We start from the raw sequence: 113,136 nt of genomic DNA on the forward strand, positions 1-113,136 counted from the left end.
GATACTAATACCGTACGCATCTTCTTCTTTTTCATAGATTGTAATCAGCTTATCTTTCTTTTGATTTCGATTAAAAGAAGAAACTTCGGAGAAAGGCACCAGCTTTTCTTTTATGCCAAAGCTTCCTGTCGGTAATTCATAAGGAGACCCTATATAGTGATGTACAGTCATATTCGCCACTTCTCTTTCTCTTTGCTTATGTAAAATACTATTATTCTATCACTCTTATTAAGATTACGTACAAATATAAGGAAAATATGTATAATAAAACCAGGAGGTGACAACATGAAAAAACTACTGCCTTTTCTATTTTTAACCGCTCTTTATTTGTATGACTCTTTGTACAATCATACTGCTTTTTTACATAAACCGGTTATTTCTGCGTTTTTATATGTAGCTGCTATTTTAATTTGTGCGCTACTGCTTGTAAATGTAAAAAAAGATCGAGCTGTTTAAGCAAGGAGATTACTATGAGCTATAAAATTGTATTTTTTGACGTGGACGGAACTCTTACTCATCACGAAAACGGGACTATTTCCACCAAAACTCGAGAAATTGTAAAAAGTTTAAAGCACAAAGGATTAAAAATCGTAGCCGCTACCGGAAGGTCTTTATCCCTGTGTGAAGAAGTTAAAGAATTAGGTATAGATACGCTTATTACCGCAAACGGATCGTTTACTGTACATAATGAAGAAGTCATTCATAAGCTGTCTATGGACAAGCACGTCGCGCGCGAAGTATTTGAATACGCAGCCTCGCAAAATCACGGTCTTTCATTTTACACAAAAGAGCTCAGCATGAACGGAATTAAAGATGATAATATTTTAAAAGCACTGAAGGAAACATTATCGCTCAGTGATTATCCTCAAATTAATGAGCGTATTTATGACGAAGATATTTATTTAATGTGTTTGTATGCCGATGACAAAACCGCCGAGCAGTATACGCAGCAATTTCCTCATTTACTATTTAAAAGATGGCATCCTTTTATCGTAAGTGTTCTTCAAGAAGAAATTACAAAATCGGTAGCTATCCTGAAGGTCTTAGACTATTTTAACATCCATCAATCTGAGGCTATCGCATTCGGAGACGGAGAAAATGACATCGATATGATCGAGTTAGCCGGTCTCGGAATTGCGATGGGCAACGGATCTGATAAGTTAAAAAGCGCCGCTGATTTTGTCACGAAGAAATCGGGTGAAGACGGGATTGAGTTTGCCCTTAAAAAATTTAAAGTCCTATAGAAAAGTCACGCTTAGATAACTTATCTAAGCGTGCTTTTTCCTTTCCATAAATGTTTCAGGATTTAGCTCTTCCGATTGAATGACAATGACCGCCATACCGGTTTCACTTCCCGATGTATGCCATTCTCCTTTTTCCCACAGTGCTGCTTCTCCACGCCTAATGGGTATTCGTTTTTGATCCTCTCCTGTTACCCACCCTTCACCTTCAACTACGATAAATAGCTGAGATATAGGCGCTTCGTGATATCCTACTGTTCCTTCTCCTTCTATATACATATAACCGATCGTAGCTGCTTCCTTTGTTCTGACCATTTTTACGTAAGTGGCTAAATGCGACTGATATTTTTCTGCTTTTTTCCATGTTCTTTAGTAAATTTATAGGTTTTCAATGTGCATGACCTCTTTATTCATTACGTTTTCTTATTTCTTTTTGTTGCGTTTAAGATACTCAGGGGGAGAAACAGATTCAACAAGTAAAGCACCGTCTAGCTGGTCACGCGGTACAAATAAAGTTGGCATGGTACCACCTTCTAAAAAGATCGTTTTAGTGAATATCCACTTGTTTACTGAGGATTTTTCAAGCTGTGAAAAATCTGTAAATAAAGCTGGTGACTGAACTTGATGCATATAGTCTTCTAGACTTTTTTTAGGCGGCTTCTCTATTTTATATGGCTGTCCCGTGTCCGTATGTATTTCACCTTCATACATAAATAACCCTAAGTAATAAGACTGTTTTTTTATTTCATTAGAAACAATTGCTCCTAATGGTTCAAATCCTGTAAACGTTTTGTATTGTTTAAAAATATGAAGGTTATGTGCCCAAATAATTATTTTCTGGTCAGGGTACAGCTCCTGGCAAACCCACTCTAGATTTTCCTTCATTCGTTTTTCTCTTCCTTTTCTATATGTTCGGTAGCTGTTATGAAAATGGTTTATAAAATACAAGCGATTTTGCAGGCAGCGAAGGATTATTTTAAACTGACGTACAAGCTCTTGATTTTCAAGATCAAAAATGTATTCTTTATGTATAGCTTCTAAGTCTGCTATCACTGCACTTGCTTTTTCTTTAAACGTTGCAAACTCACGTAGCATTTCTGCTGGGACTTTTTTTCTTCTGGCTTTATATTGCCCTAGTTGGTAGTACCATTTATACGCGCCTGCTTCAATGTATTCTATCTTTTCTATCACGTCTTCAGACACTACGGAACTCAGCTGCTGAACAAATTTTACGAAAAGTTCAGGATTCGAAGAAGGATTACTATCTATTCCTATTAAACTTAAATCTGATTTTTTCATTAGCTGAAACAAAGACAGATTTTCTTTTGTTGCCCATAAAGAATAAATCGCGTTTTTTAAAAAGTCTTCATCTGTAAACTCTTTCTTTAACTCATTAGCGCTGTAGCATTCGGCTAAGCCGCTTTCAAATGCCAGTACGGTAAAATTCATTTCTTTATGTAGAAATTCTATTATTTTTGACTTCATCATATTATGTTCTCTTATGTTATGACCGTTTTCCCCTAACCACACAATTCTCTTATCTTTTACTATATGACGGAGAAATTCAAACTCTTCAGGCATACATTTAGCTGGTTCTCTTAACTGGATTGAGTTTTTAGATAGCCATTCTATAGAGTTTGAATACTTCTCTTTTCTTCTAAAAAAAATTCCCATACCCTATTCCCCCTTTGCTACATTACCTATTACTTCCATCTTACTAAAATACAGCTAACACTTCACTATTTATGTACAGCAACTAATCATTAGCAAAAAGACCTTATCTATCTATAAGGTCCTAGCTTTCTCCAAACGTTCTTTGACTATTTTTTTAAACGCATGAGGATCATCTACCCGAATGGCGACCTGCTGGTATTTCTTTTTGATTCCCATAAAAAGCGTTGCTTCAGTTGGAGACTTTAGTATTAGTAAAAGATCAGGATGAACAGTTTCAAAATCGCGGGCGATAAATTCAATCGTGGTGTTAGGTACTTTTTGCTTGAGAACGTGAGCGTCTTCTACTATCTCAGCAATGTCTCTAAATGGTATCTCCACACGCTTCGCTAAACCAAATGAAATGTATAGACGATCATCATCGACTCGTAAAGGGTTAAGCCTTAATGCTTGAATATCTCCTATGAAGAAAATAATGCTATAAATATTAAGGATCAGTAAAACGACTGAAAGAATGATAGAGGTATTGTGCAGCAGCCAGTGAAGACCTAATGTTTCAATGATAATCGCATGAATAATCATAATTTGAAACGTAATAAAACTAGAGCGTTTATACAGAGTAAACGTATTCCCTTCAGTACTCGGCTGCTTCTTCCACGTTCCAAACGCATAGTAAAACATCAGCATTTCTGAACAAAGGATGTGTATAAAAGTTTGTTTGGGGAACTTTTCGTTTACAGCCCGCGAAAAAGAAAATAAAAGCGGTAAAGAGCTTGATCTGATCCTTCTTAAAATAGGCGGTACGTTTTTAACTAGCATAAATAGCAGTGAAAGTTCAAATAAAATGAGTACTCCTTCTATTCCAACACCGAGCCACATAACCGACTGAAAAGAAGCCAAGTATTCGCTTGGAATGATAAAACGCGCAGCCACAAGGCCTGTAGCCATTAATACAATAAAGTACTTTAGACTGAACTTACGTTGCCAAGCTAGAAATAAGAGCGGAGCTACAAGGCTTAAATCTAAAATAGAACCTACTACCACTCCGTTGAAATCACCAGGCAACGACTGAAGTCCAAAAGAAGAATGATATAACACATAATTCGAGCTTATCACTAATAGCAACAAGAAAAGAGCAACAAAAGAAACTGTTTTTCTATGAAGAACCAAACAACCCACCTCACTTTTAGTTGGTGAAACACAAAAATTCCTGTTACTTCCATTTTACCAATGGAGTTGATTTAAGTCACTTTATAACATGACTTTGTGTTATAAAATCCATTTAAAGATATCCACTCTTCTATAGTGATTCTTATATACAAATAATTTACAATGTAAAAAGAGTTTGACATTTTTGGAACTGATGATACAATGATAATGTAAAACACTTTTTACATTTTCAACAAGGAGGAGTAAGAATGGATTGGGTTAAAATTGTGTATTCATTCATCCTGTTAGTTTGCGGAATTTTAATTTTTGTTTCATCATCTTCGCGAAAAGGTGATGAAAGGAAGAAGTTTATCAGCACGAAGGCTCAATCATACGCATTTGTGGTAGTTATAGGTATGCTGATTTTAGAGGTTATAGAGTCCATTTATCGGACTTTTCAAGGGAAAAGTTCTTATGATGGCATTGGCATTTCGCCGCTAATATTTCTGACGATGATTTCAGTTATATATTTAATAACGTTTCTCATGTACAGAAAAAAATACGGTGATTAAATGAACGATCACAAGTAAGAAATAAAGAAATTGAGCTCATATTTTCTGGTGAAACGATAAATATAACCTCACTTTATAATTAGCTTTTAATACAGCCTCTAGATGACATCCGACAGTAAATGAGCTTGTTATAAGTGCTTTTAAAAGTAATAACTAGACCTCCTACTGAGGTTTTTTTTATGGACTCTTAAAATAAAACATCTCCGGTAGCTAAAATCAGGAGATGATATTATAAACGGTTAGTTCATTAGCGTTTTCTTACTCTCTATTCTGTTTCTCAAGTAATTCAATCACTCGATCATTTTGTTTAACAATCGTTCTTAGCTTTGCTTCTAATGAACACAAAGTGATAAAAGCGGCTATAAATCCTATAACACCATAAAACATAACGGCTTCTCCCCTTTTTTAAAACACTCAACCATATACGCCTTACATCTCAAAAAAGCTATGTCTTTCCACTTTACAAACCCTAAGCGAAAACGTTTGATACCATTCTGTTTTCCCTTTGTGCTGTGCTGCGCGGTGGGCTGAGTTTTCTTTCCACATTTTGATTGATTCTAAAGAATCCCAGTACGAAATGGTAATGCCTAAATCTTTGTCCCTGGCACTTTCTATGCCTAAAAAGCCTTTTTGATTAGATGCAAGCTCTACCATTTTGTCTGCCATGATTCCATAACCCTTCTCACCTTCCGTTCTTTCAGAAGCAAAAATAACGGCGTAATAAGGCGGTTCTGGGGTTTTAGCAATTCCAGACATATTGATTTCCTCCTTTAGACGTCATATTAATAGTAAAAAAGTATAAGTGCATAATTAATTTTTCTATTACCTTTGTCTTCTTTTAGCACTATTTTTATAAATTCCATTATAATACTTTTTTTAGTTTGCCTATACAAAATGTAACATTTAATAGCATGTAAAGATAAATATTCCATTTGTATGATATAGTCTTTATATGTAAAAACAAATAGAAATGGAGTTTCAACATGAGGAACATAAGCAAGATAACAACTGGGACCATTACGATAGCTTTGGCGCTTGGATTAATAGGGTGCAGTCACACAAGTTCAAATAATGAGAGCATAGATGGAAGCGAGGCAAAAAAAGAGCTGGCCATAGAGCTGAAATTCCTGCAAAACGAGTGTGAACGCTTAATCAATAAAGACGGAAAGATAGAAGATAAAACGTTTCAAAGCTATAAAAACGATTTTAACCTGCTGTCTGCGTCTATCAATAGTACGTTAAAAGTAGAAACACAAAATGATAGTGAGCTAAAAAAAAGCATAGCGCAATTAAAAAGAGATGTAGATGCATTAACAAAAAAAGAATATGTAAAATCCTATAAAAGATTTAATTCAAGCAAGACTATCTATGAAGTTACGCTCATGAACAATGTTCATGACGTTATAGATGCAACAAAAATTTCAGAAAAAAGCAATAACGTGTCAGATTCATTTGATGATAAACACTTCCATTCTTCTGAAGCACAAATAAAAAAAGATATGGGGCCTGCGATTGATCATATTAACACCCTATCTAAATATAAAATAGAACTCATGCAAGATGAAATCCAAAAACATCGCGATAGTTTCACCAAGCTGCAGCTCGAACAATTAAAAAAAGCCACTCATAATTTTGATTTGTCTTTAGACAACCAAATTAAATCTATTCAATCTTATAAACCTATAGGTGAAGATTATAGTGTAAGTAGAGAATTCAGCTATAAGGCATCTGAAAAGTATACCAATGCCTGTGTGTACATTACCGACTTTGAATCTAATTTAGGAATCGCCAAGGCCGGTGATTTTTAAAAAAGCTCTCTAAAAGTACTTTTAGAGAGCTTTTTTTCTGTATTCATTACAAGCTCAAGTTTTTACTCCTTACGTTTTGCACATATTCGCTTTTTCTAAGTCAAGCGAAGCATCACATATAACCTGGGGATATCGGTGTTATTTTTCATAAAAAATAACCAAAATAAGGATTTTAAAAGAGCTTTATAGCTCATTTATCGCGTAAAGAAACCTTATTATTTGATACATCAACTAATAAAGAGTAAAGTTTTTCTATAATAAAGGTGAAAAGCGAAAGGATGAGTAAGATGTTTAAAGATGGTTATGTAAAAGTGAATGATGTAAACCTTCATTACGTAACAAAAGGTGAAGGCGAGCTTATGCTGTTTTTACACGGCTTCCCTTACTTTTGGTATACGTGGCACCATCAGTTAGAAGAGTTTTCGAAAGATTACCGCGTGGTAGCTGTAGATATGCGAGGCTATAACTTATCAGATAAGCCAGAAGAAATTTCTTCTTACAGCATGCCCCTTTTAATGGAAGATGTAAAACAGTTAATTGAAGCGTTTGGTGAAAAAGAATGTGTGTTAGTGGCACACGATTGGGGCGGCGCTGTTGCATGGGCATTTGCTTATACATATCCGCAGTATGTTAAAAAATTAGTCATGTTTGATGCACCGCACCCTTATACCTTTATAAGAGAGCTTGCTGAAAATCCTGCTCAACGAGAAGCAAGCAGCTATATGAGCTTTTTCCAACAGCCAAATTCTCAAGATGAGCTACTCGCAAATAATAGTGAAAAGCTAAGAAATATGCTGACGGAGCCTGGCATCAAAAAAGGCTATTTAACTAAAGAAGAAGCAGCGAAATACGTAGAGGCGTGGAACCAGCCGAATGCAATGAAATCCATGCTTAACTACTACCGTGCGTCTTCTCTTTATCCATTTGAAGAACGCGTTCATAAACCTGTAGCACTGCCGCATAAAGTATTTCAGTCTCCCACTTTAATACTATGGGGAAATGCGGACGAAGCGTTTGAAAACAGTAATTTAGACGGCATCGAAGAATACGTTCCAAACGTAACGATTCATCGCTTAGACGGTGTAGGACATGCGCCTCAGCATGAGCAGCCCCAAAAGGTAAATAAATTTATGAGAGACTTCTTAAGCAAATAAACTAGAAAAAAACTGCAAGGTACGGTATACAGCCGCTTTGCAGTCTTTTTTATAAATGATAAAAGCTATTCAGATCTATTTTTTACATTATTGGATTATTTTTCAACGTTTTAACAGATGCATACCGGGTATGAATTTTACTGTACAGATGCAGTCCCCCCAAAGGAACATGTATATTTCTTTCTTACTTACCCTTTTTGGAACTCTCTTTTTTGAGGGTTCTTTTTTTACGCGTTTACTTCTTTCCCATTGGAAGAACAATCTTAAACAGTGCTCCTCCCGTCTCCTTATTATCGGCCGTGATGCTTCCTCCGTGATTTTTCACAATGGAATGAGCAATATAAAGACCTAGCCCTAAGTTTCCGTAGCCGCTTGCTCTTGACGCATCTTCTCTGTAAAACTTTTTAAACAGCTGATCTCTGTTCGATAACGTAAACCCAGGACCCGTATCATGTATTTCAAAGATTACTTCGCTGTGATGAACGACGGTATGCCAAGCTATCTCCCCTCGTTCAGGCGTGTAGCGAATACAGTTTGTGATGATATTATCTAATACTTGAGAAATGCGCTGAGGATCTCCGTAAAATTGATTGGATGCATCTTCTATACTAATTGAAGATACAAATGCAATCTCTTTTTTTTGACACAAAAGCTGAAACTCGTCCGCTTTCTCATGAACAAATGTATAGATATCAATAGGTTCCCGTTTTACAGTAAAGCCCGGATTTTCTATGACAGATACTTCTTGCAGCTGATTTAATAGTTGAATCGAACGCTGTGTATTTGTGTAAATCGTATGTAAGTATCGATTAAGCCTCTCGGGGTCCTTTTTGCTTCCTTCTACTAAAATTTCGGTGTGACCGTGAATAATCGTAAGAGGCGTTCGTAAATCATGCGCAATCGCAGCCGTCATATCTTTGCGGTCTTCTTCTAGCTGCCACTGTTTAGCTAGCGATTGCTTTAATTCTTTTCGCATTTCTTCAAAGGCATGCAGCAGCTGACTTAATTCTTTTGCGTCTTGAGTGACGGACAGCGAAAAATCTAAATTATTATGCTGAATATTTTTGGCTGCGGTCATCAGCTCATTAAAAGGCCGTTCAATTTTTTTGCTAAATCGTCTTCCAAACAAATAAGCAAAAAAGTAAAAGTAAAGAAACGGACTGGCTAGCGATAAAAACGTTACAAGCGCAACAATCCATTTAATATTTGGATTAGCCGAAGTCACATTTAATTGATATCTTAGAGCAATCGCCCCGTTTACTTCGTCTTTTGAATCCAAAAGCGGATAGACTTTTATAATATATTTACCTGAATGGATATTTGTATTGACCTGAGAATAAAGATCCCGTTTATTTTTTATGTATGAAGTGGACATGGACCCATACACGATTTGTCCTTCTTTATTTATAATTTGATAATCCATTCCTTCTAGCGGAATAACCGATTCTACTTGATTTTTAGCACTTTTAGAAAGAAGCGCATCTTCCTTTCCGTTCACAAACTGGATAATTTTCGGTATTTTCTTTTCATAATAATTCGCCGGATTCAATGCTCCGGGCATAAAAAACCAGTTCACTAAGATGACAATTCCCCACGTTAAAAGCGTCGCAAGCAGGCTATACAGCAAAATTAAATGAAAAGATAAAACAAACTGCGCTTTTAACGTCGCCCGGTTCATCCATTTTTTTATTTTACCCATTTGTAGCCAATTCCCCAAACCGTTGAAATGTAAGGCGTTTCGTCATACTTTAATAGTTTTGCTCTAATTTTTTTCACGTGTTCTGTAATAGTAGATGAATCTCCTTCCGCGTCGTAGCCCCAAACTTTTTCATACAGCTGCTCACGTGTAAAAACCTGACCTGGATGAAGAGCGAGGAAATGAATAATCTCAAATTCTCTTGAAGTAAACGGAATCACTTCATTGTTATGTAAAATTTGATAGCCATTTAAATCAATCGTTAACTCTCCAACATGAAGCCTGTTATAGGAGTTACTGTTAATTCTTTGCTCTCGGCGCAGATGGGCGTAAATTCGAGCTTTTAGTTCCTTCATGCTAAAAGGTTTAACTAAGTAATCATCTCCACCGACCAATAGTCCTTTTACTCTGTCCTGCTCGGTTTGCTTGGCGCTTAAAAAGATAATAGGACATGATATGCTTTTTCGAATCAGTTCACAAAGTGCAAAGCCATCCATGCCTGGCATCATCACATCCAGCACAATTAAATCTGGATTTATTTTTAACTTTTTTAACGCTTCCTGTCCTTCGTAAGCGAACATCACCTCATATCCTTCATCTTGCAGCGCATCTTTCATAAATGAAATAATGTCTTTTTCGTCGTCCACTAGTAAAATTGTTTGGTTCATCTCCAGTTCACCCTACCCATTCTTTCTTTTTCCATACGAATAGGTTTATTATAAGGCTAATGATTAAAATTGGAAATAATAGGTTCACTAAAAATTCAGAGCTTGAGCTGCTTAATTCATGAAAAACAGAATCGGTTACGGAGAAAAAGAAGCTTAGTTTATCTGAAACATACACACTTCCAATTAAAGCACCAATAGTTGCGACGTAAGATAAAATGGAATTAGGCATAAGAACACTCAGGATACTCCCGATACTAATAACCGCTATAAAGATGCAAAAACAAATGCCGTAAAATTTCAGCGAATATAGGAACGCCCCTAAAGTCCCGAGCGTATGTCCGCCTAAAAATGTTGTTTCGTTTACGTGAGGCATAGCTAGCTTCCCAACACACGTGCCCACTCCCCAAGTAATACAAAGAATAAGAAAAACTAACAAACATTGAACGGCCCATTTTACAAAAAACAGCTTTACACGATGATGCGGTCGAATCAATACCATGCGCAAAGCTCCGGACGTGTACTCGCTGTTAAAGCTATCTGCCACAAACATAGGAATGACAATAAACGTAATAACAAACGACAGTTCTCGAAGAAACAAAGGCGCGGAATTTAAAGAATCAATTTTCACGTCATGGTCTGCATCAAAAAACGAAGTGCCTCCCATTCGAAATAAAAAGAACCAAATAAAAGCAAGTAACCCTGCGTACACGGCTAATACAGCCGCCGTTTTCTTTCGTTTAAACGTTCGCTCTAATTCACTGATAAAAAGTCCTGTCATCATGTCTTCTCTCCTTTTATAAAAATGATTCTTTTTTTCGAATCGCTGCATATGTTAAACCGCTAAAAAACAGAACATAAAAACCTAACACGCCGAAATTCCAGCCTACAAACTGCGGTTTTTCTGCCATCATGACTGTGATCCCCTGCCATTGAATCATCGGTACGGAAGTAAAAAATAGCTGTCCAAAAAGCTCTTCACTCATCCACTGCTTAAATCCCGTTAATAAAGTCGGATATGAAAACGAGATTAGTATAAAAGCCACGCCGATTCCAACAGCCGTAGTGGTCGTTTTGCTGATAACAGAGATAAAAAACAGCACACAGCATATCGCAATCGTCGTTAAGTAGGCATATCCATAAAATGAAAGATTATATACTAGCGCTTCTTTTATGTTAAAAGCATGACTGTGATAAAACACAAAGTAGCTTTGCGGCTGTTCAAACATCAGAAAGCCTATCACATAGCTCATACAAAAATACGTAATAAAAAACAGTGCATTAAACAGCAGAAGCACTATGGCTTTTGCGATGATGATTTCTTTAAACGAATATGATCGTATCATAACCATTCGAAGCTGTCCTGACCGGTACTCGCCGGTAACAACGAGCGTAATAAAAACTAAGAACATGGCATTAAAAACGGTAAATAACATTTCAGCTAAGCTCAGTACAGGAAAGTTTCCCGCAAACGTATACTGTGGTAAATCGACTGTGAGTGCTCCGTTTTCTTTTTGGAGATAGGATGAAGCAGCTAACAGTACTACCGGCACTAATAGAAAGGTCTGCCACGCCACTTTTCGTTTCCAAAGTCTTTCCCACTCCGCTACTAAGAGCTCCTTCATTGCGACACCAGCTCTACAAACGCATCTTCAAGATTTTTACCAGATGCTAACTGGTCTAAAGCGCCGTCCCATATTAACTCTCCTTCTCTCATCACCATAATTTGATCACATACTCGCTGTAATTCATCCAGCAAATGACTAGAAATCAGAATCGTTTTGTTATAGTCGCGTTTTAAGGTAAAAAGCAGCTCGCGCAGTTCACGTACGCCCATTGGATCTAAGCCGTTGGCTGGCTCATCTAGTATCAACAAATCCGGGTCACCTAAGAGAGCTTGGGCAATTCCGAGCCTTTGCTTCATCCCAAGAGAATACGTTCGAACTTTATCATTTTCTCTGCCGGTTAATCCCACAATATCAAGCACTTCTTTCACTCTTTGCTGCCTTTCTTGTTTTGTCGAAAACGAATGCAGGCGAGCTAAGTTTGCCAGGTTTTCTTTCCCCGTCATATAAGAAAAAAAGATGGGCGACTCCACAATTGCACCAACGTTTTGCAGCGCTTCTTTTCTTTGTGAAACAATATGTTTATTATTAATAAAAACTTCTCCTCCAGTTGGTTTAATCAACCCCGTCAATAAACGAATTAACGTCGTTTTACCAGCTCCGTTTGGCCCTAGCAGTCCACATATTTCCCCTTCGTTAATTTGAAACGATACTTCTTTTACTAAGTGGCGACGCCTTACTCTTTTCGAAACGCTCTTTACCTCTAAAATAATATTTTTCATATTAAATCCCCCCTACACGTAGTATAGGAGGGATTTATAAAGAATTTATAAAGTTTATAAAAATTATTGTACAGGCTTTTTAGCTACGATATAGGTTACAAGCGCGAATAAAAGCAAAAATACAGATAAAAACAAATAGCCAGCGCCTTCAAAGCCTCTTACCTCTACATAGCCAATATAAAAAAGAACAGCGGCAGCAATAACGGTTAGCATTGAAGGAATCATTCTAATGACCTTGTTCCACTTCATCTTTCTGAACAGCCAGGTTATAAGGAGTAAAAGCACACCTGGCAGCAGTGCAATAAGTAAAGGACCGCCTATCATCATAATCGATCAACCTTTCAAAATATCTGTTATTGAGGAACATATATAGAAAAATTTTTAAGTGCTGTGTTTAATTTAGTTTCTTATTGCCTTTTCCATAAATCACAACTGTGTACGAATCACCTTTCACTTTATTTTTCATTTCTTTTGTTTCAAGAAATTCATCGATAATCCCTTTAAGTTCATCGGCAAATTTCTTATTATCTTCAGAAACGCTTAATGAAGTGTAGATAAATACTTGTGGTGCGGGATGAACAGAATAGCCTACCATCTTTACATGATATTTCTCTTTTCCTAGTAAGTCTTCACCCACATCCGTAACAATAGTTCCCCATCGATTGTCTTGGTCACGTTTCTTAAGGTTTATTTTCTTTATTTTTATGGAAGCATTCTCTGCTTTATTTTCAGCCAGAACAGCCTGAATGAGGGCTTTTATTTCTTCTACTCTCTTTTCTGTATTAGGAATTTCCAGCTCTACTCTTGTCGGAGAATTATAACTAACGTTAGCTATTAAAAAGTCATAATGATGCTTCTCTAATTCTGTAGAAATATCAGTTTGAATCTTTTCAATTTTTTTCTCTTGTGCATTCGGTTCCGTATAGACATACGGCTCCATTCTTTCAATTTTAAACGTATAGGCATCATAATTCCTTTTGGATAAGATTTCAGTTGCAATCTCGGTAATATCTCCTCGTACCTTATTAAAATACTTCTCTGATCCTTCTACTGATACAACTAATTCTTTTTTTCCTCCATAATAGGTCTGCCCCACGCTAGCCGTTTTATATCCCTCTTTTTCAAGCTCTTGATACAATACATCGGATACAGGCTTTTGCTTAAAAAGCTGTCCTACATAAGGGATTTTAGCAGCCACTTGGGCCATTGCTGGAGAAACAAATGCTGAACTAATGAACGCACCGCTCAAAATAAAAAGGGCAATACCACAATATACAATATTTCTTAAAAAGCGATTTTGTTTGATAGAAAATAGATTACTTTTAGACTTTACGAGTTGTGAAGATTCTAATTGATTTATTGTTTCTAAAAGCCTTTGTTTATGCTTTTGCTTTCTTTTTGGTTCCCAAATCAACTCCCCATTTAATTTTTCTAGTGAATTGTCATCTATATAAGAATTAAACGGTTTCTTCATATACATATCCATCCTTTACTAACTGCTTTCTTAAAGCAGGAATTGCCCTGAACTGCGCTGATTTTACTTTGCTTTCAGACCAGCCTAAAATAGTAGCTGTATCTTTAACGGAAAAACCTTGAACTTTGCGCAGTAAAATAACTTTACGATGTGAATCTTTGAGCTTTCCTAACGCTTGATACAGTTCTAGAGAAGTTTCTCTAAGCTCAATCATTTCTTGGGGTAAACGAGCATGATCCTTTTTCGAAAGAAGAAAGTCTTTTAAAAGACTAGTAGGCTTTTGTTTTCGAAAATAATCAATCGTTACATTATGGGCAATACAAAATAACCACGTCTTTTCACTAGCGTTTTGCTGAAATAAATCATAGGAAAGATAGGCTTTTACAAATGTTTCATGGGTCAAATCTTCAGCTTGCTGATAATCTTTTACGAGCATCAAAATAAATTTTAATAAAGCGTCACTATGCTCATCATACCAACGCTCAATCTCTTCTTTTTTCGTATTCTCCAATGTCCTGACCATCCTTTTAACTAGTATTCGTTACTTAGACGTAATTTTTATAAAAAAGTTGTGGTTTTTATTTACAAAAATAAAAAAAGCTCTCCTAATTAAGAAAGCTTTTACTATCACAATCTATGAAATTTTTAATTAACCAAAGGCTTACGGCTCAGAAATCCCATTTGCAATTGCTAATAAAAAAATCAAACCAGAAAGCAACACAAAAAAGATGCTGTTTGCGATAATGCTAAACCACACAACGCTGGGCTTTTTTGTTCGAACTCCTAAAATTAATGCCACAATAAAGCCAATATCTATCGCAAAAAACAGCCACAGCAGAATGGTCAAATCACCGGTTTCACTTGGGAAAATTGAATTTTGGGGAAGCAGCCGATTTGCAAAAAATACAACAAACGCAACTGCTATTAAAATAACTGTCAGTAAAATCGGCTTACTTTCTTTTGACATACTCATTTCAAATACCTCCTAACTAAAGAAAATAATACCATATATTATTGAATTGAAAAATACAAATTCTATGGTCCCAACATCAAAGAACATAGATTTTTATTAACGGGTCCTTTTCTGAGGTGCAAAATTTAATTTCATAATGCATTTTTAGCGTGAAGTCACACATGAATTCACGTTTTTTATTTGCTTGTATTACTTCTATATTTGCTATTCCCCCTCAAATTCAAGCAGGAATTCGCATAAAACTTCTCCACTATGGAAATAATTATTCGAATTTGAGTGAATTAGTTAGTGAGTTTTAAAGATATTATTTATTTTAAGTAGGGTCTGATATCTTTCGTTGTTGATTCACTTTATTAAACTGTTAAGAAGTTTTGTTGAAAAAGTTGTAAATGTAACCTTCTAAAGTAAGAGCATTTCTTTGTAATGAGAAATGCTTTTTATTTTGTTTAAAATTAAAAGGATATTTTAATAACAACAATAATATAATAAAAAACAATAACATTTTATTGTAAAACAATAAATCATATGTTAAATTCGTATTATTATTAAATAAGTGAGGTGTTTTTTATGAATGTTAAACGAGGCTCTACCACTTTCTTAAAGGTAATCATTTTTCTGATTGGAATTGCAGTGCTTGCCGCATGTATATTTTTGTTGCCTGAAGCAGCCAGAAGAGATGCTATAGAGCGTCCTGGTGATTATTCGTTATATCCACTGTTGGTATGTACATATGGAATATGTATTACATTTTCTTTGGCGTGTTATCAAGCTTTTAAACTTTTAACCTATATCGAGAAGAATAACGCTTTCTCTGAGTTATCTCTTCAATCTTTGAAGGTAATAAAAAAATGCACTTTTACTGTCATTTTGTTTATTTTGTTAGCAATAGTTTATTTAAGGGCGCATGCTCAATTCACAGGTGATGATGCAGCAGGTCCAATATCTCTAGGTCTAATGGGCATCTTGGCAACAAGTATCATCGCAGCCATTGTAGACGTGTTTCAAAAACCTATAAAGAATGTCATGGATTTACAGACAAAAAACAATTAATATTTTGAAATATAGAAGAGGTGTTTTTATGAAGATAGCAACCACATTATTTTTGAAGATAGCAGTTATTCTCATTGGAATTCTAGTTCTCACTTTGTGCATATTTCTAGTTCCTGAACTGGCAGATGCGGTAGCGGAGTTCTTAGGTATTCATTCCATAAAATATATCATTTTCATTCTTTTATATGGAGGAACATTACCTTTTTACTTCGCCCTTTATCAAGCTGTTAAACTGTTGAGTTATATTGATAAGAACATTGCTTTCTCCGAATTGTCTGTTCGAATTTTAATGAGCATCAAATACTGCGCCATTTCTATCTGTAGTTTGCATGTCTTAGGGTTGCCCGTCTATTATCTCGTGGCAGATAAAGACGATGCCCCAGGTCTCATTTTTGTTGGAATGGTCATTCCTTTTGCTTCGTTGGTTATCGCAGTTTTTGCTGCTGTTCTCCAAAGACTTTTGCAAGAAGCGATTAACATAAAATCAGAAAATGATTTAACGGTCTGAGGTGGAAGATATGGCAATTATTATTAATATTGATGTGATGTTAGCAAAACGAAAAATGAGCGTAACGGAGCTTTCAGAGAGGGTTGGAATTACTATGGCGAATCTTTCCATCCTGAAAAATGGGAAAGCAAAAGCGGTTCGTTTTTCAACATTAGAAGCAATATGTAAGACTTTGGATTGTCAGCCAGGCGATATTTTAGAGTACAAAAGAGACGAAGACAATTCATAATAAAAGACAACAAATTCCTTCAACCATGAGGATTAGGTATTGAAATTAAAATGAAGGGTCAGCTTAATTGCTGTCCCTTCTCTGCTTTTATTGATCTATTCAATCAGAGAACTCGATTGAGAATTATACTAATATTGGTAACAAAAAGTGTGATGTGATTTGCAATATTTACACCTCAAAAGAGAACACGTTATATTTTTCTACGTCCTCTTTATTATTCATTTAGTACATACTCTAAAATGTCACCCGGTTGACAATCTTAGGCATAGCTCATTGCAAATATTTTTCTGCTAAAGAAGGGCTTAAGTAGCGAGCCATACCGGTTTTCATTTTACGAAACCCTGCTTTTTTATAAAACTCTTCATTACCCGCTGTGGAAACAAGATGAACGCAGGAAATATCATTAAGCTGAGCCAGCAGGTTTTCTACAATTTGCTGGCCAATTCCTTTGTACTGATAGTGCTCATCAACCACAACATCATAAATCGCAGCATTAAATACACCGTCTGAAAGAGCTCTGCCAAACCCTGCTATGTTATCTTCATCGTAAGCAATCGCTACTGCATTGCTTGATTGAAATACTTTTTTGATCTTTTCTTCATCATGGTTCTTCCACCCTACGGAGTGATAAATTTCTTTCATTCTCGTCCACTCAACATTTTCTATAGAATTTGAAAAGGAAACCTTCATAGAATCTACTCCTTTTATTTTTATATAAGCTATTTCGATCTTTGAAAATAAAATCCCTTGGTGCATGAGCCATTCGTTTATTATTCCGATAGTTATGATTGTCCAGGGCATAAAAACCATATATTTAATAATATGGTAAAATTACTTATATGAAATCGTTTAAGGAGTCTATATATGAAACTGGATTCGAAAAGAAGAAACGTTCAATGGAAATATAGAGAAAAAATAAACGTAAAAAAGCGGAAAGACAACATTCTGCCGAAGCCTTATTTGTTTTTGCCTTCTTTATACTGCTTGGTTTTCTAGTCTTCCAAAACTATATAGACTGGTAAAGAAAACTAAAAAAGGTTCAAATCATATATGATTTGAACCTAGGAATTATCACTGTATCAATGAGCCGAAGCCCTCACGTTCGGCTTATTATAAGTCGCTAATCTTTGAAGCAGCTCTTCACTTACATCATTTAAACCTGTCAGCTTCACTTCAGCAGATGTTTGTTCTTTTAACTTCAGTACAATTTTATCAATGGCCGCTACGGCTGAGTCATCCCAAATATGTGCTTCTGAAAAATCAATCAGAATTTGTTCTTGTTTTTCTGTAAACGAAAATGAGTTAACAAAGTCTTCTACAGAGGCAAAGAACAGCTGACCTTTTACCTTGTAGACCGTTTGGTGTTCTGACTCTTTTGCTGACACGTCTAGCTTGGAAATTTTCCCTGCAAAGAAAACTGCGCTTAAAATAACCCCGGCAATAACTCCTTTTGATAAATCGTGGGTTGCTACAACCGTAATCACGGTAACAAGCATCACGACGGTATCGGTTAACGGAACTTTCGTTAGCGTTCGAAGTGAAGACCAGTCGAATGTTCCGATCGATACCATAATCATAACGCCTGCTAGTGCAGCCATTGGAATTTTGACAACCCAGTCGCCGAGCACCAAGATGAGAAACATTAGAAATAGACCTGCTACAAACGTTGATAAACGACCGCGTCCGCCTGATTTTACATTAATAACGGTTTGACCAATCATCGCACAGCCGGCCATGCCGCCAAAGAAACCAACGACGATATTAGCAATCCCTTGCCCTCTGCTTTCTTGGTTCTTGTTACTCGACGTATCTGTCATATCGTCCACAATCGATGCCGTTAGCAGCGATTCCGTTAATCCGACAATGGACAGCCCTAGCGCTGTTGGAAAGATAATGGACAGTGTTTCCATATTCCAAGGAACGTTAGGAATAGAAAAGATCGGCAGTGACTTTGTAATCTCCCCCAAGTCTCCTACTGTACGCAAATTGAATCCTCCTAAAATAGCTGCAATTGTCATAACGACAATGGCTACTAATGGAGAAGGCACTGCTTTTGTAAAGCGCGGTAACACGTAAATAATGACAAGAGTTAACGCAACAAACACATACGTCATTGCTGAAATTCCTACGAAGTGCGGAACTTGTGCCATAAAAATTAGAATAGCTAATGCGTTCACAAACCCAACCATCACGGAGCGAGGAATAAATTTCATAAAGCGAGCAATTTTAAAAATGCCAAACAGGAGTTGAATCACACCCGTCAAAATAGTCGTTGCCCATAAATACTCCATTCCATGTTCTTTTACTAGTGTCACCATCAGCAGGGCCATCGCACCGGTAGCTGCTGAAATCATGGCAGGACGCCCTCCTACAAAGGCCATTACAACGGCGATACAAAAAGATGCGTGTAAGCCCACCATCGGATCTACCCCGGCAATAATAGAAAAAGCAATGGCTTCAGGAATAAGCGCAAGCGCTACGACAATACCTGAAAGGACATCTCCTTTCACGTTGCCAAACCACTCCGTTTTTAATTTATTGAACATGATAACAAAAAACACCTTTCTCTCTATAGTCATAAGCGTCTACTGTACGCTTGTCTAGATTTTGAATAATAAAAGTAGTAAAATAGAAAATGAATAGAACCTAAATGGTACGTTTATGGTACTTTTAATATATAAAAAACGAGTGAAAACAGGCAAGCATGTCCCATCTTCCTCAAGTATTATATTTACGTACATGAAACGCTTTTATTAAAACGATGAAGTCAGCTCCTTTATTTTTTCCTCATTTAATCCAAACGCTTTTTTCACTTTATTCTCCAAGTCCTGTGTGACTCTTCTCTTCTCAACTTCCACTAACGCAATGAGTGAAAAGCTACAGTTTACCATTTTAGCAAAATTCCGCTGATTTAAATTGTAGCTTTTTCGAATTAGCTTAAGGGTCTCTTTATCCATATTACACCTCGCTTTTCTTTTATAAGTGGCTTCCAACTCTCATAGAAGCCGAGACGCTGTTAACAACTAAAACTCTAGCAGACCTAAAACAAAATGTCTATCTTTTTTTGTCCCAAAAACGATCTTTTTTGGAACTGCACTTCTTTCTATACTGAAAAGAAATGTTATGGGTGGAGGGAATTTGGTACAATAGGTAAATATAAATAAACAATCCGTGCAGGAGATGGTGTAGTGATTATTGGTTATACCCGTCCATATAGCGAAGATGAAAATGTGGACAAACAGTTACAGGCATTGCAGCCTTTTAATTGCGATAAAATTTATCAAGAAAAAACAAACTCCATAAAGAAAAGAGTAGAATTTGATGAGATGGTAGCCTCGCTTCAGCCGGGCGATACAGTCGTTGTGTATAAATTTTACTGCATTGCAGACTCTACTCGGCACCTCATTGAATTAATTGAGTATCTTTTTGACAATGGCGTTCACTTTGTATCCATTTTGGATGACGTTGATACGTCCACGTCACAAGGAAAAACCTTTTTCAGTACTATTAAACGTATTGGAGAATTTCAGCATGACGTCATCAGCGAGCGCACAAAAGCCGGTCTTCAAGAAGCAAAATCAAAAGGAAAAAGCGGCGGCCGACCAAAAAAGCCTGATTATAACGTCCACCGAGCGCTTGACATGTACTGGAGTAAAAACTATACGATTGCTCAAATAACGGAAGCTACAGGTATAAGCAAGACGACTTTATACCGTTACTTAGATAACTGAAGCAGTAAAAACACATGCAAAAAAGACGGCCTTTTATTCGGTAAAAGGCCGTCTTTTTTAGAGTTTTAGTATCCATTTTATTAATTCCTACTAATTACATAATAGCTTTCACCAACATGTTTACATCGTATGTTTTACTCCTTTTTTAACAAGTACCCAGTTAGCTGGATAGCTCGTACAAAAGCCAATGATCATGGCAATTTGCATCATAAACCAAAAGACCGCGCTGTCTGGTTTAGGTGCCTGTGCAAAAAAGACATAATGTGATAAAGCCATCCAGCCAAACATGCCGATTTCAAACGCAATAAGCGACCATGTATCGGCTTTTACCGCATTTTTCAACTCATCTTTTGAGCTATTATCTTTCATACTCATACCGTAGTATTGAAAAGCAATTCCGGCTATATAAGCGAGAATAAATTCCACTACGTAATCCGCAAAAAGTACGCTTCCAGCAATCGTCCACCCTGTTAAAAATACAATCGGTGCACCAATTAAATCTCCAATCGAGCACCCGCTGCTGCAGTGGGTCGTAGATACAAAAACACTTTGCCAAAAAGGCTTTTTACTATGGTGGTGCTCATGATGACCTTCATGGTTATCATGCATATGCTCAGAGGAATGATGAGCATGAGCGTGTTTTTTTCGATCTTTACGTCCTAATTTCAAGTAAAACCATATCCCGGCGACAGGAAAATATAGTCCCGTAATAGGCCACACAATATTCATCACAAACATCATCTGCGGATGCTTGATCACGTCGATTGTAATAACTAAAAATTGAATAAGTCCGATTGCAATAGCTATGTAAGAAAGTATTTCTAGCCAGCTCATGTGCTACACTCCTTTAGGGTTTATGTATCAACCACATACCCTCTACCCCTATATTTAAACATGGAAGATTACCTGCTCATTTTTATTATGTTTACTAAACTAAACGATAGTCTAATGTAATAGAGAGAAGAAAAAATAAGGAGGAATTTTACAATGTCTAACGAAAATTATCAAACCGTTATTCAAACGCTGCATGACTGTATGAGTGCCTGCAACCACTGTTTTGATGCTTGTCTAAAAGAAGAAAATGTGGGTATGATGGTGGACTGTATCCGTTTTGACCGAGAATGTGCAGATATTTGTGGATATTTGGAACAAGCTCTAGAAAGAAGAACTCCTTTCGTTGCTGAACTGGCTGGAGTTTGCGCAGAAATTTGCGAAAAATGCGGAAATGAGTGTAAGAAACACGATCATGATCACTGTCAAAAATGTGCGGAAGCCTGCTTGAAATGCGCGGATGAATGTAGAAAATTAGCTGCATAATCTTAGGAACACAAAAAAATTTAGAACCCTTGAAGCGCATTTCAGGCATTAAGGGTTCTTTTTAGTGATATGGGAAGAGAAGATCTATAGACTCTCTAAAAAATGGGTAAACTTTTTAAGACTTTGCGAGCGCTGCTTCCCTTTCTTTACTACAAAATCAATATAAACGTCTTCTGAAAGCTCTTGGCATTCACTGTTTTTTATATCACCACGAGAATTTACTACGCTAGCGGGGACTACACTCATGCCTAGTCCATCACGGACGCCTTGTAAAATAGCTTCTAATGAATCAAATTCCATAATGTTGGCTTTCTGTATATGATGTTTCTTTGAAAACTCTAATAGTCTGTTTCTATAGATGCAGTTTCCATCACTATTGATGAGTAGCGTTGGTTGGTCTTTTCCTTCTCTAGCTTCATATCGAGGTGAGATAAGCACCATTTTTTCTGCATAGTGATAAACTGTTTCAAACTGAGCCTCATTATAGGTACCGCTAAGAAAAAGTCCGTCAATTTCCCCGTACGAAAGCATTTCTTGTAAGACTTGTTTTCTATCTGTTTTTATTTTAACTTCAATACCTTGGTGTTCTTTCAGAAAAGATGAAAATAAAGAAGGAACTTTAGTAGCAGAGACGGTCTGCGAGGCGCCAATGGTCAAGGATCTTTTAAACTTGTTAGGGTTAACTTCTGCTTTAGCTTCTTCCATTAAACGTAAAATACGCTGGGCGTATTTAAACAAAGCTTCCCCTTCATTTGTTAACGTGACTCCTCGATTCGTGCGTATCAATAATTTGGTGTCTAATTCTTCCTCTAGATTTTTAATCCGCTGGCTGATATGCGGCTGCACATATCCTAATATCTCCGCAGCTTTTGATAGTGACTTTGCTTCTGCCACACATTTGAACATTCGTAAGTCTTGGCTTTCCAATTTTAATTCCTCCGCTGATATCATTTTAAATGATACCTCTCTTAGTATTACCTATTATATCCTTTTTTCCACCGAAGATATAATAAAAGATGTTAAGAGAAAGGAAGGTTTATAGAAATGATCGATTTTAAAAATAAAGTATTTATTATTACGGGCGGCGGCACTGGTATAGGCAAAGCAACGGCTTTAAAGTTAGCTGACATGGGCGCGAAACTTGTGATAAACTACAGCCGTTCAGAAACAGAAGCGAAAAAAGTTGTGGAGGAGATTATAGAAAAAGGAAGCATGGCTTTTGCTTTTAAAGCGAGTGTAGCCAACGAGCACGAAGTGAATGAAATGATTCATCAAACCATTGCACAATTTGGACGATTAGATGGTTTAGTGAATAACGCTAGTATTACAGCTCAAATCCCGATGAATGACTTAGAGTCTGCAACGGATGACGTATGGGACTCTTTATATGATATAAACGTAAAAGGCATGTTTCACTGTGTAAAAGCAGCCGTTCCACATATGAAAAAGCAAAAGTCAGGGGCGATTGTTAATGTAGGAAGCGTTGCGGGTACAACTGGAATCGGCTCCTCTATTCCCTATGCAGCAACAAAAGCAGCAATTCATACGATGACTAAGTCGTTAGCCATTGCCTTAGCACCACATATTCGAGTAAACTGCATCTCTCCTGGTGCAGTCAACACAAGATGGTGGGCTGACAACGAAGATAAAATGTATCAGCTTGCAGGAAATCTACCTCTTCAGCGTATTTCTTCTCCTGAAGATATCGCGGATGCTATTCTGTTTCAGTTAAAGCAAGAGTCTGTGACGGGCCAAGTATTTACGATTGATAACGGGCAAACTCTTTAAGCATACGTGAATATTCATAAAAAAGAACCTCACTACTAGCAAGCAATAGTAGTGGGGTTCTAACAAGGCTACTGATTCAACCTCTATTTCCCCAGTGAAAATCCTTCAAACAGCCGGCCCCCATGTGGTTCTAACACTTTATCCACCAGTTGAATTACTTTATCTTTATTTCCTGTTTTATAAAAGGTATCAAATGCCTCTACAAACTCTTTGCTAAAGCGTTCATTATAGTCATTCAAAGACCGGACAATCCATTTAGAATCCCCGATCCAATGACCGTTTGTTCTTAAAACAAATTCGTGCATTATGTAAGCGAGCGTGTTAGCAATAAAAAGTGATTCACCTGTATTTGAAGAACCAATTAAATCATCTAAGGCATCACTTATAAAATATCTTTTTAATCTAATCGTCTCTTCCGGCCACTTTTCCGGGCCTTTTTCTAGTAATTGCGCAGCTTCTTTTTTTATAGCCTGCATCACTCCTTTATCCTCTAAAATAATTCCCTCGGAAATCATTCTTGGGAGTGAGGGTCTAGCCCTCTTACAGTCGCTTTTAAAAAAGGATTGGTATGAAGTCAGATTATGAGCAAAAACTTCAATTGCCCATCCAAATTCAATGAGGGACTCTCTAAAAGAAGAAGTAAAATTATCATCAAAAATAACAAGATCAAGGTCTGACGTGTGCGTAGCTTCCCCTCTCACCACGCTCCCGGCGAGTAATGCACCTTGACAGTTAGGGTAATGTTTAAGAATGAATTGTGTAGCTGCTTGCAGCGGTTCTAACCTTTTTAGCTCTTTCATCGTATTCCTCCAGAAAACAATATATATGGTTTTTCTGGTTAGAACGTGGAAATTCCTTTAAATTAAAAGCTAAGCGTTTGTTTTAATGCCTCAATAGAAGTTCGAACCCCTGCTTCAACTGACATTGTTAAATCTTCCATTTCTAAAGAAACTTCTTCATCATAGCCCATCATCTTAACAACAGAGAAAAACTCTTTCCACCACTGTAAATCTTGACCACAGCCTACGGCCACGTAATTCCAGGATCTATTTGCTACATCCGTCACTTCTTTTGTTTCCATTACTCCGTTCACTCCTGATAGATGTCTCTCAAGGCGCACGTCTTTTGCATGAACATGATGAATAGCTGCTCCTAATTCTCTAGCTGACAAAATAGGATCCGCTCCCATCCAAATTAAGTGGCTTGGATCTAAATTTAACCCTACGATAGGTCCTACAGCATTACGAAGTTTAAATAACGTTTCAGGGTTATAGACTAGTTGAGAGCTGAAGTTTTCAAGAGCGATTTTTTCGATACCGCAGGCTTCAGCCTTCTTAACGAGCTCTTTCCAATAGGGGATGGCTACTTCATTCCATTGATAATCTAAAATCTCTTTTAACACTGGTGGCCAACTTACTGTATACGTAATCCAGTTTGGAATCTTGTCTTCAGGACTTCCGGCGGGTAATCCGCTCATCATGATCACTTTCTTTACACCTAATAATTTTGCCAGTTCAAACGTTTTATCCGTTACTTCCCGATGTTCTCTTCCCAGTTCACCTGGATCTAAAGGATTTCCAGAACAGTTTAACGCACAAAGTTTGATGTTACGCTTTTCTAATGCATGTAAAAATTCACCTCTTTTATCATTACTTTCTACTAATTCATCTAGTCTCAAATGAGGTGCTGGCGACCAACCCCCTGTGGTCATTTCAATCGTATCAATCCCCATCTCTTTTATTACATCTAACATTTCTTCAAAAGGCAAATGTCCTAAACTGTCTGTTACATAAGATAATTTCATTGTCTTCTCCTCCTAAAATACCGTCTGCAGCTTTTAATCTCAACAAGCTAAAAACACTGATTGTAAACGCTTTTATTTAATTTTAATAAAGTATAGCTGTTATTATATAATCTTGGATCTTAATCGTCTTTGTTTTAAAAAGACTGCTTTTTATCTTTTGAGGACATGTTTGAATCCTCATTAATTTTATTTCATAAAAATAACTCTCCTCTGCTCGGGACACATGTAAGCAAAGAAGAGTTGACTAATCTTTATATGCAGTTGTTTTTAATTTTGTATATAGAGAACGAAAACGTCCTGGTGAGCTGCGCATCGAAGCAGTAAAAACACGTGTAAAGTAGTGAACGTCGGGAAACCCTGTTTCTTGAGCAATATCTCTAATCGACAAATCAGTTGTTTTGAGCAGTATCGCAGCTCTTTGAATTCTTTCATTTTGTACATATTCCGAGTAGCTGACACCTAATTCAGTTTTAAAGAGACGAGACAGATGACGGCTAGATAGATGTAAATGAGTCGCTGTATCCGTAAGTTTAATAGAATTGGCTAGATTATCTTTAATGTATAATTTTGCAAGATTAAGGGTTAAAGAAGATGTCTTTTGAACAGCTTTCTGATGATAATTTAAAGGCAAAACAAACGTATTTATGAGCGAAAGAATAAGAGAATGAGCTAAATTTGTCAGTATTTCTTCAAAAAAAGCATCTTCACTTTTTGTTGCATGGTTCAAAAGAGACTTCCAAATGAACGGAGCAGTTCCATCTTCTTTTACATCTGCTACTACTTCAGAACATCGTTTAGCTTCTTCTATTAGCGTGATCCACTTTTCAGTTGATTCTGATTCAACCAGTTCAAAGCCTACATACAAAAGAAAAAGACCCGTATCGCTTTTTATGTGGTGTAATACCCCGGGCCTTGAAAGGAATATTGTATTTTCTTTTACCGGATAGGGACGCCCGTCGTCTATGTAAGTTCCTTGTCCTTCAAGCACGTAACACACCTCAAAGAAAGAATGTTTGTGAGGGACATTATCATAGTGCTTAGGCATAACTCCCCAATAATGAACATGAAAAGACATTTCGTTTCCTTGTGTACGATGGACACGTTCATTTAAAGAAATTTTCCCCGCGATAAGATTAGCTGTCACATTCTCCACCTCCTTCTTATCTGAAGGAACCTATAATTTATAAGAAATTTCAGAATTTAAATCCCATTAAAATATGATCATGATTGATGACGATGACCAGCCGTTTTATGTCTGACAGCTTAACTAGTTATCGGAGAAGGTTTTATTTCTTTAATTGTTTTTACGATAAACACAGGGACGGGCAGAAGGCTGAGTTTTCCTAATGAAGTAATGATGCGAATGCACTTCATTTCACCTTCCACATCAATTTCATCTCCGATATTCCAGCATTCCATTGATTTTTGACTAAGAACAGGAAGAATTTTCAGCGCATCGCCATCAAAGGAGATGTTATCTTTCACCTCTAAAAAAGAAAGGCGATCCATTCTTTTATAGTGATGCTTTGGATATGTTCTTTTTTTGAATACTGTTCCCTTAATCCTCACTAAAGTCACCTTCTCTTTTTTATCAGAGTATTCCTTCCGCTTTGCTGTAAACAAGAGAAGGCAAGGGCGATGCTCTCTCTTGTTTACTTCTCAGCAAAAAACATCATAGCATGTAAACAGCACTAGTTAATTTTCTTAGCGGAGCCTTCAAGCTGGATAAAATTTTTCACTGTAGATTTACTTCCGCAAGACTCGCGTACGATTAGTTCATCTTTTAATACAAACTTTTTTTGTTCTAACGCTTTTCCGCTCATTAATCCAAGCAGTAATTCCATCGCTTTTTTTCCAATTTCATATTTAGGCTGCTCAATTGTTGTAATATGAGGTTCAATGATATCCGACATTTTCGAGTTATCAAACCCTACTACAGCTATATCTTCAGGCACTTTTAACCCGCTGTCTTTTGCGGCTTTTATCGCTCCGATCGCCATTTCATCGTTAAAAACAAATACGGAAGTTGGTCGTTGCTCTAACGATAATAGCCTGATCATTTGATGATAACCGGACTCTAAGCTAAAATCTCCTTCTTGAATAAACGCGGAATCCACGGATAAATCGTGGCTAATCATCGCTTGGCGGTATCCTTTTAATCGATCACGGCTTAAGATAACATTCATAGGACCAGTGATATGCGCAATTTTGGTATGCCCAAGGCTTATTAAATGCTCCGTTATTTTTCGCGCCCCGCTAATATTATCAATAGATACGGTAGAAATATCTAAGCCATCAATGTACTCACACGCAAGAACCGTAGGGAACTGTCTGGAGACCTGTTCAATTCTGTCTTTATCCATGCGGGCTGTTAGAAGGATCATGCCGTCCGCTTGCTTTTGGAATAATAAATCAACAAACTCTCCTTCTCGCTCAATGTCATTTTCTGTATCTCCTAAAATTACTCGGTAACCGCTGTTAATCGCCGTATGCTGAATTCCTTTAAGAACTTCAGAAAAAAACGGATGGGTAATATCAGGAACAACTACTAAAATGGTTTTTGTTTCTTTTTTTCTAAACTGTCTTGCGATGATATGAGGCTGATAATTTAATTCTTCAATGGCTTTTAAAACTTTTTCCTGCGTTTCTTTGCTTACTAGGTGGGGCTGACTAAGAACTCGCGAGACAGTAGCTGGAGCTACATTAGCTAGTTTGGCCACATCACTCATTTTAACTGACATACGTTCACTCACCTTTATCTGTAGTAATTAACATTTTATAATAAAAAGTTCTATCCGTTTTGCATCTATCTTTATTATACATTACTAGCATAATAAAGCCTCTCTTTATCATCATGATGGAGTCCGAACAGAACAATTAAGACTATTTTAAACTAGCTATGCCCACAAGTTCTGATCTTCTTTCAAGCATAAACCATGAAAAGTGATGCAAAACATATCTTGTTATGCTTCGCATCACTTCAGTCAATCACGTTAAATGTTTAGGCCTTCTTTAATATTTAATCCTTCTCTAATTGACTTTAACGTTACTTCGTTTGACCATTCCGGTCGGTCAGGGTAAGCAAATACAGAGTTTGTTACGATGCCGTCAAATTTAATTTCTCTTAATTTGCGATACAGTGCGTCAAAATCAATTTCTCCTTCACCAGGATTTAAATGCTGGTGAATCGTTACCTTTGCATCAGGTGGATTTACAATATAGCGCAGTCCAAACGCTGCTTTATGGTTAAGAGTATCGGCAATCAGAACGTGTGCAAGCAAATCACCTGCTTCATCAATATGCTTTGCTACATCGCCAATGCCATCGTCATAAAAGAAAGCATGAGGGACAGAATAAACTAATTTAATCCAGTCTTTATCTAGCGCACGAATCATTGCAATAGCTTCTGTGTTTAACTCAATAAAATCATTTGGATGCGATTGAAGGTTAAGCTTAATTCCTTCTCTTTCAAAAATCGGCATCAGCTCTTCCATTGATTTAACAAAAGCTGCTTCGCTTTCAACAGGCCGGCTCTTGTCACCGCTGAATTCACTGTTCATTAAATCTACTTCCAGCTCAGAAGTAATTTCAATTGTACGCTTCCAGTTCCTTACTGCCGCTTCACGTTCCTGCTCATTTGGTGAAGACCACTGCTGTACCGGAAGCACAGACGAAATCTTTACCCCCGCATCGGCACAGTATCTCTTTAAGTCTTTTATGCACTGTCTATCAACTTTTGGATATTCATAAAACCAAATAAAATCTTTGCGCGGAGATAACTCTACGTATTCATAACCTAATCTTGCCACTGTATCAATCGTATCTTTTAAACTTGTATTGTCACGGTAATGTGACGGATCATATGCTAAACGCAATGTAAGGCTCCCCTTTCTTTTATGCACACCAGACGTGTCCATCCCCTAAGTTTTAATTAAGCTGTTTTGTAAGCAAAACGTTTTTACAATTACAGTTTGCCTGCTGCGGTTAACGTTTTATTGTAGAAATCAGGGCGTTCACCTAACGAAATAGGAACAATGTTTCCTGATTTTTTTGCTTCTAAGCAAGCATCTGAAGTAACGGCCGCAACGTAACCGTCCCAAGCAGTTGGTCCATTTACTTCGCCTTTAAGCGTTGAGTTAATCCAGTCTTGAAGCTCTGTATCATAAGAGTCAATGAATCGATCTTTCCAATCTACTAAAATCTCAGTAGATTTTTTTGCTTCACTGCGCAACACGACGCTTGAAGGCTCAGGTAAATTAGCGATTCCTGTTTCTCCTACTACTTGACACTGAATATCATAGCCGTACTGGCAGTTTACAAAAACCTCAGCATTAATTCGAACGCCTTGCTTTGTTTCAAGCAGCACCATAATTGGATCTTGCAGATTTTCAAGTGCCTTGCTCGTTTTTCGCGGTGCCAAAATTTGAACAGATACATAATCGTCATTTAATAACCAGCGCAAAACGTCAATTTCATGGATGAACGTATCAACAATTGACATATCGCCCGTGTATGTATCAGGTACCGTAGGATTTCTGTGTGCGCAGTGAACCATTAATGCTTCACCAATTTGCCCGCTTTCAATCACTTTCTTTAAAGCGCGATAACCTGTGTCATAGCGGCGCATATAACCAACTTGCACCAACGGCTTGCCGTGTGTAATCTCAGCCTCAACGATTCTTTTGCAGCCTTCTGCCGTTGTAGCAAGCGGCTTTTCGCAAAATACAGGTTTTCCAGCTTGAATCGCTGCCAGCACAAACTCCTCGTGCGTCGGCCCCCAAGAAGTCACAACAACTGCATCTACATCATCTGATTTAATTAACTCATGTCCGTCATCATAAATAACGGCATCCAAGTTTTGATTTTGCACAACAGCTTTTGCTTGTTCTTGATTTACATCCGTAACCGCAACAATTTTGCCGCCTGATAACGTATTTGTAATTCTTCTAATATGATCTTGTCCGATTGCTCCTGTTCCAATAACGCCAATTTTTAACACCATAATCTATGGCCTCCTTTAATATGTGAACTTAAAAAATAGAAATAGATGCTTGCTTCCATACGTTTTATTTTGCTTTAAAAACTTTATATGACGCTTCTTTCTTATCCCATGCCGCTGCAAAAGCAGTAGCGGTTAACCCTAAGGCTGCTGCAAAAAAGAAGCCTGCTTTAAGCCCTATCCAAGAATTTAATATTCCTGCAGCAAAAGGACCTCCGAATATCCCTAACGCATACAGCGCTTGGTAGCCTCCCATCGCCGTAGCTCTCTTTTCTGCAGCTATTCTTTCAATAGACATTCCTAGCATAAGAGGAAACACTAATCCTAATGAAAACCCGTTCACGCTTTGAATGATACAAAGCAAAAGTTTATTTTCCGTCATAGGAATCATACAGGTAAAGAATGCAGCCAGAAAAAAGGCGCCCTTCAAGATGCTCCATTTTCCAAAGCGCCAAACAAATAGCTTTTCCATAATAAGAGGAGCAGCTGCATGAGGGATCATAAAAGAAAAGACAATCAAACTCAGCTCGCTCTCTTTAAATCCTGCGCTTAATGCGTACGCAGGAGTAAAACCAAACATGGTCGTGAAAATAATGCTGTGTGCTAAAATAGACAGCAGCGAAATTTTTAATAGCGACGGCTCTTTTATTACGCTCATTAATTCTTTAAGCTTTATAGGCGATCTCTTTACGTTCTCTTTGGGCTCGTAAATGAAAAGAGAAAGAATAGCGCCTGTTACACTCAAGATTGTTCCTATCCAAAACGGAGCGTGCCATCCCCATTCACTTACAATGTAACCGCTTAAACTCATACCCAAAAGCTGAGCCAAAACCACTATAAACGAAATGATATTCATAGCACGAGTAGTTTTTTCACGTTCAAAGTAGCTTGAATATAAAATCGTAAAGGCAACCCACGTTGCCGCTGCCAATCCAGCTAGACAGCGTGATATAAATACGCCTATTAAGCTATCGGTCAACGAAAATAGCAGGCAGCTTGACATGCTAACTATCATGCCGAAGATAACAAACGGTTTTCTCATTTTCACAAAGTCTGAAAAGATCCCGAGCGGAAGGCGACATAATAGCTGCATGAGTCCATAGCTGCTTAACACTAAACCAATAAAGGCATACTTGCCTCCCAGCCCTTCCATATAAGGAGACAAAATAGGTACGTAAATAAACTGCGAGAACCAAAAGATAAATGAAACGACTGCAAAAAGATACTTATCTTTGACGGTACTTATAGCACTCAACTAATCACTTCCATTTTGTTACTGCGAAAAAGCCGACTTTTATTTTTTTATACGATTGTACTACAGGGTACTAGCAAATGTCGCTAGTATCCCATAGTACGATAAGTAAATTCTTAGTAGCGTGCCGTAACCATTTTCTTTCTTGTATAAAACTCTACGCCGTCCGTACCGTTGGCATGAAGATCGCCGTAGAAAGAGTCTTTCCAGCCTGAGAATGGGAAGAACGCCATAGGTGCCGGCACCCCTACGTTCACTCCTAGCATGCCTGACTCAATATTTTCACGGAATTCACGTACGCTTGCGCCGCTGTCTGTATAGATACAAGCTCCGTTTGCAAATCGAGAATTATTGGCAACGTCAATTGCTTCTTCTAATGTTTTTACACGCACGATAGAAAGCACCGGTGCAAAGATTTCGTCTTGCCAGATTTTCATTTCTTGTGTAACGTTATCAAAAATAGTGGGTCCAACAAAATAGCCGTTCTTTTTTACCGCGTGATCTTCTCGGCCGTCACGAACTAAGCGAGCTCCTTCTTCTACGCCAGATTCAATATAGCTAACCGTACGTTCTTTATGGTTTTCACGAATAACCGGCCCTAAGAAAACATCTTTTTCTAATCCGTTTCCAATGACAATGTTGTTTGACTCTTGAACAAGTCGTGAGATTAATTCATCTGCCACGCCTTCTTGCACCGTCACGACAGATGCTGCCATGCAGCGTTCACCTGCTGAACCGAAAGCAGCTCCAATAATTTGTTTTGTTGCTACGTTTAAGTCCGCATCGTTTAATACGATTGAGTGGTTTTTAGCACCTGCCAATGCTTGAACACGCTTTAAGTTTTCCGTACCTTTTTTATACACATATTCAGCTACTGGCTGTGAACCTACAAACGAAATGGCTTTCACTAATTTATGTTCAAGAAGGCCGTTTACCACATCATGCGCGCCGTTGACAATGTTTAATACGCCTTTTGGCAATCCAGCTTCTTCAAATAATTCTACTAATCTTGCAGCTAAAAGCGGCGTTCGCTCAGACGGCTTTAATACAAACGTATTACCGCAGGCAATTGCCAGAGGGAACATCCAGCAAGGAACCATCATCGGGAAGTTGAACGGCGTAATCCCGCCAATAACACCAATTGGATAGCGATACATGCCAGACTCAATGCCCGTTGCAATATCAGGAAGCTGTTTTCCCATCATTAACGTAGGAGCACCCGCTGCGAATTCTACACATTCAATTCCACGCTGTACTTCTCCGCGCGCTTCATTAAAGCTCTTTCCGTTTTCAAGCGTCACAAGCTTCGCTAATTCGTCCCAGTTATCTACTAATAGCTGCTGATATTTAAATAGAATACGCGCACGTTTTGGCACCGCAGTTTTTGCCCATCCTTTGAAGGCTTCATTCGCAGCTTGTACCGCTTGATCTACATCTGCTTTTGTGGAAAGAGGTACCTCTGCAATGATTTCACCCGTTGCAGGATTATAAACTGGTTCCGTTAGACTTGTAGATGAATCCACCCATTCGCCGCCAATATAGTTTTTTACTGTTTTTACTGTTGTTTGTGTCATGTTCATTCTCCTCTCAATTTTTGATTACGCTTGCTGTAGAACTTCTTCGGCTGTATCCATAAACTGCTTAATTTCTTCTACAGTTGGCATTGCATCTGAAGAACTGTGTTTTGAAATAACGATGGAAGCAGAAGCACCGCCAAATCTCATCGCTTCAGGAATTGTAAACCCTTGCATTAACCCGTAGATAAAAGCAGATGCGTAGGAGTCGCCAGCTCCAAATGTTTTAAGCACTTTTGTTTTAAAGATGCCGCCTCGATGAGACTGGCCGTCTCTTGTATAAGCAATCGAGCCTTCCCCTCCGTGCTTGATGACAACAATCTTAGCGTGATGCGAAAACCATCGTTCAGCTGTAACTTGGTCATTTGATTCTTCATAATTTAAAAGCTTTTCCATCATATCGAATTCTTCTCGCGTACCGATAATCATGTCTGATTTTTCTGCCGCTAAATTATAGTAGACGGCCGTCTCAGCTTCTGATTCCCACGTATACGGACGGTAGTCGACATCAAAGAATACAACTACGCTATGTTTTCTCGCGTATTCAAGAGCAAGAAACACGGCTTCTCTTGAAGGACTTTTAGCAAGAGCTGTTCCAGAGATAAGCAGCGCTTTTGATTGCTTAATATACTCTTCAGAAACTTCTGTTGGATGGAGCTTTAAGTCTGCCACGTTATCACGGTACATCAGGATGCTGCACTCTTCAGGACTTTTAATTTCAGTAAAGGCCAGCCCCGTTACGGCTCCTGTTTGATCAACTACAATGCCTTCCGTGTTAATATTATTTTGATTTAAATATCTGGTGCTGAAGCGGCCCATTTGATCATCTGACACTTTTCCAATAAAGCCTGTCTTCATTCCAAGCCTTGAAAGACCAATAGCAATGTTAGCAGGAGATCCTCCTACGTATTTTGTAAACGTAATCGTTTCTTCCATCGGGCGATTAAATTCATTTGCATTTAAGTCGATGCAAAGCCTTCCTACTGCAAGAAGGTCAAATCGCTTTTGTGAATCAAATGTTAAATAACTCATACTCACGTCGTCTCCTTACTTTAATGCTAATTTTTCTTCCATAATCCATTCATGATCTTTGCTATTATTAAATTTCCATGTTCGAACAGGACCAGCCATGACGTTCAAATAATAAACTTCATAACCTGGAGGCGCAGATACCGGATGATACCCTTTAGGAACTAAGACCGCATCTCCATCTTTAATAACCATTGTTTCATCTAGAGATTGATCGTCCGTATATACTCGTTGAATCGCAAATCCATGTCCTGGGTTGACTTTATGGTAATACGTTTCCTCTAAATACGATTCATGCGGCAAGTTATCTTGATCGTGCTTATGAGGAGGATAGCTTGACCAGTTTCCTTCCGGCGTAAACACTTCCACTACTAGCAGACTATCAGCCGGCTTTTGTTCTGGAAGAATGTTATGGACTTGTCTGGCAATATTTCCTGCTCCGCGATGCTCTACGCCCACATCCTCCGGCGTAATTAAACGAGCAGGGTATGTACCTTTTCCAGGCGCTGCGCACACCGCAATTTCTAAGTCGGTTACAGCTTCTATTTCATAGTGATCATCATTCGATACATATACGGAGTACGGAGGGATTTTTTCAAAGATATTCATTCGCTGTCCGATGTTTTCCCATTTCTCTTCTTTCGTAGAAATGGTAGACTTACCGGTTAAAATCACAATACAAACCTCTTGATTTTCCGTGTTTTTTTTAAGTCTTTGACCTTTTTGTAATGAGTAAACGTCAAAACCAATGTACTCCCATCCTGCAGATTGTGGGGTGATACTTAGTACGTTTCCATCACTGTCAGCTGTTTTTGTCGGTACGATTAAATCAGCCATTCCTTTCCACACCTTTCTATTTCTTGTTTTTTAACGGTTTATGCTAGGGACACTCTTTAATCAATCAAACTGGATATTATAGCTTTTTAAAAGATTAATATTTTCTTGCTTTTTGCAACTGGCTTTCTTTGCCTTCAAACGCCGTTTGAACGTCTGAGCTTTCAGATACGGCTGCTACTCCTACATGCCACCAAGAATCGTAGCCGTCCGTCATTGTTTTTGGAAGAACTTTAATGTCAATCAATGTACTAACACTTTGTTTTTTTGAATCTTCAATGGCATATTCAAGTTCTTCCATCGTATACACTTCGTATGTTTTGGCTCCATATGCAGCTCCGGATTGAGCAAAGTTGATGCGCATAATATCTCCATCAAGCTGCCCCGTCCGCGGGTTACGAACGCGGAATTCTGTGCCGAAGCTTTCAATTCCATTATCCATCTGCAAGTTGTTGATGCAGCCGAAGCCGGAATTATCAAAAAGAACAATATTTATTTTAACTCCTTCTTGAATGCTCGTTACCAGCTCACTATGAAGCATTAAGTAGCTTCCGTCTCCTACCATCGCATACACTTCTTTATCCGGCTCAGCCATCTTAGCGCCCAAAGCAGATGCAATTTCATAGCCCATACATGAATATCCGTATTCAAGGTGATACGTATTACGTTCATTTGAGATCCACATGCGCTGAAGGTCACCCGGGAGGCTTCCCGCTGCACATGTAATAATAGAATCAGGTGCAATTAGTTCATTTACTTTACCCAGCACAGTCGTTTGGACAAGTTCGGTGCTTAGGCTATCTTTATACTCCGACAGGCTTTGATCAAAATGCCCTTTAATTTCTGGAATAAATTCTTCGCCCGTGTATGCAATATTTTTCAGACGATTCAGCTCATGATTCCACTTTGATTTGGCTTCTTCAATTTCAGTTTCATAGCCTGATTTATAGCCTTCTAATGCAGACGAAAGAGCTTCAAGACCCACTTTGGCATCCGCGACAATTTTAGTAGCCTCCAATTTTGATGCGTGAAATTCAGAAATGTTAATGGTTAATACATCCGTCTCAGCGTAAAACAGCTTTGAAGAAGTCGTAAAATCTGTAAAACGTGTACCCACGCCAATAATTAAATCCGCTGATTGCGCTATTTTATTAGCAGCGCTATTCCCCGTTACGCCAACTCCTCCTAGATTTAACGGATGATTGCTTTCAAGACCGCTTTTTCCAGCTTGCGTTTCGCTAAATGGAATATGAAACTTTTCAGCAAATGCAGCAAATGTATCCGCAGCCTCCGAATAACGAACGCCGCCGCCTAAAATAAGAAGAGGCTTTTTCTTTGATTTAATCAGCTTCACTGCATTTCTGATACTTTCTTGCGAAGGCTCGCGGCGTTCAATAAGATGGGTACGCTCACGGAAGAAACTTTCTGGAAAATCCCACGCTTCCCCTTGTACATCCTGCGGCAGCGCGATTGTAACGGCTCCTGTATCTGCCGGATCTGTTAATACACGCATCGCATTGATCATAGCCGACATCAGCTGTTCCGGACGGCTGACTCGATCCCAGTACTTGCTGACGGACCGGAAAGCATCATTTGTAGAAAGAGATAAATCATGCGTTTGTTCAATTTGTTGAAGTACCGGGTCCGGCTGGCGAGTGGCAAACACATCGCTTGGCAAAAGCAGTACCGGAATATTGTTTGCAGTAGCTGTCGCAGCCGATGTAACCATATTCGCTGAGCCTGGACCAACGGAAGAAGAGCAGGCCATGATTTGCTTTCGATGTTTTTGTTTTGCAAAAGCTACTGCAGCATGAGCCATTCCCTGCTCATTTCTGCCTTGATATACTTCAAGGTCGCCTGGGTTTTCCTGCAGCGCTTGCCCGATCCCCACTACATTTCCATGTCCAAAAATGGTGAATACTCCTTTGATAAAACGCTCTTTTTTTCCATCAAACTCTACATATTGCTGATTTAGAAATTTTACTAAAGCTTGACTCGTTGTTAATCTTATCGTTTTCATATACCTTCCTACCTTATCTTCTGAAATTAATCACCATCAGATTGATTTTTCTACCCTTTTTTCACATTTTTAAATGAAATCGATTTCATTTAATGTAATAAATGAGGTTCTATCCTTTTACTTCCTAGCTCTTTCCCATGTTTCAGCTGCTATTTAGCGATGAGACAAATACTTTCAACCCCTGCACTTTTTAACGCTTGAAGATGGAGAAAAGCTCGAAAATTCATCATAAATTCCACTTTCAAATGAAATCGATTTCATTTGGTATTAAAAAAATATTTTTCAAACTCCATCCTTAACTTCCCCATCATTTTTTATGCTTTGTCTTACCTGGAAAACCAATTTTGTCTTACCTGGAAAACCAATCTTGTTATACATGTAGCTTCGTTTGATGAAATCGATTTCATCAAGTTTTAGAAGCGCTTTCTTATCTATGAACCTAGTTTATAATATTCAGTTTACTTTGTAAATACTTTTTTAAAAATTTTGTTAGTTTATCTTTTTATTCACTGTAATCGCTTTCTAAAGAAGCTCAATGTAAAGAAAAAAGAAAAGGCATACTTCTTTAGTATGCCTACGGGCTCTAAGTCTAAGCATATGTATAATCACTCAAAAACACTTATTCTTCCGCAAGGACAAACGTAATCTCATTTTCTTTTGCATAGTGCTGATAGCTGACGTCCACTTTATCTGTAATTAAATAATCCACTTCATGCAACTGACAATACGTAATCATTGCATACTTATCAAATTTTGTATGATCTGCTAATAAAAACACTTTTGTACTTCTTTTTATGACCGTTTCTTTGATTTCACTTTCAACGGGCGATGAATTGGTAACGCCATTTGATATGGAAATACCCGTAGAAGCCATAAATACTTTATCAAAGTTGTAATTCTTTACAGGATTGGCATGGTTAAAGCTTGAAAATGATTGAGTTTCACGCTCAAGATAGCCGCCCGTAGAAATTACTTTTAACGCATCAAAAGGCAAGGCTTTTACTATAACATCTAAACTATTTGTAACAATCGTTATTGATTTGTCTTTTAGAAATTCGATCATTTCTAACGTGGTAGTTCCTGAATCAATAAAGATGACGTCTCCGTCTTCTACATACTGAGCTGCCGTTTTGGCAATTAAACGCTTTTGAAACTGATTTTTTGTTTGTCTTTCATTAAATGATTCAAGCTTCACATGATTAACGGCTACTCCGCCGTATACTTTTTTAATATGCCCTTCATCCACTAACTTTTGAACGTCGCGTCGAATCGTGTTTTTGGAGACTTCAAACACCGAAACCAAATCATCTAATGAGACAGATTCATGTTCAAAAACATACTCTTGGATTTGTTGAATTCGCTTAGTTTTTAACATTTCTACCTCCCCCGGTTACCTTTTTTTTCGCTTTTTTATTACTTACTATTATAACCTCCACAAAAGGCATTTTCTAGAAGAGTAGCTGCTAAAACAAAGAGAGATACATAACTCCATTATTTCCAGCTAAAGATAAACAAGTTAGATACATAAGCTAGTAGGGATCGCTTGTTACACCGCTGTTGATGTCCGTGCAAGGCTTCGCTTTCCGCGGGCGGCCGCTGAGCCTCCTCGTCGCGTACGCTCCTGCGGGGTCTCACCTATTCCGCTTTTCCCGCAGGAGTCTTCGCCTTGCCCTCCAATCATCAGCTAGAAGCAACTCAATCGATTAAAATCCTACCAAAGAAAAAATCCGAACGAGCTGGATTTTCTATCAAGAATCTCCATTCATCGTTCGGATCTTGCTTCAACTGTAATTCGTTTGTCTCAGCCTCTTTTTTATTGAGCTTTATGACTTGTATGGAACTCTCTCATTTTCTCTTTTACAGTCGCCATAACCGCTTCTTTTCCCGGTGTAAGAATGATTCGCGGATCATACACGTCACTGTCGCTTTCCAATGTTTGACGAACAGCGCGCGTCCAGGCCTGAAGGCACTCGGTGTTCACATTGATTTTCGCATGTCCAAGAGCTATTGCTTTTTGAATTTGGTAGTTTGGTATACCAGAACCTCCGTGTAACACCAGCGGTACATCTGTTAAGTCAGCTATTTCTTTCATTTCATCAAAGCCCAGCTGCGGTTCGCCTTGGTACTGTCCGTGAACTGAACCTAAAGCAGCCGCCAAAGCATCGACTCCGGTTTCTTTTACAAGACGCAGACATTCAGCGGGATCAGCGTACACGATGTTGCCAATAAGCCCGTCTTCCATCCCTCCGACTGTTCCAACTTCGGCTTCAACGGAGACATACTGAGCAGCAGCATAGTCTACTACTTGCTTAGTCATGGCAATATTTTCATCAATTGGGTAATGAGAACCGTCAAACATGACCGAGCTAAATCCAGCGTCGATCGCTTTTTTGCATCTTTCTACACTCATACCGTGATCTAAGTGAAGCGCGACAGGAACGGTAATGTTCATTTCGTCTAATAACCCTTCGATCATGCCTACAATGGTTTTAAATCCGCCTAAATAGTCAACAAGCCTGTCTGAAACGGCTGCAATGACAGGCGCTTTTTCCTCTTCGGCAGCTTGTAAAATAGCCTGTGCCCACTGCAGGCTGTTAATATTATACTGACCAACCGCATAGTTTCCTTTTTTAGCGGCATGAAGCATATCTTTCATTGATACTAGTTTTGAAGATACTAACGTCACTGACTGACACTCCTTATCATGAATATGATTTTGTTGTTTGAAAGCTGTAGTATTCCGAGATAGCCTTAACGGTTGTCTCTTTAGCCGTCTTAATTGCTTCTTCCGCGTTTAATTGATAATATTCAGGTCGAAATAGCTCTACAGATACCGCGTCATTATAGCCTTTTTCTTTTAATGTTGAGAAAATAGCATCTAAATCAATCGCTCCTAAACCTGGCCATACTCGGTCTTCATCTGTTAAGAAGCCAATCGGAAAATCTTCCGTGTCATCAATATGAACGATAAATATTTTAGAAATATCCGCTTGTTTTAAGTCTTCCAACTTTGATCCCATCGCATGGAAGTGGAAGCAGTCAAGTACTAATCCTACGTTATCTCGGTTCACAGTTTGCACAATGTCATACGCTTGATCAAATGTATTAACCGTACACTGAGGGTGTCCTACAAACTCAACGGCGATTTTAACTCCGTAAGGTTCAGCCAATTCCGATAATTTATTCAGCACTTGTACGCAGCTATTTTTAATCTCTGCTTTTACGATTTTTTGTTCCGTTACTAAAGGAACAGCTACGATATAGGGAGCACCTATCTTTTGAGCGGTTTCTAGCATACCCTTAAACTCTTCTATCACTTCCTGGTACTCTTTTTCACTGCGGTTATTAAAGAAAACTAAAGCGTTCAGCGCTAGCGGTTTAATATGATTTGTATTAAAAAACTGCGCTAAATCATCCATTGAGTGACTTTCTAAATACTCAGGGAGTTTATCCATCGTGCGAATTTCAATATAGTCATATCCGTACTTGCTGCAATATTCAAGGTCCTTTACAAGATTTGAATTTTCTAATGTTGTGGCTTCGTTAAAACATAGTTTCATAATGATTCTCTCCATTCTTTACTTAAATAATTTTATTGTCATTCATGACGTCAGCGTCTTCATTATCATAGCTGCGGAACCTTTGCTCCAGTTCTTCAAGCGTAAGCCCTTTTGTTTCCGGTAAAAACTTTTTAACAAATAAAATCGCTCCGATTCCGAGTACAACAAAGACAAAAAACGTAGTGGATAAGCCAATGCTGGCCAGTAAAACAGGAAACGTTAACCCTACAAGGAAGTTAATTCCCCACAGACAAAATACGGTAACACCCATCCCTAAGCCTCTTAATCGTAAAGGGAAAATTTCTGAAAGCATTAGCCACGTTACCGGTGATATAGCTCCTTGCTGAAACGCGAGGAACGTAATCGTTAGTGCTAATACGATATATGGAAGTGCCGTGGACCCTTCAAATACAAGAGAAAATATACCAATTAGCAGCAGGGCAGTAGTCGTTCCTACCAACCCCGTTATAAGCATTGGTCTGCGTCCAACTTTACCTAGCAGCCAAATCCCTACAAACGTGGCTAAAACGGAGATGACTCCATTTCCAATATTTCCAATAAGAGCAGCTTCTGTTTGAAAACCTGCGTCTTTTAAAATTTCAGTGCCGTAATACATAATGGAGTTTACGCCGGTAATTTGCTGTACGACAGCAATTCCAATACCAAGGAAAACGACTCTTCGAACCCACGGAGTTGTTAAGTCTTTAAACGTTGCTTTTTCCATTTTTGCTTCTTGTTCGTAAGCGCTCTCAATCTCCTGCAGCTCTGATTTGGCTCTTTTACTTTCCCGTATCTTTTGAAGAACCGTTAGCGCTTCGTTATTTTTCCCTTTTGACACAAGCCAGCGCGGACTTTCTGGTACTCTAAGCATGCCAAAGAATAAAAAGACAGCTGGAATGGCAGCGATTGGCAGCATATATCGCCAAACGTGAGGGTTTTCTCCTAGCATATTTCCGATAATCGCGTTAAACGTAAAGGCAAGAAGTTGACCAGTAACAATCATAAGCTCATTTTGAGTGACCATTTTTCCCCGGCTTTCAGCTGGTGACATTTCAGCTAAATACGTCGGTACGGTAACAGATGCGCCCCCTACCGCAAGTCCTAATAGGAAACGGCAAAGAATCATAACGGCTGCGTTTGGCGAAATTGTACATCCAATGGTGGAAACAAAAAATAAAATGGCAAGATACAGAATCGTTTTACGCCGCCCGTTATAATCTGCTAGCCTGCCGCCTACTACCGCACCAAATGCAGCACCAAATAAAAGCGCGCTCGTTACAAGACCTTGAGTAAAAGAGTTGAGATTCAATTGATCAGATTCAGACATATAAGGCAGTGCCCCGTTAATAACTCCCGTATCATATCCAAAAAGCAGTCCACCAAACGTAGAAACTAAAATGATCGTACGTAAAAATGAATGTTGATTTCCCTGTTTACCCATGCTAATTCCCCCGTCTTATTTTAAGAATGAATAACTAACTTTTCGTTAATGTACTTTCGGGCCATTAAAGCATATTCCAATGGATGTGCAATAGAAGGGTCCTGTTCCGCCTCCACTACAATCCATCCTTTGTAATTGTAATCAACTAACGCTTTATACACGTTTGTAAAATCTACACATCCATCACCAGGAACGGTAAACATACCGGCTAGAAACGACTGCAAAAATGACTTTCCTTCTTTTTTGCACTGCTCCAGCACGTTTTTTCTTGCATCCTTAAAATGAACGTGTTTAATACGATCTATATGTTTATGTAATAGCTCCATATAGTCTCCGTCAGAAACGTAAATATGTCCCGTATCATATAAAAGATGAACATGATTTGCGTCGGTTCCTTCCATTAATCGATCAATTTCAGCTAATGTTTGTACACCTGTCCCCATATGGTGATGATAGACCAGACGTAAACCGTATTCTGCTGCGATTTTTCCCAGCTCATTTAATCCTGCACATAAAGCTCCCCATTCTTGATCACTGAAATAAGGTTTTTCAGCAAAAACATTTCTTTCAACCCCTTGAACACTATAAGTTTGCTCAGATACGACCGCCACATCAGCATGCACTTCCTGCAGATACTGACAATGTTTATGAAATAAATTTGACGTCTCCTCTATCCCATCACGAATGATAAAACTGCTAAACCATTGACCTGCAATTTTTAAATTTCGAAGCTCAAGCTCTTTGTTTAATATGCTTGGTTCAGGAAAAAAACCTCCCACTTCCGTTCCTTGAAAGCCCGCTACGACGATATCGCTTAACAGATGCTGCAATGTGTTTTCTGCACCAATTTCAGGAATATCGTCATTTCTCCAGCCGATTGGAGCAATTCCCCACAGAATATTTTCGTTTCCCATTTTGATTCCTCTTTTCCCCTTATTGTGTAATGCTGCCTCACTAGCAATAGATAGTGATAAAACTTACCAATCCTATAACCTCGCAAATGAAATCGATTTCATTTGTAGATAAAAAAACTCGTTTGTTATGTGTTGGTTAAATATTGGTTAAGTTTGAATTAATATTAATATTAAAAACGCTTTCAGTCAATAATAAAATTTCAGAATTTTTTATACACTGCAATTGCCTAAAAGCTTATGCCTTCTAAAAATGCTAGTTATAAAAGATATCGTATCCACTTATATAACCACATAAAAAAGCTTTATCTACTGTTATTTCAACAATAGATAAAGCTTTTATGAGCAAAGTTATATTTCTTATTTTAATAGTATGATTATTTAGTATGAATTTATGGAATAGATTTATATAAAAATGACCTGCACCTTTTTATAATCAGTTTCCTTTTACTTTTATAATAGCTTCTCCGTAGCTTGTCATTGACGTTTTAAATTCAGTTATGAACTTCTCTATTTTTGAAATAGATTTTTTCATTTCATCGTCCCCTTTGCCTCTTATATAGCTCTATTATCAACAATTGTCTGCTGTTTGACAAAGTCAGTGGAAACGGAAACATTCCGCATGAAAACGTACACATATCTGTTAAAAGAGGCAAATCTTCCTATTTGCTTAGTATTTCATCATTTTTCTTTCTTTTTTAGGGTCTCTTCTTACGTGTTTTGGTCATCTACTAAAAGAATTTATGAGAACTTTCTTTTATAATTGGCTTTACACTTCGTTTATATTCCCTCGTACTAACAGGAGGATCACTATGTCCATTAACATTAGGCTTACCTTTTCTTCCCTTTCCACTTTTTATCCAAATTACCTCTTGCCTTAAAGTTAACTTTAACGTTTAAGCTAGTTTTATAGTTTTTAAAATACAAAAAAGGGGAAATACAATGCTGATTAAAAGAATGACGGTGCAGCTTTCTGGAGGACTTCAAGCTAGACATACAGCTCTATTTGCACGTGAAGCTTGTTCGTTTCAAAGTGACATTTTTATTTCGAAAGATGGAAAATGTGTAAGTGGAAAAAGCATCATGAAGGTCATGGCTTTAGCTGTTAAAAAAGGAGATGAAATAACACTGCTGACAAATGGACTGGATGAACACGCCGCCGCTTGCACTCTTGAAAAATTTCTTTTAACTAAATAGAGATAAAAAGCTGCTACACTATCCCTTACTCTCCTTTTTCATAAAATCATAGAAAGTAAAATTTTTTTCAAAAAAACTCTTGCTTTAAAGTCGACTTTAACGTTTAAGCTAGGGTTGTAGCTTTTAAATACATCAAATGACGAAAGGATTGTGTTTTTACTTATGTGTAATCAACATACAACAACATCACGTGTTCTAAGTGCGCCGCATGCAAAGGCAAAATTCGAGAACACGACAATTGAACGCAGAGAACTGCGAGCAGACGACGTTTTAATTGATATTAAGTTTAGCGGTATCTGTCACTCTGATATTCATAGTGCATTTGATGAATGGGGCGGCGGGATGTTCCCGATGGTTCCTGGTCACGAAATCGCGGGAGTAGTTGAAGCAGTTGGAGAAAACGTAACAAAATACAAGGTTGGCGATCGCGTTGGCGTTGGATGTTTTGTTGACTCTTGCGGAGAGTGCCAGTACTGTGTGAACGGTGACGAGCAATATTGTACAAAAGGCGTTGTTCAAACGTATAATTCGTTGGATTATGACGGAAATCCTACATACGGCGGCTATAGCCAAAAAATCGTCGTAAAAGAAGGATTCGTTGTTCGTATTCCTGATAATTTAAGTATGGATGCAGCAAGTCCGCTTCTATGTGCAGGGATTACAACATTTTCTCCGTTAAAGCACTGGAATGCTGGCCCTGGCAAAAAAGTGGCGATCGTAGGAATGGGCGGCCTTGGACATGTAGCGATTCAATTTGCACATGCAATGGGTGCTGAAGTGACGGTATTGAGCCGTTCTAACAATAAAAAAGAAGAAGCTCTAAGCTTTGGCGCAGACCATTATTTTGCAACAAGTGATGAAGCGACATTTACTGAATTAGCGGGTCGCTTTGACCTTATCTTAAACACGGTATCGGCTAACCTGAACGTGGATCAATATTTATCTTTACTTCGCGTAGATGGAACGCTTGTTAACGTTGGCGCACCGGCTAACCCAGATCAATACAGCGTATTCTCACTTATCATGGGACGTCGCAGCATTGCTGGTTCACTTGTAGGCGGCATTCGTGAAACACAAGAAATGCTTGATTTTGCGGCTGAACACGGAGTTGCTCCTATGATTGAAGTCATCGATGCTAAGCAAGTAGACGAAGCGTACGAGCGCGTTCTTCGCAGCGACGTTCGCTATCGATTTGTTATTGACATTTCTACACTGTAAATTTAGAGAAAAGCGGGCAGCTAATTGGATTAGCTGCCCGCTTTTTATTTCTTTATAAAATAAGAAAAACAACCCGTAAATTAGGCTTTAGATGAAAGCTCTTCCTGATACTTTTGTTCTAATTTATCATAGTAGTCAATTTTTGTTTCCACTTTTCTAAAAGCTGCGTCCAGCTCTCTTTGTTTTTCCATCATTTTTTCTCTATGCTTTTCAAATATCTGCTTGCGCAAACCGATTGTATCATCGCCTTCTTGTGTTAATTCAACAATTTTACGTAATTCTAAAAGGGCGATATCTGTTTTTCGTAAGCAAATAATAAATTCTAGCCACTCGATATCGGACTCGCTAAAAATACGATTTCCGTTCTCATCTCTTTTTATAAAAGGTAAAAGTCCTTGCTGTTCGTAGTATCGAAGCGTATGCGTAGGCAGCCCTACCTTTGCAGCGGCCTCTTTAATATGATATTCCATTCCACTCTACCCTCCATCGCCATTCTTAGTACGGCGTTTGCTTTATGTATCCAAGCTTCCCTTTTCACAGGTGCTTTCAACTTATCTTCTAGGTTTCTACTATACGATATATATAGTAGATTCCGCTATTTTCTTTACGTATGAGGTAACTGTATAAATAGTATTATAAATATTAAAGTAAACGTTAAGGCAACTTATAAAGAGCTGCCGTGAAGTCAGCAGCTCTTTTCATTTTTATATAAACTACGATTAATCTGCGGCCATCACTTTACTTAGTTCATTTAATAAATAATCAAGGGTTTGACTGATTCGAACTGTATTACGACTTGTAAGACCTTCTGTAAGTCCTAACATAACCATGTTCTCTCTTGCTGTTTCGATTTCTGTCATTAAGACTTGCATGACAACTCCTTTATACCACTTCACAGCTCATCACCCCTTTTTACTATACATATATCTCATATGCGGCAATCTTAAACCTATCATACAGGTTTTTGGGGGTGAATAGCGAGTTTTAGACCTTCAACAGTTGTATTTTTTATGAAGTAAATATACTAATATACTTATTGAAATAGAAAATATCACTCCACTCCCTGCTCGAAATTAAGAAAAAGGCCTCCTAAATGGAGGTCTTTTCTTATTTCTTATAAAACAGTCTCATACAAAGCCTTAGCCTCTAAAATATTCTCTATAATACGAACCTTTCTCACACTCTATCTCATAGCGCAGCCTAGTTTGCTTTCTGTAAAGCTCTTCGGACAACTCATTAAATTCACCTTCTGTGATAGATCCATGAATTAAATTGTGGAATAAATTATTAAGATGTTCAGTTAATTCTTGAAGTTTTTTTTCTTTCAATGAACGTCACCCTTTAAAATAATTTTCATCTTCTAAAATTATATCAAATAAAACGTTTTCATACGATATATTTTTTACTGAATTATCGTATTAAAGTGATGAAAGTATTTTTTAACCACCGAAAAAACAGGCAAGGAGCTCAGATAAATCATGAATCACATGATTTCAGCAAAAAATAAGTGGATAAAGACCGCGGACAAAAAGGCAAATGGTATCAACCGTTTTGACAAAAGCATAGGATGAAAAGAAAAATTAAACGAGAAAAGGAGAATGAGTATGCACTATACACCTTATTATCATCAGTGGCAGGCTCCAGTGTATTACGGCTGGCAGCCATATAGTTATTATGTGCCGAATCACTATCACACCAGCGAACAGTTTCAGCAAAGAAATGGTAAATTAAAGGACTACGGACCAAGGCCGTTTGTTATTAACATTAATGAAGCATCAAAGCAAAACAATACGTACCGCACTGCTTTATGGACGGGAACACATTTACAAGTGACGCTAATGAGTCTTAAGCCCGGTGAAGATATCGGCTTAGAAATCCACCCTAACGTTGATCAATTCCTGCGCATTGAACAAGGGCAAGGCGTTGTTCAAATGGGCAAAAGTAAAAACAATCTAACCTTTAAACGAAAAGTCTACGATGATGATGCGATATTTATCCCTGCCGGAACGTGGCATGATCTCACCAATACGGGTACCACTCCGCTAAAGCTTTACTCCATCTACGCTCCGCCAAACCACCCATTTGGTACGGTTCATGTGACAAAAGCAAACGCCCTGGCTGAAGAACATTAAAAATAAGCAGAGCGTTATGCAGGATTGGAACGCTTGTTCAGGATCAATCCTAAGTAAATAGACGGATGTTGACTAAAAAAGCCCGCTGGAAAATCGGTGTATGATCTTTTCTAGCGGGCTTTTTTAAACTTGCTATACATACAGGATTTTATAGCCAAGGAAAGAATTATACAATAAAATAATCTTTTTAAACAGCTTAAACAGCTTAAAATAACTGAAAGGCAAACGAGCGATGAAATCTTTTTATAAAATTCCCAAATCAAACGTAGATCCTTCTCTTAAACTAGCAAGAAAAATTCTATATATATCTGTAGAAGCAGTCATTATGACCATGCTTGTGATTAAATCTTTTACTGTGGCCTACGAAAACGACACAAATTTAATTCTCAGGCAGCTAAATGAACTAAAAGCTTCGATTGGCGGATTTGGCATAAACGAATCGTTATTTTGGTTTATGATAAAATGCAGTATCTGTACCATCGCTACATTTGATATGTGCTTATACTTTCGAAAAAAGCTAAAAAGAAACAAAAGAGCTTTATGATTTATACGCTAAAGCTTTTACATTGGATAGCTGTTAATTTCCGTGCAAGGCTTCGCTTTCCGCGGGCGGTCGATGAGCCTCCTCGTCGCTTGCGCTCCTGCGGGGTCTCACCTGTTCTGCTTTTCCCGCAGGAGTCTTCGCCTTGCCCTCCAATCAACAGCTAGAAGCATTTAAACACATGAAACCTACATTCAGCACACCAATAAAAAACCGAACAAGTTGGATTCACAATCAAGAATCAAACTCGTTCGGATCTTCCTGCACCTAAAATACTTTTGCCTCGGCCTCATTTTTAATAGAAAAATAATAAAAGTAGAGGCATATCACGCCTCTACTTTCTATTTAGAAATCTACATCGATATCTTCTTGAATGGTTCCGGTCACTTTTTCACCTTTAATTAATTGACCTTCTTTAAATGTTTCTTCTCCCTGATTTTTAACGGGTTTCAGCTGCTTATAGGAAGGAGCTGACGCAGAGCCAAGCTCTTTTTTAAGCAAATGAATTTCGCCTAACAGCTCCGTTCTCAATGAATGAACTAACGATTGAAAATCTTCTTCCCGGCCGTCTTTCTGCCCGCTTTGTTCCACAAGCTTCGCTACATAATCCTGAAGTTGATTTGCCTGCGAGGACTCATACTCCTCACGATTTGCAGCAAGACGCGAATTCATTTCTTTTTTTAGTAAGTCAATTTCGCCCAACAGCTCTTTTCGAAGTGAATGAACGAGCGTCTCGACTTCATCTTTTTTGTTCATTTTTTGCAAGTCTTGCTGTATGAGTCTTACTATATAGTCCTGGAGCTCGTTTGCCTGCTGTTTTTCTTTCAGAAATGAAGACACTTTTGACGGAATGTCAGCAGTTTCGATTGTTAAATTTGCATGTTCATCTCTATTACTTACGGTCTTTTCCCTTGCTCCCATCATATCTGCTGATAGATTGCCAGCTGTCAAAAACGCATTTGATAGTAAGTAAAATGGTGCAGCCATTTGGGAGCTTAGCTGACCGTACCAATCATCTAGCGCTTCCTTAAGGCGAGTGTGTTGATGACTCATATATGCTCCCCCTTTTTAAGCATGAACCGCTGCGTTTGTTTCATGTCTGCTTAAAATTTCAAGACCGTATAAGTTTAATTTGCGAGTCTCCGGCAAGAAAAGATGATTTTCTTCTCTGATTTCTTCCCCGTACATGTTATCAATCTGCTCTGCAATAAACTGTTGAAGGATAGGAGCCAGTCCTCCAATATAAATATATTTATAGACTTTATCTTTTGGCGATGGAAATAGATTTTCAACTTTCGTTAATAAAATTTGCGTGTATTCTCTAAGCGAAGCGTGAATAGGCTCCGTGAGATCTACTTTTTTCCCGCTATTGCCGTCTCTTTGCTCCATTTTTGCTTTATGAATATTGGCAATAATAAACTCTTCTAATGAACGAACATCATCAAAATACTCAAGCAGCTTTTCATTTCTTAGCTTTTCAATATGCTTCAAATATGAAATATCCGTAAGACACTTCAATGAGTTTCTGCTTTTAGGAGCTTGAAGTCCTGCAGGAAGCAGCGCCAGGTCAACCGTGCCTCCGCCCAAATCTACAATTAGCGTTTCAAAATGTTTGAATGCATTTGCTTCTTCTCTATCTTGTAATTCAAAATCTTTTTTGATCGCCCAGCGAGCCACTTCACTTTCAATACGGCATTTGCTCGTTTCAATGTTCACAGTGAGCGTTTTTTCTAATCCAGGAGTCAATACCGTAACCGTGTGCTCTCCTTGAAAACGTTCGGCCATCTTCTGCTGCATTTCACTGAATTTATTTGTTTTCTTAAGCAGCCAAATCGGAAGCATAGTCGAGAAATAATTAATCGTCACATGATTATCTTCTTTGTCTTTTCCTTTAAGTATGTTGTAATAAGCAACTGAAGCTAAAAACATCACATAAGGAATATCAGATTCAGTTTTATTATGTAACTTATTAATATGGATATTGCCTAGCACGTGTTTCTCTGCTGCGTCTCCTACTAAATAATACTTTTCTACTCCTTCGATTGTTGTAGAAATCAGTAAATTTTGAAGAAGTAATTCCGGTTCATTTACACTTGAAGGAAAATGACCCTCTGCCTGATCTTTTGTGATTTCTACTACGTTTGTAGGAATTTCATAGTAATAACCATCCACTAGCGTTTGAAAAATTGAGTTACCAAAATCAACGTTTTGACGTTTGATATCCATCCTTGTTTCTCCCCTTTATCTTTTCGTGACAACACTAATAAGTATATATTTTCCTCATTTGTTTGTCTAAGTATTTAAATAATTTATGTTATTCTAAATTGACAATTAATTAATTTTAGACGGCTACTGTAATTGAAAAGCACTTGAAATGCTTCTTTTTACCAGTACCCATTTTTACAAGGAATATAACATGTGACGCTGTGACTTCCTCTTAAATTTTTCGTAATATAAGCCTTTCTTTTATTTTTTAGAGACACGAGAAAACTAAGAGATGGAAACATAATTAAATCAACCCAATCGAAAGACGAACAAATGAGATAAATGAGTTGGACTGCTTTTTACACCGCTGGTCATTTCCGTGCAGGACTTCGCTTTCCGCGGGCGGCCGATGAGCCTCCTCGTCGCTTATGCTCCTGCGGGGTCTCACCTGTTCCGCTTTTCCCGCAGGAGTCTTCGTCTTGCCCTCCAATCACAAGCTAGAAGCAGTTACATACATGAAACCTACGTTCACCATAACAACAAAAAACCCAAATCATCAATTAGATTAACGGTTTGGGTTTAACTTCAACTAACATACTTTGTCTAAGCCTCTTCCTTTTTTTATTCATTGAAAAGGCCATTTGTTTGGTTTTCTTTGCGGATTTTCTGGCAGTTTGCTAAAGCCTATTTCTTCAAGGCCTTTTTCTAACGTCGCTCTTGTTTTGATTGTTCCAAAATCAACGCCTAAATCCACAACGGTTTGCGCGATTTCCGGACGTATTCCGGTAATCATCGTTTTAGTGCCGATAAGCTGTAAGGCTTTTACAATTTGAAAAATATTGTCCGCTACCATCGTATCGACGATAAGAACACCTGAAATATCAAATATTAAATAACTCAGCTGCAGCTGAGCGCTTTTTTCTAAAGCCGTTTCCATAATAAGCTGCGAACGATGCGTATCAATTTGTCCAACGATGGGCATCACAGCAATTCCTTCAGAAAGAGGAACGATGGGAACTGATAATTCTTCTAGCGCTGCATAAGCGCGTTTTATGGTTTCCGTATTATGTTCTTCATAGATTTCAACAAATATATGATTAAGCTCATCAAGCATCGGATCAATTTTCTTACTTACATCAAGCATCGTAATAGGAGCAAACTGCTTCTGCTGCAGTTCTTCTGTAAAAACGCCCCATATCACTGTTCGAAACAGCGCGAGTGATTTTAACGTTTGACTCAAAGAAAGTCCGTTTTCCACAGCCACTTTTCCTATATCTGTACCCCATTGAACGATTTTTTTTAAAACGATCGAGTGCTCTTCGAATAACGACTCGCCTAAATACTCAATGAGTTCCGCTCTCCATTTTAAAACTTCGCTTTCTTCGTGGTAAACCAGCTTCCGCTTATATTCAGAGTCCATCAGATCAGAAAATTGTATCGCTAATTCCTGTTTATTATCGATAATTTTCTTCCCTATATATAACAACTCATCCCTCATTTTTTTCTTTATCTCCTTTAGTTAGCAGAATTAACGATTACATTTTATAACAATAGTTATATCACATACAATATAAAAATATAACCGAAATAAAAAATTGTTAAGCCCTCCCTATTTACTTTTATCCCTACTCTTCTAATCGGTATACCTACCATAAAATGATTGAAATTTCAGCGTTTGGGTAAAAAACTACTATGAATTTATTTCTATACTTATAAGGAGGCTTTTTCCATGAGCAAACATAAAGGAACCGTTAAATCTTTCAACGAATCAAAAGGGTCTGGATTTATCACACCCGAGGACGGATCAAAAGAAGTGTTCGTTCACTCCAATACGATTGACCGTGAGGAATATAAAAACCTGGCAGAAGGACAGAAAGTAGAGTTTGAAATCCAAGAAGGAGCTAAAGGACCCAGCGCTATAAAAGTACACCCTGTTGATTGATAGAGTGACATTTACATACAGGTTATGGGTAGACTGTCGAATCAAATACTTTTCGAACCAAAAAACACCTCTTCGACTTTTGTTCGAAAAAGGTGTTTTTTTATATGATGCAACTAAGTCTACATTCAAAGTTAGTTACTATTAGCTATTAAAAACAGTTCTAAAGTTGTCAGACAAGTATCCAAACATTTCCTCTATGAGTGAATATAATATAGAGTACTGCAAAGAAAGGGTGATTATTATAAAAAAGTATTATTTCAATTACAATGATAAAGATGACAAATATTATGTGGAAAAATCTTATCCTTATAAGAATAAGAAGAAAGCTCACGATAATTTAAAAGAGCAGCAACAAGAAGATGCCTCTGAGGAAGCACGCGGCTGGGCTTATGGGCGTGAAGAAGACAGCTCTGAAGAATCACAAGTTTGGATTTATGGAGGCGATGGAGATTTCTATGAGGAATCACATGATTTGGCTTCTAGATATAAAGAAGATAAAGGCAAAAAAGGAAGCACGCGGGAATCAGCATTTAGAGCGCTCAATTTAACGATGTCTCAAAATGTTCCTGCAAATACGTTTGTAAAAGCAGTTTTCCCAACTGAACAATTTGATTTAGCAAATGAATATAACCCGATTACTTCTACTTTCCGCCCCAAAAAAGATGGCGTATATTCCATCATTGCTACAATTGGATTCTCTCCTAACGACCAGATGCTAGATTATAGAACTCGTATAGAAATACGTGTAAATGGGACAACCGCTATCGCTATCGATAACGATTTCTTTGGCGGGAACACACCGTTTGTTAATGCGGTATCCGTGTCTACTATTTACAATTTAGAAGCTGGAGATCGCGTTGAAGTTTTTGTTCAGAGCAGCATAGCTGGTACAATCGTCACATCCGAAGATGGCTCACATTTTGAAGCAGCGAGATTTCCTTCTCCAACAAATAACTAACACTAGCTTTTAGACAAAAGCATCAATCCCCTCTTTTTAGATCGCTTCATTTTTCTAAAGGAGGGGATTGATATGAACATTAGTGGTCTAAAGGTCCGCAGAAACTTGTTAAGCGTTCGTATGTACATAATTTTTTAGTAGATTTATAGCATTAATCCAGTGTATAAAATCATGTACTTCTATGTAGTCTGCTGCCTCACTCACGCTTGCTTCGCTAACTTTTCCGTTACGCTGCCAAGCTCTTCAACTAACCCGCTTAAAAATTCCGCCGTCTGGTCAATGATCTGCAGCGATTGCAGCTGACGCACGGAAGCAGAAGAAATGTTGCTGCTGCTTGCAGCCGATTGGTTGGCAAAAGCGGTCATATCGCTGACGGCATGGAGCACCTGCGTAGATCCGGCTGCTATTTGCTGTGCGGAAGCAGCCGTTTGCTGAATTTGTTCGTGAACGTACGCAGATGCGTCGGCGATTCCATTAAAAACATTTTCCGCTTCGTTGGCTAGTAAAATACCGTTTTTTACATCGGCTGTTCCTGATTGAATGAAAGCTACGGCTTGAGAAGTTTCTTGCTGAATATGCTGAATGAGCCTTGCTACTTGTTCGGCTGACTGATTGGATTGTTCGGCAAGTTTGCGAACTTCCGATGCTACGACCGCAAACCCTTTCCCATGTTCGCCTGCGCGCGCTGCTTCAATTGCAGCATTTAGCGCCAGTAGATTTGTTTGTGCAGCAATGCCTGAAATCACACTCATAATATCGTTGATTTCCGCAGAACGTTCTTTTAACTGATGAATAACGCTAGCTGCATGCTGAACAGAAGAATCGATTCTATGAATTTGCTGAATTGCTTCTTGAATTTTTTCTTTTCCCTGCACGGCTTCATTTGCTGTTTGATCAGAAGCTTCGCTGACTGCCGCTGAGGCCTCGGCTATTTTGGTTACGCCTTGCGTCATCTCTTTTAGAAACTCGCTGCTTTTTTGAGCCATTATTACCTGCTGGTCCGCTCCTGCCGCTAGCTCTTGCATTGAAGCAGACGTATGATGACTAGCCGTTTGTGATTCTTCTAAATTCCCCTTTAAGTCAGCAACCGTTTGTCTTACCTGCCCATTCGTTTCATGCAGTTTTTTCATCATGTCATAAATGATATGCTTCTTTTGTTCATTTTCCCGCTGAAGCTGTTCTGTGTATGTTTTCTTTGAAGTAATTTGCCAAGCGGTTGCCCCTGATGTAAAAAGCAGATAAGCAGCGTGAAGGCAAAGCATCGAAAAAGAATAAGAAGACGTTCCGAAAATAACCGGCGTAAAAAATGGCACGAAAAATCCAGCTAGATGCTCGATGACAAAAATACCCGTCATTAACAATAGCAGCTTTACATTTTCATAGTAGGAAAGTATAGCTATCACCATAAAAATTGAAAAATGATACTCGACCATCCCTCCTCCGCCTACAACCGTGCTAATACTTGAAAACGTCAGCGTTAGCGTCACAAACGCAGGTACTAGGTCATGTTTTTTAACGTACAGCACAAGCACCACACCAAGAAAAAGAATAGGAAGCATCAAAAAGATCAATGACACTTCGCCTGGCGTTGAATGATGTTCCATGGACATGCCGGACATGCCCATCGGCCAAATACGATGAATGATATGTATGAGCAGAGAAAGTATCACTGCTCCGCTTGATAAAACAACCATTAATTTATGTTTATTCATATTTATCCCTTTCTATATTAGACAATACTTTCTTTATCTATAGAATCGGCTGCAGATTGGTTTTTTTTATAGAAATTCACGTTATTTTTCCCCTGTCGTTTTCCTTCGTACAGCGCTTGATCCGCCTGTTTTAACAGCTCTTGAAACGATTCTCCGTTTTCTGGATAATAAGCGGCTCCAATGGTCGATGTAGCTGCAAAGATGCAGGATTCAATACTCCATTCTTTTTGAAGCTCTCGGTGAATTCGTTCCATAATTTGCTGTATTTCCTCGCGCCTTTCAATCTGCCGAAGCAAGATAACAAATTCATCGCCTCCAAGGCGATATACTTCGTCACATGCGCGAATGCAAGACGTTAAACGATGCGCGTACTGAATTAAAAATGCATCGCCAATATCATGACCAAATTGATCGTTCACTTCTTTAAAATTATCACAGTCTAAAAACAGCAGACCAAACCTTTCTTTTTGCTCGATCGCAGCCTGCACTTGTTTTTGCAGCATCATTCGATTCGGCACCCCCGTCAAACTGTCATGAAATGCCTTAAACTTCAGCTGATTTTCTAGGTTTTTTTGCGCAGTAATATCGGTTTGAATCAGCACGTAGCTTGAGATTCGGTGATGAATATCTGTCAGCGGAACAATGGTCTTATGGCTCCAGACGATGACGCCTTCTTTTGTTATGCTTTTGACTTGCCCTCTCCAAACCTTTCCTTGTCCAATACTTTCAAGAACCCGAAGGTCATAGCTTACATCGAATAACTCATATGATTGTCCAATTAGCTCTTCTTTTTCATAGCCAAATATCGTACAGAACATATCATTAACATACCTAATCGTTCCATATGGATCAAGGATGCTTACGATAGCGGACTCATCAAGGGCATACTTCATGTTTGCTAAATCTTTCACCGTGTTTTCCAACTTTATTTCAGCTGTCTTTTCCTTTGTCACGTCCTGAGCAATCAAGTAAATACCAATCCATTCATTTTCCACTATGATGGGCACGTTTGTAACATATAAATAAATCTTTCCTTTTTCTTTGTGCCACGCTTGGATTTCTTTGCTGTAGCTTTGGTCGTATATGATGTGATGAAAAGGCAAAGCACGGGCATCGATCTTCAATTCTTCTAGAAGCTGCCTATAAGAACTGTTGATGATCTCCTGCGCATCGTAGCCGAACATTTGCTCACAGGCAGGATTTGCTTGAACGATTTTACCGCTTAAATCCATCATACATATGGCGTTTTCATGGTTCATAAAAAGCGACTTATACTGCTCCATGCTTTGGGCTAATTCTTTTTTTAACTTCTGGATATTTTTACTCATCACTAATAGGTGCGTACTATTGTCGGCATCATCAAAAATTGGGGTAAGCGTTGTTTCAAACGCTTCAGCTTCATCTGAGAAGGTATTTATGTCATGGTAGGTAACTGGCTTTTTTGTTTCCATCGCTTTCATATAGTAAGGGTAAAAGGAGCGATACGCCCGCTCAGAGAGTACGCTTTCTAGCCGCATGCCCGCTTCTCCTTGGCACCGTACAAGCTTAGCAGCCGCTTTATTCATTTTTTTATAATAAAGATGTTGGTTCTTTACTTCCGCTAAAAAAACCAGCTCATTCATTTGATCAAAATAAAATTCAAACATATGATCTTTCAACATGGTAGGATGCATCTCCTTCGTTTTTTCACAGATGAACGCCCCCTGTACTTTACACTTCTGTATGAAATATACACTAGATCTTTTCACACACAAACACAACTTTAAATGTACAAACAGTAGTTCTTTTGTATCATTACCTACCCTCCTTCACAAGAAGGGTAAACATGATGAACAAAAATAAAAGAGATTGAGGCATGGCTAAATCCATCCAATCTAAAAACGAACGAATGGAATAAAGCAGCTAGTATAAATCACTTGTTCCAACGCTGTTAATTTTTCTGTGGGCGGCCGAGGAGCCTTGCCCTCCATTCAGCACTTAGAAGTCGCTGCATACATGAAACCTACCTTCATCAAAACAATAAAAAATCCGAACGCGTTTGACTCTTGATAGAGAATCAAACACGTTCGGATCTTCCTTCAACTAAGCTACTGTTGTTCTAGCCTCTTTTTTAAAAATCACTTAATTCCGTAATATTCTTCAAGCGTAATTCCTTTACTCTTAATCGCCTGCGCCACTGGTTTGCCTACATAGCGCAAATGCCACGGCTCATATTTATAGCCGGTTACCGCATCTTTCCCTTTTGGATAACGAATAATAAATCCATATTCTGCTGCGTGGGCATCGAGCCAAGCTGCTTCTTTTGTTCCGCCAAAGCAGTCTTGAGCAGCACATGTGCCGTCTCCTTTTGTTACATCAATTCCAAGACCCGTTTCATGTTCACTCGTGCCTGGCAATGCGCTGTAAGTTGCCGCTTTATCGTAACCGTCTCTTTGAACATACGAGCTAAAAAGCGCGCTTTGCGTTGCATGTGAACGGTAAGCCGATACGCCAAGAAGCGTAACGCCTTGTTTTTTCGCACCCGCAAACAACTGTGCAATAGCAGCGGCTGCTTCACTTCGCATTTTTTTCTTTTCCGTTTGTTCTTTGAATGTAAATGGAATCGTTGTATATACTAAATCTTTCGGAACGTAGTTTTCCGGAAGCTTGTTTTGTTTATTCACAACAACTTGGATGCTTTCAGGGTTCGAGACCACTTTCATGCCAGCTAATGCTCGTACGTATTGACCGCTTACATAGCCAACTTTACCTTGATACGTAATTTTCAGCCAGCCGTTTGCTGCTTTAGCCGTTACGTCTATCTGTGTACCGGCTTTAAGTGTTGCGATGACAGCACCAGAAGTTGAAGCAGTTGTTCGAACATTTAAATTCGCCGTTGCCACATAGACAGAAGCCTCTGGAGCTGGAGCCGGTTCAGAAGAACCCGTTGATTCTTTTACGTACTGCGTGCTCACGTAACCCGTTTTGCCTTGATAGCTTACTTTTAGCCAGCCGTTCGCTGCTTGGGTTGTCGACGTTAGCTGGGTGCCTTGTTTGACCGTTACAACAATCGCGTTGGACGTCGATGGGCCGCTTCGAATATTTAAATTTGCTGTTGTTACATAGGTTTTGGTTGTTGAACTCGCTGATTTTTTAACATACTCACTGCTTACGTAGCCTGTTTTGCCTTGATAGCTTACTTTCAGCCAGCCGCTTGCTGCTTGTCCAACTACCGTTAGCTGGGTGCCTTGTTTGACCGTTGCAATAATCGCGTTTGACGTCGATGGACCGCTTCGAATATTTAAATTCGCCGTTGTTGTATATGTTTCCGACGCTGCGCTTGCGACAGTTGGCTCACCCGTAAAATGTAAAGAATGAAGACCTAGAGTTCCTGCCCCTACAAGTGTAAAAGCAAGACCTGTTACCGCTAATTTTTTGTAAAATTTTTGTTTGTTCACTTCTGTCATTTTTTATACCTCATTTGCAAAATATAATAGAAATATATGCTGCTAGTTTAATAGGTTAAGTGAAAACAGGATCCGATGTTTAAGCTCAACCTTAACTAAACAACATTAAGTAAAATTATTCGACGTCTAGAGGCTTATCATTACTTCGTTCCAGCTAGCACGTACTTTTAGAATACCGGATAATCGTGTCAAAAGTATATCAAAATATTTCAAACTTGTTTCCAAACTGATACATTTTCAACAAAAATAGAATAATAGAGCAGAAACAGCAAAAAAACCCTTACGTTTACTCCCAACTGCTTAGGGTAAAAAACAACTAAAAACAAAGATTGAGATGGTGATAAAATGAACACGGCAACGGATTTTTCCTCAACTGCGTTTCGAGAACCTCACACATTAAAACAGCATATTTTTGATACGCTTCATTTCTACTATCCCGCTTGTATTGACAACAAAAACGGCGGGTATATCCATGAATACTACGACGACGGTACCGTCAACAACACGCATTCAAAGCACTTGGTAAGTACGGCGCGCTTTATTTATATCTTTAGTGTAGGGGCTCTTTTAGACGGACCGGATTGGTGCAAAGAAGCAGCTCAGCACGGCATTCGTTTTCTACAAAACAACCATTATGATAGAGAGCACGGCGGATATTTTTTTGAAATAGCCGATGACGGAGAAGTAAAAGATGATTCTAAACAAGCATATGGCCACGCTTTTGCTCTTTTAGCTTCTTCCGTCGCATATCAAGCCGGCATTTCAGAAGCAAAAGAAACAATTGAAGAGGTATATGACGTGATGGAAAAGTACTTTTGGGAAGACGCGCACGGCTTTTACCGAGACGAATGGGACGCATCGTGGTCGGCTTCTTCTTTATATCGCGGCCAAAATGCAAATATGCATATGTGTGAAGCGATGCTTTCTGCCTTTGAAGCAACCAGAGATAAAAAATACTTAGACCGAGCGTACACGCTTGCAAAAGGCGTTACGCAGCAGCTTGCTGAACGATCCGGCGGCATGGTTTGGGAGCACTATGATACAGACTGGCAGCCGGATTGGGACTACAATAAAAACAATACAAAAGATGAATTTCGTCCGTACGGCTTTATACCAGGACATCAGTTTGAATGGAGCAAGCTGCTTTTATGGCTTGATCGGCACCGTTCGGAAAACTGGATGACAGAACGTGCAAAAGATTTGTTTGATAAGGGCTGGAACCGAGGCTGGGATGCTAAGTACGGAGGTCTTTACTTTGCGCTATCTCCTCAAGAAGAAGTCATTGACCGGGATAAAAACTACTGGGTGATGGCCGAAGCCATTTCTGCGGCTTCACTGCTCGGGGTCAAAACCGGAGACAGCGGATATTGGAAAGCATACGACGCCCTGTTCTACTACTGTCAGAAACACTTTATCGATCACACATATGGAGGCTGGTATCAGCTGTTAAATCAGCAAAACGAACGCTACAGTTCGAAAAAAAGCCCGGCTCCTAAAGCCGATTATCACCCTGTGGCAGCTTGCTATCAAACGCTAATCGCACTGAATTCTCTTTGAGATAATGATCATGAAGAAACCGTTTTCTTCCAAATGCGTTTATTTCTTTTATTTAAGGGAATTTACTTACTAACAATCAATGTTTCTACATTTCAGAAAAAGCTAGACTATATATATGCAAGGAGTGAGGACGATGTATTTTTACGCGTTAGCACAAGGAACAGATTCTGGAGATCCAGTAACACTGCACCATGAGAAGCAATTTTCGAAAAAAGAATTTTTAGAAATGTTTAATGAAGCATTAGATGAGTTGGATACGCATCCATCTCCAAGCGCTGTCGGTGAATACCTTTGCCGTGCGTACGGATTTCAAGAAATTGAAATCGAGACGGGTGTTGTATGCTACTGCGCTCCTTTTAGAAAGCTAGACGACTCAGATATTATAGAAGACCGTACGTACATGGACGCCACGACCGGAACACTAAAATACAACTAATCAAAAAGAAAGGTTGGATGCGTGTGAAGACCGTACAGAACATCTATCGAACGAGTGAAGCTGTACCAGAATCGGGCGCTTACGTTTGTGCAGAAGGTGAAATTAAACTCTTTCAAAAAGATGATCTTTTTACACCTTGCCCGCACACACGTGAATCAACAACGTGGAAGCCTGTAGATGACGCCTTTTCAACCGGAGAATTGGTTCCGCAAACCGGTCGCTATACCGACGAAAACGGCAATCAAGTAAAGCTAAAAGAAAACGATTTATTTCCAAGATGCCTTCGTTCAGGTGAGCCCACGACGTGGAGGCGAGGATAAAAAACAACAAAGAGGCTGGGACAAAAATATTTTAGCCCAAGTGAAAAACGAACCATTAATCAACATGTTTGATGAGTGGTTCGTTTTTTTGTGATGGTGAATATAGTTTGATCTGATTTGTTCCTTCTAGCAGTTGATTGGAGGGCAAGGCGAAGATTCCTGCGGGAAAAGCGGAACAGATGAGACCCCGCAGGAGCGCAAGCGACGAGGAGGCTCAGCGGCCGCCCGCGGAAAGCGAAGCCTTGCACGGAGATCAACTGCGGTGTCATAAGCAGTCCAGCTCATGTATCTCATTTGTTCGTCTTTAAGTTGGATTCATTTAGTTATGTCTCAACCTCTTTTATTAAACCTTATTTAAAAAATGAATTCTTTTTTCTTCCTTTTAACAGATCGCCCGTCCACCCTTTCATTCGTAAATAGAGATAAATGGCCACGGTCGAAAGGACAATTAAAATGAGTGCATAGATATAGCCAAACTTCAAATCAAGCTCCGGCATCCCTTTAAAGTTCATTCCCCAAAGAGCTCCAAAAGCCGTTAAAGGCGTACTGATTGCTGTGAGCAGCGTTAAAGCTTTCATAATCTCATTTCCTCGATGAGTAGACACAACTTCTTCTAATTTAATTAACGCGTCAAATTCTTTTTGATATTGTTCAATCAGCGTTAAGCCAATTTCAATTTTTTTACACATTCGCTGATATTCAATTGTTTGGTTAATTTTTTTATGAAACGCTTCTTCTATTCCCATGGTGACTTCTCGAACAGAACTGATTAAATTTGTCCATATAAGCAGGTCATACCGCGCTTTGTGAATTTCATCTAATACGTCGATGTTATTATTATGGCGCACTTCCCACAGAAGCTCTCTGAAATGACTTTCAAACTGATCAAACCCATTTAAGTGTTTTTTTATAATTTCGCCTAAAAGAATAAAAAAACTTTCCGCCGTGTTAGCAGACTGCTTCATGCGTTCAATCATTCGTTCATGATTGGTGTTCTCTAGGATTTTTAAATCGATTCCTGCCGTTATAATAAACTCCTCGGTAATATAAAAATGAAACGAATCGTAATTTTTTTGATCAAACGACTCCTTATGATAAATCAGTGAACCATAAATGAGCTCACTTTCTCCTATTACATCTACTTGAATATGATTAGAATTTTTCTTTTGAAGCTGCTGACAAAACCATTCATCTCTTGGATACTGATAGTCTTTGATTATATCAGCTATTCCGTCTGCTTCTTCTAAATCAAACTGATACCATTTCCACTGATCGCTCGTCACGGTATTCATACTTTCCCTCTTTCCCCTTTTATTAGAATTTTTCCCTATATACAATCATTTAAAACCTAACATGCAAAATAAACATACATTTCATATCCATCTTTATTAAAAAGGTGCTATAATAAATACGTTGCGCACCTGCGCATGCTTTATCAGTTTGAGAGGAGAATAACAGTGAAGAAAGATATCGCTTTACGTTCTTATCTGCTAGAAAGTGCACCAACTATGACGGAAGAATGGTATGAATCTTTGGACAAAAAATCTTCTGAAGGCGTATATACCTCTAATGACCCTGACGTCATTCAACGCTTAAAAGCGCAAAACTATGAATTTCATTTATATATTAGCAACGTCTTTATAGAAGATGAAAAAAGCTTTTTTGAATCTTTTAACACGTGGCTAAATAAAGTTGCCAAAGACCAACAGCATCTCAGAACCCCCATTCAAAGTATTATTAAAGAATTTATGAACGTCCGCAAACAATACTGTGAGTATATTCGCCGATTTGCAGAACTTCATGATGACATCACTCAGCAGCATATCGATATGTGGAATGAAAAAGTAGTACGGGTATTTGATATTATTATTTTGAAATTCATCACCGAAGCGCAGGAATATGCATCAAACCGCCTCCGCTCTCAGCAGGAAATGATTCATGAATTAAGTTCACCTGTTATTGTGATTAAAAAAGACGTTGCTCTTTTACCGTTAGTCGGCGATATTGATACGGCAAGAGCCAGAATGATCCTAGAAAGCACGTTAAAACAGTGTGCAGAAAAACAAATCGCTCATTTGTATATTGATTTGTCAGGAGTTGTGATGATCGATACAATGGTCGCGCACGAGCTGTTTCAGCTGATAAATGCGCTTGATTTAATCGGCGTTAAATCGATTTTATCGGGCATTCGTCCTGAATTAGCCACTACTGCGATGCAGCTTGGTTTAAATTTTGAGCATATACGAATTAAATCGAACCTTGCTCAGGCATTAGAAGATGATTCAAAAATTGTAATTGCTTCTAGCACTCATTAATATAGGAAAACAAACAAAAAACAGCCCGAGAAGGCTGTTTTTTATTTTCTATGATGAATGTTTTCAGAACCTGATTCATCTTTCGTTTTCGTTTTATTTTTCTCTTCTTTTTGTTCAAGTCTTATGTCTTCCAACGGCATAGGATCGACCGTTTCTTCTTCTTTAAAACGTTCAAACAACGTTTCGTCTTGATCTGTTACACGCTGTTCCGTTTCATCTCTTTTTTTTGGTGTATTTGAAATAGATCTTTTCTGGCGTTCGCCCATCTTTTTCTCCTCCTTTATATAGGTGAAGCAATTATGTGTTCATGAAATCTCCGCCGTTGACATGAAGCGTTTGCCCCGTCATATAAGATGAATCATTTGAAGCTAGCAGCACATAGCAGCCTACGTGCTCCACAGGATGCCCAGGTCTGCCCATCGGCGTATCTGTACCGAATTCTCCTACTTTATCACCTGAGAAAGTAGACGGGATAAGCGGTGTCCAGATCGGGCCCGGCGCTACGGCGTTAACGCGAATGCCATCTTTGACAAGCGCTTGCGCCATACTGCGCGTAAAGCCGTTGATTGCACCTTTTGTCGCCGTATAATCAATCAGCTGAGGATTTCCGCGGTAAGGATTAATTGACGTTGTATTAATAATCGCACTGCCTTTCCCTAAATAATCAAGCGCTTTTTTCGTAAAATAAAAGTATGAATAAAAGTTCGTTTTGAACGTTCGTTCAAGCTGTTCACTCGTAATTTCTTTAATGCTTTCTTTTGGATGCTGCTCTCCTGCATTGTTCACAAGGATATCAAGCTTTCCAAGCTCACTTACTGTTTTTTCTACCGCTTCGTTACAGAATGATTCGTCTCCTACGTCTCCTGCAATCAGCAGGCATCTTACACCTTCTTCTTCAATGCGGGCTTTTGTTTCCTCAGCGTCGCTATGTTCGTTTAAGTAAACGATGGCTACGTCCGCTCCTTCTTTCGCATAAGCAATGGATACAGCTCGTCCAATTCCGCTGTCTCCCCCGGTAACCAGCGCTACTTTTCCTTTTAATTTTCCTGTACCAATGTAATTGTCATCCTCGTAAATAGGGAGAGGATTCATCTCACTTTCGATACCTGGCTGGCGGTCTTGCGTTTGCTCGGGCTGGCCTTGTGTTTGTTGATCTTGTAAATTCATTTTAATCTCCTCCTATTTTTGATGGAACTTTTTAGTATAGTCTAGGTTTAGCCTTCTGTTTTGAAGTTCAAACATCTTTTTTTAAAAATTTATGATGTTTCTATTCTCTTTTACTATCTTAGAAAATTCATAGAAAACAAGTTTAAAGTTGGAAACAAAGGCTACAAAATGAGTAGAAGATGCATTTCAGAAATATCTTTTATCAGGAGGTTTAGTTCGTGTATGAAACACATTCAAGTAGCAGAAAACCAAGAGGAGGCAGTCTGCGTCATCCGTTCTTTTTTAAAGAAAGGATTTACAAGCAAAGATATTTATCTGCTGGCCTATGATAAAGAATGGGCTCAGCATTTAACGGAGGCAACACATACAAAAAAGTACAGAATGGCAGAGCAAGGTATGTTTGAAACGGCGGTAAATAAACTTCTTTCAAGAGAAGATGAGCTTCTTTCAAAGATGGCTTCGCTCGGCTTATCTAACCGCGAGGCAAACCGGTATATAGAAGAGATGAAACAAGGTCATATCGTGGTTATTGGCGCACAGAGTCAATCCATTCCCTACTAAAATAGCGGAAACGTTTTTTATCAGCTTATAAGGGTATTTAGTAAAATAAACCATTTCCATCAAGAAAGGAAGTTATGACAATGTTAAATTATTTAGGTATTCATATAGGCTCTCTTTACTTTCCTACAAGTATTTTGCTTATTACACTTCTTGTATTAGCAGGATTTTTTATTTATTTCTTTTCTAGAAAAAGAAAAAATCGACAGCAGTCACGTGATCATAATGAAAAAGCGTGAAGCCAAGCTCCACGCTTTTTTATTATTTACGGGATTCTTTTTGCAAAGGCGATTTTTCAATGGAACGCGTAAACCGGTAAACATCAAGCTCTTGTCCTACCTCTGAAGGCAAATACCCAAACGTGGTGAAGCTGTCCACTGATTCCGGCTCAAGCGATAGAGACAATAAATTGTTTTGCGGCTGAGATGTTAAAAAGACGTAGCTTCCTTTTGGGAACGTCACCGTTTTTGGCTTGACGATTGTTTGCACGTCTACATTTGGTTTGTTTTCGTAGGCTTCATTTTCAATACGGCTGCTGACCGAATACGCTTCTACTGAAAGAGCCGTTTCTTTCGTTAACTTGAAACCTTTTACTCCTTGTCCCTGCAGTTTTGCTGCTAACTCTTCATGTCCTGGCTTTAAAATGTAAGCAGTCGGACGTTCGCGGACCAGCGTCGGCGTTGCCGCTTTGGCACTATAGTACGTCACAGGAATTTCTTTAACAGACGCGCTTTCCACATCAACCATTTCTAACGTAGAGTTTGGTATTTTTTTATTTTCACTGTTCACAACAATTGGATCACGGTCACTTGCATTTTTTCCTTTTTTGACAAGCGCCGCTTTTTCTTTGGCAATCAGCGCTTTAATTTGTTTAGCATGAGCGGCTGTTTGCGTAATGAGCTTCTCTTGTGTAGCAATTTGGGCACTCACTCGCCGCGGAAAATCTTCTCGGCCAATACCGATTCCTCTGCTTTCGACTAAAAACGAAAATGATGGATACAAGCCTAGTGAGTTTCGGCCGATTCGCGGTTCAACTGACCCTTCTTCTACTTCAAGCTGCCCTTGTTTATTCACTTGAGACGTATAGTATACTTCTCCTGAATATCCTTGCTTTTCAATAGCTGTAAGCGTACTGTTTACAAACAGCTCATCAGATACGTCTCGAATGCGCTGCGGAATATTTAAGTTTCGACCGGACTGCAGTAAAATGTCGTGATACTTCCACACGCCTTCTTTACCGATATTTTTCAATCCGCTGCTGTAAGGCGTATATTCATGAGCATCAATGACGACTTCTGGTGAAAAACGGTTAAATTCAGCTCGTACGCTCTGCACTTCCGGGCTTTCAAGCTTTATGTAGTCGCGGTTTCCATCTAAATTATTTGCTAGCTGCCGCTTGAATGCATAAGATCCGTCTGGATTAATGCGCGGCACAATCACGATGTTCACTTTATTTAGCACATCTTTTCCAAAGTCTTCTGTCAAACGCGTTGCAATGGCGAGTACGGATTCACCGCTTGCCGGTTCATTACCATGAATTTGACTTTGAAGCCAAATCGTTGGCTTTTTGGATGTTTTTCCATCCGCAAACTTCTTTTCCTTTGAAAAATACAGAGCCGGAATGTCTCGCCCTTGCTGTGACTTTCCGATAATCTTAAGCTTTACGTAAGGACTTTTATGAACAAGTTTTTGGACATAGCTCATCATTTCTTCTTGAGTCGTAAATGCGTCTTGTCCTTTCATAAATGCCGGCGTTGCTTCATTCACCTTTGTTTCCGGATAAAGCGCTTTAATTTTTTCCGGCTGGCTATAGTCTTTTCCGTAATAAGGCATCTCAGCTTGTACCGCAAGCGGCGACAGCAATAATCCAATCGACAAAAGAGCCGGCACGGCCGTTCGTTTTACAGTTTTTTTCATTCATTTACTCCTCCTCATCCCCTTGGTTAGACATTTTAAATATTTTAAATATTTAAAATGTTACATAATTAATTATACCGTTTAAGGAAATAACTTCAAGATAAGGGAACTGAACCTTTTTGACTATTTTAATATAGGAGACGAGTGCGGTTTTATAACAAAGAGATTAGGACATAGCAAAACCAACTCAATATGAAGACGACCAATCAAGGTAAATGACCTAAACCGTTTTTCCCGCAGGAGCCTTCCCCTTCAATCAACAGCTAGAAGCAGCTACATACATGAGACCTACGTTCACCATCTTAATAAAAAACACGAACTATTAATCAATTTTCGATAGATAGTTCGTGTTTAAATTCACCTAAAATAATTTTTTCAGTCTCTACTCTATCACAAAGTCCGCTTCTGCTTTTACCACTCCGTTTACAATAACAGAAAGCGTATGCGTACCGCTGTAATGTTTTCTTGTACTTAAATCTTTAAACGCATGCTTTTTTGTGACTGTTAGCGTTTGGCCTGCTTTTGCTTGAACATTTTTCAGCATAAACACTTTTTGAGTGCGGTTTCCTTTTGCTTTTACGTAATGAATTCCGTACTCTATGCGAAGCGGCATGGTTTTTTCCACGGATAGTTCAAATGAAAAGTCAATGCTATCACCGATTGTAATAGTATGCGGCTGTAAGCTAAGCTCTGTGACACTCACTCCTGGGTCATCTCCATAGCCAAAAAGAGACAGAGCTTCAGGGTCTCCTTTTTTCAGCAGTGAACGGCACGCATGTTTAACGATCCAGTCGGTTTTAACGTCTTCACCGTGCCATTTTTTCATCACATCAAGCATCCAGTCTTTTTCTATGTAAGAAATATCATTTAAATGATTGGCTACGCTTTTACGGACATAAAGCGATTCATCTCGTTTTAACTGCTCCAAAATCGGCAGCGTTTGTTTTGGATCTTGCTTTAACGCAGGTACTGATTGACCCCACGGAAGTCTAGGCCGGCTCCCTTCGCTTGCTAATCTGCGAATATGATGGTTTTCATCTCCTGCCCACTCAATCATTTGCTGGAGCATTCGATTTTTATCTTGAATTAAAAATGGACGCACTCCAAATTCTGATGTGGAAAACGGCGTAAAAAACGCAAGTGCTTTTATTGAAGCTTCCCAATCGTTCAATCCGTACAGTTCAACGTAATCTGGAAAAATCGTGCCTTGAAGTCCTCCTACCGTTGGAGCCACTTTATAAAGAATATGAAGCGCTTCTTCATAATCTTCCGGCAGCACTTCATGCATCGAAAGCGTAATTCTTCTCATGCGCTCTTTCAGTCCTAAGTCTTCCCAGTCTTGTTGAAAAACCAGCTCATGAAATGCTTGTTTATCAAATGAACTCATTTCACGTGAAAAATCGTCGCTTAAGTGCGTAATCAGCTCTTCATTAAATACGCTTTTACGTAACTCTTCAGCCATACTTATCCCTCTTTTCCAGGCAGTATTTTATTTTCTTTTGAATAAATCGCCCGCTCGTACATGCCTTTTTTAAAAATTTGCATGAACAGCTGCTTATTTTTAACTTCTTTAAATCCGTACTGACTGTACAAACCGTGAGCATCTTTTGTTGCCAATAAAATTTTTCGTACGTATTGAATGGGCTGATAGCGAATCATTTCTTGTACCAGCGCTTTTCCAAGCCCGTTGCCTCGGGCGTGCGGCAGAATAAACACATCCGCCAAATAAGCAAACGTCGCAAAATCTGAAATAATCCGTCCAAATCCTACTTGTTTATCGCACTCATCATAGACGCCAAAACAAACGGAATGTTCAATAGACGTTTGAACAAGGTGAAGTGGAATTCCTTTTGCCCAGTATGATTCATGATGAAGGTACGAGTAAATGACATCTATATCAAGCTTTTCTTTATTCGTATGTATGGTAAACTGATGATTTTCTTTCATGCTGCATCCTCCTTGCTTCTCTATCATAGCACAAATGTTCGTAACAGAAAAAAGCCTTTTCGGTAAAAGGCTTTTTTGCTTAGTATGATATTTTTTTAGAAACAGAAGCATTTTTTCTATAGCGTCTTGCGACTATGTAAATAAGCGGACTGCCAATAATCGTCGGCAAAAACCAATACGAAAGTGCCGGAAGCTTGTTTAACAGCGGAATACTGTCTCCAACATTCACAAACAGTGCGGTAACAGCTCCGATATAAGACCCCAGCATACCGCGAATATGGTGCTGAAGCCAGCTCTTCCATTTTTGCTTGCGTGCTGCATAGCCGTAAATCGCTAATCCGTATGAAAACACGGCAATATAAAATAAATAAGCAATTTCACTCCATTTCCAAATCGCTAACATGATAGCCGTAGCTGCTAGTGCTGCATAAGAACCGTGATACACTTCTCCCCATTTGGTATGCCGTCCTTTTTTCTTAGCCGCTAGCATGGACACCATTCCTGAAAGCAAACAAATCATTCCGAGTCCAATATGGATACTCAATATAACTTCAAATAAATCCAACGCGCTCTCTCCTTTTACGTATTTCTCTCTTATATCTTCGGCTAGCGTATTTATTTTTTAACAAAATATCCCTATTTCCTTTCCAACTCTTTACTTACAGAATGCATATGCTCCACGTTAAAAAGCGCATACTAGCTGTAGAAAAGGAGGCGGATAGGCAGTGGAAAATGCTCGAATTAGCGGATGGCAGCTGTTTGTGTTAATTACGCTCTTTGAAATTGGCAGCGCCTTTTTAGTCGGCTTAGCGATGGACGCTAAGCAAGATGCTTGGATTGCTATTTTAGTTGGTATGATCAGCAGCTATGCACTTATTTTTATGTATTATCGCTTGCACCGCTATTATCCGCATTTAGCGCTGACGGAGTATATTGAAAAAATTATTGGAAAAGTGCCGGGACGCATACTTGCTTTTCTTTATGTCTTATATTTTGCTAACGGAGCCGCGCGGGTGCTGCGTGATTTCGGAGCAATGCTTCTCACCTTCGTCTATCCTGATACGCCGCTGTTTATAGTAAACGCTTTGCTGATGCTCGGAATTATCTATACGGTTCGTCAAGGAATTGAAGTGATGGCACGTTCAGCAGAACTGCTCTTTATTTTCATCTATGTACTCGCCGTTGGTGGCTTTATTCTTATCTTTGTTTCCGGCCTTATTGATTTTACAAGTCTCCGGCCGATTCTTGAAAAAGGCATCGCTCCGGTGCTGCGCGTTGCGTACAGCCAAACGCTCTATTTTCCTTTTGGTGAAGTGATTGTATTTGCAATGATCTTTCCCTACACAAAAAATGTGAAAAAGACCGCTTTGATTGTCTTCAGCGCCATTACGTTAAACGGTATTAACCTTATGATTACAATGATTGTGAATATAGGTGTGCTGGGCGTTGCCTTAACATCGAGATCTGCTTTTCCGCTTTTAAGCACGGTTCAAAGCATTCAATTCGCAGGTTTTTTAGAACGGCTTGATGTGTTTTTTATGCTGGCTTTAATCACTGGCGGCTTCTTTAAAATCGGTCTGTTTTTCTACGCAACTGTGCTGGGCCTTTCCCACGTGTTTAAGCTTAAAAACCCGTCACCGCTTGTATTTCCAATCGGCTTAGTCGTTTTGTTTTATTCATTGTCTCTTGCTCAAAACTATTTCGAACACGTATATGAAGGGTTAAAAATCATTCCGTTCACTTTACATCTTCCGTTTCAAATTGTCATTCCTGCTCTTTTACTCGTGATCGCATTTTTAAGAAATCGAAAAAAAACACAGTCCGTCACTGTGAAAAATACCGCAGAAAATTCGTAGTATGTCCATTTCTCTATTGGATTTAATCTCCTAAAATTATACAATATAGGTAAGAAGCAAAAAGGAGAACCAATATGATTGGATTAATTCTTTCTATTTTAATATTTAACGTTCTTGCTTTTAAAACAAACAAGCGCTTCACAGCAAATCAAATTGTTCACATTTGGATGTTCACCATTGCTGCTCAGCATATCTTTGACGTCTTCATTAATTTCAAATTTCACGGCTACTGGTATTTTACACAAGAGACAGACTGGCAAGGTATTTTTGCCTATACCGTTCTCATTCCGCCTGTGAACATGCTTTTTCTTACCTACTATCCTTTTTCCGGAAAGCTCACAAAAAAATCCGCCTATATTTTACTTTGGTCGGTTGCTGTTTTACTTTATGAAGTAGTAGCCCTTCTCCCTGCTCCTTGGGGTTATTTTCACTACGGATGGTGGACGTGGTGGTATTCGCTTCTGCTAAATCCGCTGCTGTTTTGGATGGTGGTGCAGTATTACCGGTGGGTGTGTAAGTTGGAGAGCAGTTCTAAACCAATATAAGTAAACAATAAAAAACGATAGCCACAAGGGCTATCGTTTTTTTATTATTGAGACACCATTACTTTTTGGCGAACGTGCTCTAAGTGATCACGAACCGCTTCTGCTGCTTCTTCTGGCTCTCCATTTTTAATCGCTTCAAAAATACGCTCATGGTCGGCATCCGTTTGCTTGCGATTTTCTTTTTGGCTTTTATTTAACGAATAAGCAAGCGCTTTTCGATATAAATGCCCTAAATCTTCTACAGCATGAAGAAGGAATGAATTATGAGCTGCTTTCACGATATCATGGTGAAAACGATAGTCCGCTTCATGTCCAATTTCTTCACTGTTATGAACCGTCTTTTTAAATGCTTCTAACGATTCTTTAATTTCAATCAGTTCTTCATCTGTACGGCGCAGCGCGGCTAAGCTTGCTGCCTGCGACTCGATGATAATACGCATTTCAATTAATTCAAGAACCTGATCTGCTTCAACCATTTCAAACGTCATTGGATCAAGCATGCCCACTAAGTTTACACGCTTTACGTAGCTTCCTCCGCCTTGTCGTGATTCAATTAATCCGCTTGCAGAAAGAACGCTTAGCGCTTCACGAATTGGTGCGCGGCTCACTCCAAACATTTTGGATAACTCATGTTCCGACGGCAAACGAGACTCTGGCGGGAACGTTTTCTCTTTAATCATCTTTTTTAATTGATCAAGCACTTGACTAGATACTTTTTTACGCTCAATAGGTACAAACATACTTCTATTCCTCCTCCAAGTAATTATCTCTCTCTTTTTTTAGTTTTCATCGGACCCAGATTAACTATGTGTATTCCGATTTATGTAAACGCTTCAATCTTTGTATTACAAGTATACATTATTTCAATTCAAATGTGTTGATAAAATTTTACTATTATTGTTATTATACCATGAAAACAAGTTATAAATGAATAACGATTCATGGTTTTTTGACATAATACCACTATCTTACATATAATCCGTATACAATCATAATCGCCGCGTCCGCTAACGCATGACTAATAATTGCCGCTTCGGCACCATATCGCTCCCTTATACACGCCCACATTATACCTGCTAAAAAAACGCCTGCAGCCGAGATCCAATTAAAAGGAAACGCAAAAACGGGCAGAATAATAAACAGGTGATAAAGCGTATAAAAGCTTGATGTAACAATACTTGAAGCAGGTAAGGACAGATGCTTCTTCACTTTATTCTGTATATAGACTCGCCAATACATCTCTTCTAAATAAGGATTAATAAAAATCAAAATGACGGCTAAAATGATTACTTTCCATCCGCTAAATCCCCATATTTGCAAAACCGCTTGCATATCTTCTACATGAAAGATTCTACCAGAAAAAAGCAGACTGCTTCCAATTATCACAGCGGCACATAGAACTCCGCTCAGAGTTCCCACATACAGAGATTTTTTTGTAAGCGCTACCTTAAAGTTAATTTTATTATTCGCATATAAAATCATAAACATCCAGCCGTAAAAGCAAACAAATGTTACCAACACATTTTGGATAAGCCACAAACCGAAAAAAACAAAGATTGTAGGCATGAACAGCAAAAACAAAAATTTTATCATGTTTATGGCGCACCTTCTTTAAGAGCCGCTTTTCTTTTACCTAGTAAACCTTTCGTATTCAAAAGGTTTACTATCTTTTATCTTATAAAAGTCCAGGGTTATTTTCAATTATTTTTTAATTCCTGCTCCAGCTCACGAAGACTTTCCACAAGCTTTTTCTTTTCTTCTTCAAAGTGAGCATCGTCTTTAAAAACTGGAGCTAAAGGCGCTGTCTCTTCATTTTCTCTTAGCCAATCCGGCGTCAATTCCTTGCGAATGACGCGCTTTTTAGTAGCGTAGGAAAGCGACTTTTCAGTCTGCTGACTCGCTAGCGTACGCTGTGACGTTACATAATGCTTATGAAAAAGATGCTGTTTAATATAGGCAAATGCTCGAATGGTATCACCGCTGTATTTAGGCTTGTAGAGATCAAATGCTTCATGGAGCCCAAAGAGCGCCTCTTCTACAGGTATTTCGCTTTTTGCGACTTCATACATATGCTTCAAGTCACTCGCTGAAGGATACACTCCTCGGTTCCTTCTAGCAATAAACGCGGCTTCTAACGTCTGTACATAAGCGTCATGGGCGTCTTCTTCTCTTTTTATTTGATTTGTATTTTCTGCTGTAGTCTCTGTTAATGACGCCGTCACAGTGAGCGAATCCGCTGCTTCAATTTGACTCTCTCCTTCTGTCAAATTGACATCTTCGAGCTCTTCAAATTCATCGCTCGGCATCAGCTCTTCTAGTTTCTTGTACTCAATCCGGTACCAGACCGTGTTGTTAAATTTAGAGCGGTTGTACTTTCCTTTTATAATCAGTCCTTCTTTTTCAAGCTTTGAAATGATGCGTTGAATTGTTGAAAGCGACCAAAACGGAAACTGCTGCAGCCACTGCTGATTGGTGTTGTATACCCACGTATATCCGTCCTGCACGTTTACGCTTTTTTCAAGCCAGTAGTGAAGCTGCTGAAGAAACAGCGCTCCGTTCACTCCTACTTTAACTGCAAGCGCCGGCAGTACGATTAACGGCTGATCTTTTAATAATAATTTACTCATTACGTCATCTCCTTTGTTATGTAAAATAGCTACTATATATATACAAAGAAAACGAAAAAACGGGGATGCCCGTTTTAAAATTATGTTAAAATATAGAAAAATGAGGTGGGCATATGATACGTCAAGGCAGAATTGGCGATGAAGCAGGCATTGCGAATGTACACGTAGAAAGCTGGAAATCAACTTATAAAGGACTTGTTCCGGATTCTTTTTTAGATTCTTTGAGCGCTGAAAAGCGAAAACCTGTTTGGAGAAAGCAGCTGGAGTCAAATTCTATTTTCGTTGCAGAAGAAAACGGTCAAATCGTAGGCTTTGCTTCTTATGGCAAAGAAAGAACGAGCAAGCATCCTTTCTATAAAGGAGAACTGTATGCCATGTATTTACTCGCAGAGCATCAGCGAAAAGGAATAGGAAAAGCGCTTATGCATAAAATAGCGCAAGAGTTGGCAAACCAACATATACATACGATGCTCACATGGGCTTTTGAACAAAACGGCGCCTGTCAGTTTTACGAAGCGCTTGGCGGAAAAAGAATCGATCGTGCTGAGGTTGTTATTGAGGGCAGATCTCTATCTGAAGTGGCTTTTGGGTGGAACACGCTTAAAAATTTGTAAGACAACTCTCTGGACAGATTTTTTTCTTCACGGTAGACTATTTAGTTGGTATAAAAAGAAAGGATGACTTACCGTGACGAATTCTACTTATCGAAACATTATTTTGCTGGTTCTTTGTGTCACAGCGGGTATCGTCGATGTGATTGGCTACTTAAGCCTTGGCCATATCTTTACGGCAAACATGACCGGAAACATCGTGCTGCTTGGATTAGCAATCGGAAACTCGCTTGAAACAACTGTTTTTCATTCCCTCACAGCTTTAGGAGGTTTTATTATAGGAGTTGTAGGCGCTGCAATTTTAGTTGGAAACAAAGAAAAAACGTTTTGGCCTAAAGCCGTAACGATCGCGCTTGGAATAGAAGGATTACTTTTACTTGTTTTTGCACTTTTATCTTCGTTTTCTCCTTCTTTACACGTAACTTACTTATTTATTTTCTTATTAAGCTCAGCGATGGGTCTTCAAACAACGGCGGCTCGAAAGCTTGGCGTAGCCGGCATTTCCACAACTGTATTGACAGGGACGCTTGCTAACTTTTTTGAAGACGTAACGGCACGTTTTCGCAGTTCTCGCTACCGCAAAACGTTTAACACCGATGCTATTCTTCGCGCGCTGTCTCTTGTACTTTACTGCTTTGGCGCTGTTATCGCCGCGCTTGCAGAGCCTGCTTATAAATTTGAAATTATTTGGCTGCCCATTGTGATTTTGTTAGCCATTATCATTTTTGTCAGCACGAAGTTTCGTTCTGATTCAGAAAAAAAATAATAAAAAAAGCTGGGATAAAAGTATTTTAGTCAAAGGAAAATCCGAACGAGTTTGATTCTTGATTGAGAATCAAATTTGTTCGGATTTTCCTTAGTATAGTGAACGTTCATATATGTAGCAGCTTCTAGCTGTTGATTGGAGGGCAAGACGAATACTCCCGCGGAAAGCGAAGTCTTGCACGGAAATCAACAGCGCTGTAACAAGCGAACACAATAGATCATCTATCCAATTTGTTCGCCTTGAGATTATATTGATTTAGTTATGTCTCAACCTTTTTCATTTTCCAGCTAGTGCCGCTAAAACGCCAAAAATGATTGCTGCTACAGGCCCTACAATGAATAGTCCAATTAAAATCGATCGTATGGCTTCCCATAATGACCGCAAAGGACTTTGCTTAGACTCTGCTTTTTCCACTCTTTCCTCTAGGTGTTCGACTCTTTGCTGAAGCTTCGCTAATTCCTGCGCAACATCTATTTGTTCGCTCATCGCTCAAGCTCCTTTTTACTCTACATTACCATATACTTCCTTACTAAAACTACTATTTATTTGTGATTACTTCAATGCCGATTTCGCGGTAAGCATTTAACACGGTTTCGTTCACATGTTCTTCTGTAATGAGCCAATCTAGTGAGTTTGCTGAACTGAACGTGTACGTTGACGATGTATTGAGTTTTTTAGCTGTTACAATAGCTGCTACTTCACTCGCACTTTTAATCATTTGGCTTTTAATGTGCATTTCTTCAAGCAAAGGAATGCTCATGCCGATTTTAGGATCGATTGCGTATACGCCTAAAAAACAGAGATCCGCTCGAATTTGTTTAAGCGTATCAACCACGCTTTGTCCTACCGTGACCATCGATTCTTTTCGAAACGTTCCTCCAAGAGAAACAACTTCTACAAAGTCATGTTCCGCTAGTGCGATGGTAATTAACGGACTGTTTGTAATAACCGTAACGTTTAAATTCTTTGGAAAAGCTTTGACGAGCTGAATATTTGTTGTACTTCCGTCCATCAAGAGCACCTGCCCGTCTTTAATTAACGGAAGCGCCGCTACGGCAAGTGAATGCTTAACATCCATCAATTCACGTTTTCGCTCTTTGTAATCAACCGCAGACGTGGAACGCGGAAGCGCTCCTCCGTGTACGCGCTGCAGCAGACCAAGCGCGTCCATTTCCCGCAGATCTCTGCGGATTGTATCTTCTGAAACATTCAGCGTTTGGCTAAGCGTCGTAGCCACAATTCGCCCTTCTTTTTCAAGCAAATTCATAATTTGTTTGCGTCTTTCTTGTTTTAACATTACTTGTTCACCTGTTTTCTTTCTGCTTTTTACTTTATTATACTTGTTTCTTTTGTAAAAACAATGTAAAAACGCTTGATTATCAGTGTTTTTTCGTTTATTGTAGGATAAACAAGATAAAACACGCAAAAACAAGTAATAATAGTCAAAGGGAGAGATCGTTTATGAAGATGGTTTTTACAGATTTAGATGGAACTCTTTTAAATAGCAGCAGTGAAATTAGCACAATTAATGCAGAAGCAATTAAAAAAGCGCAAAAACAAGGAGTTGAAGTCGTGGTTGCTACGGGGCGCGCTTATTTCGATGTGCAGGAAATTTTAAAAAAAGCTGAGCTTTCAAACCTTTGGGTGATTGCCGCAAACGGAGCGACTATTCATGACCCGAACGGACAGCTCAGACATTCTGTTCCGATTGATGCACATCACGTCAAAGAAGCGCTTCAGTGGCTGGATGCAAACGAATTTTACTATGAAGTGTTTGCTGAACATGCGATTTATACGCCAAACTCAGGCCGTGAGCTGCTGGCTATTGAAATTGACCGAGTCAAAAGCGCCAATAAAAATGTGGATGAAGAAAGACTTCATCACGCAGCGGCTAAGCAGTACAGCCAAACGGGATTTGCCTTTGTTGCATCTTATGAAGATATTTTAAATACAAACGCTGAGCTTTATAACGTACTAGCTTTTTCATTTGATGATGAAAAACGACAAAAAGGCTGGGATCACTTTAGCAAACAGCACGACATGACGCTTGTCTCTTCGGCTGATCATAACTTCGAACTTGAACACAAAGACGCATCAAAAGGAAACGCATTAACATACGTTGTAAAAGAGCTCGGCGGCTCTCTTCATGATACCATTGCTATTGGAGACAGCTTTAACGACGTATCCATGCTGCAAACGGCTGGAAAAGGAATTGCTATGGCAAATGCGCACGCAGAAATTAAGGCACTCGCTGATGACGTCACATTAACGAACGATGAAAACGGAGTAGCTTCCGTTATTGAAAAAGTGTTAGAAGCACAGCTGGAAGCACATTAAAGAAAACGCTTGGCATTTGCCAAGCGTTTTTAAATGGTCATGCGGTAAATACCAACAAACCAGCTAAGCAGCGCAACTAGAAACAGCAGCCATGCGCTGGTTTTTTTTCTTTTTTGCCACTCAATTGCTCCTAAAACTAGCATGGTAAACCCGAGCAGTATATTTAAAAACGAAAGGAACTGGTAGCTGCGAGTGAGCATAATATAAAGAGCCAGTCCAACAGTAATAATTGAAAAAATAAGCTGTAATGCTTTTAACAAAAAATCTCTCCTTACTTGTAATTCACGTCTTCATTCACACACGTCACTAAAGGCTTTTTTTCAAGACCTAAAAGCAGGTTCTGTACGGCCAAATCTGCCATGCGATTGCGCGTTTCGTACGTAGCACTTCCAATATGCGGTGTCACTAGCACATTTGAAAGCTGCAGCAGCTTATGATCTGCCGGAAGCGGCTCTGGGTCTGTTACGTCGAGTGCGGCATACGCAATTTCTTCATTTTTCAGCGCTTCGTACAATGCTTCCGTATCCACTAACCCTCCGCGCGCTGCGTTCACAAAATACGCGCTGTTTTTCATGGCTTTAAATTCAGCTTCTCCGAACATGCCTTTGCTTTCATTTGAAAGCGGCACTAAGCATACGATACAGTCAGCTGTGTGAAGAAGTTCTTCAAATGAAAGGTATACGGCATCAAGCTCTTTTTCTGCTTCATGCTTGCGGCTTCGGTTGTGATAAACGATGTTCATTCCCGATGCCTTTGCTCGTCTGGCAACGGCGTTTCCAATATCGCCCATTCCAACAATACCAAGCGTTTTTCCAAATAAATCGACGCCAAATACCGTTTCCCAGTTTCCTTGTTTTACTTTTTCATAGCCTTCATGAATGCGGCGAGCTGCCGACAGCAAGAGACCAAACGTTAAGTCAGCCGTTGCTTCTACTAGCACGCCTGGCGTATTGCTAAACGGCACCCCTTTTTTGGTGCATGCTTCGACATCTACACTGTCATACCCGACGCCCGATTGAGAAATAACGCCCAGATTCGGCGCTGCTTCTAGCAGCTCTTCGTCCACTGTAATGTGGCCGATATTAAAAAAGCCGTCGGCGTCACGAAGCCAGTCGCGCAGCGTTTCTTGTGGAATCTTTCCTTCTCCTTCCCACATTTGAATATCGCAGTGCTCCGCTAGCTTCTCATAAGCGTTTGGCCACGTTTTTCCAGACATAACAACTTTGTATTTCCCCATGTGTATCTCTCCTTTTCATTATTCACTCATATGTATGAATAGTAACTAGCTATCCTATCATAAGCCTACTATAAAGATGAAACTTTTTCCATTCAGTAATCGTATTTATAGTAAGGGGGAATACGAATGTTTGAAGATGAAATGATATTTGAAGATGATCCGTCCGGAGATGACATTGTTTTTGAAGGTGATGTGCCCGATGACGTAAGCGGAGGCGCTTTTTTTCCAGATGACGCGTTATTTAACGGAATGCCTACGTTTGTGATGCTATTTTTTGTTATTGTTATTGGTCTTTTTTTATTTTCTATTTTTAAAGGGATCGGCACATGGAGTAAAAATGAGCAGTCTCCCCGCCTTTCCGTAAAAGCAAAAATTACGAGCAAACGTACAAACGTTCATCGCCATGGGGGTCACGCTCACGAACATCATCACTCTCACACGTCTACAACTTACTACGTAACCTTTCAGTTTGAAAGCACCGACCGCTCTGAATTTACTGTTTCAGGCCGCGAATACGGCATGCTTGCAGAAGGCGATGAAGGAATGCTGACGTTTCAAGGGACTCGTTTTTTGGATTTTCAAAGACATCCAAGTGAAGAACATACAGATGCTTAGCTTATGACCTCTTGCTTTTAGAGGTCTTTTTTACTGGAATGAGGCATTTATACAGCAAACGACCTATTTGTGCCCTTTTTACACTGTAGAAGAACGTTAATCCGTATAAAAACATACCGTGTAACACATTCATTTAAGCAGGCAGGTGATTTTATGTATTCTCCTTATTCAGGCAGCGGCATCTACTACGGACATTACGGAGAAGCCCCTCATTCGCACCCCATTCAAACAATACTGACCCAATACTGGCACGAAACCCACTATCCAGGTCCACACAAAAAATATGTACACGTGTATTATCTTAACCCGGCTTCTCTTCATTATTATCCAACCTACTGAACTATTTTTTGTAAAAAATTGGTGATTTATAAACTTTTTTATTGTAAAATTAATCCATATATTTATTTATTGGAAAGGAGGTTAAAAACAGTGCGTAATTCTACAGCAAAAAATAGTGTGATTGTCACCACTTTGCTTTCCGCCCTATTTTTCTGCTTCATTTTGGTTCTTGGTTCGCTTTCTCCTCTAGCAGATTCAGGTCCCAATGTTAATACGTTCGGCTCAACTGGGCTGTGGTTATCTCTTGGCATGGTTCTATTTTTATACCTATTGCCTTTAGCTTTTTATATGTTGGGAATGCATTTCTTAAAATTTGTGATGGCCGCTTTTTGCAGCATTGGCCTTTTAATCGCTGCTAGTACTCTATTACTGATGCCGGCTCTATTTTTATTCGGATTAGAAGATTTCTCAGGAAGCTTATCTTCAATTATAGGAATAATGATTTCTTGTTTAGGCTTGCTGATTACGAATATTGTGTGGTTTGTTGCTGCGTTTAAAAGACCGTCAGCCACCTTGCAGGAAAGCGTTTAATATGGTGAAGAGGTTGAGGCATCTAAGTCTATTTTGCCTAAAGACGAACAAATTGGAGAGATGAGCTGAACTGCTTGTTACACCGCTGTTGATTTCCGTGCAAGACTCCGCTTTCCGCGGGCGGCCGGTGAGCCTCCTTGTAGCTTCCGCTCCTGCGGGGTCTCACCTGTTCCGCTTTCCCCGCAGGAGTCTTCGTCTTGCCCTCCAATCATCAGCTAGAAGCAGCTATATACATAAAACCTTCCAATAAAAAATTCCAACGAGTTGGATTCTCCACCAAGAATCTCAATTCATCGTTCTAATCTTGCTTCAACTAACATACTTTTGTCGCAACTGTCGCAACCTCTTTTTATAGCTCGGTAGGCAAGTAGTGCAAATACATATCTAAACAGTCTTCGTACTGAGACAACACGTCCATCGTTTTTTTATGAGGTTTTGCATAAATAACTGAATAGTCCACTTCCCCCCCGTGCAGAATTCGCGGGAAAAGCCACTTTTTCTTTTTTTAGCGAAAAGTCCGCCTGCACTCCTTCTTTATTTCCTCTCGCATCTAATCGAATCCATCTATCTTCACTTTTAATGTAAACTGCATTTAAGGCATGAATACAGTAGCCTGTGTCTATCGTATCTCCAAGGATTAATCTTTGATAACAAAAGCCTGTCGGAATTCCTTCTGCACGCAGCAAAGCAGCTAATAGATTACACTTGCTGTAACAAATTCCTTCCTTTTCTTTTAAAGCCTCTGAAGCGGTTTTCGTGATGATTCTGCTTTGAATATCCCAGGAATGAGATACTTCATCTCTCACAAACTCATATGCTTTTTTTATGTACGCTAGGGAAGAATGAGGCAAGCCGCTTTTGAGTTCACGTACCTTTTGTTGAATCAAAGGATGTGTAAAGTTCACTTCTGGAAGTTCTTGCGTATAGTCTTCTTTTTCCAACGATTCACAAATTAATTTCATTTATTTTTTTCCTCCTCTTATATTCACCATGTGTTTTTTATACATAATATTGAATTTTATTACATATTTTTATATAATGAAAGACCACTTAAACGGAAAACGATAGTAGATACAAGATTGAAAGAGGTTTTGTTTTTGGTGACGTTATTTTTAACAAATGTGCTGCTAGGCCTTTCAATTGCCCTTCCCGTTGGCACGGTGACGATTGAAATGACAAAACAAGGTTTAAAAAACGGTTTTCTGCACGGTTGGGTTGTTGGACTCGGGGGCATGACGGTTGATTTATTACTAATTGTGCTTCTTTACTCTGGACTGGCTTCTGTTTTATCGGCTCCTTTTATACAGCTTGTCATGTGGCTCATAGGAGCGCTTTTTTTACTTTATATTGGCTATGACAGCATTAGACATGCCGACCATGATATAACGGCTCCTGGAGAACACGTAAAAAAGTCGTTTGCCTCTTCTTATGTGAACGGGATCTTTGTTGCGATTTCTCCTAGCAATCTCATTTTTTGGCTCAGCGTGTTTGGAACGGTGCTGACCAATTCGCTTCAATCCTCTCATTCTTTTCATTTCCTGCTAATTGCCGCCGGAATATTAACAGGGATTTTAATTCATGACCTAGGCTTAATGACAATTGTCTCCGGAACTAGAAAAGTGCTGAATCAGCTTTATATTAAATGGATTTCTATTGCCGCAGGATGTATCTTAATTGGTTTTTCATGCTATTTCCTCTACCGATTTATTGAGAATCTGCGCATGTATTTTTAATGTTTCTACATATTTTATGACGTGCTATATCCCCTCTTTATCTAGTATAGAGAGGGGATTTTTATCATCTATCAGGGACTATCAGACAAAAAGTTCACAATTTCGTCACATTTCTGTTGATTTTTTTCTCTTTTTATACGAAAATATAAAAAAGGGAGGAAATATCATGAAAATCAAAAAAGCACTTCGCATTTTTATTGGAGCAAACGTTCTTGTATTATTAACATTTGGCCTTCTTCCAGCATTATTAGTTAACCCTGATATTGACCTAATCCAATCATTTATTAATTATATAGGCAAGGATTAATTCCGCTTTAAATAGTCATAATTTTCAATCTATTATTTCCATAAAAAAGACAGCACAGGCTGTCTTTTTTAGTAGGCTTGAGAAAACTTATTTCACTTTTATTTAGTTGAAAACAGCTTTTTAACATCTACTTTTTGATCTTTAACAATCGTATATGCCGCCTGTTTTTTATCTTCAAAGTTAAATGCTTTTATGTAGTCATTATCGTAAATCGTTAATCCGTACGCATCTTTTCCATTTTCGACGATTTTCACCCAGTAAGCCTGGTCAAATTTTGGGTCGAGCTCCTTGCTTTTTTTTACTTCTACTTTTGCCAAGGAATGTACGATTTTCTTTATGTCTTTTTTATCATCTACTACACGTTTTCCTTCGTCCGTATCTATTTCAATACGCGTAACGTTTGCTTCATCTACTTTTATGACGTCTTTTAACTGATAGGCTTTCCCGGTATATGTAAAATAAAAGACGACGATAAATAAAAGTGCAGCTATAATAATCGTTCTCTTTTTCAAAAGGAACCTCCTTTTCTACATCACGCCGCATTCACGTGATACACCTTTTTATTCCTCCTGTTCCGCAGCCTTTTAGTACAATACTGCTTCCTACAAGTAAACTATAGATTAATCCTGGAACAGGAAGTATTAACGTTACCATCAACAGTACCATGCCCGTACTTGTAAGAGCTACTCCTGCAGCTCGATTTTTCATTCATCTCACCACCGTTGCTCTGTAAATCTCTTTTTTATAAAGTGATAGAAGTAATATTGATCTACTGTTTACTCATGTGCTTTTAGCTTATAGTACAGAAATGTTAAAACTTCTACTAGTAAGATCGCTCATGATTTATGAAATAAAAACAGCTCATCTACTGTTGCTCCCAGCTCCTCAGCCAGCTGAAAAGCAAGGGTCAAGCTTGGATCATACTTATTGTTTTCAATTGCATTAATCGTTTGTCTCGATACGCCGCATACTTTTGCCAGTTCGTCCTGAGACATTCGCTTGCTTTTACGCAGTTCTTTAATTCGATTTTCCACCATTCATCACTCATCTCTAAAATGTAAAAAACTTTTTACATCCATATCTTATATTATCTTCCTTGTTACTGTCAAATATGTTTGACAAATTAATGTCTCTTACCTACCTAAAAAAGAGATTGAGATATAACAAAATTAATTCAATCTAAAGACGAGCAAATGGGATAAATGATTGAGGGTGAATCCCGCTGTTGCTTTCCGTGCAAGGCTTCGCTTTCCGCGGGCGGCCGCTTTTCCCGCAGGAGTCTTCGCCTTGCCCTCCAATCAACCGCTAGAAGCAACGAAATAGATTAAACACATGTTCACCCTCACAATAAAAAAAGCTGTATTTATTCATGTAAATACCACTTTTACTTTTACATATTTAAAATAACTACACAGAAATTAATATAAAAAAGCACAACCTCCTTAAAAGAAGCTTGTGCTTTTCTATTTCATTGTCTCTTTGTTAAAGCTCCTTGCTCATATTAAACCACTGGACGCCTGCATGCTGAGACTCCGCAACTCCTTGATTGATATATCCGTTTTTTTCGTAAAAAGGAATCAATTCTTCTTTACATGTTAAAGTAACCGTTAAGCGCTGTTTGTTCCGCGCTTGTTTTTCAAACTCTCGTAGCAGCATACTGGCAATTCCTTTGTGATGATGCTTAGGATTTACGACAATCCCTAAAATACTTTGATGACCGCCTGTCTCAGGGTTCGAAATCGTTTTTTCAAACAAATCATCCGTAATAAACGGAGCTGAAATGACGGGACCGTTAACATATCCGATTATTTCTTCATTTTCTTGGGCGATGATAAACGTATCAGGAATGGTGTTGATCCGCGTGATAAATGCATCTTTTGAGGCAGCTTCTTCAGGTGTAAAGCCTTTGTTTTCTAACGTAATTAATTGGTTTAAATCTTTTTCATCCACTTTTCTTATCAGCATTGGAACGTTTCCTCTCATTATGTATTTCTCTTTTTTCTCTAAAAGCTTCTATTACATATAACTATCTCTTTCTACTATATATAAAAACGTCCAAACAAAAAAGGATTGACCTCTGCATCATACAGAATTCAATCCTACTTCGCTTTTTAATTAACGTCTTGGTTATTTGATAAATGCACCAAACGGCTTGCCCACCGGAAGCACAACTCGACCGTAGTGAGTATTTAATACAGCCGCTGCAGATCCATAGAATGAAAACAGAGCAATTAATAGCTCTGACACTGCTGCTAGTAAGTGCGTGTATTCATATGCCATACCAAATGTACTTAGTGATAATCCAATGAATAAGAAATCAATTAACACAAAAATAATAAATAATACTTTATGAGTGCCCATTGCTCCAACTGTCATAAAAACGCTGAAAATTAAGTAGCCGACAAAAGCAAATGCGAGCTGTTTTGGATCGGCTTCTTTTGCGAGCGCTTCCCCAAATGCTCCAAGCTGAATAAGCCATGTCATAGCTACACCTAGCCAAAATAACCCGAAGGCACCAAAAGCAGTTGCTCCGAAGGTATTATTATGTTTGAAATCTTGCATAGACGCGATTAACTGCCCTATTCCGCCTAAAAAAATCGCCCATGGCAATACCAATGAAACACCATCGGTTACCCCAAGCTTTTGAAACGATGCAACAAGTGTCACCATGGCAAGTCCGAATAGACCTAGTGCTGATGGATCCGCTGTTACAATTTTAACGTGCTGCGTGCTGTTGTTACTCATGTTGTACCTCCCTGATTTTAAAAACACCTTTAAAAAGATACAAAAATGTAGGGGAAGTGTCAATGGATATTTTTGGCCTTTTAAAAACCCATAAGACCAAGCAGTGTAGCGTTTACACTGCTTGGTCTTTACTTTCTTATCATTAAACGTTTTGTAATAAATTTTTTCTGGTTTGTTTTGCAGACTCAACCATCACTTTTAAAGCTTCAACCGTCTCGCTGATTCCTCTTGTTTTAAGGCCGCAGTCGGGATTAATCCAAAATAATGCAGGATCAAGTACTTGCAGAGCGCGGTCAATGTTTCGCTGAAGCTCTTCAAGCTTCGGTACGCGCGGGCTGTGGATATCATATACGCCAAGTCCGATTCCTTGATTGTACGTATGTTTTTCAAACGCATAAATTAGTTCACCGTGGCTTTTAGATGTTTCAATAGAAATCACGTCGGCATCAAGCGCTTTGATTGCATCAATAATCTCTTCAAATTCTGAATAGCACATATGGGTGTGAATTTGCGTCTCGTTTTGCACCGATACCGTGGCTAGCTTGAACGCATACACCGCAGCGTTTAAGTAGCTGTCCCAGTTTTCTCGTTTTAACGGCAGTCCTTCACGCAGCGCCGGTTCATCTACTTGAATCATCGAGATGCCCTGACTTTCAAGTGCTTCTACTTCTTTTCTAAGAGCAAGCGCAATTTGATTTGCCACGTCGTAGCGCGGGATATCATCACGCACAAACGACCAGTTTAAAATCGTAATCGGACCCGTCAGCATTCCTTTAACCGGCTTATTGGTTAAAGACTGTGCGTAGACCGTTTCTTTGATCGTCATCGCCTGCTCGTACGATACATCTCCGTAAATAAGCGGCGGCTTCACGCAGCGAGAACCGTAAGATTGCACCCAGCCAAACTTCGTAAACTGAAAGCCTCCTAATTTCTCACCGAAGTATTCGACCATGTCCGTACGCTCAAACTCTCCGTGCACAAGGACATCTAAGCCGATGTTTTCTTGAATTTCGATCCATTTTTTTATTTCCTCGTTAATGTACGCTTCATATGCTTCATCGCTTAACTCGCCTTTACGCCATTTTAGACGCTCTTTTCGCACTTCTTTTGTTTGCGGAAAGCTTCCAATCGTTGTCGTTGGAAGAAGCGGCAGTTGAAAAGCTTCTTGCTGAACGCGCTGACGTACGTCAAACGGCGCTTGTCGCTCTGCTTTATAGCTATGCAGCTGCTTCAGCTCTTTTTGCACGTCTTGATGATTTCGAAAAGATGATCCATTTAATGCTTGAATTGCCTGTTTGTTTACGCTTATTTCTTCTTCTATTGCTTCTTTTCCTTGCTGCACCGCTTTTGTTAAAAGCGTGATTTCCTTCAGCTTTTCATCTGCAAAAGACAGTGCGTTTTTTAGAATTGGCTCAATGGTTTTTTCGCTTTTCACCGTGACAGGAACATGTAATAAACTTGATGAAGGCTGCAGAATCAAACGGTCTTTTGATACGGCTTTTTCAATTTCACTGATCGTTAAAAGCTGTTCGTCCAAATTTTCACGCCAAATGTTTCGTCCGTCAATCACTCCTGCTGCCAGCACTTTATCAGTTGGAAAACCATATTTATTAAGAGCCGTGAGATTTTCGCCTCGGTCATGCACAAAGTCTAAACCGATTCCTTCAACAGGAAGAGACACAACTTCTTTGTAGTGATCAACGCTGTCAAAATACGTTTGCAAAATGACTTTTACATTCGGTGACGCTTCCTTCAAAGTTTGATAGACTTCTGTGTACAGTGCCAGGTCTTCTTTTGATAGCGTTGTAGCTAAAACCGGCTCATCTATTTGTACCCACTCTACTCCTTCTGCCTGCAGCTCCGCTAAGATAGTTGCATAAAGCGGAACAAATTGTTCAACTACTTCTTTAAACTCACTTTTTTTATATCCTTTTGACAGCTTCACAAATGTTACTGGACCTAAAATAACGGGCTTGCCTTCAATATTCAGCTTCTGTTTTGCTTCTTTGTAAAATTGAAGCGGGCGATTTTCTACAAGTGCGGGCGTACATTTGTCAAGCTCTGGTACGATGTAGTGATAATTTGTGTTAAACCATTTTGTCATCGTAGAGGCTACCGCACCTTTTGTTCCTCGCGCGATGTCAAAATACGTTTCAAGCGATACCGGTCCTCCGTCATAATCAAAGCGCTTTGGCACTAGACCAAACATAGTCGCTGTATCTAGCACATGATCGTATAAGCTAAAATCGCCGACTGGAATTAATTCAATCCCTGCGTCACGCTGTTTTTTCAGATTCACTAGACGAAGAGCTTCAATTTCCTGCAAAAAGATATCTTTCTCTAGTTTTCCTGCCCAAAACTGCTCAAGCGCTTTTTTCCATTCTCGTTTTTCACCAATTCTTGGATAACCTAAGTTTGAACTTTTTACACTGCTCATTTTTTCCACTCCCTGTATATTTTTTATCGATAAACTAAAAAATCTCTCTTTTCGAAATGAAAAGAGAGATGATACGCATACTTAACTAAAGTTGAGATATCCTGTTTTTCTCAACACGTATTCCTCACTCCTCTCTATATCCCGTAGAGCTTAAGTGCATACAACAGGCAGGTCTCCTGACTTAGGTTCATCGCTTCCTATCCCTTCCCATTTCAATATGAAACAGTGGTTAATAAGTTGCTCCCCATTACAGTGGCGGGACCGCGCCGGCTTTTCACCGGTCTTCCCTTTTAAGCTGCATACATTCGTTACACAGCACCTGATGCATTTTTATAAAATTGTTCATTCAAAACATATTCACATAAAATAAAAAGCCTCTCTATCATGAATAGAGAGGCATAGTATCTATGAAATCCTCTCTTATTTTTCAAAGCTGTACGCTTTGCAGGATGTAGCACCTTTTCAACAAAAATGTTAAATGGTTGCCGGGCTTCACAGGGCCAGTCCCTCCGCCTCTCTCAATAAGAGTTTTAATTGTTTATAATATTTTGAATGTAGAGTCATCTTAACACCTTAGATTTATGTTGTCAAAAATTTTTTTAAAAAATCAGTTTTCAGGAGGCGTTGACGCTAATTTTTGCCTTAATAATTTGTAATCATCTTTTCGATGTGTTTCGATTAAATCTTTTGCTCCCTGGTGATATCCTGACGAATAAATGTACTCTACCGCTGTTTCGATAAGCTTTCTTTTTTCTTCGGCACACTCCCGGTCCATTAGGGGGAACAGTCTACCTAAAAGGTCATTTAAATCTTCCTTGATAAAACGATCAAGTCCTTCTTGCATCTTTTCATTTGCCATGATTGCTCCTCCATTTGCTGTGTATGTTCTAAGCCTCTATAAACAGGCATTTCACTGTAAATTTTAAGATAAAGTTAAGTCATTAAACAGTATATCAAGTGAATGTTTTTCTTCAATTACATATGTAATACAAATATATGACAAATATAGAGAATATATCATCATTCATTATCTATTATAACGTTTGACTGAGCCTTCTGCTACAAGGTTTCGTACGGTTTTCCAAAAGAGGTTGAGACATCACGAAATGAATCTAATCTAAAGACAAATGGGTACATGAGCTGAATCACTTTTGACACCGCTGTTGATTTCCGTACAAGACTTCGCTTTCCGCGGGCGGTCGCTGAGCCTCCTCGTCACATACGTTCCTGTGGGGTCTCACCTGTTCCGCTTTTCCCGCAGGAGTCTTCGTCTTGTCCTCCAATCACCTGCTAGAAAGACCTATACACATGAAACCTACGTTTACCCTAACAAAAAAGCGAACCACTAATCACACATCTTGATCGATGATTCGTTTCACTTCGTCCAAAACCCTTTTGTTCCAGCCTCTTTTTTTGAACCTAGCTTTCTACTTTCTTGTTTTTACAAACAATTTCTTCGAGGTCCTCCAAAATCCTTCCAAAGAAGAGGACCTAAAATGTCGTACCTGCTTACAAAAAACTCTGTAAAATTATAATTATTTAAAATTAAAGGCGGCTCAAAATCAAGGGGAGCACCGGCGCCTCCTGACAATACAAAATCAGTGCCTCTTCCAAGCGTAAACGACCCGTTTCTATTTTTTCTAATAAACTGCTCGTCATACGCATGCACGTGGCTGACTAACACTTTTTTCACGCGGTGTTCTTGAATTAAATCAAAAAATTCTTGACTTTGAGGAGTCGTTACAGGAAACCCTTCAAGGTTTGTCCACCGACCGATATTTGGCTGTGCATGCATGGCTATAACGGTATTACGAGGAGCACCCTCTAGCTGCTGTTCTAAATAATGAAGCTCTCTATCTGTAAATCCATATATTTTGTTTTTGGGACTGATGACATTATTTAATGCGATGCACCGGAAGTTAAAGACAGGAATATCAATGACCCAGTGTACTTTTCCGATAGTGGCTCTGAAGTTTTCGAGATTGCTTTCATCAAGGTACAGTTCATCATGATTCCCTACGCATACAAACATAGGAATGTTTGGTGCGATTCTTTCAACAACTTTAACAAAATGCTCCAAATACTCTTTTTTCCCTGTATAGACGGTGTCTCCCCCATGAATAATAAACAGCGGGTTCAATTCTACCGCCTTTTTTAACACAAGCTCAAATTCACCGCTCATCGTGAAACAATCATCGTTTGGTCCGTCACCTCTGCTGTCTCCCATAAAAACAAAGTTAAATGGATCTCTCGGGTTTAATTGTTTAATTCTTTGCTTTAATAACTTTTCAGAACGTTCATGAAGCGTCAAATTCATCAACTAGTTAATCCCCCTATTAATAAATAAATTTAGTTAAAAGTAAACAAGCTTACTTATTTATATGAGAAATTGTTGGTGAAGGTCACTATCTTCTTGTAAGCAGAACGCACATTTAGCTTTCGTTTTAGAAATTGCTAGTTATGAATATCTATTAAAGTCCACACTATAATAAGCTAACCTATCTTTTCATTTTATTAGGCACTAATATGACAGGGTAAAAGCTGAAATCTCTGTATCTACTACTAAGAAAGAGGCTGGGGACAAACAAAGGCCGACATGAGCTGAACTGCTTTTCCCGCAGGAGTCTTCGCCTTGCTCTCCAATCAACTGCTAGAAGAAACGAAACAGCTGAAACCTGCGTTCACCATAAAAAACGAACCACTAATCAAAGTTTTTGATTAGTGGTTCGTTTTTTACTTCAGCTAAAATACTTTTATCTCAGCACCTTATATTTAAAACATTTACGACCATTAAACATATTTATTACGCTCAACTGGAGGTACAGAGCTTCTTCCAGACCTAGCTGCCATGTCCGTTTCAATTTGCTCTAGGCTACGTCCTTTTGTTTCAACAACTACAAAACGTATGAAGAATAATCCGAGAATACAAATGATCCCGAACGTTGAAAAGATAACGCCCAAACTAAACTGATCAGCTAAAATTGGGAACACAAGCCCTACTGCCAGCGATCCAGTCCAGTTAAAAGCAGATGAAATCCCAGCACCGATTCCGCGTACAGAAAGCGGGAAAATTTCTCCTACAATGATCCACGTAAGCGGCGCCCAAGAAAACGCATAGCAAAGGATAAAGCAGCAAAGAGCAATTAACGTAACCCAGTTAACAACGACTTCATTAACGCCTAACGCTCCTAGAATAGCCGGTGTAAAAAATGAAAGAGCCATACCCGCGCCGCCAATCGTAAGAATGGTACGGCGGTTGAATCTATCGACAAACTGCAGAAAAATAAGTGTTGTCACGACAAAGATTACCCCAACAATAACCGTAAAACCAGCAGCTACCTGCGGGGCTAAACCAACTTGACGAGCAATGCTTGTTGCATAATAAACAATTGAGTTTGAGCCTTGAATCTGCTGAAAAGTTGCCATTCCGACGCCGATTATTAATGCTAAACGAAACTTTTTCTGAAACAGCTGCTTAATGCCTGATTGTTCATGCACAGCTACGCTTTCAATTTCAGACACTTCAGCTTCTACTTCAGCTGTTGAGCGGCGAAGCGTACGCAGCACTTCACGCGCTTTATCTGGCATTCCATTTTTAATTAAGTAGCGCGGCGACTCTGGAAGCTTGATCATACCGATGCATAATACAATTGCAAAAATACCGGCGCTGCCAAGCATTAATCGCCAGCTGTTTGGAACCGGCTCAAAAATAAAGGCTACGATATAGCTTAATAATAATCCAATTACAATCATTAGCTGATTTAAACCTGAAAGCTTCCCGCGAATATGAGCGGGTGCGATTTCTGACATATAGGCAGGAACCAAAGAAGAAGCCGTTCCTACTGCTGTACCTAAAAAGACGCGCGCAATCGTTAACGTAATTTCCTCTGGTGCAATCGCTGAACCGATGGAGCCTAAAAGAAAGATGATCGACGAAATTAAAATTAACTTTCTTCGTCCAAACTTATCGCCTAATAATCCGCTTAAAATGGAACCGATAATTGCTCCTCCCATTAGCGACGAAACCACAATCCCCAGCCAGAGCGGACTCAAATGAAACGCTTCACGGATATGACCTTCTGCACCAGCAATAATCCCAATATCATAACCGAATAAAATACCGGCAAATGAGCCGAAGAAGAAGATAAACTTACTTGATACTTTACTCATGATTATAGATCCCCTTTGTATTGTCTTAGTTTTGCTTCCTATCACACAAATTTAAAACGCTTTCATTTATTTCTAAAAACGGCGTTCTTTTACTAACACTATATTTTTACTTCCAAGGAAGCAGTGCTCCCTCGAAAGTAGTGATGCTTACTTAATAATGACGTACTCTAGATCAACAAGCTTTGCATAGCTCACGATTTGATCGGTCGTTAAATTTAATGAAAGTACCGTATGATGGCCTCCTCCGTTTTCAATCCACGCTTTAACGCCGTCTTGGAAGTTTGGCTTAATGTTCCAAAGCACGCGCGCCACCGGAAGATGTGGAGCTGGAACTTCCGGCTTAAATGCCGATACTTCGTTAATTAACAGCTTGTAATGCGTGCCAAAGTCAGCCATGGAAACCACTACGCCTTCTCCTTGTTTACCGTCAAACACTAAGCGGGCCGGATCCTCGCGGTTACCGATACCTAGCGGAGAAACGATTAGTTTTGGCTTGTTTACCGCTAGCGTCGGGTCTACTTCAAGCATGTGTGATTGAAGCACAGACTCACGTCCTGGAGCCAATTCATACGTATAGTCTTCCATAAAGCCCGTTGACTGATTATGGCTCATTACTTTAAGCAAGCGGTCAAGCGCGGCTGTTTTCCAGTCTCCTTCACCGGCAAATCCGTATCCCTGTGCCATCAAGCGCTGTACGGCTAGACCAGGAAGCTGTTTCATACCGTATAGATCTTCAAAGTTAGTCGTAAAAGCGCTATAGCCGCCATCGTCTAGAAAACGTTTAATCGCAATTTCATAGCTTGCCTGTACTTTTACGCTAGACTCCCAGTCTTCTGCAGAATAATCACCGTAGACAAATTCGTACGCGTCGGCATATTCAGCAAATAAATCATTGATTTCTTCTTCCTTAACGGCATTGACATATTGAACAAGGTCACCGATTCCGAAGTAGTCAACCGTCCAGCCAAATTGAATTTGTGCTTCAATTTTGTCTCCTTCCGTTACGCCGACGTTGCGCATATTGTCACCGAAACGCGCAACTTTAATGTTAAAACTTTCGTTATAAGCAGCGGCTACGTCCATCCACTGAGCAATTTGCTGCTGTACTTCAGGGCGCTCCCAGTAGCCTACTACGATTTTATTTTGCTTGTTCAAACGCGCGTTGATAAAGCCGTATTCACGATCACCGTGAGCGGACTGATTCAAGTTCATAAAGTCCATATCAATCGTTTCCCAGGGAATGCTTTCGTTAAATTGTGTTGCCAAATGAAGCAGCGGTTTTTGCAGTAGCTTGGTGCCGCGTATCCACATTTTTGCAGGCGAGAACGTATGCATCCACGTGATTACGCCGGCAACTTCATCTCGGTAATTCACTTCTTTCATCATGCTTGTAACCGTGTCAGTACTCACTGCTAAATCTTGCAGAACAATCGGATAAGGCAAGATACCGCTTTCATTTAAAGCATCGGTCATGCTTTGCGCGTGTGCTTTTACTTCTGCTAGTGCTTCTTTTCCGTAAAGATGCTGTGAACCAACAATAAACCAAAATTCTTTTTGAGCTGTTTTTAACATGATAATCCCCTTTTCTGTATGTAAGTCTTTTATTGTCCTTGCCCGTAGTACGCGTTTTGTCCGTGTTTTCGTAAATAATGTTTGTCTAATATACGCTGCGGCAGCTCTTCAGCCAGCCCGTTTAATTTTTGTGTAAAAAAGTTCATTTTGGATACTTCGTCTAATACGACGCTGTTCATTACCGCCGATTTGGCATCTTTTCCCCACGTAAACGGTCCGTGCCCTTGAAGTAAAATACCAGGAACCGCTAGCACATCTAAGCCGCGCTCTTCAAATGTTTCAATAATCACCTTGCCCGTTTCCACTTCATATCCGTCATTCACTTCTTTTTCTGTTAAAAAGCGCGCGCACGGTACCGAACCATAAAAGGTATCGGCATGAGTGGTACCCATTGCCTGTACATCAAGTCCTGCTTGAGCCCAAATGGTCGCCCACGTCGAATGCGTATGGGCAATACCGCCGATTTGCGGGTAATGTTTATAGAGTACGGCATGCGTCAGCGTATCAGATGACGGATTAAGCTCACCTTCTACCACGCGACCTTCTAAATCAACGACTACCATGTCTTGCGCCGTCATTTTCTCGTACGTCACGCCGCTTGGTTTAATTACAAACAAACCGCTGTCTCGATCAATGGCACTTACATTTCCCCACGTATACTTGACCAGTCCGTGTTTTGGCAAATCGACGTTTGCCTGAAATACTTCTTCTTTTAATTTATCTAGCACACTAACTCCTCCCGTTCTTCGCTGTGGTGCTCTGCAGCTGCTTTTTCAATCACTAGCCCTTTTTTATATCTTTTAATAAATGCTTCAAATCCTTTTACGTCGAGTTCGTCAGGATAAATTTCTTGGGCGGTCACTTCTTTAAAGACTTTATCATCCAAGAAATCTTCTAAACTTTCATTCTCACTTTTATTGAGCATATAAGAAGAAAGAATAGCCATTCCCCACGCGCCGCCTTCTCCAGCTGTGTCCATGACGGAAACAGGCGTGTTGATTGCCGCTGCCATCATTTTCTGACCGACTACCGGCGTTTTAAATAATCCTCCGTGTGCTAAAATACTGTGAATCTTTACGTTTTCTTCTTTGACTAAAAGATCCATCCCTATTTTTAAAGCGCCAAAAGCTGTAAAAAGATGTGTACGCATAAAGTTTGCTAGATTAAAATTGCTTTTTGCTGAACGGACAAATAGCGGACGTCCACTTTCTACTCCCGTAATATTTTCACCTGAGAAATAGCCGTAGCTGAGCAAGCCCCCTCCATCAGGATCAGCTTCTAGCGCTTTATTTAGCATCACTTCAAACAATTTATCCGACTCTACTTTTTGCCCCATCGCCTCCGAAAATTCACGAAACAATCCGAGCCAGGCGTTTAAGTCGCTTGAGCAGTTATTCGCATGAACCATGGCAACTGGACTGCCGTTTGGCGTAGTAACCAAATCAATTTCCGGATAAACGTTTGAAAGCTTTTTATCAAGTACAATCATCGCAAAAACGGACGTTCCTACTGAAACATTTCCCGTGCGTTTTCTTACGCTGTTTGTCGCCACCATTCCCGTTCCCGCATCTCCTTCTGGAGGACAAAACGGAATGCCCGGCTGCAAATTTTTTGATTGATCTAAAATGCTAGCTCCTATCGCTGTTAATGTACCTGCTTGCTCGCCTGAAGTATGAACTGCAGGCAGAATATCTGATAGTTGCCACGGATACCCTTTGTAAGAAATAAGCTCATCAAACTGCTTCATCATATCTTCACTGTAATTTTGCGTGCGTTCATCAATTGGAAACATTCCCGAAGCATCTCCAATGCCAAGCGCCTTACTGCCTGTTAGCAGCCAGTGAATATAGCCGGCTAGCGTTGTCATGTAATCAATGCGCGGCAGATGTTTTTCTTGATTGATGATTGCCTGATAGAGATGCGCAATGCTCCATCGTTCAGGAATATTAAATTGGAAATGTTCAGTTAACTCTTTTGCTGCTGCGCTTGTTGTTGCATTACGCCACGTTCGAAACGGAACAAGCAGCTCACCTGTTTTATCAAACGCCATATATCCGTGCATCATAGCTGAAACGCCAATGGAGCCAACTGTTCGAATCGTGATTCCGTAGCTTCGTTCTACTTCTTGCTTCATTTCACGGTAAGCACTTTGCAGACCTGTAATAATATCGAGTAAGTTGTACGTCCAAAAACCGTCTTCTAAGAGATTTTCCCATTCATAACTTCCAGATGCGATCGTTTCAAAGTTTTCATCGATCAGCACCGCTTTAATACGAGTAGATCCAAGTTCAATTCCAAGAGACGTTTTCCCTTTAGCAATTGCTTGTTTTATGCTTTCTTGAGTTGTTTTCACGTTTAATCTCCTTTCTGATAGCTATAACAATACCTATAGCAGTAAGGAAGCGCTTTCCGTTTTATGTAACGCTGTTTGAATTTGTTAACAACTTAAGTATATTTATTTGTACGTACATTTGTCAACATAAAATTTATATATGCACACAAATATTCAAAACACCCTACTCTTTCCTTCTTGAACTCTTAAAAAGTCGGTATCCAACCCTTAAATCATTTCCCTTTCGATTAAAAACCAAGGAAATCTTTTCATTTATTCACGTTCATGATAAAATATGTCCATACAAATTTTACACATAAAAAAGTTGAATGTATACAACTACGAAAGAAGTGAAAACATGAAGCCAAAATATCAGGTGATTATTGAGGATATAAAAAGCAAAATTCTTTCAGGCGATTACAGCATAGGCGAACAAATTCCGACTGAATCGGTCATGCAAGAAACGTATGGTGTCAGCAGACATACGGTTCGAAAAGCCATTTTAGAGCTGTCGAATGAAGGATTTTTAAGAAGCGAAAAAGGATCTGGCACCTATGTAAGCAATCAGTATCAATCCAAATCTAGCGGGGCTTCTGCCAACAAAACAATCGGTGTAATTACCACGTATATTTCCGACTATATTTTCCCTTCTATTATTCGCGGAATTGAAAGCAGGTTAAATAAAGATAATTATTCGCTGCTGCTGGCGAGCACGAATAACGATGTGGAACAAGAAAAAAAAGCGCTGGAAATGATGCTTTCCTACGGAGTAGACGGTCTAATTGTTGAGCCTACAAAAAGCAATTTGTACAATCCAAACATCTCGTATTATTTATCATTCAAAGAACAAGACGTTCCGTTTACAATGATTAACGCCTACTACGAAGAATTGGACGTTCCGTTTTTTTGTCTAGACGACGTTCAGTCAAGCTACCTTGCCACAAATGAATTAATTTCAAAAGGACATACGCAAATTGGGCTTATCGCAAAAATGGATGACCTGCAAGGAAAGTACCGAATGAAAGGCTACATAAAAGCGCTCGGTGAAGCAAAGCTCCGCTTTCAGCCTGAGCATATTTTGTCTTTTAACACCGAAACAAAGCTTGATTTGTATGCTAATTTAAAAGAATTTCTTACTGAAAACCAAGATGAAATGACCGCTCTTGTCTGCTATAACGATGAAGTCGGATTAGAAGTTGTAAATGTATGCAGACAGCTTGGCATTTCCATTCCGGACAAGTTGTCAATTATTGGTCAGGACAACTCCTACATCGCTAAAAATGCAACGATTAATTTAACAACGTTAACCCACCCGCAGGAACAAATGGGACACGACGCGGCGGATTGGATTATTAAAAAGCTGCAGGGCAAAAAAGAGTTGCCAAACGAAACCTACTATCAGCCTGTGTTAGTTGAAGGTGAAACGATTAAAGAGTTAAATGCCAAGCGTGATGAAGTTCGTTAAAAGAAGGCTTCCTTAGAGGTCTATAAAACTTCTTATGAGATAAGGGGATGCACATTATTATGCATCTCCTTCTTTGTGTAATGAACCGGTTCATACCAAAACTTAATACCCTATTCTTTTGTAACAACTTGTTCAATTCTTTTACATGAACACCCGTAAAAATCACTCATTGGGATGATTTTTTTTTATGACTTCAGTGATAAAGTTTTATAGAGAAATTTATTTACTAATAGAATGTAAGATGAAAAAGGAGATATTCATGAAAAAACTTAGTATGCTGCTGCTCGTTTTAGTCATTGCGGTGGTCGGCTGTTCAAAAGGAAATGAGCAGCAGTCACAGGAAGTAAAAGGAACAATTGAAGTACCGCAAACTATTAAAGCAAACGAAAAAACATCTATTAACGTACTCGTTACACAAGGAGATAAAAAAATCGAAAATGCAGACGCCGTACAGATTCAAGTTGAAAAAGAAGGCTATATTAACCAGAAAATGATCGATGCAAAACACGAAGGTAACGGCGCATACAGCACCGACTATACGTTCAAAGACGACGGCGAATATACGATTACCGCTCATGTGACGATAAAAGGCGACATGAAAATGTTTACGAAAAAAGTGACGGTTGGCGAGAAAAAGTAAATAGCCTATCAAAAAGCGTCCTATGCTTCTTATAAAGTATTGGATTAAGAGTAAAAAAACTTAAATAGCGTCATAATTTTAGGTTCAAACCACATATGGTTTGAACCTTTTAATTTTGATGATTTTGTAGGGTGTATCGGTAATTAGTCTATAGATCAGCATACTAATAAATTGAAAATGACTAATGTCATGCGCTTGAAAATCATGCTAGAATAAGCTTCTGAATTGTTGCTACTATTGATGTGATAAAAAATATTATTTAACTTAGATAATTACTACTGGGAGGAACGAATTTGACAGAACCTATTAAAATTATTCGTGATTTAGACTCCTTACAGGGGACTTGTTATGTGGAAATAAAACCTGGAAAATACACAGGTGAACACTGGACTAAAGAATCAATATTTTTCACAGATGAAACATTCACTTACTTTTCCAGTGCGATTGAAAAATACTACAAAAAATATTCTCTTTGGGGAATGAGTGAGATAAGCCGAGAGACTTGGAAATTGATTGTAGAGGAACTAGAAAACCTTAAATTATTTTTAATGGATAATCCAAAAGCTGATGAATTAAAAAATCATATCGGTTTTTTCTATCTGGATAGCACGGAGAAAAAATCCAAAGAAAACCTCAATCAACATGTTAGTGATTTAGTTCAAGTTATCAGCGAATTCCAAACTTGGATAACTGAAAAGAGTAAAAATAACGGGTACATTTCGATATTAGGTATTTAAGCGAAAAGGACCATCACCTGATAGTCCTTTTTGGTTATTTTAATACCGAAAAGCCTACGAAAAAATCTGTTTTTTTTGATATGCTATTTATTACTTTGCACTTCAAAACCGAACCCGCTATTCTTGTCAACGGTCGCTTTTATTATTTCTTTGATTCTTTGATACGGTCAAGATACTGCTTCGCATGAAGCAAACCAAGATTTTTTTCTTTTCGTATGTATTTAATAACCTGAACGTCGCTTCGGCCATTCATAACCATCAAATTGACTCTGTTTTCAAAAGCCTCGTCTTTCTCTATTTCTAGCTGCTTCCGCTCTTCATCTAAATCACGTTTAGGTGTTTTGAGCAGGAATATCACTAGTATAACAAGAACGCTGCTTGTGGTGATATAAAGCCAAAGCCAATCGAGAAACCAGCTGTTAATCACATTCACTATGATGAGAATGGTGAAGCAAGAATATAGCCTTGTTTGATACTTATTAGCTTTTTTTGAATCTATTTTATTAAAAAATATCCCCACGGTCAGCCTCCTTTTAGCATTTCATTGGCGCTTTTTTCTATTAATCTCTCGTGGTGCAAACTGCAGCTTTTTTTACCTAATGATGACACTCTTGGTTGTACCCTCGTTTGTCTCATAGCCTCCTGAACTGTTACTGCCAATCACTTGTATGCTGCCGTAATTACGATAATCTTTGTCCAAAGAATGAGAGGTTTGTAGCTGTTTTAACTCCGTTCCCTCTAAAATAAAGTAAGGGCCGTCATAACTCGTATTCTCGTACTCACCGGAAGAATGAAGGTGCGTGTACGCATAGCGACTAGTTGTAAAGAAACGCTGGTTGTTAAGGGTTTCTACCTTCGAAAAAAACTCATCTGCCGTCATTAGTCGGTTGTATTGAGCAGGCTTTCCATCAACTTTGTCACTTGTAACCGTCAACCGGTCCTCTCCTTGATCTTCACATGAAAAACAAGAGCTGTAATCCAGCATTTTATAGGAGTTATGACCAGAAGTATCTATCACTGTAAACCGCATAGAAGATATGTTTTGATCTCTATCTAGCGTTAAACGAAAATCTTCTATTTTTGCTTTATTCTGTGACAGCTGCTGTTCTTTTCGAAATGATTCCCAGCTTTTGCTTACTTCTCCAGACTTCAGCTCATCTCTTGTAAATAGAAGCGTTTGTTTTGTACCTTTATAAACGACATTTACGATACTGAGAATAAGAAGAGCAAGGATTGCCAGCCAGCAGATGGTTTCTGCCACCTTGTTTTTTGCCATAGTTGTTCTCCCCCAGAAGTTACATGTATGTGCATCATAAACGAAGCGCACATCATACAAATTACCATTTCCCCTAAAAAATATCAATTAATCTTGCTAAAACTAAAAATCCATTGAATTCGAGACTTATAAAAAAGTGCAGGACTCTCTCAAGAGCCCTGCACTTTTATTTCATATTTAAATAAGGTTAAACGCTCTTACCACTTGAGCAACCGCAAACGTAACGCCAATCGCAATCACTGTTGGAATCGCAAAAGCAAGAAACGTCCACTTGACATTTTTGGTTTCTTTATAAATATTCACAAGCGTCGTTCCGCACGGAAAATGCAGAAGCGAAAACAACATCATGTTAAGAGCCGTTAGCCACGTCCAGTGGTGATCAAGGAAAATTTGCTTAAGTCGAGTCGCATCTTCAATTTCAATTAATGAGCCCGTTGATAAATACGCCATCAGTAGAACCGGTACAACAATTTCATTAGCCGGCAAGCCAATGATAAAAGCAGCTAATATATACCCGTCTAGCCCCAGCGTCTTGGCAAACGGATCAAGAAACTGAACAAAGTGCATTAAAATACTTGTGTCACCGATATAAATATTAGCCAATACCCACGTTAACACCGCTGCGGGTGCTGCAACAATAATCGCGCGTTTTAACACGAACAGCGATTTATCCAGCGTCGCACGCACAATTGTATCTACAAATTTTGGCTTACGGTAAGGCGGGAGCTCTAGCGTATAGTGTGTTGGTACTCCGCGCAGCGCCGTTTTAGACAGTGCCCACGATACAAACAGCGTCACAACAATTCCAAATAACACCGTTCCGACTACCACAAGCGCTGTTACGAATGTTTTAGCGCTTCCTGTAAAGCCGGTCGCCATAAATAAAGAAGCTAACAAAATCAGCGTAGGCCATCTGCCGTTGCACGGAACAAAGTTATTTGTTAAAATCGCCATCATACGTTCACGCGGCGATTCAATAATACGAGTCGACATAATCGCTGCGGCGTTACATCCAAATCCCATCGCCATCGTCAGCGACTGCTTGCCGTGTGCACCTGCTCGCTTGAACAGACGATCCATATTAAACGCTACGCGAGGCAAGTAGCCGTAGTTTTCTAAAAGGGCAAACACCGGGAAAAAGATGGCCATTGGAGGCAGCATCACGCTAATGACCCATCCCGTACCGCGAAACAGCCCTAATACAAGAATTCCGTGCAGCCATTCTGGTGCATGCATCGCTTGAAAGAAAGCTGTTAAGTACCCTTCCGCCCAGCCGAACCCTTGTGCTATTAATCCGGAAGGAACGTTTGCGCCTGCTATAGTGATATAAAAAATCACTGATAAAATACCAAGCATAATCGGAAATCCCCAAATTGGCGAAGTGAAGACTTTATCCAATTTCTCCGTACGCTGAAGCTTTGAGCGATCTTGGTACACAACTGATTTTTTACATATTTGCTGTGAAGACTGATAAATACTTGCGACCATATTTGAACGATGATCTTTTTCTTTTGCCTGCTGCGCATAGCGCGTTAGCTGTTCCATCGCTAATGAGTTTTCAGGAGTTAACGGATTTCCCATATGCGCTGTTCCTCCTTTCTGTGTGACTGATATCTTGCTGCTGACGCTGCTGAATCGTTTCTAAAAATGACGTGTCTCCATCAAGAACCCGTAAAGCAATCCAGCGCAGAGGAAATTGATTTCCCACAATAGAAGCGACTTGAGGTTCTAGCTCCTTTAGTGACGCTTCTATTTCTTTTGTGTACTGCACCTGGTAAGGATTAAGCTTTACTTGCCCGCGTACGACTCCTTCAATCGCATCTAGCAAATTCGTAATTCCTTTTTTATTGCGAGCTGATATAGGCACAACCGGTACGCCTAACGATTCAGCGAGCTTTTTTTCGTTAATCACAATTCCTTTTTTCTTTGCTTCATCCATTAAGTTCACGCAAATCACGACGTTTTCCGTCATTTCCATCACTTGCAGCGCTAAATTAAGATTTCGTTCCATCGCCGTTGCATCCACCACAACAACCGTAACGTCAGGTCTTTCAAATAAAATATAATCGCGCGCTACTTCTTCATCCGCCGAATTTGAATAAAGTGAATACGTTCCAGGTAAATCGACGATTGTGTAGAGCTGCTGGTGATGTTCAAACGTCCCTTCTGCTTTGGCTACGGTTTTTCCCGTCCAGTTTCCCGTATGCTGCTTAAGACCGGTTAACCCGTTAAATAACGTACTTTTTCCTGTATTCGGATTTCCTGCTAATGCTATACGATACTTACTCACCGTCATCACCTACTTTTTTCACATAAATTTTTGAACTTTCTTCTTTTCTGAGACCAATCGTTGTATGACTGACTTGATAAGCAACAGGATCTCCCAACGGGCTTTTTTGAAGCACTTTGATGATGGCTCCTGGAATAAAACCTAAATCTAACAAGCGGCGCTTTAACGCACCTTCGATTTCGATTCGTTCGAGCTGTACCGTTTCACCTGTCGTAAATGTAGACAATGGATAATTATTTACACTAGCCATCTATTTTTCGTCCCTTCTTTTTTTTTACCTAAGGTTATGTTTTTTTCATCAGACCAACTTTTAAGGTAAAAAAATATGCTCGTTGATTTTTAATAGGGTATTCTGCTGGTGCAGAAAAATGAACATGTCAGCATAATTTATTTAAAATTTTCAGTTTTTACTTGTCATGATACCGAAAGTTTACCACAGGAAACTTTTTTAGTCTAGGGTAAATAACTGACTTTTTTCTTATTTCTACTGAAGGCATAAAGTGTTGAACGCTGGTCTATTTTTTCTAATAAAAGTAAGTCAAAAATAATTCCGTAAAAAGGAATTAACAAAAGTAAAAAAATGTAAAGGTGTGCTATACTAGTGAATGAACTTTTTTGGAAAATAAAGTATGTATTGGTTTTAAAACCTACAAAAATCACTTTAGGGGGCTTTTATGAAAAGCTTCAAAAGAGTTAGCGCAGTTGTTTTAGGTTTGGCTTTGTTATTTTCACCGCTTGCTCCGCAAACAGTTTCAGAAGCAAAAGTCGTGTGGGGGAATCAGGAACTGGTTAAAGGGCAAATAGGACGCATTACCGTTTTAAAGAACACGAATCTTTACAATATTAAAAACAACAAGTTAGCAGCGGCTAGAAAAGTGACAAAAGGGCAAGTATTCCGCGTGTATTCTGAGTCTAGCAAATTTGGTGGTCTGTATGGGGTATCAAAGGGTACCTATGCTCAGAAGTCATCAAGTATGAAGTATGAAAAAGCGCCTAGTGACAAAATTCAAGCACTAGGAGTAACGGTTACAAAGAAATCTTTAGCGAGCAACATTAGCTATCCGCAGGTATCCGGCCTTATCAATAAACCATTTGAGGTTAGCTACAATCGAAAGTTTTTAAACATTGCAAAGGAAGCCCAAAAAGAACACAACGAGCTAAAAGAACAAGAGAAGGAAGACCGTAAAAACGGCTGGGCGCCAGGTCCTTATTCTCGTAATATGACATACTCTGTACCTTACAACCAAGATAATATTTTAAGTGTTGCTATTACCAATGATGCGTACGCTGGCGGCGTTCACGGCAACGCTTGGATTGATACGTACAATTACGATTTGTTAAAAGCTCGACAAATCAACTTAAAAGATATTATTAACAATAATACGAAGCTAAATAAAGTTAATAACTATATTCGCAATGAAATGATTGCCCGCAATAAAAAAGGTGCTCAGTTCTGGGTTAATGAATTTAAGTCTGTAAACTTAAAAGAAGATCAGTTTTACTATACAAGTAACGACATTGCCATTATATTTGGTGAGTATGAGTACGGCCCGTATTCTAACGGCATTCATACGTTTAAAATCCCGTCCAGCGTTTATAAATAAGATAGTCGTATATAGCCTAGTACATGAAAAAAGAAGCATGCGAACCATCAGTTCACATGCTTCTTTTTCTTTTTTTCTGCAGAATAAGCGGAGCAAAAAAGAAAGGTGAGCCCTACTCCGCTTCTTATAGCCTAGGAAAAACCGCTTTTAGAAGTATTTTTATAGCGTTTGAAAAAGAGAAATGGTCAGAACTAGCGTCAGCAAGGAGCCTGCGGATGTTAACATCATTATTTTTCGGTTACTCTGATTCTTTTCAGGCTTTAAAAACTCTTGAATGGCTACAAACCAGATAACAAAAGTGCTTAAAGAAAGTATCCCCATAGACATACGAGCATCTCCATTCTTATATGTATTTAAATTTTTAACGCATCTAATCAACAATATTTCTAGACCAAGTTACTAAAATAAAAGCCTCTTTTCATCTAATATTAACATAAAATTCCATAACCCTTTAATGCATTGTGTAAAACCACAATATTTTAAAAAACAGGCTATTTATAAAACACTCTTTTGAACTAGAAATGGACATACAGCTGTCTTTGACTATCCTCCTCCTTATAAAGGATATACTTATTTATAGAAAAACCTCTCAGATCCCATTAAATACTTACTCTATTTTCAGAGGAAGAAAGTTCACATTGTTAGGAGGAAGCGACATGATTAAAAAATTAGACCATTTTGTACTAACGGTAAAAGACGTTGAAAAAACGACTCACTTTTATACGGTTATTTTAGGCATGCAAAAAGAAACGTTCGGAGAAGGAAGAATAGCGCTTCGTTTTGGTGAACAAAAAATAAACTTACATCAAGCAGGCCATGAATTTGAGCCAAAAGCAAAGCATCCTCTTCCCGGCTCTGCTGATTTATGTTTTATCACAGAAGAAAAAATCCAAAGCATAATTAGTCATTTACAAAAACATGATGTAGAAATTGAAGAAGGACCCGTCAAACGAACGGGTGCTGTAGGTCCGATCGTTTCTGTTTATGTAAGAGATCCTGATTACAATTTGATTGAGTTATCCAATTACGTAGATTAAAGCAACCCTATAAAAAAAGAGAATGCGCGAGGCATTCTCTTTTTTAATGACTATATAAGCCGCTTTTTCGACTATAAGCTTTACTCTTTAGACTTACCTACCTCTACTTTTTTCGTAAACATTTTCATGTCACCGTCTACCGTAACGTGAGCGGTAATCGTATATTCACCGCTTTCTTTAAACGTATAGTCCGTGCTGTAGACGCCTTTTCCTTCGTGCGGTGCTTTTGTCATTTCTTGATTGATGTAGCCTTCTTTTTCAACTTGGAACTGCACGTCATCGGCGTTTTCCACTTTTTTGTCTCCTTGCGTCACAAGGACTTTAAGCTTGACTTGTTCATTTGCTTGAATTGATTCCGGTACTTCAATCGTTCCTTTTACTTCTTTTGAACGTGAATCATTTCCTTTTGAACAGCCTACTATAGCTATCATTAAAACGAATAATACGATGCTGAGTTTTTTCATTATGTTGTTCTCCTTTGTTATGTAAATGTGAAGTCTTCCTGCAATTTCATATTATACTCATTTATCTGGTAAAAAGAGAAAAAATGATTATTGTCCACATAAAGTTCTTATTTCTACAGTAGCTTTTGCATCTTTTCATTTCTCTACTCGCCCTTCGCTTCACAAAAAAAGCTGAAGAAGCTTATTGCCTTCTCCAGCTTTGCCTTTATCTTTGCGGTTCTTCTAGCGTATAAGCAGACAGTGCGTTTTCTACCCATCGTACAAAATCCTTGCTTGCTCCCCAATCAATATTTAGTATTCCTTCTGCGCTTCCTGAAGGAATACACTTTACTTTGTTTGGACCGGACACATTTTCTAAAATAATCATTAGTGATCCCCTGCCGCCGGTGCGGAAAAAATAGCGTTCAAACACAAGCGTACACATCTGCTTGCCGTCTCCGAGATCATAATATTCCTTGTATAATAAGTCACTTTCCGAATTATTTGCATTCACAAGCTTTTTTGCTCCATCAAAAGGAAGCAGCGTCGTTTTAAACTCAATTACCTTTTCCATCACTCAAGCCCCTTTCTATCGCAACAGATATGTACTACTTCTCTTTTTCCCACTAAAAAACCTGCCGCTTCTCTTTATGTACAATATGGTACAATAGAAAAGAAAAAGAATTGTTTGAACGGAAAAAGGAGCACACAACCTCAATGAATACACGAGATGAACTTATCCAAAATGTGGTTTCAACGATGCGAAACCAAACGAAAAAAATGCAGCTATCCGTTATCCCTACTTTAAAATCATATATTCCTTTAAATGAATTTTTAGCGCTTCACATGCTGTATAAAGAAGGGAATCATATCGTTTCTGAGATTGCCGAGCATATGCACATCTCAAACAGCAGCATGACGTGCATCAGCGACCGTCTCATGGAAAGAGAATTTGTTACGCGCGTACGCAGTCAAAAAGACCGTCGCGTTGTCTACTTATCCATTACGGATAAAGGAAAAGCGTTTGCAGAAGAAATGGAAAAAGTACTCACCAAAGAATATGGCGAAAAGCTTAGCCATTTTACGGATGAAGAATTACAGACGTTTCTTCGCTTGTTAAATAAAATGGATATCTAACAAAAACCAGATGCCCGCTAAGCAGGCATCTGGTTTTTATTTTGATTAGTTGTTGTTTACCTTCAAATTAAAGGCTTCCGAGGTTAAATTTTTTGAACTGTCGTTTTCGTAATCACTTACATACGGAACAAATCGCAGCATAACCACTCCTTTGTCGTTTCGATATTCTTCGTCCATTTCTAGCACTCTGTCTGTTCCTCCTCCACTGCCGCTTTCAGAAAGATCTCTTCCATTTTGGTCTTTTATTTTTACGCCCACGTTCGTTCCGTTTCGAATGCTTCCTGTTGACGATGTAAACGTATAGTGCAGCTTAATCGAAACAGGCGATACGCGAACTTCTTTAATGGACAATACACCTTCTATTCCTTTTTCGTTAATCGGAATTTCTTTGTTTAACGGATACACTTTAGTATCAGCAATAATTTTTGAGCCGTTTACGCTGGTGTGTACGGTCCAATTCCCTTTAATTTCTCCGTACGAATCCCGGTAGTTCCCGCTTTTCGTCTGACCAGGATTCTTTTCAAATTCGAGGCTTGTGAACTGCGCGCTGATTTGATAGTTTTTGTTTGGATCAATATGATTTAGCACGTTGTAGCCTTCCACATCGATTTTCCCGTCTCCGTTCGTGTCCGCTTGCGTTAATTTTAAAGCATACAGATAGTCCCAGCTTCCGTCTTTGTTTTTGATTGGTTCCTCTCTGATACTGGAAGCCGAATCAAAAAACGACAGATTACCAATTTTCACGCGCAGCTCTCCCGGTCGAATTGGGGTGTTTCGGTTAAGCCCTAGTGCCGTTCTTCTAAATTCATCTGCGCTGATCGTCAGCCCAAGCAGTACCTGTCCGTCATCAAGCATTAGTTCATTTACTTTTACTTCAATACCTTGGTCCGTTGCCGTTTCATTTACCGCTTTTTTATAGCTGCTCAAGCTGCCTTCAGGCTTGTTCATAAGCAGTTCGATTTGCTGACCAAGCTGCTGACTGATTCGCACAGCCGATGCCCATACCGTTTCGTTTTGTATCATCACAGGCGTTACAGCAAGCAGCAGCACCGCAGCGGCAATCAGCGGACGCGCTTTTTTCCGCGCCGGCTTTATTTCACGTTTTAAACGTTTTTTCATTCGTTTTTTCTCGCTTGCCGTTAGCTCGATTTCTTCATATTCATCAACATCTATAGAAGATCCATTTAATAAGTCGTACTGATTTTTCATCTTTGTCCCTCCTTATTTCTTATTTAAAAATAGCTTTTAACTTTTTTCGTCCGCGCGACAGCCGGTTGTATAAATTGCTGATGGTAGTCTTCTGTTTTTTAGCAATTTGTTTTAGCTCGACTTCTTGTAAGTAATACGCTTTAAACAGCTCCCGGTCTCCTTCATTTAGGTGACCTAAAAGTTCTTCCACGTCGTCCCCTTGAACGTTATGAACTCCTGATATTTCACCAAACTCCGCTTCGCCAAGCGGTTCGTGCTGCGTTTTTATGTATTTGCGCTGATAGTCGATGGCTTTGTACTTAGCAACAGCCGCAACCCAGTTTTTAAACGTATTTTTTTCCGAATCAAAGCGGTGAATATGATGCCACACGGCTAACAATACGTCGTTTACACACTCTTCTTCATAACCTTTCAGCGTGCCTAGATGCTTGCGTACAATGGCCGTAATTAACCCTCCGTACTGATCAATTAACAGCTCTAATCCTTTTTCTTTTTTTCGTGTTATACTCGCAACAATCCAGTCATCTTCCATGACATTGCTCCTTTCCGCTTGCTTTTACATCTATTAATACGGATTCTTTTTACAAAACCTATCAATCTTCCTAAATTAAATGAAAAATAAGCTTGTCCAGCATTTCTCTCATTGGTAAAATAAGCTAAAACCTTTGAAGGAGGCCGCTATGATTGCCTATCCTTTTCTGACATCCAACCCAACCATCGGCATAACCGCACCTTCTTCTGGTGTACCTCAAGCTCTTCACTCCATGTTTTCTTTATCGTGTGAACGCATGAAACAAAAGGGCTTTTCTGTTATACCGGGAGAAACCGTTTGGACGCAGCATAAAGCAAAATCCGCTTCTCCTAAAAAACGTGCAAATGAGCTTCAAGCCATGATTGCTGATGAAAACATCGATATCATTATTCCTCCTTGGGGAGGCGAGCTGCTGATTGAAATTCTTGAACATCTAGACTTTACAAAATGGACAGCAAAATGGGTGCTTGGCTATTCTGACACCAGCGTTCTTTTGCTGGCTATTACACTTAATACCGGGATTGCAACGGCTCACGGAACCAACTTTGTGGACTTGCGAGGAGAGCACTGGGATCCAACGACTGCGATGTGGCAGCAGATGCTGTCGACCAAAAAAGGAGAAAGCGTGGCTCAAATTTCTTCTGATCGCTATCAAAAAGAATGGCAGCATGACAACCCGTCACCATGCGTGTTTCATTTAACCGAACAAACCGTTTGGAAGCATACAGAGTTAAGCGACATGCACATCGAAGGTCGTCTTCTCGGAGGATGTATTGACGTGATCAGGCACTTAGTAGGAACTCCTTTTGGAGACGTAAAAACGTTTCGAGAAAAATACATTCCTGCTGAGCCGGTCATTTGGTACTTTGACAACTGTGAACTGACGACGGCTGACCTTCGCCGTTCACTTTTTCAGCTTAAGCTAGCGGGCTGGTTTGATAACTGCTCGAGTATTTTATTCGGCAGAAGCAGCGCTAATCAACCCGTTGATTCCTACACCGCTGAAGACGTGTATCATGATCTTTCCTCTGACTTACATATTCCAGTTATCTATGACATCGACTGCGGCCACCTCCCTCCTCAGCTCACGCTTATTAACGGCGCGTATGCGAGTGTTAACGTAGAGAAGAACAAAGGCACAGTCGTTCAATACTTTACATAAAAAAAGGAGCTTGTATAAAAGTAGTTTGATTGAAGGAAGATCCGAACGAACTTGATTCTTGATGGAGAATCCAGTTCGTTCGGTTTTTTTATGGGTATAGTGAACGTAGGCTTGTTTTATATTTCATATATGTAGGTGTTTCTAGTGGTTGATTGGAGGGCAAGACGAAGACTCCTGCGGGAAAAGCGGGACAGGTGAGACCCCGCAGGAACACACGCGACGAGGAGGCTCACCGTCCGCCCGCGGAAAGCGAAGTCTTGCACGGAAATCAACAGCGGTTTATTTCGTTATGTCCCAATCTTATTTTACATATCTGTCATCAGTAATATAAACGTCCCAAGTAAGAAAAAAGTTGCACCAAACCACGAGTGGTAGTACTCTTTTTGCTTTCTTTCAAACTTCCATTCTTCGAAACCTCGAATTACGTAGAGGAGAAAAAAGAAAAGAAACATAAAAACCGAGGTGTAGGCTGGAGGTATAACGAAGATGAGCACTAAAAACGAAGCAAGCATCACCATTTCAATTGTGATAAACAGCGGACGCCTTCCTTTAAAGCTTCTCCAATAGCTTTTTTTCATCTTTGTATGCAGCTTTTTTCGCATGAACAGATCCAGAAAGATATAAACAACTGCCAGAATCAGCAAATACACAAGCGTCATTTTCATTCCTCCTTCTCACCAAAAATATCCTTATAATTCCATTTTAAAGAACTTTACACAAATTTCAAGCGTCTAAAAAATCTTTACACAACTTATTAGTGCAAGCATTCATATATTCAAAAATCGCTAATATATTGACTAATGTACAGGTTAAATTCTCTGTATAAATTCACCTAGAGGGGGACATCAAGTTATGAGAATAAAAGAAGTGAAGCAAGGTGCACTCGCAGCGCTGAAAAACCGCTGGGGATTTGCCGTACTGCTTACGTTCGTTACGTATCTAATTGCTGCCGGTATTCCAGGACTTATTGACTTTCTTGTTAACGGATTTCCAAGCGGGTCCGAAACCGAATACTCGCAGTCTACCTTAGCTAATATTGTATCTCTGCTGCTCGTGCCGCTCTTCTTTTCTTACTACTGGGTACTATTGCGTCTGGTGCGAGGAGAAAGTGTACGTGTAGGAAACGTGTTTGATTCGTTTTCATGTGCGGGATTATATTTTAGAACACTCGGACTTTACTTGCTAACGATTATTTATACCGTGCTATGGAGCATTTTATTAATCATTCCTGGCATCATCAAAAGCCTTGCCTATTCACAGGCCTACTTCGTATTCCGCGATAACCCAGATTATTCAGTCAACCAGTCTATTACTGAAAGCAGACGGTTAATGAACGGCTACAAGTGGACCTACTTTCTACTTGTTTTAAGCTTCATCGGCTGGGGAATTTTAAGTATCATTACGCTTGGCATCGGGTTATTATGGCTCGTTCCGTATGTAACGACTTCGCTTGGCGTATTTTATGAAAAGCTAAAAGCAAATGAAGCAGAAGTCGCTGAATAAACGAAAAACCGTATTCGAGTTGCGAATACGGTTTTTTATTTAGGTTTGGTATTCTCTCCATGTACATTAGTTAAGATTTGTACCCCGTTATTCACTAAGTTCGATAGCAAACTATGTTACCATCGAACTATATACCCTAGAAACAGCAGCTATTTAGCTGCTGTTTTTTGATTTCCCCTCTTTTTTAACGGAAAAACGGAAAAATGCCATGCCACTTACATATTTTCTAATAAATCTATGAATTCCCTAAACATTTCTACCTAGATAAATTGTCAGAATTATTACAGAGAAGGTGACAATTCTACTTATATCGCCCTTTAATATTAAAACTATGTTACAAAATGTCGTAATTTGGAATTAGATGTTTACTTTTCCTGTCAGGATTGATAGACTCACAGTTGTGAATAAAACAAGTTATGGAAAGGGAGAAAGAACATGCTAAAGAAAGCAAATCGTACAGTTATGAATATGGGGTTAGCAGCATTACTTGTTCCCGCTGCCCTAACATTTAGCACAACTTCAGCAAGTGCAAATGACGGAGGCGCTGCACCAGCACCCGTACAAGAAAAGGTAACGCCAAGCGTACCTCAACAACAAGCAACTACTACTACTAATCAAAAAGTCATCGTAAACGTGAGTGCGTTAAATATTCGTCAAGGAGCTAGCTTTTCATCTCCAGTCGTTGGAACTGCAACACAAGGTCAAGAGTTTGCTATTTTAAAAGAAGCAAACGGCTTAGTTGAAATTGCACCAAACAAATGGATTTCAAAAAGCTCAAGCTACGTAACAATTGCATCAGGTAAACCAAGCGCAAGCCAAGTAAAAGGTGTAAGCACATCAACTCCTTCTACTTCTACAGCATCTGCATCTGCAGCAAAAGAAACTAGCACACCAGCACCTGCTCCAACAACAAGCACGGCTTCTGGAAGCACAGTAAATGTTGCACGTAGTTTAGTAGGATCACCTTACCAATGGGCAGGAAACACACCAAGCGGATTTGACTGCTCAGGCTTTATCGCATACGTGTTCAACCATAGCGGTCACAGCATTTCACGTACAAGCGTAGCAAACTACTGGAACATGGCGACAAAGATTTCGTCTCCACAACCAGGAGATCTAGTATTCTTCCAAAACACATACACAAGCGGCCCATCTCACATGGGAATCTACATCGGAAACGGCCAAATGATTCATGCTGGTTCACACGGTGTAGCAGTAGCTGACCTAGATGTTTCTTATTATCAAGATCATTTCTTAGGATACGGACGCTTCTAAGAAAAAAATGCCCTCTAATCGTTAGATACGTTCTAACGATTAGAGGGCATTTACTTTTTATCGCTGCGCGACGGAAAGCGCCTTTTCAATACGCGTTTGAAATTTATGCTTCCAGTCTTCAGCCAGCTCAGCCACTTCTAAAGCCCGCTGCATTCCTTCTACATCTTTTGAATGATGGAAATATAAATCAAGCGTAAACCAAACGGATACTTGGTTTGGATGAGCTTCAATCAATTTCACTTCCGCATCTTGCGTAATCGTACCTTCTTTCAGCACGCGGCAAAGATAGCCGGTATAGCTTGTCTCAATCATTCGTTTTAAAATTCCTTTAACGCCCGTTCTCTTTGTAATCGTGTCACATGGGTTTCGCCCTTGCGTCACTTGAATAACGGCGTCTCCCACTTGATAAACGTCTCCAATGCATACGTCTTTTTCAACCATGCCCGCTAAGACAAGATTTTCTCCAAACGCAGACATCGGCAGCTCCGCATCAAATTCTTCGTTCCATTTTTTGTAGTGTTCATACGGATACACGCACACTGCACGATCCGGTCCGCCGTGATACTTTAAGTTCGCTACGCCGTCGCCTTGAAACCCTTCTTTTGCTAAAAAGGTCTCGTCTACTTGCTTCTTGCATATGCCTGTGCGCATTTCTTTGTCAGGACTGTATGCCATTTGCTCAGGCATACCGGTTGCTAAATGAATTATTTTACGTTGATTCATTCGTACCTCTCCCTTCGCCGTTTTTCCTTACTAATTACGTCATATTTTACCACATTTTAAAGATGGCGCTCTTATTTTTTGTGTATTCCACTAAAATCTTGGCAATATCATGAAAGTTTAAAAAATATTTCACAATTATATTAAAAATATCTTCATTTCCTCTTTTTCTTTTGTTCGAAATGATTTAAGATAGTAGAGGCTGTCGAAATATAAGTTATTATGTCAGTTCTGCATGTTTTTTTACATATTAGCACATAGTAAATATTATTTTACACTTACGTCATTTTTTACAATGGCCTAAAAAATTTTGCCCATTTTTAACAAAATTGGCGTAGAAGTTCCGTTTTTGTATAAAATAGAGGCCGATTTACATAGTCATTTCTATGCACGTCCCTCTTTTATAAATATAGAGTACATGTAAGGAGAAAAGTAAATGTCAATTTTAATGGGAATTATCGGAATTGTAATTGTCTTAGCAGTTGCGTTCCTCATGTCAAACGACAAGAAACTTATCAACTACAAAGGCATCGCAGTTATGCTGGTTATTCAGCTTGCTATCTCTGCTTTTATGATGAATACATCGATTGGTCGCAAGGTGCTTGACTTTATCACAAGTGTATTTACAAAGATCTTATCATTTGGTAACGACGGAATTTCGTTCGTGTTTGGAGATCTTGCAGGAAAAGGCATTTTCTTTATCCAAACGTTAGTTATGATTGTATTCGTTTCAGCATTATTAAGTATTTTAAACTACTCTCGTATTTTACCCTTTGGGATCAAATATATCGGAGGACTTGTTTCAAAAATTACCGGACTTCCCCAAATTGAAAGCTTCACAGCCGTGAATGCGATGATTTTTGGTGATACAACGGCGCTAATTGCGGTAAAAAACCACATCGGAGGTTTAACACCAAACCGTTTATTTATCGTTACAACAACATCTTTAGTATCCGTTTCTTGTTCGATTTTAGGCGCATA

132 protein-coding genes, 2 pseudogenes and 2 riboswitches (2 of these 136 running past the window's edge) are annotated in these 113,136 nt (G+C 39.1%); of the genes and pseudogenes, 44 read left to right on the forward strand and 90 right to left on the reverse strand.

Translation table 11 applies throughout. The annotated features are described in order from the left end of the window. On the reverse strand, positions 1–171 hold the 5' end (the start) of the coding sequence (locus LJC66_RS17940; RefSeq protein ID WP_230933722.1) for a hypothetical protein. It extends 327 nt beyond the left edge of the window; 171 of the gene's 498 nt are visible here — the first part of the coding sequence; the start codon lies at positions 169–171; its stop codon lies beyond the left edge, outside the window. A 114-nt stretch (positions 172–285) separates the two neighbouring features. Between LJC66_RS17940 and LJC66_RS17945 the strand changes: the two genes are divergently transcribed. Both LJC66_RS17945 and LJC66_RS17950 read left to right on the forward strand, forming a co-directional pair. Next, entirely contained in the window at positions 286–456 is a 171-nt protein-coding gene (locus tag LJC66_RS17945) for a hypothetical protein (protein WP_230933160.1), read from the forward strand. 14 nt (positions 457–470) lie between these two features. Beyond that, positions 471–1,244: a Cof-type HAD-IIB family hydrolase gene (locus LJC66_RS17950; RefSeq protein WP_230933161.1), complete on the forward strand. Its 774-nt coding sequence runs from the start codon at positions 471–473 to the stop codon at positions 1,242–1,244. A gap of 24 nt (positions 1,245–1,268) precedes the next feature. On the opposite strand, the gene LJC66_RS17955 is transcribed toward LJC66_RS17950, so the two are convergent. The 3 genes from LJC66_RS17955 to LJC66_RS17965 form a co-directional block, all read right to left on the reverse strand. Continuing rightward, positions 1,269–1,556 (reverse strand): cupin domain-containing protein, encoded by a 288-nt coding sequence (locus tag LJC66_RS17955; RefSeq protein WP_230933162.1) that lies wholly within the window; start codon positions 1,554–1,556, stop codon positions 1,269–1,271. Positions 1,557–1,664: 108 nt separating this feature from the next. Then, the gene (locus LJC66_RS17960) at positions 1,665–2,915 is read right to left on the reverse strand and encodes an erythromycin esterase family protein (RefSeq protein ID WP_230933163.1); all 1,251 of its coding nucleotides are present in this window, start codon (positions 2,913–2,915) and stop codon (positions 1,665–1,667) included. Between the two features lie 111 nt (positions 2,916–3,026). After that, positions 3,027–4,082 (reverse strand): beta-carotene 15,15'-monooxygenase, encoded by a 1,056-nt coding sequence (locus LJC66_RS17965; protein WP_195696364.1) that lies wholly within the window; start codon positions 4,080–4,082, stop codon positions 3,027–3,029. A gap of 248 nt (positions 4,083–4,330) precedes the next feature. Here LJC66_RS17965 and LJC66_RS17970 point away from each other — a divergent pair, with 248 nt between their 5' ends. Further along, the gene (locus LJC66_RS17970; RefSeq protein ID WP_195696363.1) at positions 4,331–4,633 is read left to right on the forward strand and encodes a hypothetical protein; all 303 of its coding nucleotides are present in this window, start codon (positions 4,331–4,333) and stop codon (positions 4,631–4,633) included. 258 nt (positions 4,634–4,891) lie between these two features. Here LJC66_RS17970 and LJC66_RS27825 read toward each other — a convergent pair whose 3' ends face one another. Continuing rightward, positions 4,892–5,020, reverse strand: coding sequence for a hypothetical protein (locus LJC66_RS27825; RefSeq protein ID WP_269067663.1), 129 nt, complete (start codon positions 5,018–5,020; stop codon positions 4,892–4,894). A 42-nt stretch (positions 5,021–5,062) separates the two neighbouring features. Then, complete coding sequence (locus LJC66_RS17975) at positions 5,063–5,389, reverse strand: antibiotic biosynthesis monooxygenase family protein (RefSeq protein ID WP_195696362.1); 327 nt, start codon at positions 5,387–5,389, stop codon at positions 5,063–5,065. A 227-nt stretch (positions 5,390–5,616) separates the two neighbouring features. On the opposite strand from LJC66_RS17975, the gene LJC66_RS17980 reads away from it, so the two are divergent. Beyond that, the gene (locus LJC66_RS17980; protein WP_230933164.1) at positions 5,617–6,441 is read left to right on the forward strand and encodes a hypothetical protein; all 825 of its coding nucleotides are present in this window, start codon (positions 5,617–5,619) and stop codon (positions 6,439–6,441) included. Positions 6,442–6,728: 287 nt separating this feature from the next. Continuing rightward, a complete protein-coding gene (locus tag LJC66_RS17985; protein WP_230933165.1) occupies positions 6,729–7,595 on the forward strand; it encodes an alpha/beta fold hydrolase in 867 nt (288 codons plus the stop codon). A gap of 235 nt (positions 7,596–7,830) precedes the next feature. Here LJC66_RS17985 and LJC66_RS17990 read toward each other — a convergent pair whose 3' ends face one another. From LJC66_RS17990 to LJC66_RS18030, 9 genes are all read right to left on the reverse strand, one after another. Further along, positions 7,831–9,294 (reverse strand): sensor histidine kinase, encoded by a 1,464-nt coding sequence (locus LJC66_RS17990; RefSeq protein ID WP_230933166.1) that lies wholly within the window; start codon positions 9,292–9,294, stop codon positions 7,831–7,833. Beyond that, a complete protein-coding gene (locus tag LJC66_RS17995; RefSeq protein WP_195696358.1) occupies positions 9,282–9,959 on the reverse strand; it encodes a response regulator transcription factor in 678 nt (225 codons plus the stop codon). Before LJC66_RS17995 ends, LJC66_RS17990 begins: the two co-directional genes overlap by 13 nt. Before the next feature lie 7 nt (positions 9,960–9,966). Next, on the reverse strand, positions 9,967–10,740 hold the full coding sequence (locus LJC66_RS18000; RefSeq protein WP_195696357.1) for an ABC transporter permease: 774 nt from the start codon (positions 10,738–10,740) through the stop codon (positions 9,967–9,969). A gap of 13 nt (positions 10,741–10,753) precedes the next feature. Next, positions 10,754–11,581 carry an ABC transporter permease gene (locus tag LJC66_RS18005; protein WP_230933167.1) on the reverse strand — a complete coding sequence of 276 codons (828 nt, stop codon included), beginning with the start codon at positions 11,579–11,581 and terminating at the stop codon, positions 10,754–10,756. Beyond that, a complete protein-coding gene (locus LJC66_RS18010) occupies positions 11,578–12,303 on the reverse strand; it encodes an ABC transporter ATP-binding protein (RefSeq protein ID WP_230933168.1) in 726 nt (241 codons plus the stop codon). The genes LJC66_RS18005 and LJC66_RS18010 overlap by 4 nt, the downstream gene beginning before the upstream one ends. Before the next feature lie 63 nt (positions 12,304–12,366). Next, complete coding sequence (locus LJC66_RS18015; RefSeq protein WP_230933169.1) at positions 12,367–12,630, reverse strand: YesK family protein; 264 nt, start codon at positions 12,628–12,630, stop codon at positions 12,367–12,369. Positions 12,631–12,697: 67 nt separating this feature from the next. Further along, entirely contained in the window at positions 12,698–13,777 is a 1,080-nt protein-coding gene (locus LJC66_RS18020) for a DUF4030 domain-containing protein (protein ID WP_230933170.1), read from the reverse strand. Further along, positions 13,761–14,288: an RNA polymerase sigma factor gene (locus tag LJC66_RS18025; RefSeq protein WP_230933171.1), complete on the reverse strand. Its 528-nt coding sequence runs from the start codon at positions 14,286–14,288 to the stop codon at positions 13,761–13,763. The genes LJC66_RS18020 and LJC66_RS18025 overlap by 17 nt, the downstream gene beginning before the upstream one ends. Before the next feature lie 150 nt (positions 14,289–14,438). Further along, entirely contained in the window at positions 14,439–14,750 is a 312-nt protein-coding gene (locus tag LJC66_RS18030) for a hypothetical protein (protein WP_230933172.1), read from the reverse strand. Positions 14,751–15,317: 567 nt separating this feature from the next. On the opposite strand from LJC66_RS18030, the gene LJC66_RS18035 reads away from it, so the two are divergent. From LJC66_RS18035 to LJC66_RS18045, 3 genes are read left to right on the forward strand one after another with little or no spacing between them, the layout of a single operon-like run. Then, the gene (locus LJC66_RS18035; protein ID WP_097822908.1) at positions 15,318–15,800 is read left to right on the forward strand and encodes a DUF2975 domain-containing protein; all 483 of its coding nucleotides are present in this window, start codon (positions 15,318–15,320) and stop codon (positions 15,798–15,800) included. 28 nt (positions 15,801–15,828) lie between these two features. Next, positions 15,829–16,308 carry a DUF2975 domain-containing protein gene (locus tag LJC66_RS18040; RefSeq protein ID WP_028409470.1) on the forward strand — a complete coding sequence of 160 codons (480 nt, stop codon included), beginning with the start codon at positions 15,829–15,831 and terminating at the stop codon, positions 16,306–16,308. Positions 16,309–16,318: 10 nt separating this feature from the next. Next, entirely contained in the window at positions 16,319–16,537 is a 219-nt protein-coding gene (locus tag LJC66_RS18045) for a helix-turn-helix domain-containing protein (protein ID WP_195696350.1), read from the forward strand. A gap of 270 nt (positions 16,538–16,807) precedes the next feature. On the opposite strand, the gene LJC66_RS18050 is transcribed toward LJC66_RS18045, so the two are convergent. From LJC66_RS18050 to LJC66_RS18060, 3 genes are all read right to left on the reverse strand, one after another. Then, positions 16,808–17,227: a GNAT family N-acetyltransferase gene (locus LJC66_RS18050; RefSeq protein ID WP_230933173.1), complete on the reverse strand. Its 420-nt coding sequence runs from the start codon at positions 17,225–17,227 to the stop codon at positions 16,808–16,810. 389 nt (positions 17,228–17,616) lie between these two features. Beyond that, positions 17,617–19,083 carry a SulP family inorganic anion transporter gene (locus LJC66_RS18055; protein WP_195696348.1) on the reverse strand — a complete coding sequence of 489 codons (1,467 nt, stop codon included), beginning with the start codon at positions 19,081–19,083 and terminating at the stop codon, positions 17,617–17,619. A 207-nt stretch (positions 19,084–19,290) separates the two neighbouring features. Then, a complete protein-coding gene (locus tag LJC66_RS18060) occupies positions 19,291–19,494 on the reverse strand; it encodes an XRE family transcriptional regulator (RefSeq protein WP_230933174.1) in 204 nt (67 codons plus the stop codon). A gap of 231 nt (positions 19,495–19,725) precedes the next feature. Between LJC66_RS18060 and LJC66_RS18065 the strand changes: the two genes are divergently transcribed. Next, the gene (locus tag LJC66_RS18065; RefSeq protein ID WP_195696347.1) at positions 19,726–20,268 is read left to right on the forward strand and encodes a recombinase family protein; all 543 of its coding nucleotides are present in this window, start codon (positions 19,726–19,728) and stop codon (positions 20,266–20,268) included. Between the two features lie 120 nt (positions 20,269–20,388). On the opposite strand, the gene LJC66_RS18070 is transcribed toward LJC66_RS18065, so the two are convergent. After that, the gene (locus LJC66_RS18070) at positions 20,389–21,102 is read right to left on the reverse strand and encodes a DUF4396 domain-containing protein (protein ID WP_230933175.1); all 714 of its coding nucleotides are present in this window, start codon (positions 21,100–21,102) and stop codon (positions 20,389–20,391) included. 153 nt (positions 21,103–21,255) lie between these two features. Here LJC66_RS18070 and LJC66_RS18075 point away from each other — a divergent pair, with 153 nt between their 5' ends. Next, the gene (locus LJC66_RS18075; protein WP_195696345.1) at positions 21,256–21,585 is read left to right on the forward strand and encodes a four-helix bundle copper-binding protein; all 330 of its coding nucleotides are present in this window, start codon (positions 21,256–21,258) and stop codon (positions 21,583–21,585) included. Between the two features lie 84 nt (positions 21,586–21,669). Here the strand turns inward: LJC66_RS18075 and LJC66_RS18080 are convergent, their stop codons facing one another. Beyond that, a complete protein-coding gene (locus LJC66_RS18080) occupies positions 21,670–22,512 on the reverse strand; it encodes a LysR family transcriptional regulator (protein ID WP_195696344.1) in 843 nt (280 codons plus the stop codon). Between the two features lie 117 nt (positions 22,513–22,629). Between LJC66_RS18080 and LJC66_RS18085 the strand changes: the two genes are divergently transcribed. Continuing rightward, a complete protein-coding gene (locus tag LJC66_RS18085) occupies positions 22,630–23,373 on the forward strand; it encodes an SDR family NAD(P)-dependent oxidoreductase (RefSeq protein WP_050690431.1) in 744 nt (247 codons plus the stop codon). A gap of 83 nt (positions 23,374–23,456) precedes the next feature. On the opposite strand, the gene LJC66_RS18090 is transcribed toward LJC66_RS18085, so the two are convergent. The 18 genes from LJC66_RS18090 to iolE form a co-directional block, all read right to left on the reverse strand. Beyond that, positions 23,457–24,173 (reverse strand): nucleotidyltransferase domain-containing protein, encoded by a 717-nt coding sequence (locus LJC66_RS18090; protein WP_230933176.1) that lies wholly within the window; start codon positions 24,171–24,173, stop codon positions 23,457–23,459. 62 nt (positions 24,174–24,235) lie between these two features. Next, entirely contained in the window at positions 24,236–25,177 is a 942-nt protein-coding gene (locus tag LJC66_RS18095; RefSeq protein ID WP_230933177.1) for a sugar phosphate isomerase/epimerase family protein, read from the reverse strand. Between the two features lie 244 nt (positions 25,178–25,421). Then, positions 25,422–26,321: an AraC family transcriptional regulator gene (locus LJC66_RS18100; protein WP_230933178.1), complete on the reverse strand. Its 900-nt coding sequence runs from the start codon at positions 26,319–26,321 to the stop codon at positions 25,422–25,424. A 119-nt stretch (positions 26,322–26,440) separates the two neighbouring features. Continuing rightward, positions 26,441–26,746: a hypothetical protein gene (locus LJC66_RS18105; RefSeq protein WP_230933179.1), complete on the reverse strand. Its 306-nt coding sequence runs from the start codon at positions 26,744–26,746 to the stop codon at positions 26,441–26,443. Between the two features lie 122 nt (positions 26,747–26,868). Continuing rightward, positions 26,869–27,918 (reverse strand): LacI family DNA-binding transcriptional regulator, encoded by a 1,050-nt coding sequence (locus LJC66_RS18110; protein WP_230933180.1) that lies wholly within the window; start codon positions 27,916–27,918, stop codon positions 26,869–26,871. A gap of 252 nt (positions 27,919–28,170) precedes the next feature. Then, on the reverse strand, positions 28,171–29,052 hold the full coding sequence (locus LJC66_RS18115) for a sugar phosphate isomerase/epimerase family protein (protein ID WP_230933181.1): 882 nt from the start codon (positions 29,050–29,052) through the stop codon (positions 28,171–28,173). An 89-nt stretch (positions 29,053–29,141) separates the two neighbouring features. After that, positions 29,142–30,179: a bifunctional inositol 2-dehydrogenase/D-chiro-inositol 1-dehydrogenase gene (gene iolG / locus LJC66_RS18120; RefSeq protein WP_230933182.1), complete on the reverse strand. Its 1,038-nt coding sequence runs from the start codon at positions 30,177–30,179 to the stop codon at positions 29,142–29,144. Between the two features lie 64 nt (positions 30,180–30,243). Next, a complete protein-coding gene (locus LJC66_RS18125; RefSeq protein ID WP_230933183.1) occupies positions 30,244–31,431 on the reverse strand; it encodes an MFS transporter in 1,188 nt (395 codons plus the stop codon). Between the two features lie 113 nt (positions 31,432–31,544). Continuing rightward, positions 31,545–33,002, reverse strand: coding sequence for a CoA-acylating methylmalonate-semialdehyde dehydrogenase (locus tag LJC66_RS18130; protein ID WP_230933184.1), 1,458 nt, complete (start codon positions 33,000–33,002; stop codon positions 31,545–31,547). A gap of 24 nt (positions 33,003–33,026) precedes the next feature. Beyond that, positions 33,027–34,034: a 5-dehydro-2-deoxygluconokinase gene (gene iolC, locus LJC66_RS18135; RefSeq protein WP_230933185.1), complete on the reverse strand. Its 1,008-nt coding sequence runs from the start codon at positions 34,032–34,034 to the stop codon at positions 33,027–33,029. Positions 34,035–34,049: 15 nt separating this feature from the next. Next, a complete protein-coding gene (gene iolB, locus LJC66_RS18140) occupies positions 34,050–34,868 on the reverse strand; it encodes a 5-deoxy-glucuronate isomerase (RefSeq protein ID WP_230933186.1) in 819 nt (272 codons plus the stop codon). A gap of 94 nt (positions 34,869–34,962) precedes the next feature. Further along, positions 34,963–36,885 (reverse strand): 3D-(3,5/4)-trihydroxycyclohexane-1,2-dione acylhydrolase (decyclizing), encoded by a 1,923-nt coding sequence (iolD, locus tag LJC66_RS18145; protein ID WP_230933187.1) that lies wholly within the window; start codon positions 36,883–36,885, stop codon positions 34,963–34,965. 619 nt (positions 36,886–37,504) lie between these two features. Beyond that, positions 37,505–38,260 (reverse strand): DeoR/GlpR family DNA-binding transcription regulator, encoded by a 756-nt coding sequence (locus LJC66_RS18150; protein WP_230933188.1) that lies wholly within the window; start codon positions 38,258–38,260, stop codon positions 37,505–37,507. A gap of 171 nt (positions 38,261–38,431) precedes the next feature. Further along, positions 38,432–38,566, reverse strand: a complete 135-nt coding sequence (locus LJC66_RS27830) for a hypothetical protein (protein ID WP_269067664.1) — start codon at positions 38,564–38,566, stop codon at positions 38,432–38,434. Between the two features lie 132 nt (positions 38,567–38,698). After that, the gene (gene fba, locus LJC66_RS18155; RefSeq protein WP_230933723.1) at positions 38,699–39,541 is read right to left on the reverse strand and encodes a class II fructose-1,6-bisphosphate aldolase; all 843 of its coding nucleotides are present in this window, start codon (positions 39,539–39,541) and stop codon (positions 38,699–38,701) included. Positions 39,542–39,587: 46 nt separating this feature from the next. Then, positions 39,588–40,445 carry a 2-keto-myo-inositol isomerase gene (iolI, locus tag LJC66_RS18160; protein WP_050690419.1) on the reverse strand — a complete coding sequence of 286 codons (858 nt, stop codon included), beginning with the start codon at positions 40,443–40,445 and terminating at the stop codon, positions 39,588–39,590. A 22-nt stretch (positions 40,446–40,467) separates the two neighbouring features. After that, on the reverse strand, positions 40,468–41,886 hold the full coding sequence (locus tag LJC66_RS18165) for a sugar porter family MFS transporter (protein ID WP_230933189.1): 1,419 nt from the start codon (positions 41,884–41,886) through the stop codon (positions 40,468–40,470). A 20-nt stretch (positions 41,887–41,906) separates the two neighbouring features. After that, positions 41,907–42,800 carry a myo-inosose-2 dehydratase gene (iolE, locus tag LJC66_RS18170; protein WP_230933190.1) on the reverse strand — a complete coding sequence of 298 codons (894 nt, stop codon included), beginning with the start codon at positions 42,798–42,800 and terminating at the stop codon, positions 41,907–41,909. A gap of 939 nt (positions 42,801–43,739) precedes the next feature. Between iolE and LJC66_RS18175 the strand changes: the two genes are divergently transcribed. Together LJC66_RS18175 and LJC66_RS18180 are read left to right on the forward strand one after the other, a co-directional pair. Beyond that, the gene (locus tag LJC66_RS18175; protein ID WP_230933191.1) at positions 43,740–43,994 is read left to right on the forward strand and encodes an HPr family phosphocarrier protein; all 255 of its coding nucleotides are present in this window, start codon (positions 43,740–43,742) and stop codon (positions 43,992–43,994) included. A 162-nt stretch (positions 43,995–44,156) separates the two neighbouring features. Beyond that, complete coding sequence (locus tag LJC66_RS18180) at positions 44,157–45,212, forward strand: NAD(P)-dependent alcohol dehydrogenase (RefSeq protein ID WP_230933192.1); 1,056 nt, start codon at positions 44,157–44,159, stop codon at positions 45,210–45,212. A gap of 80 nt (positions 45,213–45,292) precedes the next feature. Here the strand turns inward: LJC66_RS18180 and LJC66_RS18185 are convergent, their stop codons facing one another. The 3 genes from LJC66_RS18185 to LJC66_RS18195 all read right to left on the reverse strand — a co-directional run bounded on the left by LJC66_RS18185 (position 45,293) and on the right by LJC66_RS18195 (position 46,540). Continuing rightward, complete coding sequence (locus LJC66_RS18185) at positions 45,293–45,682, reverse strand: MerR family transcriptional regulator (RefSeq protein WP_025750854.1); 390 nt, start codon at positions 45,680–45,682, stop codon at positions 45,293–45,295. A 249-nt stretch (positions 45,683–45,931) separates the two neighbouring features. Further along, positions 45,932–46,108 carry an aspartyl-phosphate phosphatase Spo0E family protein gene (locus LJC66_RS18190; protein WP_230683488.1) on the reverse strand — a complete coding sequence of 59 codons (177 nt, stop codon included), beginning with the start codon at positions 46,106–46,108 and terminating at the stop codon, positions 45,932–45,934. A gap of 243 nt (positions 46,109–46,351) precedes the next feature. Further along, the gene (locus LJC66_RS18195) at positions 46,352–46,540 is read right to left on the reverse strand and encodes a hypothetical protein (protein ID WP_195696329.1); all 189 of its coding nucleotides are present in this window, start codon (positions 46,538–46,540) and stop codon (positions 46,352–46,354) included. 276 nt (positions 46,541–46,816) lie between these two features. Here LJC66_RS18195 and LJC66_RS18200 point away from each other — a divergent pair, with 276 nt between their 5' ends. Together LJC66_RS18200 and LJC66_RS18205 are read left to right on the forward strand one after the other, a co-directional pair. After that, positions 46,817–47,344 carry a cupin domain-containing protein gene (locus tag LJC66_RS18200; protein ID WP_195696328.1) on the forward strand — a complete coding sequence of 176 codons (528 nt, stop codon included), beginning with the start codon at positions 46,817–46,819 and terminating at the stop codon, positions 47,342–47,344. A gap of 232 nt (positions 47,345–47,576) precedes the next feature. Beyond that, complete coding sequence (locus tag LJC66_RS18205; RefSeq protein ID WP_050690413.1) at positions 47,577–47,888, forward strand: hypothetical protein; 312 nt, start codon at positions 47,577–47,579, stop codon at positions 47,886–47,888. A gap of 1 nt (position 47,889) precedes the next feature. Here the strand turns inward: LJC66_RS18205 and LJC66_RS18210 are convergent, their stop codons facing one another. The 5 genes from LJC66_RS18210 to LJC66_RS18225 form a co-directional block, all read right to left on the reverse strand. Continuing rightward, positions 47,890–48,045: a hypothetical protein gene (locus LJC66_RS18210; protein WP_230933193.1), complete on the reverse strand. Its 156-nt coding sequence runs from the start codon at positions 48,043–48,045 to the stop codon at positions 47,890–47,892. Between the two features lie 185 nt (positions 48,046–48,230). Next, on the reverse strand, positions 48,231–48,938 hold the full coding sequence (locus LJC66_RS18215; protein WP_230933194.1) for a hypothetical protein: 708 nt from the start codon (positions 48,936–48,938) through the stop codon (positions 48,231–48,233). A 15-nt stretch (positions 48,939–48,953) separates the two neighbouring features. Then, positions 48,954–50,111, reverse strand: coding sequence for a ParM/StbA family protein (locus LJC66_RS18220; protein ID WP_098432418.1), 1,158 nt, complete (start codon positions 50,109–50,111; stop codon positions 48,954–48,956). A 350-nt stretch (positions 50,112–50,461) separates the two neighbouring features. Beyond that, on the reverse strand, positions 50,462–50,584 hold the full coding sequence (locus LJC66_RS27835) for a hypothetical protein (RefSeq protein WP_269067754.1): 123 nt from the start codon (positions 50,582–50,584) through the stop codon (positions 50,462–50,464). 131 nt (positions 50,585–50,715) lie between these two features. Then, positions 50,716–51,588 (reverse strand): STAS domain-containing protein, encoded by an 873-nt coding sequence (locus tag LJC66_RS18225; protein ID WP_230933195.1) that lies wholly within the window; start codon positions 51,586–51,588, stop codon positions 50,716–50,718. 231 nt (positions 51,589–51,819) lie between these two features. Here LJC66_RS18225 and LJC66_RS18230 point away from each other — a divergent pair, with 231 nt between their 5' ends. Further along, complete coding sequence (locus tag LJC66_RS18230; protein WP_195696323.1) at positions 51,820–52,032, forward strand: cold-shock protein; 213 nt, start codon at positions 51,820–51,822, stop codon at positions 52,030–52,032. 472 nt (positions 52,033–52,504) lie between these two features. Further along, positions 52,505–52,990, forward strand: a complete 486-nt coding sequence (locus LJC66_RS27975) for a hypothetical protein (RefSeq protein WP_308201969.1) — start codon at positions 52,505–52,507, stop codon at positions 52,988–52,990. Between the two features lie 200 nt (positions 52,991–53,190). Here LJC66_RS27975 and LJC66_RS18240 read toward each other — a convergent pair whose 3' ends face one another. The 3 genes from LJC66_RS18240 to LJC66_RS18250 all read right to left on the reverse strand — a co-directional run bounded on the left by LJC66_RS18240 (position 53,191) and on the right by LJC66_RS18250 (position 58,148). Beyond that, entirely contained in the window at positions 53,191–54,702 is a 1,512-nt protein-coding gene (locus tag LJC66_RS18240) for a methyl-accepting chemotaxis protein (RefSeq protein ID WP_230933196.1), read from the reverse strand. 17 nt (positions 54,703–54,719) lie between these two features. Continuing rightward, on the reverse strand, positions 54,720–56,363 hold the full coding sequence (locus LJC66_RS18245) for a sensor domain-containing diguanylate cyclase (RefSeq protein ID WP_230933197.1): 1,644 nt from the start codon (positions 56,361–56,363) through the stop codon (positions 54,720–54,722). Between the two features lie 456 nt (positions 56,364–56,819). Further along, positions 56,820–58,148 carry an SH3 domain-containing protein gene (locus LJC66_RS18250; protein WP_230933198.1) on the reverse strand — a complete coding sequence of 443 codons (1,329 nt, stop codon included), beginning with the start codon at positions 58,146–58,148 and terminating at the stop codon, positions 56,820–56,822. Positions 58,149–58,493: 345 nt separating this feature from the next. Between LJC66_RS18250 and LJC66_RS18255 the strand changes: the two genes are divergently transcribed. The 4 genes from LJC66_RS18255 to LJC66_RS18270 all read left to right on the forward strand — a co-directional run bounded on the left by LJC66_RS18255 (position 58,494) and on the right by LJC66_RS18270 (position 60,732). Beyond that, complete coding sequence (locus tag LJC66_RS18255; RefSeq protein ID WP_230933199.1) at positions 58,494–59,705, forward strand: AGE family epimerase/isomerase; 1,212 nt, start codon at positions 58,494–58,496, stop codon at positions 59,703–59,705. Between the two features lie 133 nt (positions 59,706–59,838). Continuing rightward, entirely contained in the window at positions 59,839–60,141 is a 303-nt protein-coding gene (locus tag LJC66_RS18260) for a hypothetical protein (RefSeq protein WP_028409496.1), read from the forward strand. 17 nt (positions 60,142–60,158) lie between these two features. Further along, positions 60,159–60,461 (forward strand): hypothetical protein, encoded by a 303-nt coding sequence (locus LJC66_RS18265; protein WP_155660409.1) that lies wholly within the window; start codon positions 60,159–60,161, stop codon positions 60,459–60,461. A 133-nt stretch (positions 60,462–60,594) separates the two neighbouring features. Continuing rightward, positions 60,595–60,732: a hypothetical protein gene (locus tag LJC66_RS18270; protein WP_230933200.1), complete on the forward strand. Its 138-nt coding sequence runs from the start codon at positions 60,595–60,597 to the stop codon at positions 60,730–60,732. A 79-nt stretch (positions 60,733–60,811) separates the two neighbouring features. Here LJC66_RS18270 and LJC66_RS18275 read toward each other — a convergent pair whose 3' ends face one another. After that, positions 60,812–61,753 (reverse strand): magnesium transporter CorA family protein, encoded by a 942-nt coding sequence (locus tag LJC66_RS18275; protein ID WP_230933201.1) that lies wholly within the window; start codon positions 61,751–61,753, stop codon positions 60,812–60,814. 165 nt (positions 61,754–61,918) lie between these two features. Between LJC66_RS18275 and LJC66_RS18280 the strand changes: the two genes are divergently transcribed. After that, entirely contained in the window at positions 61,919–62,776 is an 858-nt protein-coding gene (locus tag LJC66_RS18280; RefSeq protein WP_230933202.1) for an STAS domain-containing protein, read from the forward strand. Between the two features lie 41 nt (positions 62,777–62,817). Here LJC66_RS18280 and LJC66_RS18285 read toward each other — a convergent pair whose 3' ends face one another. Both LJC66_RS18285 and LJC66_RS18290 read right to left on the reverse strand, forming a co-directional pair. Then, positions 62,818–63,042 (reverse strand): hypothetical protein, encoded by a 225-nt coding sequence (locus LJC66_RS18285; protein WP_028409498.1) that lies wholly within the window; start codon positions 63,040–63,042, stop codon positions 62,818–62,820. A 31-nt stretch (positions 63,043–63,073) separates the two neighbouring features. Beyond that, positions 63,074–63,943: an SDR family oxidoreductase gene (locus LJC66_RS18290; RefSeq protein WP_176343685.1), complete on the reverse strand. Its 870-nt coding sequence runs from the start codon at positions 63,941–63,943 to the stop codon at positions 63,074–63,076. Between the two features lie 222 nt (positions 63,944–64,165). Between LJC66_RS18290 and LJC66_RS18295 the strand changes: the two genes are divergently transcribed. Both LJC66_RS18295 and LJC66_RS18300 read left to right on the forward strand, forming a co-directional pair. Further along, the gene (locus LJC66_RS18295; protein ID WP_195696314.1) at positions 64,166–64,504 is read left to right on the forward strand and encodes a YflT domain-containing protein; all 339 of its coding nucleotides are present in this window, start codon (positions 64,166–64,168) and stop codon (positions 64,502–64,504) included. Positions 64,505–64,584: 80 nt separating this feature from the next. Beyond that, positions 64,585–64,740 (forward strand): hypothetical protein, encoded by a 156-nt coding sequence (locus LJC66_RS18300; protein WP_165592309.1) that lies wholly within the window; start codon positions 64,585–64,587, stop codon positions 64,738–64,740. Between the two features lie 22 nt (positions 64,741–64,762). Here the strand turns inward: LJC66_RS18300 and LJC66_RS18305 are convergent, their stop codons facing one another. The 4 genes from LJC66_RS18305 to LJC66_RS18320 all read right to left on the reverse strand — a co-directional run bounded on the left by LJC66_RS18305 (position 64,763) and on the right by LJC66_RS18320 (position 68,930). Beyond that, positions 64,763–66,418, reverse strand: a complete 1,656-nt coding sequence (locus tag LJC66_RS18305) for a M14 family metallopeptidase (protein ID WP_230933203.1) — start codon at positions 66,416–66,418, stop codon at positions 64,763–64,765. Positions 66,419–66,800: 382 nt separating this feature from the next. Beyond that, positions 66,801–67,880: a DNA alkylation repair protein gene (locus LJC66_RS18310; RefSeq protein ID WP_230933204.1), complete on the reverse strand. Its 1,080-nt coding sequence runs from the start codon at positions 67,878–67,880 to the stop codon at positions 66,801–66,803. A gap of 2 nt (positions 67,881–67,882) precedes the next feature. Further along, positions 67,883–68,365, reverse strand: a complete 483-nt coding sequence (locus LJC66_RS18315) for a GNAT family N-acetyltransferase (protein WP_230933205.1) — start codon at positions 68,363–68,365, stop codon at positions 67,883–67,885. 79 nt (positions 68,366–68,444) lie between these two features. Beyond that, positions 68,445–68,930 carry a DUF2306 domain-containing protein gene (locus tag LJC66_RS18320; RefSeq protein WP_230933206.1) on the reverse strand — a complete coding sequence of 162 codons (486 nt, stop codon included), beginning with the start codon at positions 68,928–68,930 and terminating at the stop codon, positions 68,445–68,447. A 160-nt stretch (positions 68,931–69,090) separates the two neighbouring features. Between LJC66_RS18320 and LJC66_RS18325 the strand changes: the two genes are divergently transcribed. Then, the gene (locus LJC66_RS18325) at positions 69,091–70,221 is read left to right on the forward strand and encodes a GerAB/ArcD/ProY family transporter (RefSeq protein WP_230933207.1); all 1,131 of its coding nucleotides are present in this window, start codon (positions 69,091–69,093) and stop codon (positions 70,219–70,221) included. Between the two features lie 74 nt (positions 70,222–70,295). Next, a complete protein-coding gene (locus tag LJC66_RS18330; RefSeq protein ID WP_230933208.1) occupies positions 70,296–70,766 on the forward strand; it encodes a hypothetical protein in 471 nt (156 codons plus the stop codon). Positions 70,767–70,810: 44 nt separating this feature from the next. On the opposite strand, the gene LJC66_RS18335 is transcribed toward LJC66_RS18330, so the two are convergent. The 3 genes from LJC66_RS18335 to LJC66_RS18345 all read right to left on the reverse strand — a co-directional run bounded on the left by LJC66_RS18335 (position 70,811) and on the right by LJC66_RS18345 (position 73,393). Next, complete coding sequence (locus tag LJC66_RS18335; RefSeq protein ID WP_013058211.1) at positions 70,811–71,506, reverse strand: FadR/GntR family transcriptional regulator; 696 nt, start codon at positions 71,504–71,506, stop codon at positions 70,811–70,813. Positions 71,507–71,729: 223 nt separating this feature from the next. Beyond that, the gene (locus LJC66_RS18340; protein WP_230933209.1) at positions 71,730–72,359 is read right to left on the reverse strand and encodes a CPBP family intramembrane glutamic endopeptidase; all 630 of its coding nucleotides are present in this window, start codon (positions 72,357–72,359) and stop codon (positions 71,730–71,732) included. A gap of 104 nt (positions 72,360–72,463) precedes the next feature. Further along, complete coding sequence (locus LJC66_RS18345) at positions 72,464–73,393, reverse strand: hypothetical protein (RefSeq protein WP_230933210.1); 930 nt, start codon at positions 73,391–73,393, stop codon at positions 72,464–72,466. A gap of 113 nt (positions 73,394–73,506) precedes the next feature. Here LJC66_RS18345 and LJC66_RS18350 point away from each other — a divergent pair, with 113 nt between their 5' ends. After that, the gene (locus tag LJC66_RS18350; RefSeq protein WP_230933211.1) at positions 73,507–74,007 is read left to right on the forward strand and encodes a GNAT family N-acetyltransferase; all 501 of its coding nucleotides are present in this window, start codon (positions 73,507–73,509) and stop codon (positions 74,005–74,007) included. Between the two features lie 73 nt (positions 74,008–74,080). After that, entirely contained in the window at positions 74,081–74,770 is a 690-nt protein-coding gene (locus LJC66_RS18355; protein ID WP_230933212.1) for a YoaK family protein, read from the forward strand. Between the two features lie 276 nt (positions 74,771–75,046). On the opposite strand, the gene LJC66_RS18360 is transcribed toward LJC66_RS18355, so the two are convergent. Together LJC66_RS18360 and LJC66_RS18365 are read right to left on the reverse strand one after the other, a co-directional pair. Then, a complete protein-coding gene (locus LJC66_RS18360; RefSeq protein ID WP_230933213.1) occupies positions 75,047–75,256 on the reverse strand; it encodes a hypothetical protein in 210 nt (69 codons plus the stop codon). A 52-nt stretch (positions 75,257–75,308) separates the two neighbouring features. Next, positions 75,309–76,067, reverse strand: a complete 759-nt coding sequence (locus LJC66_RS18365; RefSeq protein ID WP_230933214.1) for a DeoR/GlpR family DNA-binding transcription regulator — start codon at positions 76,065–76,067, stop codon at positions 75,309–75,311. Positions 76,068–76,231: 164 nt separating this feature from the next. On the opposite strand from LJC66_RS18365, the gene LJC66_RS18370 reads away from it, so the two are divergent. After that, positions 76,232–77,107: a Cof-type HAD-IIB family hydrolase gene (locus tag LJC66_RS18370; protein WP_230933215.1), complete on the forward strand. Its 876-nt coding sequence runs from the start codon at positions 76,232–76,234 to the stop codon at positions 77,105–77,107. 29 nt (positions 77,108–77,136) lie between these two features. Here LJC66_RS18370 and LJC66_RS18375 read toward each other — a convergent pair whose 3' ends face one another. Then, the gene (locus LJC66_RS18375) at positions 77,137–77,367 is read right to left on the reverse strand and encodes a DUF3953 domain-containing protein (protein ID WP_230933216.1); all 231 of its coding nucleotides are present in this window, start codon (positions 77,365–77,367) and stop codon (positions 77,137–77,139) included. Between the two features lie 11 nt (positions 77,368–77,378). Next, positions 77,379–78,344: a 2-hydroxyacid dehydrogenase gene (locus LJC66_RS18380; RefSeq protein WP_230933217.1), complete on the reverse strand. Its 966-nt coding sequence runs from the start codon at positions 78,342–78,344 to the stop codon at positions 77,379–77,381. Positions 78,345–78,470: 126 nt separating this feature from the next. On the opposite strand from LJC66_RS18380, the gene LJC66_RS18385 reads away from it, so the two are divergent. Both LJC66_RS18385 and LJC66_RS18390 read left to right on the forward strand, forming a co-directional pair. Then, positions 78,471–78,959, forward strand: a complete 489-nt coding sequence (locus LJC66_RS18385) for a DUF2500 domain-containing protein (RefSeq protein ID WP_116374049.1) — start codon at positions 78,471–78,473, stop codon at positions 78,957–78,959. Between the two features lie 429 nt (positions 78,960–79,388). Beyond that, positions 79,389–79,829 carry a DUF5391 family protein gene (locus LJC66_RS18390; RefSeq protein ID WP_230933218.1) on the forward strand — a complete coding sequence of 147 codons (441 nt, stop codon included), beginning with the start codon at positions 79,389–79,391 and terminating at the stop codon, positions 79,827–79,829. 77 nt (positions 79,830–79,906) lie between these two features. Here LJC66_RS18390 and LJC66_RS27840 read toward each other — a convergent pair whose 3' ends face one another. Together LJC66_RS27840 and LJC66_RS18395 are read right to left on the reverse strand one after the other, a co-directional pair. Then, positions 79,907–80,041 carry a hypothetical protein gene (locus LJC66_RS27840; protein ID WP_269067666.1) on the reverse strand — a complete coding sequence of 45 codons (135 nt, stop codon included), beginning with the start codon at positions 80,039–80,041 and terminating at the stop codon, positions 79,907–79,909. Positions 80,042–80,178: 137 nt separating this feature from the next. After that, positions 80,179–80,791: pseudogene (locus tag LJC66_RS18395) on the reverse strand (transglutaminase-like domain-containing protein). A gap of 138 nt (positions 80,792–80,929) precedes the next feature. On the opposite strand from LJC66_RS18395, the gene LJC66_RS18400 reads away from it, so the two are divergent. Together LJC66_RS18400 and LJC66_RS18405 are read left to right on the forward strand one after the other, a co-directional pair. Beyond that, entirely contained in the window at positions 80,930–81,562 is a 633-nt protein-coding gene (locus tag LJC66_RS18400; protein WP_230933725.1) for a LysE family translocator, read from the forward strand. A gap of 166 nt (positions 81,563–81,728) precedes the next feature. Beyond that, positions 81,729–81,869 (forward strand): hypothetical protein, encoded by a 141-nt coding sequence (locus tag LJC66_RS18405; RefSeq protein WP_162871496.1) that lies wholly within the window; start codon positions 81,729–81,731, stop codon positions 81,867–81,869. Positions 81,870–81,967: 98 nt separating this feature from the next. Here LJC66_RS18405 and LJC66_RS18410 read toward each other — a convergent pair whose 3' ends face one another. From LJC66_RS18410 to LJC66_RS18465, 13 genes and pseudogenes are all read right to left on the reverse strand, one after another. Then, positions 81,968–82,381: a DUF5301 domain-containing protein gene (locus tag LJC66_RS18410; RefSeq protein ID WP_230933219.1), complete on the reverse strand. Its 414-nt coding sequence runs from the start codon at positions 82,379–82,381 to the stop codon at positions 81,968–81,970. A gap of 31 nt (positions 82,382–82,412) precedes the next feature. Beyond that, entirely contained in the window at positions 82,413–82,577 is a 165-nt protein-coding gene (locus LJC66_RS18415) for a hypothetical protein (protein WP_230933220.1), read from the reverse strand. A 128-nt stretch (positions 82,578–82,705) separates the two neighbouring features. After that, complete coding sequence (locus tag LJC66_RS18420) at positions 82,706–82,906, reverse strand: helix-turn-helix transcriptional regulator (RefSeq protein WP_034276269.1); 201 nt, start codon at positions 82,904–82,906, stop codon at positions 82,706–82,708. A gap of 445 nt (positions 82,907–83,351) precedes the next feature. Further along, a complete protein-coding gene (locus LJC66_RS18425; protein ID WP_230933221.1) occupies positions 83,352–83,852 on the reverse strand; it encodes a GNAT family N-acetyltransferase in 501 nt (166 codons plus the stop codon). A gap of 144 nt (positions 83,853–83,996) precedes the next feature. Next, positions 83,997–84,614, reverse strand: coding sequence for an acetate uptake transporter (locus tag LJC66_RS18430; protein ID WP_230933222.1), 618 nt, complete (start codon positions 84,612–84,614; stop codon positions 83,997–83,999). A gap of 142 nt (positions 84,615–84,756) precedes the next feature. Then, positions 84,757–87,051, reverse strand: coding sequence for a 5-methyltetrahydropteroyltriglutamate--homocysteine S-methyltransferase (metE, locus tag LJC66_RS18435; protein WP_230933223.1), 2,295 nt, complete (start codon positions 87,049–87,051; stop codon positions 84,757–84,759). 149 nt (positions 87,052–87,200) lie between these two features. Then, positions 87,201–87,389, reverse strand: a riboswitch (cobalamin riboswitch). 79 nt (positions 87,390–87,468) lie between these two features. Then, a riboswitch (SAM riboswitch) is annotated at positions 87,469–87,579 on the reverse strand. 79 nt (positions 87,580–87,658) lie between these two features. Beyond that, on the reverse strand, positions 87,659–87,910 hold the full coding sequence (locus tag LJC66_RS18440) for a hypothetical protein (RefSeq protein WP_025750813.1): 252 nt from the start codon (positions 87,908–87,910) through the stop codon (positions 87,659–87,661). A gap of 200 nt (positions 87,911–88,110) precedes the next feature. Next, positions 88,111–88,338 (reverse strand): annotated as a pseudogene (locus LJC66_RS27980) (hypothetical protein). A 154-nt stretch (positions 88,339–88,492) separates the two neighbouring features. Continuing rightward, positions 88,493–89,368 carry a metallophosphoesterase family protein gene (locus tag LJC66_RS18445; protein WP_230933726.1) on the reverse strand — a complete coding sequence of 292 codons (876 nt, stop codon included), beginning with the start codon at positions 89,366–89,368 and terminating at the stop codon, positions 88,493–88,495. 473 nt (positions 89,369–89,841) lie between these two features. Continuing rightward, positions 89,842–91,221, reverse strand: a complete 1,380-nt coding sequence (locus LJC66_RS18450; RefSeq protein WP_121945662.1) for a sugar porter family MFS transporter — start codon at positions 91,219–91,221, stop codon at positions 89,842–89,844. A gap of 147 nt (positions 91,222–91,368) precedes the next feature. Continuing rightward, positions 91,369–92,793: an L-arabinose isomerase gene (gene araA, locus LJC66_RS18455; protein WP_230933224.1), complete on the reverse strand. Its 1,425-nt coding sequence runs from the start codon at positions 92,791–92,793 to the stop codon at positions 91,369–91,371. 29 nt (positions 92,794–92,822) lie between these two features. After that, the gene (locus LJC66_RS18460) at positions 92,823–93,521 is read right to left on the reverse strand and encodes an L-ribulose-5-phosphate 4-epimerase (RefSeq protein WP_230933225.1); all 699 of its coding nucleotides are present in this window, start codon (positions 93,519–93,521) and stop codon (positions 92,823–92,825) included. After that, positions 93,515–95,146, reverse strand: coding sequence for a xylulokinase (locus LJC66_RS18465; RefSeq protein WP_230933226.1), 1,632 nt, complete (start codon positions 95,144–95,146; stop codon positions 93,515–93,517). The genes LJC66_RS18460 and LJC66_RS18465 overlap by 7 nt, the downstream gene beginning before the upstream one ends. Positions 95,147–95,483: 337 nt before the next feature. Here LJC66_RS18465 and LJC66_RS18470 point away from each other — a divergent pair, with 337 nt between their 5' ends. From LJC66_RS18470 to LJC66_RS18480, 3 genes are all read left to right on the forward strand, one after another. Then, positions 95,484–96,590, forward strand: coding sequence for a GntR family transcriptional regulator (locus LJC66_RS18470; RefSeq protein WP_230933227.1), 1,107 nt, complete (start codon positions 95,484–95,486; stop codon positions 96,588–96,590). Between the two features lie 259 nt (positions 96,591–96,849). After that, positions 96,850–97,230, forward strand: coding sequence for a FixH family protein (locus LJC66_RS18475; RefSeq protein WP_230933228.1), 381 nt, complete (start codon positions 96,850–96,852; stop codon positions 97,228–97,230). A gap of 293 nt (positions 97,231–97,523) precedes the next feature. Beyond that, positions 97,524–97,967, forward strand: coding sequence for a hypothetical protein (locus LJC66_RS18480; protein ID WP_230933229.1), 444 nt, complete (start codon positions 97,524–97,526; stop codon positions 97,965–97,967). A gap of 142 nt (positions 97,968–98,109) precedes the next feature. On the opposite strand, the gene LJC66_RS18485 is transcribed toward LJC66_RS18480, so the two are convergent. The 5 genes from LJC66_RS18485 to LJC66_RS18505 form a co-directional block, all read right to left on the reverse strand. Continuing rightward, a complete protein-coding gene (locus tag LJC66_RS18485; protein ID WP_230933230.1) occupies positions 98,110–98,487 on the reverse strand; it encodes a hypothetical protein in 378 nt (125 codons plus the stop codon). Between the two features lie 72 nt (positions 98,488–98,559). Next, positions 98,560–99,243 (reverse strand): hypothetical protein, encoded by a 684-nt coding sequence (locus tag LJC66_RS18490; RefSeq protein ID WP_230933231.1) that lies wholly within the window; start codon positions 99,241–99,243, stop codon positions 98,560–98,562. Between the two features lie 177 nt (positions 99,244–99,420). Then, positions 99,421–100,788, reverse strand: a complete 1,368-nt coding sequence (locus LJC66_RS18495) for a nucleoside recognition domain-containing protein (protein WP_372586383.1) — start codon at positions 100,786–100,788, stop codon at positions 99,421–99,423. 13 nt (positions 100,789–100,801) lie between these two features. Next, positions 100,802–101,533: a FeoB small GTPase domain-containing protein gene (locus LJC66_RS18500; RefSeq protein WP_098599270.1), complete on the reverse strand. Its 732-nt coding sequence runs from the start codon at positions 101,531–101,533 to the stop codon at positions 100,802–100,804. Next, complete coding sequence (locus LJC66_RS18505) at positions 101,526–101,783, reverse strand: FeoA family protein (protein WP_013058246.1); 258 nt, start codon at positions 101,781–101,783, stop codon at positions 101,526–101,528. Before LJC66_RS18505 ends, LJC66_RS18500 begins: the two co-directional genes overlap by 8 nt. 424 nt (positions 101,784–102,207) lie before the next feature. On the opposite strand from LJC66_RS18505, the gene LJC66_RS18510 reads away from it, so the two are divergent. After that, positions 102,208–103,137, forward strand: coding sequence for a DUF3298 and DUF4163 domain-containing protein (locus LJC66_RS18510; protein ID WP_230933233.1), 930 nt, complete (start codon positions 102,208–102,210; stop codon positions 103,135–103,137). Positions 103,138–103,296: 159 nt separating this feature from the next. Here the strand turns inward: LJC66_RS18510 and LJC66_RS18515 are convergent, their stop codons facing one another. After that, positions 103,297–103,464: a hypothetical protein gene (locus LJC66_RS18515; protein WP_230933234.1), complete on the reverse strand. Its 168-nt coding sequence runs from the start codon at positions 103,462–103,464 to the stop codon at positions 103,297–103,299. A 329-nt stretch (positions 103,465–103,793) separates the two neighbouring features. Here LJC66_RS18515 and LJC66_RS18520 point away from each other — a divergent pair, with 329 nt between their 5' ends. Next, entirely contained in the window at positions 103,794–104,174 is a 381-nt protein-coding gene (locus LJC66_RS18520) for a VOC family protein (protein WP_230933235.1), read from the forward strand. A gap of 80 nt (positions 104,175–104,254) precedes the next feature. Here the strand turns inward: LJC66_RS18520 and LJC66_RS18525 are convergent, their stop codons facing one another. After that, entirely contained in the window at positions 104,255–104,638 is a 384-nt protein-coding gene (locus tag LJC66_RS18525) for a FixH family protein (protein ID WP_230933236.1), read from the reverse strand. A 205-nt stretch (positions 104,639–104,843) separates the two neighbouring features. Then, the gene (locus tag LJC66_RS18530; RefSeq protein ID WP_230933237.1) at positions 104,844–105,191 is read right to left on the reverse strand and encodes a DUF6054 family protein; all 348 of its coding nucleotides are present in this window, start codon (positions 105,189–105,191) and stop codon (positions 104,844–104,846) included. Between the two features lie 143 nt (positions 105,192–105,334). Between LJC66_RS18530 and LJC66_RS18535 the strand changes: the two genes are divergently transcribed. After that, positions 105,335–105,754, forward strand: coding sequence for a MarR family winged helix-turn-helix transcriptional regulator (locus LJC66_RS18535; protein ID WP_063247511.1), 420 nt, complete (start codon positions 105,335–105,337; stop codon positions 105,752–105,754). 45 nt (positions 105,755–105,799) lie between these two features. Here the strand turns inward: LJC66_RS18535 and LJC66_RS18540 are convergent, their stop codons facing one another. Both LJC66_RS18540 and LJC66_RS18545 read right to left on the reverse strand, forming a co-directional pair. Then, positions 105,800–106,963 carry a DUF4179 domain-containing protein gene (locus LJC66_RS18540; protein ID WP_230933238.1) on the reverse strand — a complete coding sequence of 388 codons (1,164 nt, stop codon included), beginning with the start codon at positions 106,961–106,963 and terminating at the stop codon, positions 105,800–105,802. 19 nt (positions 106,964–106,982) lie between these two features. Then, positions 106,983–107,495 (reverse strand): sigma-70 family RNA polymerase sigma factor, encoded by a 513-nt coding sequence (locus LJC66_RS18545; protein ID WP_230933239.1) that lies wholly within the window; start codon positions 107,493–107,495, stop codon positions 106,983–106,985. 148 nt (positions 107,496–107,643) lie between these two features. On the opposite strand from LJC66_RS18545, the gene LJC66_RS18550 reads away from it, so the two are divergent. Next, positions 107,644–108,657 (forward strand): S66 family peptidase, encoded by a 1,014-nt coding sequence (locus tag LJC66_RS18550; protein ID WP_230933240.1) that lies wholly within the window; start codon positions 107,644–107,646, stop codon positions 108,655–108,657. Positions 108,658–108,805: 148 nt separating this feature from the next. Beyond that, on the forward strand, positions 108,806–108,988 hold the full coding sequence (locus LJC66_RS18555) for a hypothetical protein (RefSeq protein ID WP_230933241.1): 183 nt from the start codon (positions 108,806–108,808) through the stop codon (positions 108,986–108,988). Here the strand turns inward: LJC66_RS18555 and LJC66_RS18560 are convergent. Then, positions 108,963–109,316, reverse strand: coding sequence for a DUF4181 domain-containing protein (locus LJC66_RS18560; protein ID WP_230933242.1), 354 nt, complete (start codon positions 109,314–109,316; stop codon positions 108,963–108,965). The two genes, LJC66_RS18555 and LJC66_RS18560, sit on opposite strands and share 26 nt — an antisense overlap. 193 nt (positions 109,317–109,509) lie before the next feature. On the opposite strand from LJC66_RS18560, the gene LJC66_RS18565 reads away from it, so the two are divergent. After that, on the forward strand, positions 109,510–110,160 hold the full coding sequence (locus LJC66_RS18565) for a DUF975 family protein (protein ID WP_230933243.1): 651 nt from the start codon (positions 109,510–109,512) through the stop codon (positions 110,158–110,160). Positions 110,161–110,595: 435 nt separating this feature from the next. Beyond that, positions 110,596–111,435, forward strand: a complete 840-nt coding sequence (locus LJC66_RS18570) for a C40 family peptidase (protein ID WP_230933244.1) — start codon at positions 110,596–110,598, stop codon at positions 111,433–111,435. A gap of 57 nt (positions 111,436–111,492) precedes the next feature. Here LJC66_RS18570 and LJC66_RS18575 read toward each other — a convergent pair whose 3' ends face one another. After that, the gene (locus tag LJC66_RS18575; RefSeq protein WP_230933245.1) at positions 111,493–112,158 is read right to left on the reverse strand and encodes an MOSC domain-containing protein; all 666 of its coding nucleotides are present in this window, start codon (positions 112,156–112,158) and stop codon (positions 111,493–111,495) included. Between the two features lie 433 nt (positions 112,159–112,591). Between LJC66_RS18575 and LJC66_RS18580 the strand changes: the two genes are divergently transcribed. Next, a protein-coding gene (locus tag LJC66_RS18580; RefSeq protein ID WP_014458944.1) for a NupC/NupG family nucleoside CNT transporter crosses the window boundary here: on the forward strand, positions 112,592–113,136 show its beginning. It continues 631 nt past the right edge of the window; only the first 545 of its 1,176 coding nucleotides appear in the window; the start codon lies at positions 112,592–112,594; its stop codon lies beyond the right edge, outside the window.

It is taken from the genome of Priestia sp. TSO9 (assembly GCF_021029645.1).
Lineage (GTDB): Bacteria > Bacillota > Bacilli > Bacillales > Bacillaceae_H > Priestia > Priestia megaterium_E.

Bases quoted from the DNA above. Each gene is read 5' to 3' on its own strand.
- LJC66_RS17945 (WP_230933160.1), top strand. From the start codon at position 286: ATGAAAAAACTACTGCCTTTTCTATTTTTAACCGCTCTTTATTTGTAT.
- LJC66_RS17950 (WP_230933161.1), top strand. From the start codon at position 471: ATGAGCTATAAAATTGTATTTTTTGACGTGGACGGAACTCTTACTCAT.
- LJC66_RS17955 (WP_230933162.1), bottom strand. From the start codon at position 1,556: ATGGTCAGAACAAAGGAAGCAGCTACGATCGGTTATATGTATATAGAA.
- LJC66_RS17960 (WP_230933163.1), bottom strand. From the start codon at position 2,915: ATGGGAATTTTTTTTAGAAGAAAAGAGAAGTATTCAAACTCTATAGAA.
- LJC66_RS17970 (WP_195696363.1), top strand. From the start codon at position 4,331: ATGGATTGGGTTAAAATTGTGTATTCATTCATCCTGTTAGTTTGCGGA.
- LJC66_RS27825 (WP_269067663.1), bottom strand. From the start codon at position 5,020: ATGTTTTATGGTGTTATAGGATTTATAGCCGCTTTTATCACTTTGTGT.
- LJC66_RS17975 (WP_195696362.1), bottom strand. From the start codon at position 5,389: ATGTCTGGAATTGCTAAAACCCCAGAACCGCCTTATTACGCCGTTATT.
- LJC66_RS17980 (WP_230933164.1), top strand. From the start codon at position 5,617: ATGAGGAACATAAGCAAGATAACAACTGGGACCATTACGATAGCTTTG.
- LJC66_RS17985 (WP_230933165.1), top strand. From the start codon at position 6,729: ATGTTTAAAGATGGTTATGTAAAAGTGAATGATGTAAACCTTCATTAC.
- LJC66_RS17990 (WP_230933166.1), bottom strand. From the start codon at position 9,294: ATGGGTAAAATAAAAAAATGGATGAACCGGGCGACGTTAAAAGCGCAG.
- LJC66_RS17995 (WP_195696358.1), bottom strand. From the start codon at position 9,959: ATGAACCAAACAATTTTACTAGTGGACGACGAAAAAGACATTATTTCA.
- LJC66_RS18000 (WP_195696357.1), bottom strand. From the start codon at position 10,740: ATGATGACAGGACTTTTTATCAGTGAATTAGAGCGAACGTTTAAACGA.
- LJC66_RS18005 (WP_230933167.1), bottom strand. From the start codon at position 11,581: ATGAAGGAGCTCTTAGTAGCGGAGTGGGAAAGACTTTGGAAACGAAAA.
- LJC66_RS18010 (WP_230933168.1), bottom strand. From the start codon at position 12,303: ATGAAAAATATTATTTTAGAGGTAAAGAGCGTTTCGAAAAGAGTAAGG.
- LJC66_RS18015 (WP_230933169.1), bottom strand. From the start codon at position 12,630: ATGATGATAGGCGGTCCTTTACTTATTGCACTGCTGCCAGGTGTGCTT.
- LJC66_RS18020 (WP_230933170.1), bottom strand. From the start codon at position 13,777: ATGAAGAAACCGTTTAATTCTTATATAGATGACAATTCACTAGAAAAA.
- LJC66_RS18030 (WP_230933172.1), bottom strand. From the start codon at position 14,750: ATGAGTATGTCAAAAGAAAGTAAGCCGATTTTACTGACAGTTATTTTA.
- LJC66_RS18035 (WP_097822908.1), top strand. From the start codon at position 15,318: ATGAATGTTAAACGAGGCTCTACCACTTTCTTAAAGGTAATCATTTTT.
- LJC66_RS18040 (WP_028409470.1), top strand. From the start codon at position 15,829: ATGAAGATAGCAACCACATTATTTTTGAAGATAGCAGTTATTCTCATT.
- LJC66_RS18045 (WP_195696350.1), top strand. From the start codon at position 16,319: ATGGCAATTATTATTAATATTGATGTGATGTTAGCAAAACGAAAAATG.
- LJC66_RS18050 (WP_230933173.1), bottom strand. From the start codon at position 17,227: ATGAAGGTTTCCTTTTCAAATTCTATAGAAAATGTTGAGTGGACGAGA.
- LJC66_RS18055 (WP_195696348.1), bottom strand. From the start codon at position 19,083: ATGTTCAATAAATTAAAAACGGAGTGGTTTGGCAACGTGAAAGGAGAT.
- LJC66_RS18060 (WP_230933174.1), bottom strand. From the start codon at position 19,494: ATGGATAAAGAGACCCTTAAGCTAATTCGAAAAAGCTACAATTTAAAT.
- LJC66_RS18070 (WP_230933175.1), bottom strand. From the start codon at position 21,102: ATGAGCTGGCTAGAAATACTTTCTTACATAGCTATTGCAATCGGACTT.
- LJC66_RS18075 (WP_195696345.1), top strand. From the start codon at position 21,256: ATGTCTAACGAAAATTATCAAACCGTTATTCAAACGCTGCATGACTGT.
- LJC66_RS18085 (WP_050690431.1), top strand. From the start codon at position 22,630: ATGATCGATTTTAAAAATAAAGTATTTATTATTACGGGCGGCGGCACT.
- LJC66_RS18090 (WP_230933176.1), bottom strand. From the start codon at position 24,173: ATGAAAGAGCTAAAAAGGTTAGAACCGCTGCAAGCAGCTACACAATTC.
- LJC66_RS18095 (WP_230933177.1), bottom strand. From the start codon at position 25,177: ATGAAATTATCTTATGTAACAGACAGTTTAGGACATTTGCCTTTTGAA.
- LJC66_RS18110 (WP_230933180.1), bottom strand. From the start codon at position 27,918: ATGTCAGTTAAAATGAGTGATGTGGCCAAACTAGCTAATGTAGCTCCA.
- iolG (WP_230933182.1), bottom strand. From the start codon at position 30,179: ATGGTGTTAAAAATTGGCGTTATTGGAACAGGAGCAATCGGACAAGAT.
- LJC66_RS18130 (WP_230933184.1), bottom strand. From the start codon at position 33,002: ATGACACAAACAACAGTAAAAACAGTAAAAAACTATATTGGCGGCGAA.
- iolC (WP_230933185.1), bottom strand. From the start codon at position 34,034: ATGAGTTATTTAACATTTGATTCACAAAAGCGATTTGACCTTCTTGCA.
- iolB (WP_230933186.1), bottom strand. From the start codon at position 34,868: ATGGCTGATTTAATCGTACCGACAAAAACAGCTGACAGTGATGGAAAC.
- iolD (WP_230933187.1), bottom strand. From the start codon at position 36,885: ATGAAAACGATAAGATTAACAACGAGTCAAGCTTTAGTAAAATTTCTA.
- LJC66_RS18150 (WP_230933188.1), bottom strand. From the start codon at position 38,260: ATGTTAAAAACTAAGCGAATTCAACAAATCCAAGAGTATGTTTTTGAA.
- LJC66_RS27830 (WP_269067664.1), bottom strand. From the start codon at position 38,566: ATGATTGGAGGGCAAGGCGAAGACTCCTGCGGGAAAAGCGGAATAGGT.
- fba (WP_230933723.1), bottom strand. From the start codon at position 39,541: ATGAAAGATATGCTTCATGCCGCTAAAAAAGGAAACTATGCGGTTGGT.
- iolI (WP_050690419.1), bottom strand. From the start codon at position 40,445: ATGAAACTATGTTTTAACGAAGCCACAACATTAGAAAATTCAAATCTT.
- LJC66_RS18165 (WP_230933189.1), bottom strand. From the start codon at position 41,886: ATGGGTAAACAGGGAAATCAACATTCATTTTTACGTACGATCATTTTA.
- iolE (WP_230933190.1), bottom strand. From the start codon at position 42,800: ATGGGAAACGAAAATATTCTGTGGGGAATTGCTCCAATCGGCTGGAGA.
- LJC66_RS18175 (WP_230933191.1), top strand. From the start codon at position 43,740: ATGCTGATTAAAAGAATGACGGTGCAGCTTTCTGGAGGACTTCAAGCT.
- LJC66_RS18180 (WP_230933192.1), top strand. From the start codon at position 44,157: ATGTGTAATCAACATACAACAACATCACGTGTTCTAAGTGCGCCGCAT.
- LJC66_RS18185 (WP_025750854.1), bottom strand. From the start codon at position 45,682: ATGGAATATCATATTAAAGAGGCCGCTGCAAAGGTAGGGCTGCCTACG.
- LJC66_RS18200 (WP_195696328.1), top strand. From the start codon at position 46,817: ATGCACTATACACCTTATTATCATCAGTGGCAGGCTCCAGTGTATTAC.
- LJC66_RS18205 (WP_050690413.1), top strand. From the start codon at position 47,577: ATGAAATCTTTTTATAAAATTCCCAAATCAAACGTAGATCCTTCTCTT.
- LJC66_RS18215 (WP_230933194.1), bottom strand. From the start codon at position 48,938: ATGAGTCATCAACACACTCGCCTTAAGGAAGCGCTAGATGATTGGTAC.
- LJC66_RS18220 (WP_098432418.1), bottom strand. From the start codon at position 50,111: ATGGATATCAAACGTCAAAACGTTGATTTTGGTAACTCAATTTTTCAA.
- LJC66_RS18225 (WP_230933195.1), bottom strand. From the start codon at position 51,588: ATGAGGGATGAGTTGTTATATATAGGGAAGAAAATTATCGATAATAAA.
- LJC66_RS18230 (WP_195696323.1), top strand. From the start codon at position 51,820: ATGAGCAAACATAAAGGAACCGTTAAATCTTTCAACGAATCAAAAGGG.
- LJC66_RS18240 (WP_230933196.1), bottom strand. From the start codon at position 54,702: ATGAATAAACATAAATTAATGGTTGTTTTATCAAGCGGAGCAGTGATA.
- LJC66_RS18245 (WP_230933197.1), bottom strand. From the start codon at position 56,363: ATGTTGAAAGATCATATGTTTGAATTTTATTTTGATCAAATGAATGAG.
- LJC66_RS18250 (WP_230933198.1), bottom strand. From the start codon at position 58,148: ATGACAGAAGTGAACAAACAAAAATTTTACAAAAAATTAGCGGTAACA.
- LJC66_RS18255 (WP_230933199.1), top strand. From the start codon at position 58,494: ATGAACACGGCAACGGATTTTTCCTCAACTGCGTTTCGAGAACCTCAC.
- LJC66_RS18260 (WP_028409496.1), top strand. From the start codon at position 59,839: ATGTATTTTTACGCGTTAGCACAAGGAACAGATTCTGGAGATCCAGTA.
- LJC66_RS18265 (WP_155660409.1), top strand. From the start codon at position 60,159: ATGCGTGTGAAGACCGTACAGAACATCTATCGAACGAGTGAAGCTGTA.
- LJC66_RS18275 (WP_230933201.1), bottom strand. From the start codon at position 61,753: ATGAATACCGTGACGAGCGATCAGTGGAAATGGTATCAGTTTGATTTA.
- LJC66_RS18285 (WP_028409498.1), bottom strand. From the start codon at position 63,042: ATGGGCGAACGCCAGAAAAGATCTATTTCAAATACACCAAAAAAAAGA.
- LJC66_RS18290 (WP_176343685.1), bottom strand. From the start codon at position 63,943: ATGAATTTACAAGATCAACAAACACAAGGCCAGCCCGAGCAAACGCAA.
- LJC66_RS18295 (WP_195696314.1), top strand. From the start codon at position 64,166: ATGAAACACATTCAAGTAGCAGAAAACCAAGAGGAGGCAGTCTGCGTC.
- LJC66_RS18300 (WP_165592309.1), top strand. From the start codon at position 64,585: ATGTTAAATTATTTAGGTATTCATATAGGCTCTCTTTACTTTCCTACA.
- LJC66_RS18305 (WP_230933203.1), bottom strand. From the start codon at position 66,418: ATGAAAAAAACTGTAAAACGAACGGCCGTGCCGGCTCTTTTGTCGATT.
- LJC66_RS18310 (WP_230933204.1), bottom strand. From the start codon at position 67,880: ATGGCTGAAGAGTTACGTAAAAGCGTATTTAATGAAGAGCTGATTACG.
- LJC66_RS18315 (WP_230933205.1), bottom strand. From the start codon at position 68,365: ATGAAAGAAAATCATCAGTTTACCATACATACGAATAAAGAAAAGCTT.
- LJC66_RS18330 (WP_230933208.1), top strand. From the start codon at position 70,296: ATGATTGGATTAATTCTTTCTATTTTAATATTTAACGTTCTTGCTTTT.
- LJC66_RS18335 (WP_013058211.1), bottom strand. From the start codon at position 71,506: ATGTTTGTACCTATTGAGCGTAAAAAAGTATCTAGTCAAGTGCTTGAT.
- LJC66_RS18340 (WP_230933209.1), bottom strand. From the start codon at position 72,359: ATGATAAAATTTTTGTTTTTGCTGTTCATGCCTACAATCTTTGTTTTT.
- LJC66_RS18345 (WP_230933210.1), bottom strand. From the start codon at position 73,393: ATGAGTAAATTATTATTAAAAGATCAGCCGTTAATCGTACTGCCGGCG.
- LJC66_RS18350 (WP_230933211.1), top strand. From the start codon at position 73,507: ATGATACGTCAAGGCAGAATTGGCGATGAAGCAGGCATTGCGAATGTA.
- LJC66_RS18360 (WP_230933213.1), bottom strand. From the start codon at position 75,256: ATGAGCGAACAAATAGATGTTGCGCAGGAATTAGCGAAGCTTCAGCAA.
- LJC66_RS18365 (WP_230933214.1), bottom strand. From the start codon at position 76,067: ATGTTAAAACAAGAAAGACGCAAACAAATTATGAATTTGCTTGAAAAA.
- LJC66_RS18370 (WP_230933215.1), top strand. From the start codon at position 76,232: ATGAAGATGGTTTTTACAGATTTAGATGGAACTCTTTTAAATAGCAGC.
- LJC66_RS18380 (WP_230933217.1), bottom strand. From the start codon at position 78,344: ATGGGGAAATACAAAGTTGTTATGTCTGGAAAAACGTGGCCAAACGCT.
- LJC66_RS18385 (WP_116374049.1), top strand. From the start codon at position 78,471: ATGTTTGAAGATGAAATGATATTTGAAGATGATCCGTCCGGAGATGAC.
- LJC66_RS27840 (WP_269067666.1), bottom strand. From the start codon at position 80,041: ATGATTGGAGGGCAAGACGAAGACTCCTGCGGGGAAAGCGGAACAGGT.
- LJC66_RS18405 (WP_162871496.1), top strand. From the start codon at position 81,729: ATGAAAATCAAAAAAGCACTTCGCATTTTTATTGGAGCAAACGTTCTT.
- LJC66_RS18415 (WP_230933220.1), bottom strand. From the start codon at position 82,577: ATGAAAAATCGAGCTGCAGGAGTAGCTCTTACAAGTACGGGCATGGTA.
- LJC66_RS18420 (WP_034276269.1), bottom strand. From the start codon at position 82,906: ATGGTGGAAAATCGAATTAAAGAACTGCGTAAAAGCAAGCGAATGTCT.
- LJC66_RS18425 (WP_230933221.1), bottom strand. From the start codon at position 83,852: ATGAGAGGAAACGTTCCAATGCTGATAAGAAAAGTGGATGAAAAAGAT.
- LJC66_RS18430 (WP_230933222.1), bottom strand. From the start codon at position 84,614: ATGAGTAACAACAGCACGCAGCACGTTAAAATTGTAACAGCGGATCCA.
- metE (WP_230933223.1), bottom strand. From the start codon at position 87,051: ATGAGCAGTGTAAAAAGTTCAAACTTAGGTTATCCAAGAATTGGTGAA.
- LJC66_RS18440 (WP_025750813.1), bottom strand. From the start codon at position 87,910: ATGGCAAATGAAAAGATGCAAGAAGGACTTGATCGTTTTATCAAGGAA.
- LJC66_RS18445 (WP_230933726.1), bottom strand. From the start codon at position 89,368: ATGAATTTGACGCTTCATGAACGTTCTGAAAAGTTATTAAAGCAAAGA.
- LJC66_RS18450 (WP_121945662.1), bottom strand. From the start codon at position 91,221: ATGAGTAAAGTATCAAGTAAGTTTATCTTCTTCTTCGGCTCATTTGCC.
- araA (WP_230933224.1), bottom strand. From the start codon at position 92,793: ATGTTAAAAACAGCTCAAAAAGAATTTTGGTTTATTGTTGGTTCACAG.
- LJC66_RS18470 (WP_230933227.1), top strand. From the start codon at position 95,484: ATGAAGCCAAAATATCAGGTGATTATTGAGGATATAAAAAGCAAAATT.
- LJC66_RS18475 (WP_230933228.1), top strand. From the start codon at position 96,850: ATGAAAAAACTTAGTATGCTGCTGCTCGTTTTAGTCATTGCGGTGGTC.
- LJC66_RS18490 (WP_230933231.1), bottom strand. From the start codon at position 99,243: ATGGCAAAAAACAAGGTGGCAGAAACCATCTGCTGGCTGGCAATCCTT.
- LJC66_RS18495 (WP_372586383.1), bottom strand. From the start codon at position 100,788: ATGGAACAGCTAACGCGCTATGCGCAGCAGGCAAAAGAAAAAGATCAT.
- LJC66_RS18505 (WP_013058246.1), bottom strand. From the start codon at position 101,783: ATGGCTAGTGTAAATAATTATCCATTGTCTACATTTACGACAGGTGAA.
- LJC66_RS18510 (WP_230933233.1), top strand. From the start codon at position 102,208: ATGAAAAGCTTCAAAAGAGTTAGCGCAGTTGTTTTAGGTTTGGCTTTG.
- LJC66_RS18515 (WP_230933234.1), bottom strand. From the start codon at position 103,464: ATGTCTATGGGGATACTTTCTTTAAGCACTTTTGTTATCTGGTTTGTA.
- LJC66_RS18520 (WP_230933235.1), top strand. From the start codon at position 103,794: ATGATTAAAAAATTAGACCATTTTGTACTAACGGTAAAAGACGTTGAA.
- LJC66_RS18525 (WP_230933236.1), bottom strand. From the start codon at position 104,638: ATGAAAAAACTCAGCATCGTATTATTCGTTTTAATGATAGCTATAGTA.
- LJC66_RS18530 (WP_230933237.1), bottom strand. From the start codon at position 105,191: ATGGAAAAGGTAATTGAGTTTAAAACGACGCTGCTTCCTTTTGATGGA.
- LJC66_RS18535 (WP_063247511.1), top strand. From the start codon at position 105,335: ATGAATACACGAGATGAACTTATCCAAAATGTGGTTTCAACGATGCGA.
- LJC66_RS18540 (WP_230933238.1), bottom strand. From the start codon at position 106,963: ATGAAAAATCAGTACGACTTATTAAATGGATCTTCTATAGATGTTGAT.
- LJC66_RS18545 (WP_230933239.1), bottom strand. From the start codon at position 107,495: ATGGAAGATGACTGGATTGTTGCGAGTATAACACGAAAAAAAGAAAAA.
- LJC66_RS18550 (WP_230933240.1), top strand. From the start codon at position 107,644: ATGATTGCCTATCCTTTTCTGACATCCAACCCAACCATCGGCATAACC.
- LJC66_RS18560 (WP_230933242.1), bottom strand. From the start codon at position 109,316: ATGACGCTTGTGTATTTGCTGATTCTGGCAGTTGTTTATATCTTTCTG.
- LJC66_RS18565 (WP_230933243.1), top strand. From the start codon at position 109,510: ATGAGAATAAAAGAAGTGAAGCAAGGTGCACTCGCAGCGCTGAAAAAC.
- LJC66_RS18570 (WP_230933244.1), top strand. From the start codon at position 110,596: ATGCTAAAGAAAGCAAATCGTACAGTTATGAATATGGGGTTAGCAGCA.
- LJC66_RS18575 (WP_230933245.1), bottom strand. From the start codon at position 112,158: ATGAATCAACGTAAAATAATTCATTTAGCAACCGGTATGCCTGAGCAA.